The sequence below is a fragment of the Citrobacter amalonaticus genome, assembly GCF_001559075.2.
Lineage (GTDB): Bacteria > Pseudomonadota > Gammaproteobacteria > Enterobacterales > Enterobacteriaceae > Citrobacter_A > Citrobacter_A amalonaticus_F.
Genome location: NZ_CP014015.2, coordinates 3,681,936 through 3,797,278, shown reverse-complemented (window position 1 = coordinate 3,797,278; position 115,343 = coordinate 3,681,936). Strand labels below are relative to the sequence as shown.

The window sequence follows — 115,343 nt, the reverse complement described above, 5'->3', positions numbered from 1 at the left end:
CATGGCATGGAATGCGGCCTACACCGGAGAAAAATACCGCGACATCGCACTGGCAATGACCATTCCCGACGCCGTCACGTTACCGCTGGAACAGGTACGACAGGCTGTTGTCGATGCGGTCTGTCAACTCAATCGTGATGTTGGGATCCCCGCATCACTGCGTGAGATTGGGATGAATCAGGACGATATCCCGCAACTGGCGCTGGCCGCGTTTAACGATGTCTGTACCGGCGGAAACCCACGCCAGGCCACGGTCGAGGATATCGCCGCACTCTATCAGCAGGCTTTTAACGGAGCGAACGTACAATGACACAACAGATAACCCCACCCTTGTTCAGCGGGGTGATTCCTCCCGTCCCAACGCTCTTCACCGCCGAGGGCGAATTCGACGAAACGGCGCAGGCGACGCTAATCGAACATCTGATCAATTCCCCTGTCGACGGGCTTTTTTTCCTCGGCAGCGCCGGGGAGTTTGCCCATATGTCGCGCGAGATGCGCCAGGACGTCGCTGCTTTTTGCACTCGCCAGGTTGCCGGCCGAAAACCCGTGCTAATCGGTATTGCCAGTTGCGGAACACAGGAGACGATTGAAGCCGGTCTTCATGCGCAACGCCTCGGCGCGGATGGTGTGGTCGTCGTGAACCCCTGGTATAACCCGCTCAGTGAAAGCAACCTGCTTCAGTACTTCAAAAAAGTGTCTGAGGCGCTGTCTGTGCCGATCATTTTGTACAATTTTCCCGCGCTGACCGGGCAGTCTATACCGGTATCGATTATCAAAGCCCTTGCCGTCGACTGTCCCAATGTTGTGGGTTTGAAAGATACGGTAGATACGCTTTCCCATATCAGGGAGACGCTCCATGCAGTAAAACCCGTACGTCCCGATTTTGCTGTCTTCGCCGGCTATGATGAATATCTGCTTGGCACATTAATCCTCGGGGGAGATGGCTGTATTCCTGCCAGCGCTAATTTTGCGCCGCAACTCACCTGTGGGATCCGCGATGCCTGGCATGCGCAGGATTATTCCCGTGCCGTGGAACTGCAACAGTCGCTGTCATGGATCCCTCCCCTCTACGGGTTGGATCTGCCCTTTTATAATGCCGTGAAATATGCGTTACAGCTTATTGGCCTGGACATTTCTGTCCATTCATTACCCCCCGCGTCGCCACTGACCGTAGAAATGGAAATAGAAATTGAAAATATCCTACAGCGCGCGGGTGTAATTAATAAGGAGCGTCAGTAATATGAAAAAGATTCGTCGTTTTGGCTGCGTGGTTAAAGTCCGCCCCGAAAAACTGGAATATTATAAGGAGCTTCACGCAAATCCCTGGCCTGAAGTCAATGCCATGATTAAGGAATGTAATCTGCGTAACTTTTCCATTTATTATAAAAATGGGCTGCTGTTTAGTTATCTGGAATATACCGGTGATGACTATGAAGCCGACCAACAAAAAATGGCGGCACACCTCAAAACACAAGAGTGGTGGCGGGAAACTTCACCCTGTCAAATGCCGCTGGAGGGGGAACCCGAAGGCACGCTATGGGTAGAAATGGAAGAAGTATACCACCTCGACTAATACAAAAATAATAATACTGATTCTCTGCGCTTTCTGAAAGCGCAGAATTCCCTGTATCTTAATAATGATAGAAACCTCCGAGAATAATATGAAAATTACCTCTATGACCTGTATCAGCCTCGGTTTAATTCATCTTTTCACCATCCCGTACGCTTATTCTTCGCAAAATTTAAATATAGAAGAACGGCTGTCCCAACTGGAATTGCGTTTGCAAAAAGCTGAAAGCCGGGCCGCACTGGCCGAACAACAAAATGCCCAACTGGTTAGTCAATTAAAGCAGACGGAACAAGAATCACAGCAGGCGATAAAAACGGTGGAGGGCCTGGAAGCCCGCACCCAACGAATTGAAAAAATAACCCCCGATGAAGATGACTATTTTGAGCTGCATGGTTATGCGCGTGCCGGCATGATGACCAATCATAATGCCCGCCACACTCAGGGCGGTCCGTTTATGACGCCTGCCGGACAAACGGGCGGTGCGATCGGCCGTCTGGGTAACGAACCGGATACGTATGTTGAAGTCTATCTGGAGAAGAAAAAGCGGCTGGAGAACGGCGCAACAACCCGATTTATGACAATGATTGCCGATCAGCAAAAAAGCTATAACGACTGGACGGCAGATTCCAGCACGCTGAACGTAAGCCAGGCCTTTGCTGAAATCGCCTCGCTTCCAAGTTTTACGGGTCCCTTCAAGGATACGACGCTATGGGCCGGTAAGCGTGTGGATCGCGACAACTTTGAAATCCCCTGGCTGGATTCCAAATTCGTCGCGCTCAACGGCACGGGTGGCGGTATTTATGACATCCGCTGGACTGATAACATCCGCAGTAACTTCTCCTTCATTGGTCGTAGTTTTGGCGATGTGGACGTCGTCAACAATGACGTTCAAAACTATGTTCTGACAGCCAACAACTATTTTGGCCCGGTGCAATTGTTCATCAGTGGGATGCAGGCAAAAGACAATGAAGCGCGTGAGACCTTAAGCGGATATAAAGTCTTCAATGCGGCGAACAAAGGCTACACCGCGCTGTTAGGGTATCAGGGTGACAGTTTTTATGGCCTGACCCAGGGTGAAACGCGCAGCGTGATCTCATGGGGACAGGGTCTTGGCGCAGAAGTGAAGAACATTGGTACCGATCCGGCGTTACTGTCTGATGCAAAAACGTTACGTCTGGCCAGTTATGGCATCGTCAATCTTGCGCCTGACTGGGACTTTGCGCCTTCGCTGTTAGCCCAGCAAAGTGCCGATCGCTATGTGAAAAGCGATGATTATCGCTGGATAACCCTGAACGGACGACTGATGCAGAACATCACGCAAAACTTCGCGCTGGGGTACGAAGCCACCTGGCAATATATGGATCTCGATCCCAATGGCTATCAGCAATACCAGAAGGTGAGCGGGAATTTTTACAAGCTGACCTTTGCACCGACGTTCCGGCCTGACGATATTTCGCCCTTTTTTACCCGTCCTGAATTACGCGTTTTTGCAACGTGGATGAACTGGGATAGCGATCTGGATAAATACAGCCCAAATGACACCTTTGGTCAGAAAGGTTTCACTTCAGGCGGTGAGTGGACATTTGGCGTTCAGATGGAAACCTTCTTCTGATGCCGGGCGAACGGTTCTACTGCGGTAAAACCGTTCGCTTTTCTGAAACGGACTGAACGCTGCTTACAGTGATTTTTCCCGTCGGCGGAATTCACTGGGTGAAACGCCGACCGCCCGATGGAACTCACGCGAAAAATGCAGTTGATCCTGATAACCTACCTGACTGGCGATGCTTCCGATTGTGGCATCCGTTTCGACTAGCAGTCGGCGCGCCTGAGACAGGCGGTAATTTTTCAACCATCGCAGCGGGCTTTGATTAAACGTCTCCTGAAAGAGACGAAAAAGCTGGGATTTACTCACCTGGCAATAGAGCATAAATTTATCAATATCCCACTCGTCGTTATAGTGACTGTGAATTTGATAAATCAGGCGGCCTAATCCGCGATGCGTGATCACCGGTGAAACTTCATTCTCATGACTGCGACTTTCCAGAAGAGTATAAATTAATTTCGAGCACAACAGATCGCAATGGGCATCCGCGACCAGAGTATGGCTTTTCATCAGACCAAATAACTGATGGTAAATATCGGTTATTTCATCTGGCGATTCGAACTCAAATACGGGTTGGTGAAGGACGTTAAGAAAATTCATAATATTGTCCATCTTCGAACCGTCAATTCTTAACCACAATATCTCCCAGGGGTCGGCGCTGTCTGGAAAATGTTCATGCGGCATCCTGACAGGGAGCCAGACCAGACTTCCCTCCCTCACTTCGTATTTTTTATTCTCCAGGCAAATAACGCCTTTCCCCTTGAGACAGAAAATAAGTTCATGTCCCACGACAGACTGACGCTGGATATGGAAATTCGCTCCGGTCAATATATGACCAGCTCGTAATACCCGATAATTTACCAGTGTAGAAAAATCTTCTGATTCCCGATACCAGTTTTCAATGACCTGTGTTCGCTGCGGCAGTGAACTCATATGCCATACTCCGAAAGGGTTGGTACATTTTAGACTAATTAATCCATTGTAAGATAACAAGAGGAAATGATGGCCAGAGGTGATTTAATTCTTTGACTCAGTTCACAAGATTAAGTAACGATAATATTATATCGTTAACTCAGCATTTCCTCTCTTAAAAAAAGGACATTACACGCCTGCCATCCGTCATCATAAAAAAAGAGCGGATAAAATCATTAATTTGGTTTAGGAAGCATTTATATTTATCGTCTTTTTGTAAATAATTCTGCAAGATGAATTAACAAAAGGATCATTATTCTCATATCGCTCGCTTATTCTGCCACGTTTTTATCGTCTTCTTTTCGCTTAAGGACGGTTTCTTACAAATGTCTGCGTATAATGACGCCTCTACCCTGTTATCTGCTGTTCATTATGATGGTTTACATACGTTCATCTCCTGGTATTTTCCTCTGTCATTCGAATCGCTATAACTAACATCAGTAAAGCCCCCACTTATCATCGAAGGAGCGGTTAATGAAAGTGCTAAGCAAAAGACAAATATCACTGGTCAACCGTTTAGCTCATGAGAATGGGTGGCTGACCACCGCGCAAGCCGCGAAGATACTCAATATTTCTGTCAGTACGCTCAGACGAGACGTCGAAGCCATTAATCTTTTTTTCGCCGATAAAGATAGCGTCATACTCAGTCGCCCCGGTTTAGGCCTGAAACTTGATGCGCATGATATCGTCTCGCTCCCCGCGACCTCCGGTGATGAGCATGTTGTGAACATACTAAAAAGTAAAAGACTGGTCGGTATTGCGACCGATTTACTGACACATTCACCCTCACCGCTGTCCATCAGTTTTTTATCAGAAAAATACTTCATCAGTCGTTCTTCTATTGTGGAAGATTTAAACAAGATAGAGCGCTGGGTCGCATGCTTTGCTCTGCTGATGATAAAAAACCGTACGGGAACATTTATTGAAGGCACGGATTATGATATTCGCATGGCCCTCAAGGAGATCATTACCCATAGTGTTTTATGCAACTATCAAATGACGGACAGCAGAATCGACAGATTCTCCCGGGTGCAATTGATCAATGAATTTGGCCAGGACAGCGTCTCCAACTGTATCAATCTCATCACCTATATAGAGGATGAATTAGGGTGTGCCATTAGCGAACCCTATTACACCAATCTTTTCTCACATTTGCTGGTCACGATCCGACGAATGGAGAAGAGAAATAACCGCCCACCTAATGACCCGGTACAGGCACATAATAGTAAAGAATGGCTTATTGCTGAAAAAGCCATCATCTGGCTTGAGCAAAAATATGCCTTCACCTTCCCGGCAATTGAGGTGAACTATATCTATCAATATCTTGTTTCATCCGGGAAACATCCCGAGCATACTGTACCATCAGCCAGAGGGCTGCACGACAAAGAAGCGCTGGATTATGCAATCCAGCTCACCAGCCTACTCTCTCAGTCGCTAAAATGTGATTTGATCTCTGACCAGACATTACTGAACTCGCTGGTGATGCATATTAAACCGATGCTAAATCGCCTGTCTTTTAGGATCATCATCCATAACCCATTACTGGACGAAATAAAGAAAGAGCTTTCACCCGTCTTTGTTGCGGTCAGAGACGCGACTCTGACGATGAATAAGAACAGTAAACACGATCCCCCGTCTGAAGATGAGGTTGCCTATTTAACCGTGTACATTCAGGCTGCCATAGAAAAGGTAAAAGAAAATAAGAAAATTATTCTTGTCTGTTCAAGCGGCGTAGGAACATCTCAACTTCTCTATAGTCGGATTACTAAAGCATTTCCTGACTGGGAGATTATCGATATTGTTCCTGGAAGCAGACTGAAAAAAACACTGGCTGAGAAACAATGTGACTTAATCATTTCAACCATACGGATAGAGGAAATGATGATTCCTGTAGCCTATGTTTCCGCGCTGTTTTCAGCCAAAGACATTATTCGGGTGACGGAAACCTTATTCGCCGAACGCCATATCCAGGAGAAATAGCATGTTAGATAAAATAGTGATCAGCGATCTGTTAAGTAAAGCCTGCGTTATTACTGACATGCAGGCGACAAGCAAAATAGATGTCATTGAGCAATTGACTCAGTCACTTTGCGATGAAGGCATTATTGATAATAAACAAGGGTTTATTAACGATGTCCTTGCGCGAGAATCCCTGGGGTCGACCGGTTTTGAAAATCAGATAGCCATTCCACATGGGAAGTCCCGATGGGTGAGTGAAACAAGAATAGCCGTTGCCAAACTGCAGGATACGGTCGATTGGGAAACAATGGACAGTTCCGATGTAAAACTGGTTATTCTTTTTGCGGTAAAAGAGGCAGACAGCGGAGCTGGACATATCAAAGTTCTGGCTCGTATATCTATAGCATTAGGGGATGATGATGTTGTTGAGAAATTACTTAATGCCAGTTCGCAAGAGGAACTCTACCGGTTAATTATTAATAATACCGGAGAGTAGTTTCTTCACAAGGAGAATAAAATGAAAATAATTGCGATTACCGCCTGTCCAACAGGCGTTGCACATACTTACCTTGCAGAAGCCAATCTTAAAAAGAACGCCCTTAAAAAGGGTATCCCTATCCTTGTCGAAACGCAGGGTGCTGTTGAAAGTGAATATATTTTTACCGATGACGATATCCGCCAGGCCGATATTGTTTTAATTGCTGCGGATAAGGTCATCGACCTTAGCCGCTTTCATAACAAAAACATTATTCGGGTTTCAGTGACGCGCGCCGCGAAAGATGCCGCAGGCTTACTGGATGAGATTATCTCCGGGGAATTACAGCCTGAGCGACACCTTGAATCCGGGACTGAGCAGGAACCGTCCAAAGCCGATAAAGATAAATCGCTTATTTCTCAGATTTATATTCATCTGATCACCGGCGTTAATCTGATGATCCCGTTCGTTGTTGCGGGCGGCATTCTCATCGCACTGAGCTTCTCATTTGGTATTACGGCAGCAACGCCCGGCGATGCCAACTTCAGCCCACTGGCAAAAATGCTGTCGGATATCGGAGGCGGTGCCGCCTTTGCCCTGATGCTCCCAATCCTCTCGCTCGGGATCAGTAAATCGATCAGCGGCAATATGGGGATCGTATCCGGCGCAGTAGGCGGCATGATGGCCATACAAACCGGGTCAGGTTTCCTGGGGGCTTTGCTGGCAGGTTTTTTAGCCGGGTACGTCACACTGGTTATTGTTAAATACATTAACCTCCCCAAATCCGTCGCAGGCCTTAAGCCTATTTTGATCGTGCCATTGTTGAGCGTGTTTATTACCGGCGCACTGATGGTGCTGGTTATTGGCGAACCGATTAAGTTTCTTCTCGACTCGCTGACATCGTTCCTCGAAAACCTCGGCAATACCAATGCCGCAATTATGGGACTGCTAATTGGCATGATGGTGGCCTTCGATATGGGCGGGCCACTTAACAAGACCGTCTGCATGTTTGCCATTGGCCTAATGTCGACAGGTATCTATGAGCCTATTGCTGCCTGCATGGCGGCAGGTATGGTCCCGCCATTGGGCATTGCGCTGGCCACCACGTTATTCGGTCGCAAATTTACCTGTCAAGAAAGAGACACCGGGAAAGTGACCTATGTTCTCGGGCTGTCCTTTATCACCGAAGGCGCCATTCCCTATGCCGTTGCCGATCCGCTCCGCGTTATTCCCGCCATCGTCGCGGGATCCGGGTTGGCTGGCGCACTCTCTATGGCGTTGGGATGTGCGTCGAGAGCGCCACACGGCGGCGTTTTCGTGATGTTCATTCCCAATGTGATTACCCATGTTGTGGCCTATGTCGTTGCTATCGCCGCTGGTGCGTTACTGACCGCCATTATTCTGCGTTTTATTAAGAAAGATTGCCCTGAAACTGTACAGGAGATGTAACCATGCTTATGAATATGAAAGATCTGTTAGCCGTCGCTCAACAACATAAATTCGGTGTCGGGGCTTTTAATATCGCTTCAGCTGAATTCGCCAGAGTGGTTATCGACGTTGCAGAAAAACTGCGCTCTCCGGTTATTCTTGAAGTGCATCCGGACGAACATGATTTCACCGGTGATGAATTTATTTACTATCTTCAGGAACTGGCCATTAAAGCAATGGTGCCGGTGGTCATTCACCTTGATCATGGACAGACCCTTGAGCAGATTATGCGGGCGATACGGACCGGCTATACCTCGGTGATGATCGACGCGTCGGCCCTCCCGCTGGAGGAAAATATCGCCATCACCCGTCGTGTGACCGAAGTGGCGCACGCTGCGGGTATTTCCGTCGAAGCCGAACTGGGGACTATCGGTGTGGCACAGGGCAGCGGCGAGGGAGGCCATGCTGAAATACTGTATACCGATCCCCAACAAGCCGAGCAATTTGTTAACGAGACGGGGGTCGATACGCTGGCGGTGGCGATTGGCACATCACACGGTTTATATCCGGCAGGAAAACAACCAAAACTGGATATCGAACGGCTGAAAGCCATTAAACAACGCTTAAGCATCCCGCTGGTTCTCCACGGGGGGTCGGGAAATAAAGATGAGGAAGTCGCAGAATCCATCCAATACGGTGTCGGCAAAATCAACATTTCCAGCGACATGAAGAAAGCCTTCTTCGTTGCCCTGGAAGACGAGCTGAAGTCAGGCAGTCACGAACCTAATGCCTTATTTATCAAGCCAATGGAATCTGCGAAAGCTATCGTGGTTCACAAGATGAATTTATTCTCATCTATCGGCAAAGCCGCACTTTACCGTTAAAAGACCAGCACATTACCCGCAAAAAGGGAATCCGTAAGGATTCCCTTCCCTGTTACGTTTCAGTGTCCGTTGATCGTTTCATTCATTTCTGAACCTGGTGGAAAATCCGCCGCGGAAAGAACAATATTCAGGCCTCGGGGCCGGAATGTTGTTGAATGAATCAGCATATATTTATACCAGCGAAAAAATAACCGCTTATCCCTTACGTTTATACGTTCAAGAATACTGTACAACCTTGAGTATATCGACTTCTGGCTCAACCCCAGATATTGCGAAGCGTCAGCATAGGTATCCAGACAAACAATCGCATTGAGCGTGTGTTTATCAGCCCGATTCATCTTCGCCATAAACTGGCAGAACTCACACGTCTGAACGCCACTGTTATCCTGCGCATCCCAAAGTTTTTCAATAATCAGATTAATAGAATCACAATAATTTATATGTTGCTTCAGGAACAAATTGTCTTGTTTGTCTGAAATACTTACTAATGTATATTCAGCAACTATGGCGCAACAGCATCGTGTTTGTACCCACATTGCAGGAAGAAAGCAGAATGGTTTCCGATCTGTCGGCCTCGCTGCCAGATTTTTTATTTCACTCAGCGCAAGAGCGATCAGTGGAGAAATTTTATCATCGACAACCACGTTATCCCTCCTTGTGTCGCTATTCGCAAATATACACTTAACTTAAAAAAAACTGCCAAATGATATAACTGTTCAATCCAATACATCATGATAGGAAACAACTATCACTATTCTTAATTTTATCGACAAACTAGATCAGATTATTAACAATAATAGACATATATACATAAATATCAATCGGATACAAAAACCAACAAACAATGCAATTCAATAATAAAACCAACAAAAAAGAAACAATAAATTAACTTTTTTACATGTAATATTATTGAAAAACCAGGATTATTTAATCACTGCTTAGGAAAATAAATAAATCACCACATCAATCTTAGGAATTATCAAAAATACATTTTAAGAATCTTCTGAAAAGAGAGAATAATCCTACAAAAACAAGGATGGAATAATGTTAATTATCAATAAAAATTAGTTAACTTAATTGGAAACAGGCCTCCACTTTTTTGGGATTATTAAAAAATTATTATAGCCACGTCACAAAAACAATCCATTTGTATTGTTTTAACGATTAATTGCTGACGAGTCTGACCTGACATCGTGATGGGACGGAAAGGAAGAACGCTTCGGGTGGATAATTAGTTAATACGGGTCGTCGCTTTTCACCACGACGCTTCTCTTCTGGGGAGAATACGGCATAGCCCTCAGGCTATACCGTATGACTTACTTTATCGTGCGATTAACGCAAACACGCCCCAACCGAAGTATTCCCGGGCGTATGTGACGTGGCGTTTAGGCGCTATCGTCAACTCCGCACGGACCTCATCGGCAAAATCATCCTCTGCATTAGCCTCTAACCAACGGCGCATCGTCAGCCATTTCGCTGCTTCATATCGGTCCCAGCCCTCCTGGTCCGCCAGTACCATTTCCACAACGTCATAGCCGAGTTCGTCGAAAGAAGCGACGAGCCCAGGAAGGGTAAGAAAATCAGCCTTCGACGAAACACCACAGGCCTGGGCGATCTCTTCCGTCGCGGGAATCTGACGCCACCAGGGTTCACCGATCAGTATCATTCCGCCAGGCTTGAGGCTTTTTGCCAACAGCTCGACACTGCCGGCAAAGCCACCAGCAATCCAGGTCGCGCCAACACAGGCCGCCACGTCGCATTTTTCGTCCGTGACGTAACCCGCCGCGTCGTTATGAATAAAATGGACGCGTTCGCTGACGCCGAGCTCTTCAGCACGCTGTTTTGCCTGCGCGGTGAAGAGCTGGCTCATGTCGATACCGGTACCGTTAATGCCGTGATCGCGCGCCCAGGTGCAGAGCATCTCACCTGAACCACTGCCGAGATCAAGAATGCGCGCCCCCGGCTTCATGCGTAACACCCGGCCCAATGTGGCGTACTTTTCCGGCGTGAACGGGTTATGAATGCGATGTTCGCTTTCGCTAATCGTAAAAATACGTGGGATATCCATTAGTTAATTCCTTTCATTGCGTTGTGAATAAGAGAGCGTTCAGTCTGATTGCTATTCACGCCAGTGCTCCGGTTTCATTAAGGCCTGCGCACATTGAATGTCGCCGACACGATCAAGGGGTTGTGCAGAGAGGGACTGCATCATCCAGCAGGCCTTATGTTCCTCCGCAATGGGGTAAGGTGCGGGATAGCCTTTGTCTCCTGCGCAGGGTTCGAATCCATGTCGCGGATAGTAAGTGGCATGGCCGAGAACAAAAACGCACTGACATCCCATCGACCGTAAGTGTTCTAAACCGGTACGAATCAATAATCCGCCCACGCCCTTCCCCTGGTATTCAGGTATGACCGCCAGAGGAGCCAGGATATGCATCAGCGGCGAATGCATTTCTCCTTTGAAGGTCGCCCGGGTAAACAGGATATGCCCGACGGCTGTACCTGCCTGTCTGGCCAGCAACGATAGCGTTGGGCGCGCGGTGTCGTCCTCGAGCAAAGAAGCCACCAGGCAGGCCTCTTTACTGTAGCCAAAGGCGCGGGTTTCGACTTCCCGGATGTCGTTGGCATCACTTTCATCGGTGATATGAAAAGTGAAGTTGCGTGTTGTCATAACACTCTCCTTAGCGGTTATCTGGCTGAGCACGAACGTTGTTCAGCCCGGTGGTATTAATGCGGTACGGCTGACCATTAACGGATTTGATCAGCTTTTTGGTTTTGAGTTTTTTGAAGACGGCGAGTGTACAGTCGGTGAGCAGCAGCCCTTCGCGGCTGTAGCATTCAACGGCAGTGACGCGGCCTGACGCATCGCGGACGTGCGTAATACGTCCACCTTTGGCGAGAACGTGTAAGGTACGTTGTTCCTGACGGGATAAATTCATACTGGAAAACCTGTTTAATCATCATGTGCAAAACGTGCAAACACACAGCGGTGTCCGCATTCGATTTCGGCGCATTGATAATCAGTCCGGCCTGGAAAGGTCGGGGAAACTGATTATCAGATGATTACATTCTCCAGCATCAAAGCCTCGGGTTGAGTTGAAAGGTATTTACGGTGTGAATGGTAACACGTAATGTCAGCAGGGGTATGTGCAGGTCGGAAAAATGTGATCGCCGTCCAAAACGCGATCCCACCCACAGTTATTGCAGCACCTTTACGTCACCCACCGTCCTTCTGGCGGATAAAAGAGAATGAATGCTAACCCATTGACATATAATGATTATTTTTTATTTTCTTGATTTTTATTAAAGTAAAACAATAAAAAATTATTGTTTAACTTTAATTTTGTGTATTGTTTGCACTATCACGTAATGCTGACTCACAGAGGTTTTATGTCCACTGATGCACTGGCGCAACTCAGCCAAAGAATGGTCACGTTCACCATGATGCTGTTGATTGCTATCGTTTTGCTAAATTCGGTTACCCTGTTTTTTCCCGCCTTATCATTCTCGAATGAGTTCTACGGGATAACGCTGTCTCTCACTGACCAGCGGCTCTCTGCGCTCAATATCAACCTGCAGACGCTGCCATGGTGGCAGGCTGCGGGTGCCGGGGTCATCAGCCTGTTGGTTATGGCTCCACTTTGTTACTGCCTGTATCAGCTACGATCGCTGTTTCAGGCTTATGCCCGGCGGCACTATTTTTCCGCTCGTTCGGCACAGCATATGAGCAGAGTCGGCGCCTCACTGGGGGTCTGGACGGTGATGACCCTGCTTGCGGATCCGGTGACCAGTTACTGGTTGACGATGCTTCACCCTGCGGGGGAGCGTGAAATATTGATCGGGTTTGAGCTCCATCATGTCGTCTGGTTTTTTATTGCGCTGTGCGTGATGGCAGTGGCTAAAATACTGGAAAAGGCGAGTGCTCTTTACGAAGAAAATAAACTGTTCCTTTGAGGCGGTAACTGTTATGGCAATCATTGTTAAACTGGATGTGTTACTGGCCGCAAGAAAAGTTAAATCAAAGGAACTTGCTGATGCGATTGGAATTACAGAGCAGAATCTGTCGTTAATAAAGCAAGGGAAAATTAAAGGCTTTCGATTTTCTACTCTTGATGCCTTGTGCAAATATCTTGATTGTCAACCAGGCGATCTGTTCAGTTTTATTCCCGTTAAAGAGGACAACGGAGATTAATCGCCCGATTCAGTCCTGATATTGCATTTCTGCCAGTCTGAATAAACACCGCGGCTTGCGGCGGTGTTTGCTATTGGAAAAAAACCGTGCCGCCCTACCCTGGTTTCGATTTCTGATGATGACAATACAGGTTTACGACCTGCATAACTAAATGATTATTATAGCTGAAAGGAGCATCAATTATGTTTATACGGATAATAGCCACCTCCATTGCCCTCTGTTCTGTCTCTTTTATTCCCTTAGCCATGGGGGAAACTGAGAATATATCTCAAGGCGTGAGAACGCCGGAGAATATGGCTGATGAGCGACTAAATCGCGCGGATTATCGGGATATGATCGCTTCCAGAACGACTCGTCTTGCCGGACACCCCACGAACAACGCCCTGCGCTGGGATATTGCGCAGGATGAACGGGTGACAGGCAATCTCGATAAAGCCGAGGAGTATCTAAAACCTTTATTCGATGACCCACTGTACAAGGACGAGGCGACCTATACGCAGGGTGTGATTCGTTATTTGCAGGGCGATTATGCGCAGGCGGAAACGCTTTTCCGCAAGGCCTCAAAGGATCTGAGAAGTCAGGTTCGACTGCTTTACGTCTATTACCAGACGGGCCAGTATGCGAAAGCGAAAACGTTGTTCGACGATACACAACGGAAATCACTCAGTGAGAATGACCGCGCCCTCCTGAGTTTAATGAATTCCTATGGCAGTGACCAACCTTACCGTCCCGTGTGGAAAGCTGAGCAATCGGTATTGCCCTTTATCTCCATGAATCATCTACCGGTGGTCTCCGTCACGGTGAACGGGCAACCTGTGAATGTCTTCATCGATACCGGCGCCGATTTATTTGTGCTCAACGCCGCAATGGCAAAGAAACTGAATCTCGAATTGCAGGCCAGTTTCACGGGAACGTATGCCGGAGGAAAGACGGCGGAAACCCATTATTCACGACTGCAATCATTAGATTTGGGAGAGGTCACGTTGCATGACGTACCTATTGATATTGCAGAGTTCCCGGATTCATGGGTTTTTACGGATGAAAAAACAGGTGAAAAAATTGAAGTCAACGGTATTTTATCCACCGGTGTATTTCACCAGTTCCTCACTTCGCTGGATTATCCGCAACGCCAACTGGTGCTGATGCCCAGAAATAAAGAGAGTCAACGCAAAGTCGCCGCCGACGGTGGTACTCACGTTCCCTTTATCCTGGAGGGAACGCATTTCATGATTGTCAAAGGCGCAGTTAATGGTAAGGAGGATATGACCTTTTTCCTGGATTCCGGTCTCGACGATCCAGATGCCGCGATTTTGCTGCAGAAAGAAGCATTGAATTACGCCGGGGTGAAATTGCAGGATGGGGATCACGCGATTCCAGATAACGACCAGGGGGGACTGGGTGGTGGCGGGTTTGCCGTAACCCGTCTGCCCATCGACAGTATCTCGGTTGGCACATTAAATCAGAAGGGTTCAACAGGGCTTTACGGTGTATTACCAGAAGAACTCTACTTTACCGAATCCGGCATGATTCTCGACGGCTTTATCAGTCACCAGTTTTTAAAACACTATAAATGGACCATCGATTTTGACGCAATGGTGATGACATTCCAGTAACGGGATAGCCTGCCGATACGGGCAGGCTATGTCAGCTGCCTTACCGCTAACGCGTTGCCGCTTTCATGCTCATCACAAATGCGTTTAACTCAGCCAGCATCGTTTCCTCATTATCACTATTTTTCTCAATGATCTTGACGATGGCAGAGCCTGAAATGGCCCCCGTCGCACCGGCGCCGATTGCATCCGCCACCTGATCGGGGGTGGATACACCAAACCCCTGTAGTGTTGGGGGAGCCTGGTACGTGTTCAGTGTGGCGACCAGATGCTGCAGCGGTTTTGCGGCCTGCCGTTCGGTCCCCGTGACCCCGGCACGGGAAAGCAGATAGGTATAGCCGCGACCGTGGAGGGCTATCTGCTGGAGCAGTTGATCTTCGGCATTCGGGGGACAGATAAAAATGGGCGCCACGTGATGATGCATCGCGGCCTGACGGAACGGCGCCGACTCTTCGAAAGGCACATCAGCTACCAGCACCGAATCCACCCCGATACGCGCGCATTCGGCATAGAACGCCTCAATACCACGGTTGAAAACCAGATTGGCATACACCAACAGCCCTATCGGGATCGTCGGATGTTTCTGGCGAATCGTCGCCAGCATCTCAAAACACAGGGTCGGCGTAACGTCGGCAGCAAATGCCCGCAGCGCAGCATTCTGAATCGTCGGCCCATCGGCCAGCGGATCCGAAAAGGGGATCCCCAGTTCCAGTGCATCGGCCCCTGCCGCAATCAGAGTATCGATAATTCGCAGCGACTGCGCCGGGCCCGGATCGCCGATCATGACAAAGGGAACAAAAGCGCCTTCTCCACGGGTTTTCAGCTCAGTAAACAGGGTGTTATAGCGTTCCATCACATTTCTCCTCGTGCGTGCAGAATATCGTGTACGGTAAAAATATCCTTGTCTCCCCGACCTGAGAGGTTAACCACCAGCAACTGCTCTTTGTCAGGATTTTCACGCATCATTCTCAGGGCGTGGGCCAGCGCGTGTGAGGATTCCAGCGCCGGAATAATGCCCTCTTCCCGGCTGAGGATCTTAAAGGCCTCCAGCGCTTCATCATCAGTAACGGAAACATAATCGGCGCGCCCGATGCTGTTCAGGTATGCATGCTGTGGCCCGACGGAGGGGAAATCCAGCCCCGCCGAAATGGAACAGGACTCAATGATTTGCCCCTCATCCGTCTGCATCATCGGTGATTTCATGCCGAAATAGATGCCCACGCGACCGTGCTTTAACGGTGCGCCATGCTCGCCCGTTTCAATGCCATGACCGGCTGGTTCCACGCCGATCAGCCCGACGCGCGGCTCATCAATAAAGTCAGCAAACATGCCAATCGCGTTCGAACCGCCGCCGACACAGGCGATCACCGCATCCGGTAGACGGCCTTCTTTTTCCAGAATCTGTACCCGGGTTTCTTCCCCTATCATGCGCTGGAACTCACGCACGATGGTCGGGAATGGATGAGGCCCCGCCGCCGTGCCCAGCATGAAATGCGCCGTTTCATAGCTGCCAGACCAGTCGCGGAGCGCCTCGTTAGAGGCATCTTTCAGGGTAGCCGAACCACTGTGCACCGGGATGACCTCTGCGCCCATCAGACGCATGCGAAAGACGTTTGGCGACTGACGCTCGATGTCCTTCGCGCCCATGTAAATGCGGCATTTCAGGCCAAGCAGCGCACTGGCGAGGGCGGACGCTACGCCGTGCTGCCCGGCCCCGGTTTCAGCAATAATTTCCGTCTTCCCCATTCGCTTTGCCAGCAATGCCTGACCCAGCACCTGGTTGGTTTTGTGCGCCCCGCCGTGGAGCAGATCTTCACGTTTGAGATACAGCGTCGTGCGGGTTCCTCGGGTGAGATTGCGACACAGCGTCAGCGCGGTAGGGCGTCCTGCATAGTTTTTCAGCAGGTCAGTAAACTCGGCCTGAAAAGCCGGATCGTTCTGTGCGTTAACAAAGGCGTCTTCAAGCTGTAGCAGGGCGGGCATGAGGATTTGCGGAACATACATCCCGCCAAATTCGCCGAAGCGAGGGTTGAGTATCGTGCTCATTGTGGCTCCTTAATAACTGCGCAGTGCCTGAATAACCGGGCCTTTTCCCTGGTCTGGACTCTGCACGTGAAGTGAATTCAGTGACTGCGCAGCACTGGCTGGCTGCATTCTCGCGGTAAGACGCTCCGCGTATGACAAAAATTTGGGCAAAAAAAAGCCCGCTCATGGCGGGCCGGGTATCGGTGTGCAGACTGCAGACGTGACGATACTGCCCGTTAACGGGAAGTGCGCCACCAGCTGTGCTGAGTCATCATTGAAAATGTCATTACCTGATACCTGTATAATTAATCGTGTTGTACTAGTTAACTAGTTCGAGAGAGTGAAGTCAACACTTTCGTTGCATAAAATGTGTTCAGCATGCGTTTGCATAGTAGACAAACGCCAGCTTATTGCCGTCGGGGTCTCTCACATAGGCGCTGTGAAAGCCTTGTCCATACTGCGGTCTGTGACCCGGCGCACCTTCATCCGTACCGCCCAGGCGAAGAGCGAGCGCGTGAAGTTGCTGGATATGTTCGACGGATCGAGCATTCAGCGCCACCATCGCGCCATTACCGACGCCTGCGGCCTGGCCATCAAAGGGTTTGCCAACGCACAGTCCGGTGGTGTGGTTTTCACTGAACATCCCCCAAGATGCGCCCTCTTCGCCCCGGCCTGCTTTCGGGTGTCCAAGCAGTTCCATTAACGGATCGTAGAAACCGATCGCACGTGGCAGATCGTTCGTACCCAGCATGATGTAAGAAAACATACTCCCTCCTCTTTTGATGTCGCAGGGATTATCCGCCTGATATCCCCCGCGGGCTTCACCGTCAGGTTATGTGTCGCCTGACTAACATACCGAACGACGGCGGGTCATTAAGCGCGTCAGATCAATAGAATAGACCAATACCATAATGAAGATTGATTGAACTCATATCCCCGGCGATCGCCGTTTTGCTAGTCTCTGCGTATCGCTTTGCCGGTAAGCAGGATGGCAGCGCTGGAATTTTTTGCATTACTGCACCTTTTACCCCCCATTATGTATGGATTAAATAAGATGGATGAGAATGCGGTTCTGACATTGCTCAACGAACTGGGTATACCTTATCGGTATGTTTCACATCCGGAGGTGAAAACGGTCGCCGATCATCTGAGTTTCGCGGCGACGTTTCCGGCGCAGTTGCTCAAAAACCTGTTACTGAAAAACAGCTCGGGTAAACACTTCTACCTGTACATCCTTGATGGCAATCGCAAGGCAGATCTGCGTGAATTAGCGCAGCAACTTGAGGAATCGCGTCTGTCTTTCGCGTCGCCCGGCGAGTTGATGGCAACCTTAGGCGTTGAACCCGGCAGCGTGACGCCTTTTTCTGTCGCCTGTCACAGTAAAAGCAACATTCAGATCATCCTTGACGCCTCCGTTTCTGCCACGCAGCCTCTGGGATTTCATCCTCTGGTTAACACCGCGTCGGTATGTATTTCCCGATCGGATTTATTACGGCTGTTGGCATTTTACGGCTATTTTCCGACAGACATTCAATCTGGTGACATACTCCGGTTTAAGCGTGATGCGCTTTCATCCTGACTGGTGAGTCTTGTAGTGACTGGTATTCAGGACGTTCTGGCGCAACAAGACCTTACCCAGCAGATACGTGGTTGCCTGTCCGCCGATATGAACACGCTCCCCGACACTCTGGCAGCGTAACTCCCCGCCGCGTTCGGCCCCCTGATGCGCCAGCATCTCCGTTTTGTTCAGTTTTTCCGCCCAGTAAGGAATGAGCATGCTATGCGCTGAACCGGTAACGGGGTCTTCCGCTACGGCTTCTCCTGGACAGAAGAAGCGACTGACAAAATCGTATTTCCCTTCACCCGCCGCGGTGACGCAAACCATTTTCCCCAAGGGGAGCATAGCGTGGATATTCGGGCGCAGCGCGTCAACCTGCTGCTGATTATCCAGCACCACCATATAATCACGCCCCACGCGCACGTCTTTGTATTCCGTGATACCCAACGCGTCCAGCAGAAGAGACGGCGGCGTGACGGGCTCGGTTCCCCAGGCAGGAAAATCCAGCGTCAACCATTCACCGCGACGGGCGACAGTCAGCGGGCCAACAAACCGGGTAGCAAAATGGATAATGTCGGCCGGATAATCCAGATGTTCAAAGATGACATGAGCAGCCGCCAGCGTGGCATGCCCACACAGATTGATTTCTCCCTGAGTGGTAAACCAGCGCAACTCAAAACCGTTTTCAGTGGGGACAAAATAGGCCGTTTCTGACTGGTTATGTTGTTTAGACATCTTCAGTAACGTCTCATCAGGTAACCATTCGGTTAGCGGACATACTGCCGCGGCATTACCGCCAAACGTCGTGGTACTGAAGGCATCAACCATGTAAAAATCAATTTGTTGCATCGCGCAAACCTCGAATTGTTCTTTGTGCAATTCACACTCTATCATGCCATAGCGACCAGTCGTCTTTCATTTTCAGGTATTCATATTCAGCGTAATGGCAGTGCGATAATTCTGCTATTCAAACTGCGCACAAGATCACATTTAATCATCGGATTACGGTTCAGCATGTTGAACAAGGCATATTTTCAACTGTGCAATGCCGATACTATTTATTCTAACAGCAGGAGGGAGCCGTTATGGTTCGCAAAGGGTGTAATTCATTAGTCCGCGCCGAAAAAATATTAACCCACATCGCATGGGTAGGCGTGGCGAGTTATATGGAGCTATTAAAAGAATTCCAGTATCCCAAAAGCAGCCTGCTTAATTTACTAAATGTGATGGTGGAGTGCGGCTTCTTAATTAAAAATAAAAACGGCCATTATTCGTTGGGAATAAAGAACTACGAACTGGGTTGTCAGGCGTTGCACCGCCAGAATATCTTTGAAGTGACAAAGCGGCCTATGCAGGAGCTGTCGCTGAAAAGCGGTCTGGTCTGTCACCTGGGGGCGATGGAGCGCTATTCTGCTATCTATCTCGACAAGGTTGAAAGCCCGGAATCAGTGCCAACGAGTAAAAGCTGGATTGGTAAAAAACTGGAATTACACATTACCGCGCTGGGTAAAGCGTTATTAGCCTGGAAAACACGGGAAGAACTGGATTATTTTCTAGATGCGATCACGTTGACGCCACACACGCGCAATACGTTTACCGATAAAAAGTTATTTCTGGAAGAGTTACAAAAAACGCGACTACGGGGATGGGCGATAGACAGCGAAGAATCAACCTATGGCGCGGTATGTTTAAGTATGCCGGTATTCAATATGTATAACCGGGTCAACTATGCGATCTCGCTTTCAGGCGATCCTGTGGTTTATTCAGGAAATAAGATTGACGGTTATCTGGAACTACTCCGCAAATGCGCCGGGCAAATATCTTATGGGCTGGGCTACAGAAACGAAAATGAGTATTTACGAAAAGGAAACTGAGGTAATGAGAAAATTCAGCGGCATTATTCCACCGGTATCCAGCACGTTTCATCGTGACGGAACCATTGATAAAACGGCAATGCGTCAGGTTGCCGACTTCCTGATCAATAAGGGAGTCGACGGGCTGTTTTACCTTGGCACCGGGGGTGAATTTAGCCAGATGAATACCGCCCAGCGAATGGCGTTCACCGAAGAGGCCGTCGCCGTTGTCGACGGTCGGGTTCCGGTCCTAATTGGCGTCGGTTCGCCTTCTACTGATGAAGCGGTCAAACTGGCGCAGCATGCCCAGGCCTGCGGCGCTGACGGCGTTGTCGCTATCAACCCCTACTACTGGAAGGTTGCGCCGCGCAATCTTGACGACTATTACCAGCAGATCGCCCGTAGCGTCACGCTGCCGGTGATCCTGTACAACTTTCCGGATCTGACCGGCCAGGACTTAACCCCGGAGACCGTGAAACGTCTGGCGCTGCAAAATGAGAACATCGTCGGGATCAAAGACACCATCGACAGCGTCGGCCATCTGCGCACGATGATTAACACCGTTAAGTCAGTGCGCCCGTCATTTTCGGTCTTTTGCGGCTACGACGACCATTTACTCAACACCCTGCTGCTGGGCGGCGATGGCGCAATATCCGCCAGCGCGAACTTTGCTCCGGAGCTCTCTGTCGGTATCTACCGCGCCTGGCGCGAGGGCGATCTGGCTACCGCCGCCACCCTGAATCAAAAGCTGCTGCAACTGCCGGCAATTTACGCCCTGGAAACGCCGTTTGTCTCACTGATCAAATACAGCATGCAGTGCGTGGGATTGCCGGTGGAAACGTATTGCTTGCCGCCGATTCTCGACGTGTCAGAAGAAGCCAAAGAAAAAGTCCATGCACTGCTGGTCGCACAGGGAATTTTATCGCTCTGAGGAGAAGATCATGTCTGTTCGCTCTATTTTTGCTGACGAGAGTCACGATATCTACACCGTCAGAACGCACGCCGATGGCCCTGACGGTGAACTGCCGCTGACGGCGGAGATGCTCATCAACCGCCCGAGCGGGGACCTGTTCGGGATGACCATGAATGCCGGAATGGGCTGGTCTCCGGACGAACTGGATCGCGACGGCATTTTACTGCTCAGCACGCTGGGAGGGTTACGCGGGGCTGACGGTAAGCCCATCGCGCTGGCGCTGCACCAGGGTCACTACGAGCTGGATATCCAGATGAAAGCGGCCGCAGAGGTGATCAAAGCGAACCACGCCCTACCCTATGCCGTGTATGTTTCCGATCCGTGCGACGGACGGACTCAGGGTACAACGGGGATGTTTGATTCGCTGCCGTACCGTAATGACGCCTCAATGGTGATGCGCCGCCTGATCCGCTCCCTGCCCGATGCGAAAGCCGTCATTGGCGTAGCGAGCTGTGACAAGGGACTCCCGGCCACCATGATGGCCCTCGCCGCGCAGCATGACAAAGCGACAGTGCTGGTGCCCGGTGGCGCGACGCTGCCCGCGAAGGATGGGGAAGATAACGGCAAAGTGCAGACCATCGGCGCACGCTTCGCCAATGGCGAGTTATCGCTACAGGACGCTCGTCGTGCTGGCTGTAAGGCCTGTGCCTCCTCTGGCGGCGGCTGTCAATTTCTGGGCACCGCCGGGACATCGCAGGTGGTGGCCGAAGGTCTGGGGCTGGCCATCCCGCACTCTGCGCTGGCCCCTTCCGGTGAGCCGGTGTGGCAGGAGATCGCCAGAGCCTCCGCAAGGGCAGCGTTGAACTTGTGTAAACAAGGTATCACTACCCGGGAAATCCTTACCGACAAAGCGATTGAGAATGCGATGACGGTTCATGCGGCGTTTGGCGGCTCAACAAACCTGCTGCTGCACATCCCGGCGATTGCCCATCAGGCAGGCTGCCATGTCCCGACCGTTGACGACTGGATCCGCATCAACAAGCGGGTGCCCCGGCTGGTGAGCGTACTCCCCAATGGTCCGGTTTATCATCCGACGGTCAATGCATTCATGGCGGGCGGTGTGCCGGAAGTGATGTTGCATCTTCGCCGTCTTGGATTGCTGCATGAAGACGTGATGACCGTAACCGGTAGCACACTGAAGGAGAACCTCGACTGGTGGGAACACTCCGAGCGGCGACAGCGGTTCAAACAGCTTCTGCGCGACCAGGAACAGATCGACGCCGACGAGGTGATCATGTCACCGCCACGCGCCCGGGAGCGTGGCCTGACCTCAACAATCACCTTCCCGGTGGGCAATATTGCCCCGGAAGGATCGGTGATCAAATCCACCGCCATCGACCCCTCAGTGATTGATGATCAGGGCATCTATTACCATAAAGGGGTGGCGAAGGTTTATCTGTCCGAGAAAAGCGCAATTTACGACATCAAGCACGACAAGATTAAAGCGGGCGATATTCTGGTCATCATCGGCGTCGGCCCTTCCGGTACCGGAATGGAGGAAACCTACCAGGTTACCAGCGCCCTGAAACATCTGTCTTATGGTAAGCATGTCTCACTGATCACCGATGCGCGTTTCTCAGGCGTTTCTACTGGCGCGTGCATTGGTCATGTGGGGCCGGAAGCCCTGGCTGGGGGGCCAATCAGTAAATTACGCACCGGGGATATTATTGAAATTAAAATTGATTGCCGTGAACTTCAGGGCGAAGTCAATTTCCTCGGAACCCGTAACGATGAAACATTACCTTCACGTGAGGAGGCAACTGCACGATTAAATGCCAGACCCAGTCATCAGGATTTACTTCCTGATCCTGAACTGCCAGACGACACCCGGCTTTGGGCGATGCTTCAGGCAGTAAGCGGCGGAACATGGACGGGCTGTATTTATGATGTGAATAAAATCGGCGCAGCCCTGAGCGATTATATGAATAACCACTTAAAGCAAAAATAAAAATATCCAGACTGCTGAATAATCCGGCTACGCATTATTAATACATTGCGTAGTCGGGCTATGACCGGTCGCTACCCTACAATGAGAGGACGTTATGCCACTAATTATCGTTGTGGCAGGGATTGCTTTACTCCTGCTTTTAACCATTAAAATTAAACTCAATACGTTTGTTTCCTTAATTATTGTCTCGATTGCTGTCGCCATTGCCAGTGGAATGGATCTGAATAAAGTTGTCACGTCGGTCGAATCCGGTCTTGGCGGTACGCTGGGCCATATTGGTTTAATCTTCGGCTTCGGCGTGATGCTCGGTCGCTTACTGGCTGATGCGGGCGGCGCACAGCGAATCGCCCTGACCATGCTGAATTATTTCGGTAAAAAGCGGCTTGACTGGGCGGTGGTCTGTTCAGCCTTTATCGTCGGCATCGCGCTTTTTTTCGAAGTTGGCTTAATTCTTCTGGTGCCTATTTTATTCGCCATTGCCCGTGAAGCGAAAATATCGCCGATGTTTATGTGCGTGCCAATGCTTTCCGGTTTGCTGGTCGCGCACGGTTTTTTACCCCCGCACCCCGGCCCAACCGTTATTGCCCGTGAATATGGCGCGGATGTGGGACTGGTACTGATTTACGGCATTATTGTCGGCATTCCGACCTTTATTCTTTGCGGACCGGTGTTGAATAAATTCTGTCAGCGGATTATTCCTGACGCGTTTAAAAAAGAAGGGAATATTGCCTCCCTCGGCGCGACCCGCCGGTTCAGCGAAAACGAAATGCCGGGCTTTGGCATCAGTTTTCTCACGGCGATGCTGCCAGTGATCCTGATGGCGGTCGTCACAATTATCCAGATGACCCATGCCAAAAACGCCGCGGAGTCAGGCACGTTTTATAACGTATTACTGTTCTTAGGCAACTCGACAATCGCAATGCTGATTTCACTGTTGTTCGCGATTTATACCATGGGTCTGGGCCGCGGGAAGACAATCCCTGAACTGATGGATTCCTGTGGGAAAGCCATTGCGGGTATTGCCGGGCTGCTGCTGATTATCGGCGGTGGCGGCGCATTCAAGCAGGTTCTCATCGATTCTGGCGTGGGTCAGTACATTTCCACCCTGGTTTCAGGCATGGATATTAATCCGATCCTGATGGCCTGGGGCGTTGCCGCGTTCCTGCGTATTTGTCTGGGTTCCGCCACCGTTGCGGCGATTTCCACCGCCGGGCTGGTTATTCCGCTGCTGGCGGTGCATCCCAGTACTAACCTGGCGTTGATTACGCTGGCCACCGGCGCGGGCTCCTGTATCTGCTCTCACGTCAACGACGCCAGCTTCTGGATGATTAAAGACTTCTTCGGTCTGACCACAAAAGAGACGCTGTTGTCCTGGACGCTGATGTCAACGCTGCTATCCCTGTGCGGATTGCTGTTCATCCTGCTCGCCAGCATTATTTTATAAGTGCGCCTTCGCCAGTGGATCGCCTTGTCGGTTCACTGGCTCCCCTACTTCACTCATTTTGCGGGTATCAGAAAAACACCATGCCTTCATAAGGATGTTTCATGCACGCGTGAAGACGGCTGGTTAAATCGCCATCATGGATTTCCAGCTTGTGTCCATCAGGATCTAAAAAATAGAAAGACTTTCCTTCGCTCTTATTGATTTTCCATTCGGTAACACCCAGCAATTTTAGTTTCTCAACAAACGCATCGAAATCATCGTCCTGAACACTGAATGCGTAGTGGGTGTAATCGTCCCGGCGGGTAACGACATCCGCAGAAAGGCATAACCACAGACTGCCTAAACTCAGGTAAGCGCCATGGGCCCATTTAGCCTTAAGGGTAAACCCAAGCGTATTAACGTAAAAATCAACGCTTCTTGCAACATCACTGACGGCGAGGGTGATGTGGTTCAGCCCATTCAGCATACTTGAGTCTCTTTAACAGGGTGCGGGAATGTCAAACTACCATAAGCCTACTGAAACGCGCAGCATGCGTGACCGGAAAACAGAGAACCGGTTACGCTCAGGCTTTGCTCTTTTTTTGATCGGAGACGATGACAAGGGCTATCCCGGCTAACACCACCAGCGTACAAAGCAAGATTCTCATATCCGGCAACTCCCCGAGAAACACGATCCCGCCTCCCGCTGCAATACAGGGGACGCTCAGTTGCAAGGTGCTGGCAGTGGCTGAGGACAGGCCAGCAACGCGACTGCCCCACCGAGTAATCTCAACATGCTGAACGTCTCGGGGTCGGAATACCCGTTCTTTAAGGCAATACGACAGAGGATAGAATTGGCTGCAAACGCAGTTAATACAAAGGTAACCAGCAACAGCTTTTTCATACTCCTCCGCATGAGGTATAAGCTAACGCCCACTTTTGACGCCCAGCAGGACTGGACTTCAGGTCTGTGGCGTGCAACGTTTTCTGTTCACAGCATAGTCTGACAACATGTCCGTATTCCAGTCAGGGATCCTGGCGGCGGCGTCTGAGGCTTCTATCTCATGATGTTAGCGCGCAAATGTTGTGCCGGTTGAAAGTATAATGACGAGCAACAGGTAAAAGACTTAACCATCTAAAAATTAAGGTGACGTTATGGCAACGATAAAGGATGTTGCACAGTTAGCGGGCGTGTCAACCGCGACCGTTTCACGTGTCATTAATCAAACCGCATGGGTTGAACCCGTGACGCGTGAACGTGTTGAAAAAGCCATGCGAGAACTGAATTATCGTCGCAATGCCGCCGCGATTGCGCTGGCAAAGCGGAGCGGTGACATGCTCGGGTTATTGACTGGCAATCTTGCCGATCCCTTTTTTGCCCGGCTTGCGCGCGGCGTCGAGGAAGTCTCACGCGCCGAACGATTCCGTTTGATGGTCTGCAGCGGCGGTCACGACGAAGGAATGGAAAAAGCCGGGCTTGATTTTCTGATCAACCAGGGCTGTGAGGCGATTGTGGTACATGCGAGCCGATTGCCTGAAAAGGAGCTGCTGCGCTATGCGGCCCATTTGCCTGCTATGGTGGTTGTAAACCGCTATATTGCCGGTATGGCCAATCGCTGCGTATGGCTGGAAAATTGTCACGCGGCGAAAACGGCAACGCGTCATCTGCTGGAACAAGGGCACCGGTGTATTGCCTGTGTGACAAGTGATTTACCGATTATCGATCGCCACGAGCGGCTGGAAGGATATCGCCAGGCGTTAGCTGAATATGGCATTACGCCAGAAAAAAGCTGGGTGATTAGCGTACCTTTTAATGAAGAAGGAGGTGAACGCGCAGCACACCAGCTTCTTAACAGCGCGATTCCTTTCACCGCCGCGGTGACATTCAATGATGTCATGGCCGCCGGCATCATGCGCATCCTCCATCAGAAAGGCATTGCGCTACCGCAGCAACTTTCCATCGTAGGATTTGATGATGTGGTGATGGCACGTTACCTCTTTCCGGCACTGACTACGATGCATTATCCGGTTGAACGAATGGCGCGTCGGGCTTCTCAACTGGCAATACAACTCTTTAAGGGAATGACGCAGCAGCCGGGTATGAATAACTTTGCTGCTGAACTGGTTATCCGTGATTCCGTTATTTCACCCCATCGCAATGACTGAATGGTCAAGTCTCTGAATCGTGATCTACTTCAAATTTACCACTCTCATGTAATCGCTTACATGAGGGCGAACGAGCGATCACAGTCAGGTAAATGGGTGTTCATCTACTCTTGAGCGACCTTACAGACTGGAGATTCATCTATGAATGCCTCTCAAAAAAACAAAAAAACGCTCTCATTCGGACTGGCGCTGCTCCCTATTTTAGCCATGCTACTGCTGCTAATTATTGGCTACGGCATCATGGGGTTGCGCATTGAGCCGTTGTTGCTCTGCTCTGCTGCCGTCGCCGCCGGACTGGCCTGGTGGCAGGGGTATAGCTGGGAAGACATCATCAGCTCGGTAGTGGATAAACTCGCGAAAGCGATGCCGGTCATCATGATTTTGATCTGCGTGGGCGCCTTGATTGGTACATGGATGTTCAGCGGCACGATTCCTTACATGGTGTACTGGGGACTCAAACTCATCAGCCCCGAATACATTCTCATCGCCGCCTTCTTCCTGACCAGTGTCGTATCGGTATGTACCGGTACATCATGGGGTTCAGCAGGCACCGTTGGGGTTGCGTTGATGGGGGTTGCCGCTGGACTGGATGTATCCCTGGCGGCAGCGGCGGGCGCGGTTGTTTCAGGGGCCTACTTTGGGGACAAGATATCACCGCTGTCAGACTCAACCAACTTTGCGGCAATTGTCGCAGATACCACCCTTTTCGAGCATATTCAGCATTTATTATGGACCACTATCCCGAGCTTTCTGCTTGCTGCCGTGGTTTATCTTATTGCGGGCCACAGTACGATGCTGGGCGAGGTCGCAACGCCCCAGCGGGTCACCGATATTGTCAACGCCCTGGAGTCGCTGTACCACTTTAATATCGTTCTGATTTTGCCTCCTGTCATTGTGTTATGGGGAGCTATCCGCAAGAAGCCAGTGATCCCGTTAATGTTGAGTGCCTGCGTGTTAGCTCTGATTCTGGGCGTCGTTATGCAGGGGCTCAGCATCAAGCAAGGGCTGGATGCCTTTATTGATGGATTCAACATCACTATGTTCCCGCAAGGTAGCGAAGGCATCATTGCTGATGTTCCGCGCCTGCTTAACCGTGGGGGGATGTTCTCAATGATGGGCACTATCCTTCTGGTATTTTGCGCGTTCTCTTTCGCTGGTGCCTTAACGTTGACGGGTGCACTCAACATTATTATTAACCGCTTACTGACGGTCATTCACAGTGTTGGCCAGTTAATTGCGGCAACCATTGGTACCACGATTCTGGTGACCGGCGCGACAAGCGACGGAAAGCTGGCACTTCTGGTTCCTGCTGAATTGTTTAAGGACGCGTACCGTCGGATGGGACTGGATACCAAAAATCTCTCCCGTACCATTGAAGATGCGGGAACCGTCATTGAACCGCTGTTACCGTGGACCTCTGCCGGTGTCTATATGGCAACAACATTAGGAGTGAGTACGCTGGATTTACTGCCCTGGGCCGTCCAGTGCTATGCCGCTATCTTCTTTGCCTTATTTTTTGGTTTCACTGGTATCGGTATTGCGAAAACATCCGCAGTCACAGGAAAAGAACAGAATTTAACGGCAGCAGAATAGGAAGGGAATTCGATGGATTTTAATAAGATTATTGATCGCCACAACACGGGTTCTGTGAAATGGGACTTTATGACACGGTATTTTGGCGAGGGAGCACATGAACTGCTGCCGATGTGGGTGTCTGATTTTGACTTTACCTGCCCGGACGCTGTTCAGGAGGCCTTAATTCACCGCGTTAAGCACGGTGTTTTCGGTTACAGCGAACGACCGCAAGCTTACTTTGATTCATTAATCGCATGGTTCTCAACCCGACATCGGCTGGAGATAGCGCAAGAGTGGATATGCAGCGTTGAAGGTGTCGTTCCGGGGCTATCGCTACTGGTTCAAATGCTGAGCCAACCCGGTGAAGGGGTGGTGGTCCAGGGGCCCTGGTATGGATCGTTTGCAAAAATCATAACCCTCAACGGCAGGCGGTTACTGGAAAATCCCTTGCATGAGGACTTCGCTACGGGTTACCAGATGGATTTAGTTCATCTGGAAATGCTATTCCGTACTGAACGCCCGCCATTAATGATTTTATGTAATCCGCATAACCCAACCGGTCGTTGTTGGTCGGCACAAGAACTGGAACAGCTCCTCACCTTGTGCGAGGAATATAATGTTACATTGGTGTCCGACGAAATATGGGCCGATTTGCTACTTCCGGGAGAACAATTTACTTCCGTCCTGCACCTGGGAGAACGCTGGCATTCACGCGTCATCTCTGCCACTTCCGCCAGTAAGACCTTTGGGTTGTCGACATTGCGTATTGCAAACTTTCTGATCCCGGCGACGGCATTGCGTGAACACTTTTTGCGCCGTCTGGATGCGCATGGGCTGGATGTATTCAATGCGCTCTCCATCGAGGCGAGTACGGCAGCGTGGCAACATGGTGCTCCGTGGCTGGATGAGCTACTCGATTATCTGGCAGAAAATCGCCGCTGGTTTATCAAACAGGTCGATGAGTCTCTCCCCTGGGCTCGGGTTGCCCCTTCCCAGGCCACGTATCTGTTATGGGTTGATTGCAAGGCGCTGGGACTGGATGACGAACAACTCAAATGGGTAATGGCTGACGTTGCGGGTATTGCACCTTCAATGGGAAATAGTTTCGGCCCGATGGGCAATGGTTTTATCCGCCTGAATCTCGGATGCCCACGCGTTTACCTTGAAAAAGCGCTGGAAGGATTGAAACGTATTGCATTTCCCCCGACAAAGACATTTCATTCCATCCGTTAGTTGAAAATGATAACGCGCTTACGCTGAATGAACCTGTTAAGGTTTAAACAAAAAACGTGCTGTCATTACACAAACGCATCTTTTGGGATGCGTTTGTGTAGGGCTTAACACTATGGATCTACACATACCGGTAAGAACAGAGAGCATCATCACTATTTTTTTATACATGGAGCGCGACTTATGAGCATCAGTATACGACCCGCTCAAGTTTCTGATGTCGAAACTATTTTCGACGTCAGAACTTCAGTTACCGAGAATCATCTTAGCCGCGAAGAATTGCGGCTTCGGGGGATCACCGAGGACGTCGTGGCCGATATGATTCAAAAAAGTTGTTGCACATGGGTGGCGACTGAAAACGGAAAAATTATCGGTTTCTCCATGATTTTGCCAGATGAAGGCTGTCTTTTTGCCGTCTTCGTGCACCCGGAGCATGAAGGTAAAGGCACAGGCCGCAGGCTTGTTAAGATTGCTGAGCAGGAGTTATTCAAACACCATACGGTAGTCTGGCTGGAAACTGACAAAAATAGTCGGGCGGCGAAATTTTACGTTCAACTCGGCTGGGGAAATGGGACGAACATTAATGATACCGACATCAAATTTGAAAAACGTCGTAGCGTTTAATCAAACGCCAGTGTTTATCCATGTCCGCTCCCGTCACCAGGCGGGCAGGTCATGAAGCGGACTTTTCCGCTTCCCCCTACTTATCACTCGGGCGCCAGAAACCATTAAAATCGTCGACGAGCGATACTCTCCTGAGCTTCAGGCCCGCAAAGACCGTTAAGACTTAAGCAAGTTTGACTTTAATCAACCACCGAAACCATTCAACAGGACTATTATTCGCGGCTTTATTTTTTCAAAACAATAAAAGTCGCCCTCCACATACTGTGGGTAACGGGTCAGAGTTCAGACACTAAAGATTAGGTAATGATGATGTTTAAGAAGCAATTAGCGGTGATGGTTTTGGCAATGGCAACCGTGCTCCCCGCGCACGCAATTAGCGCGCACTATCGCGAGCAGTTGGATCGCTCAGGATGCAATATGGTTACGGACTCAAACGGTACTTGCGATATCCATAAAACAAAGGCGCAAAACGCTAAAGCAGCACAAACACCAGCAATGCAGGAGCGCGCAAAAATCGCTGCGATGCTGGAAGATTCTGTCATCGGCCAAAGCACCGACGACGCCTATGCTGCGCTTGAGAAAAGCGGATTCCAGAACCCGGAACCGTTGCAGTGGACCAAGGGGAAATACGAGGTATTCCTTGATGTTAATCCGCGCGGTACGGTCCAGGCCGCCACGTTGCGCTAATTCACAGTAAGCAGCCACGCGCAGGGACTGGTTTTATCCCCTTTCGTTTTCAGCCAGTCCTTGACGCCCTGACTCTATGCAGTAAACGGGCGGTACGCTGTCCAGATATGAAAAGTAACACTTTTCGGTGGTTCTGTTTCGTTCACGTCGGATGAATAACCGCCTTCGGGGTTTTCCGGTGTCAGAAAAGACTCAATAAATGATCCTGAAGCCTGTTGAAGAGATATTCATTGATGACTCGTATGGTACAAACGGTGAATACAATACCAATGAACATTGTTCACCTATATTGTATTCACTCGATTTTATTAAGACATCAGAATGCCAGTTTGATACCTAACATTGCAGACGTGTCACTGTAGCCTTTATCACCGATCTGCTGACCGATGTTACCCCACAGGGCAACGTTCTTCGTCAACTGACCTTCAACACCGGCTTTCAGTTCGCCAATATTGCGGGTACCCTTCAGATTCACGTTTTCACCGTTCATTGCGACGCCAAAGTCTTTGGTGTTGTGGATCCAGTTGGCTTCCACAAACGGCTGGAAGGTGCGGTCTTTACCGTCATCCAGTTTGTTGTGGCCCTTGCCGAACAGACGCACACCGACGCGGGTCTGGATGTTGCCATCACCGTTACCTTCCACGCGGGTACCGTTAACTTCTTTGTGCTCATCGGCCTTCACGCCCATCCAGGTGACCTGGGCTTTGGGCTGGATGTACAGCGCGTTGCGCTCGCTGAGTTCGGCCAGTTTCCAGGTGTAGCCGGATTCAACAGACGCGGTGAAACCTTTAGAATCATACTCTTCAGATTCGACACCACGGCCAGACACGGTGTTATCAAACCAGCTGTACTGCGCCCAGGTATCGACATACGCGCCTTCGTGCGTCGCATTGTCCTGCAGCCAGGTGCCGTACAGGCCGACGCTGTAACCGCTGACGCGGCTGTCGGCACGGTTACCGTTACGCTGGTTTTCGGCGCGCGCTTTCTGGTTCGCATAACCGGCCATCAGACCCAGATGATAGCGGTCGGCGTTGCCCGAAGACCACTGCGCGAGATCGCCACCGAGCTGCATGACATAGCGGTTGGCCTGCATATCCAGTTGACCGCTGCTGTCTTTCTGACGGGTATGACCGCCCACATTACGCAGCCACATGCTGGTGACGGCGTCTTCGCCGGTCAGCGCGTCAACGTAATGCGTTTCACCCAGGCGATCCTGCAAACGGGTATTGAACAGCGTGTTCGCCGCCTGCAGGTTCATGCCATACAGGCCTGCTTCCGGACGCACCGCGTGCTCTCTCGGTTGAGTGGGTTTCTGTGGTACGACAGGGCCAACCGGATCGGTCGGAGAAACCGGGGAAACCGGGACAACGGGCTCCTCAGGCGGTTCCGGAGACAGCGCGCTGCTCAGATACCAGTTCTTCTCGTTCGGGCCTTCGCCACGCTGCAAAGTATAGTCATACGCACCTGCCACAATACGTCCACTTTGCGTGAATACACCGTCAGAATTTCCACCTACGCTAATCAACTCGATACCGTCAGTGGTGACGCCACCAGCACCACCCGCATTCAGCACTTTCACGTTGGTGGTACCAGAGGTGTTGCCAGCAACAATCAGGCGATCGGTCGGCGAGGCATCGTCACCCAGTTGGGTGTTCATCACGAGATTACCGTTAGTACCGCGGAAATCACCGTCTACCGTCAGAGTTTTGAAGGTATCTGCATCACGCACCAGCTTGCGCGTCTCCGTCGCTGGCGGCATAAAGGTCAGCGTGGAACCGTTCAGTGTCAGGTTAGTTATGTTGGAATCACCTACCATATCCCACTTGCTGTTGCTGCCATTTAACGCGAGGTTGATGGTGCCGGTGCTTTCCGTGGCCGTATCGCCATAGATATAGGAGTTATCACCGGAAACAATATTGATGGCATGACCTTCACGGGAATACATTTTGCCAAAGGCAACCAGTTTGTTGTTGTTAACAATGTTGGTAGAGCCGCTACCCCCCAAGGAGGAACCGTAAATGGAATAGAGCGTATCAGCAACGGAATCATAAGAAAGCTGGCTGCCCAGCGTCACATTCCCTTTAAAGCGATCGTTTGAGCCATACTGGCTCAGTAAATAGACCGTTTTACCGCCTTCTGACTGGACATTAAGATTGTTAATCTCAGTATCTGTTGTGGCCCCGGTAGCGCTACTGCTGGAATAACCTGTTAACGTCGCAGCATTGCCTCCGGACACTTTTACGCGGGCATCACCGATACGGTATTTAGCAGAACCCAGCACATCACTGTTGCCGAGTTGAATACCCGTAGCAGTGTAATTACCTGATACATCGATGGTAAGGTTATTAACGGAAAGGTCGGTGGTTCCCTTCTGGCTGTAGCTGACTAAACCCGAAACAGATTGATGATCTGCGGCGCTACCATGGCTAATAGCCTTAATGTTAAGTTCATTAAACTTAACATTATTGGTCAGGTATTCAGGAATATCATCGTCACCGCGGCCAACAAAATGATAAATGGTATCCAGCAGTTCAATGCCTCTGATACTTCCTATAGCATTGTCCATATCCAGCGTCGTTTTGCCTGAGAACGTCGCTTCATTGCCAGTAATATCAATCCCTTCCAGATAACCATTGGTAGCGTTAACCGCCTTAATATTAACATTACCAGTAAAGTTTGACTCTTTACCGTCTAATTGTAACGAGGCGTGGTGCCCCCGTCTGGAAAGGGGATCTGTATCAATATAAGAAATATTGACATTTTCTGCATTGATAATAGCGTCACCACTGGTCTCAATGTTCCCAGTCTTAATGGTTGTCGTTCCTTTTAGATCTGCACGTGCACTTCCGATAAGAGAAATGGCGCTAACAAGATCGCTATCATCAACGTGGGTTTGCTCTTCGTTAATGGTCAGGTTTTCAGCCTTCAGCACCCCTGTCCCCGACAGATAAATCGCATTACCTCTATAATTACCATTCGTTAAATAATCGAACATGTAATTAATCGTGAAATTTTTACCGAGATCGACTGTACCGGCTGTTGCCTTTACAAAATAACCCGGGTTATAAAATAGAGAATCATCCGGATAGGCTCCGGCGCTGGTTATGGTCGTGTTATCTCCCATCTTCACCAGCCCATCACTCACACTGACGTTGATATATGATACATCGCTACCCGTCGCCAGGTTGACGGTACGATTATCCGATGCGGTTGAATTACTAATAGTAACGCTGTCTGCTCCTGCTGCAGCGGTAAATACGGCAGAGGACAAAATCGCGCTAACAAACAATGCTATTTTATTTGGTTTAAAAGACGTACTCATATGATACGCTCCTTGTTTATCCATGGATATTAAATAAAAATGATTCCATTACGTTTCCGTACAAAATCCCTCATAGGGTCGGGTTCAACCAGCAAAAAGAAAGGTGTTGCCAGGACCAAAACCACACTTAACACAAGTGCGTTTTTGCATTAAGTGAAATAACGATATGAGGTATTCATATGTATAAATTCATATCTTTGAACTTATGTTACTCAGAACCAATCCAGATCATTTCAAATTTATACAAACACAAAAGTAACGCACGGACTATATTTTCTATTCTTTGAGGGAGTATATCAAATGAAATAATTTTAAAAGCTCAGTAAGCGCTCTATTATAACCATGCGCAATATGCAGTACATCACATTGTTTTTTAACATATTTTTATTATTTAAACTTCTTTAAGATATTTTTTAAAATTCTTAAATGAATGCTTTAAACAATTCATCAAAATAAAACCAAAAATAAAAATATAAATTCAGAGATGTAAATGCCAGGCATTTTTATATTGTCTTTGCATAGACACAAATTGAATATTGTAATTTAAATCATAACCACTAAAGAGCATGTTTTTTATAAGGCTATTTTCATACCTTACTAATTTCCAGATTGCGGCGAAGTTATTGCTTTCGTTTCAACGGTCGTTCGCCACGACGTGCTCCAGAGAATCTTCTGAAGATGCGTCATTGCGTCAAGGACATCGATATTTCCAGCGATTGCTGCATTCGTGGTATGAAAAACAACGCACGCCTGCGTGCTGCGACTAAATTAGCACTTAGCACAATGACGTTTTATCCAACTTTTAGGATAGTAAAGCAAAAGCCATTTCAGATTATGAGGGAAGCGCAGAGAGGAGTCGTTTTCAATGTTCATAACACTGAGAAGCAAGATGAGTAGATACGATTGACGGGCGAATACCAACACTATACCAACAGCCAAAAAAACAAAGGGGTTACCTTTCGGTAACCCCTTGTTTAATCTGGCGGAAGCGCAGAGATTCGAACTCTGGAACCCTTTCGGGTCGCCGGTTTTCAAGACCGGTGCCTTCAACCGCTCGGCCACACTTCCGGAATGAGGCGCACTATAAACATCCCGATGCGCCGTGTAAAGCCCGAATGTGTTCGTTTGCCTGAAAAACAGTCAAAATGCTGTTAATAGCCTGAAATAACAACAGATTGACCATTTATTCAGCACACACTCACGCTTTATCAGCCATTCACTGTCATCCACGATGAAACCTGATTTAGATCAAATGAGTAAAGATGGGTAAAAGCGCTGTGTCGCCGTCTGTGTTTTCATTATCCTCCATCATTAATTACATCTGTCATAAGAGAGTGACTCATGGATCGTATTGTTAGTTCATCACATGACCGTACATCGCTACTCAGCACGCACAAAGTGCTGCGCAATACCTATTTTCTGCTGAGCCTGACGCTGGCGTTTTCGGCGATCACCGCTACCGCCAGCACCGTGCTGATGCTGCCCTCTCCGGGTCTGATTCTGACGCTGGTGGGGATGTACGGACTGATGTTCCTGACCTATAAAACGGCGAACAAGCCAAGCGGTATTATTTCCGCGTTTGCCTTCACCGGCTTCCTCGGTTACATCCTTGGGCCGATTCTGAACGCTTATCTGTCCGCAGGAATGGGCGACGTGATCGGTATGGCGCTGGGCGGTACTGCGCTGGTGTTCTTCTGCTGCTCCGCCTACGTGCTGACCACTCGCAAAGACATGTCCTTCCTCGGCGGCATGCTGATGGCCGGTATTGTGGTGGTGCTGATTGGTATGGTTGCTAACATCTTCCTGCAACTGCCGGCACTGCACCTGGCGATCAGCGCGGTGTTTATTCTGATTTCTTCAGGCGCAATCCTGTTTGAAACCAGCAACATCATCCGTGGCGGTGAGACCAACTATATCCGCGCAACGGTTAGCCTCTACGTTTCGCTGTACAACATCTTTGTCAGCCTGCTCAGCATTCTGGGCTTCGCCAGCCGCGATTAACGGCCACAAAGCATGACACCCGGCCCCGCTTATGCGGGGCTTTGTTTTTTGGTAAACTGCCGCCAGGTTGTCTAACGCAGTGAAGAATTATGTTGATCTTTGAAGGTAAAGAAATCGCTACCGACGCCGACGGCTATCTGAAAGAGAGCGCGCAGTGGAGCGAAGCGATGGCGGTGGTCATTGCTGAAAACGAGGGAATTACCCTCTCCCCGGAACACTGGGAAGTGGTGCGTTTTGTGCGCGACTTTTATCTGGAGTTTAATACTTCGCCTGCGATTCGGATGCTGGTCAAGGCGATGGCAAATAAGTTTGGCGAGGAGAAAGGCAACAGCCGTTATCTGTATCGTCTGTTCCCGAAAGGTCCGGCAAAACAGGCCACCAAAATTGCTGGCCTGCCGAAACCGGTGAAGTGTATTTAATAACGAATACTAAAACCGGTAAACGCCTCTCGAGGACGGTGCGGCTCACTCAGGACTCTGTCTACCCGGGCAGAACGCGGGCCGCCGTCCTTGAGCCACTTCAGTAATTTGTCGACCTGTTCCGCTTCGCCGCTGGCAACAACCTCCACGCTGCCATCATCCCTGTTCCTTGCGTAACCGGTTAAGCTCAGGCGCCGTGCCTCCTGCTGCGTGGTATAGCGAAATCCCACCCCCTGAACCCGGCCATAAACCCACGCGATAATGCAGACTCTCGACATTGTTATTCTCCTTCACATCCTCGGGCGCGTTGCAAATCCGGGTAAAACTCAGGACAATGGCGCCCATTTCTTTGATTCGACAGAACCGTTAATTATGAGTGTACGTTTAGTGTTAGCCAAAGGGCGCGAAAAATCATTACTTCGCCGCCATCCGTGGGTCTTTTCTGGTGCTGTTGCCCGTATGGAAGGTAAAGCCAACCTCGGTGAAACCATCGACATTGTTGACCATCAGGGTAAATGGTTAGCCCGTGGCGCCTTTTCCCCGGCGTCGCAAATCCGCGCACGCGTCTGGACCTTCGACAAGAACGAGTCTGTCGATATCGCCTTCTTCACCCGCCGTCTGCAACAGGCGCAGCAATGGCGCGACTGGCTGGCAAAAAAAGATGGTCTGGACAGCTATCGTTTGATCGCCGGAGAATCCGACGGCTTGCCGGGCGTGACCATCGACCGCTTCGGTCATTTCCTGGTGCTGCAACTGCTCAGCGCCGGCGCGGAATATCAGCGTGCCGCATTGATTAGCGTGCTGCAAGCGCTCTACCCGGAATGTGCGATTTATGACCGTAGCGATGTCGCGGTACGTAAAAAAGAGGGGATGGAACTGACGCAAGGCCCGGTCACCGGTGAGATCCCCCCTGCACTGCTGCCGATTGAAGAGCATGGTATGAAACTGCTGGTGGATATCCAGGGCGGTCATAAAACCGGTTATTACCTCGATCAGCGTGATAGCCGTCTGGCGACGCGTCGTTATGTCGAAAACCAGCGGGTGCTCAATTGTTTCTCCTACACCGGAGGTTTTGCCGTTTCTGCGCTGATGGGCGGTTGCCGTCAGGTGATCAGCGTCGATACCTCCCAGGAAGCGCTGGATATTGCGAAACAGAACGTTGAACTCAACAAACTCGATCTCAGCAAGGCGGAATTTGTCCGTGACGATGTCTTTAAACTGTTACGAACCTATCGCGATCGTGGCGAGAAGTTTGATGTCATCGTGATGGATCCGCCGAAGTTTGTCGAAAACAAAAGCCAGTTGATGGGGGCATGTCGGGGTTACAAGGATATCAACATGCTGGCGATCCAGTTGCTGAATCCGGGCGGCGTGCTGCTGACGTTCTCCTGTTCCGGCCTGATGACAACAGATTTATTTCAGAAAATCATCGCCGATGCCGCAATTGATGCGGGGCGTGATGTACAATTTATAGAGCAGTTCCGTCAGGCCGCCGATCATCCCGTGATCGCTACCTACCCGGAAGGGCTGTATCTCAAAGGGTTTGCCTGTCGCGTCATGTAACTTGAAAAGTGGAATTTTACCCTCATATCGAGAGTAATGATTTCCCGGGAGGTGACTATGATTGCCAGCAAATTCGGTATCGGCCAGCAGGTCCGCCATTCCCTGTTAGGATATCTCGGAGTGGTCGTGGATATCGACCCGGTCTATTCGCTTGCAGAGCCGTCGCCTGATGAGTTGGCGGTCAACGACGAGCTTCGCGCCGCTCCGTGGTATCACGTGGTGATGGAAGATGATGACGGTCGTCCCGTGCATACCTATCTTGCCGAAGCGCAGCTAAGCAGCGAAACGCAGGACGAGCATCCTGAACAGCCTTCGATGGATGAGCTTGCTCAGACCATCCGTAAACAGTTGCAGGCCCCTCGCCTGCGTAACTGATCCTTACCAGGGCCCGATGGCACATTGCTTCTCGGGCCCGTCAACTTACTTCGTTAGCCCCAGTCGTGGGATCTCAATCGCCGGGCAGCGATCCATCACTACCATCAATCCCGCTTCGCGCGCCAGCACCGCGGCCTGCTCATTAATCACGCCCAATTGCATCCACAGCGTTTTCGCGCCAATCGCAATCGCTTCCTGAGCGACGCCCCATGCCGCTTCTGAATTACGAAACACATCCACCATATCCACTTTTTCCGGCACGTCCGCCAGCGTCGCGTAGCCCTGCTGCCCTAACAAGGTTTTACCGGCAACCTTCGGGGAAACCGGAATCACATGATAGCCCTGATCGAGTAAATACTTCATTACGCGGTAGCTTGGACGGTCAGGTTTATCGCTTGCGCCAACCAATGCAATGGTGCGGGTCGAGGTCAAAATGCCAGCAATATCGGTCTCTTTCATCATCATTCTCCAGGCTGTTTTGTAAAGTGTACGACAATCCTGACAACCCAACCATGCGTCCCACCCGGAAGTATGAGAGCAAAACGCTAAAATATGTCTATATGTTAGTAAACATGATTCTCGAAAAATTTTGATACATTCTTACCCGGCGGTCTTTGGACAGGAGAACCCTATGAAAACCGGCACTGTGACCCTGATGATAGCCCTCTGCTTGCCGGTCACGGTTTTCGCTACCACGCTTCGTCTTTCAACCGACATTGACCTGCTGGTGCTGGACGGCAAAAAGGTCTCCAGTTCGCTCCTGCGCGGTGCGGACAGCATTGAGCTCGATAATGGGCCTCATCAACTTGTTTTTCGGGTTGAGAAGACTATCCGCCTCCCCAGCCATGTAGAACAGCTCTACATTTCCCCGCCGCTGGTGATCAGTTTTGACACTCAGCGCGTGGAGCAGGTTAATTTTCACCTTCCGCGCCTGGAAAGCGACCGCGAAGCCAGCCATTTTGATGTGGCTCCGCGGCTGGAATTACTGGATGGCGACGCGATGCCGATCCCGGTACAACTGGATATCCTCGCCATTACCTCAAAAACTAAAACCATTGATTTTGAGGCAGAAACGGAGCGCTACAATAAATCGGCAAAACGAGCGTCCCTGCCCCAGTTCGCTACGATGATGGCCGACGACAGCACCCTGCTTTCGGGGGTCTCAGAACTGGATACCATTCCGCCGCAATCTCAGACGCTCACAGAGCAGCGCCTGAAGTACTGGTTTCGCCAGGCGGACCCGCAAACCCGCAATAGCTTTTTGCAATGGGCGGAGAAACAACCCTCGTCCTGAAGTTTTGTTCCGTCCGGCTTTTTTTTCGTCTTTCTCTTGCAGCATCAGGCACATTCAGTACTCTGTAGCAAAGCCCACAATGGAACTGAATGATGGAACTGACGACTCGCACTTTGCCGGCGCGTAAGCACATTGCGCTGGTTGCACACGATCACTGCAAAAAAATGTTGATGAGCTGGGTAGAACGCCACCAGCCGTTGCTGGAAAAACATGTACTCTACGCCACCGGGACGACCGGAAATCTGATTCAACGCGCGACGGGTATGGACGTTAACGCCATGCTGAGCGGTCCGATGGGCGGCGATCAGCAGGTTGGCGCGTTGATTTCTGAAGGGAAAATTGATGTGCTGATTTTCTTCTGGGATCCACTTAACGCGGTTCCGCACGACCCGGATGTAAAAGCGTTGCTGCGTCTGGCGACCGTCTGGAATATCCCTGTCGCCACCAACGTCGCCACGGCGGATTTCATCATCCAGTCGCCACACTTCAATGATGCCGTCGACGTGCTCATTCCGGACTATCCGCGTTATCTGGCTGAACGCCTCAAGTAATCCCGCGCAGGCGACGCACGTCGCCTGTTGCTTACGGTTTTCTTACCACCGGAACGTCCAGGTCTTTGAGATCCTCCACGAAACGTGAGGGGTTCGCTTTGTTGTACAGCAGCCAGACCCGATGTCGGGCGCGGGTCAGGGCAACATAAAGCAACCGCCGCTCTTCCGCATCCGGAAAATCTTCCACAACCGGCAGCAACGCCTCTTCCATGATGGATTCACGCGCCGGCGCCGGGAAACCATCGCTCCCTTCCTGTAACCCGACAATGATGACGTAATCCGCCTGTTGCCCCTTGCTGGCGTGGATGGTCATGAAATCAAGCTGCAGCTTAGGCCAGCGGGTTGCCGCCTTTTCGAGACTGGTCGGTTTCAGATGGTGGTAACGCGCCAGCACCAGAATCCGCTCATCGGCTTTCGCATAACCGGAAAGCTTATCCAGCAACGCATCGAGCTGCGTTTCGTCCAGCAGCGTGACGGCTTTCTTATCTCCCGCCGTGAGACTATTAAGCGGTTTCTTCAGCTGATGTGGGTTCTGCTGAATAAAGCGGTTGGCGATTTCGCCAATGCGGTTGTTGAAGCGGTAGGTGGTGTCGAGATCACAACGATCACCGTCGCCGAAGGTCTGATGAAACGCGGTCGTTAAGGAAAGCTGCGCGCCGCTAAAACGGTAAATGGCCTGCCAGTCGTCTCCGACGGCGAACAGCGTGGTATGGCTATTTTGCTTACGCAACGCAGCCAGTAACGCCGCTCGCTGCGGGGAGATATCCTGAAATTCATCCACCAGAATATGCTTCCACGGACTGACAAAACGCCCTTTTTCCAGAATCACAATAGCCTGATGAATCAGACCGGAAAAATCGACGGCGTTTTCCGCTTTCAGCGCGCTTTTCCAGGCCTTCAGCAATGGTGCCATCAGCTTCACGCGCTTTCCGAACAGATCCCGAATCTCCTCCGGTGCGCTGGCGATCATCTCCGCCTGTGCTCCGCCATGCATGCGCATCAGGCTCACCCAGCGATCCAGACGCGAGGCAAGACGCCGCTGAAGTTTTTCATCGTCCCAGAAGTTACCTTCCGGCACCGTCCACGCCATCTCCTCTTCCAGCCACTGTCGCCAGCCCTTCGCCTGCGCTTTTTTCTCGCTGCATTGCTGACGCCAGGTGCTGATAAACAGTTTATTTCGCGCGGCGGTGTCATTTTCAAGCTTACTGATGGTCGGCACTTTTTTGCTGCCCTGCTGGATGATATGCAGCGCCAGGGCATGGAACGTCCGCGCCGTTATCTCCTCGGTATGCAGCCGCTCGCGAATACGCTCATCCATCTCCTGCGCCGCTTTGCGACCAAAAGCCAGCAGCAGGATCTGTTCTGCGGCCGCTTCGCCCCGCGCCAGCAGCCAGCCTGCCCGCGCCACCAGCACGGATGTTTTACCGCTACCGGCCCCAGCCAGCACCAGTAAAGAATGTTCGCCATTGACGACCGCACGGGCCTGAGCCGGATTGAGCGGTGACGATTCCACCTGCTGGAAGAAATCGGCGTATTCCGTCAACATCGTTTCGGTATACGCCTGGTTATGCTGCAGTCGACATGCCTCGATATCTTTCAGCCACGCCTGGCACTGGCGCAGCGCATCGCGACAGTTATCAAACTCTTCCAGCCGATTAACCGGCAGCGGTAGCGCAGCAAACGCCCGCAGGATCTGTTGCTGTAACCCCGTCGTCTGCTCGCGCGTCAGCCAGGCATTTTGCCCGGTACGGGCCGCAATTAAATCCAGTTGCTCCTGCAGTACGCCAGCCGCCACTTCACTCATTTCCTGGCTCCACTGCTGCCAGCGGCTATTCAGATGGTGATGGAAGCGCTGGGTTTCCGCCCACTCGGTGCCATGCAGTCGCACCACTTTTTCGTCCGGCAGCACAAATTCCAGCTCCCCCCACACCAGCCCGCGCTTACAGTGAATCGCCAGTAACTGATTGAAGGGAATGAGATATTCATGACGATCGCCCGATACCTTAATGCCGGCATTGAGGATCACCGCCCGATCGTACGGGTGTTGCGCCAGACGTTTACCAATAGACGTTGCTTTCAGTTCCATGACTCAGTCAATCCAGACAAAGCGTATTTCTTCTCAGTGTAACCGCCAGAGAATACGTGCTCCAGCCCAAAAAAACGTTACAATTGCCGGAAATCATAGAAAACCAGAATCAACCGAGGGTCTATGCGTACCGTTCTGAATATTTTGAATTTTGTGTTGGGGGGTTTTGCCACCACGCTGTCCTGGTTCCTGGCAACGCTGGTCAGTATTGTGCTGATCTTCACCCTGCCGCTCACCCGCTCATGCTGGGAAATCACCAGGCTGTCGCTGCTGCCTTACGGAAACGAAGCGGTACATGTTGATGAACTGGACCCGGCGGGGAAAAGCGTGCTGATGAATACGGGCGGAACGCTGCTGAATATTTTCTGGCTGATCTTCTTCGGCTGGTGGCTGTGTCTGATGCACATCGCCGCAGGCATCACCCAATGCATCACGATCATTGGTATTCCGGTTGGCATTGCGAACTTTAAGATTGCCGCGATTGCACTGTGGCCGGTGGGACGTCGCGTTGTCTCCGTAGAAGTCGCACGTGCAGCACGTGAAGCGAACGCCCGTCGCCGTTTTGAGTCATCAGGACGCTAAGTCAGTATGTTAAGTCCCCTGCTTCGCCGCTATACCTGGAACAGCACCTGGCTTTATTACGTGCGTATTTTTATCGCCCTCTGCGGAACAACTGCGCTGCCCTGGTGGTTGGGCGATGTCAAACTGACCATCCCCCTGACGCTGGGGATGGTGGCAGCGGCGCTGACCGATCTGGACGATCGTCTCGCGGGTCGTCTGCGTAACCTGATCATTACGCTCATCTGCTTTTTTATTGCCTCCGCTTCGGTCGAGCTGCTGTTTCCTTACCCGTGGCTGTTCGCCATCGGACTGACGCTCTCCACCAGCGGTTTTATCCTGCTCGGCGGTTTAGGACAGCGGTATGCGACGATTGCCTTTGGTGCGCTGCTGATCGCCATTTACACCATGCTTGGGGCGTCATTGTACGCCCAATGGTATCAGCAACCGCTTTTGCTGCTGGCGGGCGCTATCTGGTACAACGGGCTGACGCTTATCGGCCATTTGCTGTTTCCGATTCGTCCCCTGCAGGACAATCTGGCACGCAGCTATGAACAACTGGCGCACTATCTGGAGTTGAAATCACGGCTTTTTGACCCGGATATTGAAGACGAAAGCCAGGCACCGCTTTATGACTTAGCGCTGGCCAACGGCCAACTGATGGCGACACTGAACCAGACGAAAGTGTCCCTGCTGACTCGCCTGCGCGGCGACCGGGGGCAGCGCGGTACGCGGCGAACTCTGCATTACTACTTTGTGGCGCAGGATATTCATGAGCGCGCCAGCTCTTCGCATATTCAATACCAGACGCTACGCGACCATTTCCGTCACAGCGACGTGATGTTCCGCTTTCAACGTCTGATGTCGATGCAGGGCCAGGCCTGTCTGCAACTGTCGCGCTGTATTTTGTTGCGCGTCCCCTATCAGCACGATCCGCATTTTGAACGCGCCTTTACGCATCTCGACGCCGCGCTTGAGCGAATGCGGGCAAACGGCGCCTCCGCCGATCTGCTAAAAACGCTGGGATTTTTACTGGCTAATTTGCGCGCCATCGATGCACAACTGGCAACGATTGAATCAGAACAGGCACAAGCTATGCCGCGTAACGAGTCGGAGAGCCAGCTCGCCGATGACAGTCCACACGGATTCAGTGATATCTGGCTGCGGCTGAGTCGTAACTTCACCCCTGAATCTGCGCTGTTTCGCCATGCAGTCAGGATGTCTCTGGTCCTGTGCGTCGGCTATGCGATCATTCAGATAACCGGTATGAATCACGGCTACTGGATCCTGCTGACCAGCCTGTTTGTTTGTCAGCCAAACTACAACGCCACGCGGCACCGCCTGGCGCTGAGGATCATCGGTACGCTGGTCGGAGTGGCGATTGGCATCCCGATTTTATGGTTTGTTCCGTCGCTGGAAGGTCAGCTTATTTTACTGGTGATCACCGGCGTCCTGTTCTTTGCCTTTCGCAACGTCCAGTATGCCCACGCCACCATGTTTATCACGCTGTTAGTTCTGCTGTGCTTCAACTTGCTCGGCGAAGGGTTTGAAGTCGCCCTCCCGAGGGTGATTGATACGCTCATCGGCTGCGCCATCGCCTGGGCGGCAGTGAGCTTTATCTGGCCGGACTGGCGTTTCCGTAATCTCCCGCGGATGATGGAGAGAGCGACCGACGCCAACTGTCGCTATCTGGACGCTATCCTGGAACAGTATCATCAGGGACGCGACAATCGACTGGCATACCGGATTGCTCGCCGCGATGCCCATAACCGCGATGCGGAGCTGGCCTCCGTGGTGTCGAATATGTCCAGCGAGCCCGATGTGACGGCGCAAACGCGTGAGGCCGCATTCCGTTTGCTTTGCCTCAACCATACATTCACCAGTTATATTTCTGCTTTAGGGGCGCATCGTGAGCAACTCACCAACCCCGATGTGCTGGCTTTGCTGGACGATGCGGTCTGTTACGTCGATGATGCGCTACATCATCTTCCGGCTGACGAAGCGCGCGTGCAGCAGGCGCTAGCCGAACTAAAACAGCGCATCCAGTATCTGGAACCGCGTCCGGACAGCAAAGAACCGCTGGTGATTCAGCAGGTCGGGTTACTGGTGGCCCTGCTGCCGGAAATGGGGCGACTCCAGCGGCAAATCACTCAATCTTCTCCACCGACATCGGCACCGGCGAAAGCGACTTAACCCACAGAGCAAGCTCCTGGCGGCGTATCGCCGGGAGCGCCGCCTCATGAATGCCATAAATGGCCCCTTCAAGATTAAACAGCACCTTGTCAGTAATGGATTTATTCATCTGTCGAAGTCGCAACCAGCACATTTTAGCGCCCAGCATTCGCAGGGTGGCGACGTCGTAGATCCCCGCCTCATTCAGCAAACTCTCCAGATGAAAGGTCATATTGGGGAGATCCTTAAGCCGCTGCTGAGAACAGCGGGACAACTTCTCTTGCAACGCAGCATCCAGCGAAAACTTCGATAACTGGATCAACTGTTGCTGGTCGCGCCAAAGACTGTCATCGACCTGATAATAGTTAAGCATGACCGGACGCCCGCGTTTAAGAAATGTCAGCCAGACTGGGGAATGTTGCACGCAATACTGTACGCTTTCCTCACAAGCCCGCAGATAGAGCTCCCCATTGGCGACCATCGCAAAAACGGTATTCCGGATAGTCAGACTGTAGCTGCCAAACAGTGAGCGGAAGTGGATCGTCCCCAGAGAAGATAAATATTCCTGTGATTTATAGATCCTGTCATAGGAGTGAATTTTCATAAAATTCCCTTTTAAATCATAAACTAAAAGAATGATTTGCCGTCACGAATCCGTTAATGACGAAAATAGGCAACTTATTCTCAAGGGGCAAGCTGAATTTCGTTTTTACCGCTACCATGAATAAAAATTGCGAGTCTCTTTCCGAAAATAAAGTTGATCTTTCACGACAGCAGGGTTACTGTACATCCATACAGTAACTCACAGGGCTGGATTGATTATGTACACTTCAGGCTACGCAAATCGTTCTCCGTCATTCTCTTCCACATCGAACACGATGGCGCGCGTCTCTTCCGAGAAAGTGTCCACCGGGCTTATCAGCGAAGTGGTCTACCGAGAAGACCAGCCCATGATGACGCAGTTACTGCTGTTACCGCTTCTTCAGCAGTTAGGTCAGCAATCGCGCTGGCAGCTCTGGCTGACGCCACAACAGAAGCTGAGCCGAGAATGGGTTCAGTCTGCCGGGCTTCCGTTGACCAAAGTGATGCAAATTAACCAACTGTCCCCGTGCCATACGCTGGAATCAATGGTTCGTGCATTACGCACGGGCAACTACAGCGTGGTGATCGGCTGGCTGACAGAAGAACTGACAGAAGAAGAACATGCTGAATTGGTTAAGGCTGCGGATGAGGGGAACGCGATGGGATTTATCATGCGTCCCGTAAGTGCGCACACTCATGCCACGAGACAGCAAACCGGGCTAAAAATTCACTCAAATTTGTATCATTGAGTAAAATTAGGATTTATCCTGGAATTATTTTTACCCCAGTACCTTCGCATTGAGGACTAACGTTTTTTTTCTGTGAACGCTTGGCGGACGCGGTTCCCGCGAAATTTGACGAAAAATTCTGATGCGCCAAATGTTAAATATTATGTATACAAGCTTTTTTTTTTCATATGCCTGACAGAGTTCACACTTGTAAGTTTTCAACTACGTTGTAGACTTTACATCGCCAGGGGTGCTCGGCGTAAGCCGCAGATATCGGTAGAGTAACTATTGAACTAGTCCCCCGGTGAAGGATTTAACCGTGTTATCTCGTTGGAGATATTCATGGCGTATTTTGGATGATAACGAGGCGCAAAAAATGAAAAAGACAGCTATCGCGATTGCAGTGGCACTGGCTGGTTTCGCTACCGTAGCGCAGGCCGCTCCGAAAGATAACACCTGGTACACTGGTGCTAAACTGGGCTGGTCCCAGTACCATGACACTGGTTTCATCAACAACAACGGTCCGACCCACGAAAACCAACTGGGTGCCGGTGCGTTCGGTGGTTACCAGGTTAACCCGTATGTTGGCTTTGAAATGGGTTACGACTGGTTAGGTCGTATGCCGTACAAAGGTGACAACATCAACGGCGCTTACAAAGCTCAGGGCGTTCAGCTGACCGCTAAACTGGGTTACCCAATCACTGACGATCTGGACATTTACACTCGTCTGGGTGGTATGGTATGGCGTGCAGACACCAAGTCTAACGTACCTGGTGGCGCTTCTACCAAAGATCACGACACTGGCGTATCCCCAGTATTCGCAGGTGGTGTTGAGTACGCAATTACTCCTGAAATCGCTACCCGTCTGGAATACCAGTGGACCAACAACATCGGTGACGCTAACACCATCGGTACTCGCCCGGACAACGGTCTGCTGAGCGTGGGTGTTTCTTACCGTTTCGGTCAGGAACAAGCGGCTCCGATCGTAGCGCCGGCTCCGGCTCCAGCTCCAGAAGTACAGACCAAGCACTTCACTCTGAAGTCTGACGTTCTGTTCAACTTCAACAAAGCAACTCTGAAACCAGAAGGCCAGCAGGCTCTGGATCAGATGTACAGCCAGCTGAGCAACCTGGATCCGAAAGACGGTTCCGTCGTGGTTCTGGGCTTCACTGACCGCATCGGTTCTGACGCTTACAACCAGGGTCTGTCTGAGAAACGTGCTCAGTCTGTTGTTGATTACCTGATCTCTAAAGGTATCCCGGCTGACAAGATCTCCGCACGTGGTATGGGCGAATCCAACCCGGTTACTGGCAACACCTGTGACAACGTGAAAGCTCGCGCTGCACTGATCGACTGCCTGGCCCCGGATCGTCGCGTTGAGATCGAAGTTAAAGGCATCAAAGACGTTGTAACTCAGCCGCAGGCTTAAGTTTCCGTCTTATGAAAAAACCCCGCGCTGCGGGGTTTTTTTTCGTTTGTCATCAGCAAAACAGATTTAACGTAGCGAGTCACTCTTTGCCTAACAGCGCCTGCAGATCCTGCTTTAGCGAAGACATCTTGTTAGCGTACTTCTCTTTATTCTCAGCATCTTCAATCAGTTGCACCACGGTCTCTGATAACGTTTTGCCTCGCCGCTGTGCCAGCCCGGCCAGTCTTTGCCAGACGATAAACTCCAGATCGATGGATTTCTTTCGCGTATGCTGATGCTCGGCATTGAAATGGCGTTTACGCCGCGCGCGTATCGTCTGTTTCATGCGGTTTTGCAGCGCGGGATTCATATGTTCGTCAATCCAGAGATTAACCCGCACCGGTTCATTTTCCAGCGTAAGCAACAAATCCACGGCCTCCTGGGCAGCACTGGCCTCCACGTAACGGGTAATTAATTCCCCTTCGCGATGCTTCTTCACCAGGTACTTCCACTTCCAACCGCTTTCAAGATTCTCAAGTTGTTGATATTTCATGGCGATCTCAATGTTACCGTGTCACTCCTATCAGAATATCAGCTTTTTTAGCATCTGAAGAAAAGAATATTCAGGCTGTGAGCCACTCTGCAGCCTCCTGTGCGTTTGCCATCGCTTTCCACGTGTGAAGCGCGGACGGTTACGCTATAATCGCGTCTTTTACAACAGACTAAAAAACATCAACTTTGACCATTACGAAACTTGCATGGCGTGATCTTGTCCCTGATACCGAAAGCTATCAGGAGATTTTTGCACAGCCACATGTCACTGAAGAAAACGACACATTACTGAGTGATACTCAACCACGCTTGCAATTTGCCCTGGAGCAATTGTTACAGCCCAGAGCCTCATCCCCTTTTATGCTGGCCAAAGCGCCCGAAGAGCTTGAGTATCTTAATCTGCTTGCCGATGCCGCACGTGCCTTGCAGCACGATGCTGGTCAACTGACGGGAGGTCATTACGAGATCTCTGGTCACACGATTCGCTATCGTGACGCTGAGCGGGAAGAGGACAATTTTTCTACCTTATCTCAGGTGGTGATTGCCGACTGGGTTGAGGCGGAGCAGCTGTTTGGCTGCCTGCGTCAATTCAACGGCGACATCACGTTACAACCGGGACTGGTTCACCAGGCCAATGGCGGCGTGCTGGTTATCTCCCTGCGCACCTTGCTTGCGCAACCGCTGCTGTGGATGCGCCTGAAAGCGATTGTCAGCCGCGAACGCTTTGACTGGGTAGCCTTTGATGAATCACGTCCTCTGCCGGTCTCTGTGCCGTCTATGCCGCTTAAACTGAAGGTGCTGTTAGTCGGTGAGCGCGAATCGCTGGCGGATTTCCAGGAGATGGAACCCGAACTGGCCGAACAGGCAATCTATAGCGAATTCGAAGATAATCTACAGATTGTGGATGCAGAATCCATGACGCAGTGGTGCCAGTGGGTAACGTGGACCGCGAAACGTAATCAGTTGCCTTACCCGGCGCCCGACGCCTGGGAAGTGCTGGTTCGCGAAGCGGTGCGCTATACCGGCGAACAGGATACGTTACCGCTCAATCCGCTGTGGATCATCAGGCAGTTCACGGAAGTCGCGCCGCTGTGCGAAAGCGAAACCTGCACCGGTGAACAGCTTAGCCTGATGCTTGCCCAGAGAGAGTGGCGTGAAGGGTTCCTGGCTGAACGCATGCAGGATGAGATCCTACAGGAACAGATTCTGATCGAAACCGAGGGTGAGCGCGTTGGTCAGATCAATGCCCTGTCGGTGATTGAGTTTCCTGGCCACCCTCGCGCCTTCGGTGAACCTTCTCGTATCAGCTGCGTCGTGCACATCGGCGATGGCGAATTCACGGACATTGAGCGGAAAGCTGAACTTGGCGGTAATATTCATGCTAAGGGGATGATGATCATGCAGGCGTTCCTGATGTCAGAACTCCAGCTCGAACAACAGCTCCCCTTCTCGGCTTCGCTTACGTTTGAACAGTCTTACAGTGAAGTCGATGGCGACAGCGCATCCATGGCGGAACTGTGCGCGCTCATCAGCGCCCTGTCAGATGTGCCGGTGAATCAGAACATCGCTATTACCGGATCGGTCGATCAGTTCGGTCGTGCCCAACCGGTTGGCGGTTTAAATGAAAAAATTGAAGGCTTCTTCGCGATTTGCCAACAGCGTGAACTGACGGGTAAACAAGGGGTGATTATCCCTTCTTCTAACGTCAGACACCTGAGTCTGCAACCCGCACTGTTGCAGGCCGTTGAAGAAGAGAAGTTCACTATCTGGGCGGTAGATGACGTGACTGACGCATTACCGCTGCTGTTAAATCTGGTGTGGGATGGCGAAGGCCAGATGACGCTGATGCAGACTATCCAGGAGCGTATCGCCCAGGCGACGCAACAGGAAGGGCGTCACCGTTTTCCGTGGCCGCTGCGCTGGCTGAACGGGATTTTTCCGAACTGATCGGACTTGTTCAGCGTACACGTGTTAGCTATCCTGCGTGCTTCACTAAAATAAGGCTTACAGAGAACATGGTAGATAAACGCGAATCCTATACAAAAGAAGACCTTCTTGCCTCTGGTCGCGGTGAGCTGTTTGGTGCGAAAGGCCCGCAGTTGCCTGCTCCGAGCATGCTGATGATGGACCGTGTCGTCAAAATGACCGAAACGGGCGGCAACTTCGACAAAGGTTATGTTGAGGCAGAGCTGGATATCAATCCGGATCTTTGGTTCTTCGGATGCCACTTCATCGGCGATCCGGTCATGCCGGGTTGTCTGGGGCTGGACGCAATGTGGCAGTTGGTTGGATTCTACCTCGGCTGGCTCGGCGGCGAAGGCAAAGGCCGCGCACTGGGTGTAGGCGAAGTGAAGTTCACCGGTCAGGTGCTACCTTCTGCGAAGAAAGTAACCTACCGTATCCACTTCAAGCGCATCGTAAATCGCCGCCTGATCATGGGTCTGGCGGATGGTGAAGTGCTGGTGGACGGTCGTCTGATTTATACCGCGAACGATCTGAAAGTCGGTCTGTTCCAGGACACCTCTGCATTCTGATGCCAGCCCGGTGAATGACCAGACAGCGTCATTTATCACAGGTCATAAAAGGCGAAACCTCCGCACTGCGGAGGTTTCTTTTTAAAGAGACAGAATCAGGCCATTACCACCCTGTCAGCCATGGCTTCTCGCCAGCCTCCTAGCCAGTACGACCTCTGATTCAGCGTCTGATAGGGACACATTTCTTTTGAGCGTCCGGCAATACCGGCCTGATAACCACGTTGATGTGCCCGTTCCAGGCGATCTCGTTTTTGTCTCTTCATGCCTCGTTTCCCTCATACTTATATATCTGGTGGAAAAGATAACAGTGATTACGAAGTGTGCAATCACACTAAACGAATACCGCGAATCCCCAGTTCCGTCAATGCGCAAAATTCACACGGGTGTCATATTTGTGAGCTAGCGAAAAACTCAGTTGTACAAAAAATGTGAGCCGGAACAAGTTCCTGGCCCCTCTCTACGGCAAAAAGAAACCGCCTCAAACGCGCTGTCTGAGACGGTTTTATTTACAAAAATTTAAACTATGGAATGCGCTTCAGTTCCTGAGCGATCGCCGCCGCTTCCTGACTCCAGACGGTCGCCAGCACTTTCACCATTTCATCGTAACCGTCCTGCGTCTGTACGGCTTCAATGTGGAACGGACGCTTAATGAGGCGTCCCTGATGGTTCAGCAGCCACTCACCGCTGACCACCACTTTGCCATCATAGCGACCGTGGAACCCGGTTACCGTTACATTGAGCGTGTCCTGTACGCTGCCTAACGGTTGAGACGCTACCACCCAACCCGGCAATTGCGTACTCAGATTGGCAACCAGCGTATTGCGTAACTGTTGATCCAACGGGCTGGCCCATAGATTGTTATTGGCGATCACGTACTGCACATCGCTGGTCTGATAGACCACGCCATTGCCGGCGAGATAATCCGGCACCGCAACCTGCTCGACCCACAGCAGACGATTGCCCTGGCTTGCGGTGCTCTGCACGCCACCCTGTGCAACAGGAAGCTGGTAATAGCTTTTGTTATCTCCACTGGAGCTGCACGACGTCAGCCAGAACGCCATCGCCACTACTAGCCACTTTTTCATTGTTTCGCCCTCTTCGGCTCTGGATCTTTCTTGTCCTTCGCTTCAAACACCAGCGCATTGCTCTTGTCATTCAGCGTTTTCAGCACCGGCTGTAGCTCGCGGAGCACCTGATCAAGACGTTGCATATCGGCCACCATCTTGTTGTAGGCTGCGGAGCCAGGCTGGAAGCCCTGCATGCTGCGATTCAGTTCACGCAGAGTATTCTGCATATCTGCCGGCAGTTGTTGCATAGACTGACTGGACGTAATCTTGTTCATGTTATCCAGCGTCGTTTGCAGATGTTTCATCGTGCGCTGGCTTTCACTCAACGTATTGGTGGCTTGCTCAATCATCGGATTCAGCGGCAGATTGTTGATCTTATCCAGCGCTTCCATCAGTCGCTGCTGAATTTGCGCCAGACCGCCGCTCACCGTCGGGATGATCTGATAACCGTTAAACTCGCGAATGCCGGTAATCGGCGGCTCTTTCGGATAGAAGTCCAGATCGACATACAGCGCCCCGGTCACCAGGTTCCCGGTTTTCAGCGAGCCGCGTAAGCCCCGCTTCAGCAGGTCGGCCAGATGAGCGCCCACGTCGGTATCTTCACCCAACTGCGCTTTCAGGCGCTCGGGTTCAATGCGCACCAGCACTGGAATACGGTAATCGTTGTTAAATACCTGGCGCATATTTGGCGCAAAGAACGGCACTTTACTCACCGTCCCCAGACGAATACCGCGGAATTCCAGCGGCGCGCCCGGTTGCAAACCCCGGATCGAATCTTTGAAGAACATCAGGTAATCGATGTGCTCAGTGAACAGCGAATCCTGAATACTTTTCTGATCGTCATACAGGCTAAACGCGGCCTTCTCGGCAACCGGCTGACCCTGCTCAAGCCCTTCAGGAACGTCAAAGCTGACGCCACCGCCAAACAACGTCGTCAGCGATCCCATTTCCACCCGCATCCCCGCGGACGTCAGATCGACCGCAATCCCGCTGTCCTTCCAGAAACGGACGTTGCTGGTGACCAGGCGATCGTTTGGCGCATTGATAAACAGCTGGTAGCTGATGCTGCGCTTTTGCGGATCAAAGGTACTGGTTTCCACCGATCCGACGCGATAGCCACGGAACAGAACCGGATCGCCCGGACTAAGCTGACCGGCTTTTTTGCTGTCGAGCACCACGCGGATCCCTTTGGCATCGGGCGGCGCCAGCGGCGGCGAATCCAACAGATCATACTTTTCCAGTTTGCTGCCTTTATTACCCGGCTGCAGTTCGATGTAGGCGCCAGAAAGCAGCGTCCCTAAGCCGCTGATCCCTTCACGTCCAACCTGCGGCTTCACCACCCAAAACACGGAGTCTTTGTGCAGCAATTTTTCCATACCGGCGTTCAGACGCGCTTTGATTTCAACGTGCGTCAGATCGTCGGTCAGCGTGGCGCTTTCGACGACACCCACGTCAACGCTGCGGCTTTTGATGGTGGTTTTTCCACCCTCGATGCCCTCGGCATTGGTGGTGATCAGGGTCACTTCCGGTCCCTGATGGCTATAGTGATAGAACAGAACCCATGCCCCAATCAGCGCAGTGACGATGGGAAAAATCCACACGGGAGACCAGTTTTTTACCTTCTGGATTTTGGCTTCCCCACTTTTAGATTCCATGTTGTCAGGACTCCTCATGGCCTGGTTCTGGTTCACGATCCCACGACAGACGCGGATCAAATGTCATCGCAGAAAACATTGTCATAATGACGACTAAAGCAAACATTAATGCACCCATTGCTGGATAAATATTCATCAAACCTCCCATGCGCACCAGCGCAGAGAGCACCGCGATAACAAACACATCAATCATTGACCAGCGACCTACAAACTCCACCACTTCGTAAATCAGGTGCATGCGTTCACTGTCACGCTTGCCATGTCCTTTGGCGTCCCAGCACAGCCAGGCAATTGCGATCATTTTTAGCGTCGGCACCATAATACTGGCGATAAAGATCACCGCCGCGACCGGGTAAGAGCCCTCGCTCCAGATTAAAACCACCCCCTCAAGAATGGTGGAAGGCAGTTTCGACCCCAGCAAATCGGTGATCATGATCGGCAGAATATTCGCGGGTAGATACAGCATGATCGACGTGAACAGTAATGCCAGCGTCCACTGCAGGCTGTTTCTGCGGCGCACATACCCTTTTGTTTCGCAGCGCGGGCAAAGATGCTCATCCGCCGGAAGGATCGCCGTACAGCAGGAACAAGAACGTAATCCCTGACGGATGCCCGGAACGCCAGGCGTTAACGTCTGTTTAATCACAGGCATAGGGGCGATGTCATCCCACAGCCAGCGACGATCGACGCACTGAAATGCACGCAGTTGCAGAATGCAGAAGAAACACCAAGGGATAAAGCTACTGCCGACGCCGATATCGCCATATGCCATCAGTTTGACGAAACTCACCAGCACGCCCGCGAGGAAGATTTCCGCCATTCCCCAGCTCTTTAGCTGAAACAGAATGCGCGCCAGTTGGGCTTTGAGCCTTCCGGGCATTTGAACCCGATTCACCAACAACAGAATGGTTAACAGGCAAAACGCGGGAACCAGCTGAACGAAGAGTAAAAAGAAAGTACCGAGACTGGCGTAATCTTCCGAAAAGAGGACGCCAGGAATTTCCATCAGGGTCACTTCACTGCTCACCCCGGCGACATTCATATTCACAAAAGGGAACAGATTCGATAAAAGCAACATAAACAGCGCAACTAACGCATAGGCAGTGGGACGCTGTCTCGGCGCGTCCCACATCACCGTCAATGTTGTGCCACATCTCGGACATGCCGCTTTCTGCCCATGCTCAAGGTGGGGTAATGCCACCAGCATGTCACACTGCGAGCACAAAATGTGCTTTGCGGCATGATGATGTTCGCACATGGTGTGCTCCTTAATTATGCACCATTCTTTAACGCTTCAAGATACTCCCAGCGCTCAAAGGCCTGCTCAAGTTCTTGCTCTGCTTTTGCCAGATCGGCCAAAACCTGTTGCGTCTGCTCATGAGGCTGGCTGAAAAACGCGGCATCGGCAACCTGCGCCTGCAGCGCTTCCAGTTTCGCTTCCAGTTCTTCCAGCAACTGCGGTAACTGTTCCAGTTCGCGCTGCAGTTTATAGCTTAGTTTGCTACTGGCGCGTTTTACAATTTCTGCTTTCGGGGCAACCACTTCCTCAGTTTTTTTCGCCACTGGCTGTTTAAACGCCAGATGTTGTTCCTGTTGACCGCGCGCATCATGATAGCCGCCGACGTAACGACCGATTTTTCCGTTGCCTTCGAAAATCCAGCACTCGGTCACCGTATTATCGACAAACTGACGGTCGTGGCTCACCAGTAGCACGGTGCCCTGATAACCATCAATCAGCTCTTCCAGCAACTCCAGCGTTTCGACGTCAAGATCGTTCGTTGGTTCATCGAGAATCAACAGATTGCTGGGTTTCAGAAAAAGACGCGCCAGCAGCAGACGATTTCGCTCTCCGCCGGACAGTGCGCGCACCGGAGTCATCGCTCGTTTCGGATGGAACAAGAAGTCCTGCAAATAGCCGAGCACATGGCGCGGTTTGCCGTTAACCATTACTTCCTGCTTACCTTCGGCGAGGTTGTCCATCACCGTCTTGTCCGGATCCAGCTCGGCCCGGTGCTGGTCGAAATACGCGACTTCCAGTTTCGTACCGACATGGATACGACCGCTGTCCGGCGGTAACTGGCCTAACATCAGCTTCAGCAACGTGGTCTTGCCGCAGCCGTTAGGACCGATCAGGGCAATTTTATCGCTGCGCTGAACCTGAGCAGAAAAGTCTTTCACCAGCTGTTTGCCGTCGACCTGGTAATCCACGTTCTCCATTTCGAAGACGATCTTACCGGAGCGGGTCGCCTCTTCGACCTGCATCTTCGCGGTGCCCATCACTTCGCGACGTTCGCTGCGTTCGCGGCGCATCGCTTTCAGCGCTCGCACGCGGCCTTCATTACGGGTACGACGGGCTTTGATGCCCTGGCGGATCCACACCTCTTCCTGTGCCAGCTTGCGATCGAACTCGGCGTTCTGGAGTTCTTCGACGCGCAGCGCCTCTTCTTTCTCAACCAGGTACTGATCGTAATTCCCCGTATAGGTCACCAGCTTGCCACGATCGAGGTCGACAATGCGGGTCGCCATATTGCGAATAAAAGAACGGTCGTGGGAGATAAAAATGATCGTCCCGTTGAACGATTTCAGGAATCCTTCCAGCCAGTCAATGGTTTCAATATCGAGGTGGTTGGTCGGTTCATCCAGCAGCAGAACGCGCGGATTACTGACCAGCGCACGCCCCAACGCGGCTTTACGCAGCCAACCGCCGGACAGCGACGACAGCGCTGCATTAGGATCCAGTCCTAGCTGCGCCAGCACTTCGTTGATTCGGTTTTCCAGTTGCCACAGGTTGTGGTGATCGAGCTGCTCCTGCACTTTTGCCAGCTCATTTAAGTTTCTGTCGCTCGGATCGGTCATCACCAGGCGTGAAATATCGTGGTAACGCTTGAGATATTCCGCCTGCTCTTCAATGCCTTCCGCAACAAAATCGTAAACGGTGCCTTCCACGTTACGCGGTGGATCCTGTTGCAAACGAGCAACGATCAGATCCTGCTCATAAATAATGCGCCCATCGTCCAGACCCTGCTCACGATTGAGGATCTTCATCAACGTTGATTTTCCGGCACCATTACGGCCCACCAGACAGACGCGTTCGTTATCTTCGATATGCAGTTCTGCATTATCGAGAAGCGGCGCGTCGCTGAACGACAGCCATGCGCCATGCATACTGATTAATGACATTTACTTATCCTTTCAGGCCGCGGTAATCAACCAGCAGTTATGGATTTGACGGTTACGGGCAAAGTCCTGGGAAAGCGTTTTTTGGGTGATTTCTTGTGCTTTCAGTCCCAGCGCCGCCAGGCCGTCAAGATCCATGCGGAATCCGCGTTTATTGTTGGAGAACATGATCGTGCCGCCTTTACGCAGCAGACGTTTCAGATCTTTCATCAGCGCCAGGTGATCGCGCTGAACGTCAAAGGCATCCTCCATCCGTTTCGAGTTGGAGAACGTCGGGGGATCGATAAAAATCAGATCAAACTGTTCATTGGCTTCACGCAGCCAGGCCAGACAGTCGGCCTGGATCAGGCGATGCGCGCGTCCGCTCAAGCCGTTCAGACGCAGGTTGCGCTCCGCCCACTCAAGATAGGTACGCGACATATCGACCGTCGTGGTGCTGCGCGCGCCGCCTAAACCTGCGTGCACGCTGGCGCTGCCGGTGTAGGAGAACAGGTTAAGGAAATCTTTGCCGTTGCTCATCTGCCCCAGCATCCGTCGCGCAATACGGTGATCGAGGAACAGTCCGGTATCCAGGTAATCGGTCAGGTTCACCCACAGGCGAGCGTTGTATTCGCTTACCTCAATGAATTCCCCCTTCTCGTTCATCTTCTGATACTGGTTTTTCCCTTTCTGTCGCTCACGGGTTTTCAGCACCAGCTTGTTCGGCGCAATCTCCAGCACCGACAGGGTGGCCGCGATGATGTCGAACAGTCGCTGACGCGCTTTCTGTGCATCGATAGTTTTCGGCGGGGCGTACTCCTGAATCACTACCCAGTCGGCGTAGCGATCTACCGCCACGTTGTATTCAGGCAGATCGGCATCGTACAGGCGGTAGCATTCAATCCCTTCCTGACGCGCCCATTTTTCCAGTTTCTTGATGTTTTTACGCAGACGGTTGGCGTAGTCTTCCGCCACCGTTGCCGGTTTGCTGTCCGGCGCGCTTTCCGCTACATGGTAGTTTTTCTGCACGCAGTCCAGCGGACCGTTTTTCGCTTTGAATTGCTTGTCCGCGCGCAGTTGCAGGCTGCTTAGCAGATCCGGTGAGGCGCTGAACAAAGAGAGATTCCAGCCGCCGAACTGGTTCTTCATGGTACGCCCCAGCAGGCTGTGCAGCGCAATCAGCGCCGGCTCGCTGTCCAGACGCTCGCCGTAAGGCGGGTTGCTGATCACCGTCCCGTAAGGGCCTTTCGGCACTGGATTGCTCAGCTTCGCCACGTCTTTGACTTCGAAGGTGATCAGCTCGCCAATACCTGCGCGACGGGCGTTGCTGCGCGCGCGTTCAATCACGCGGGCATCGCTGTCAGAGCCGTAAAAATGCGAGGTATAGTCGGCCAGACCTTTGCGAGCGCGGGTTTGCGCTTCCGCCTTCACGTCCTGCCAGATAGCGTCATCATGCTGCGCCCAGCCGCTAAAGCCCCAGCGACCACGGTGTAAGCCCGGTGCGCGATCGGTCGCCCACATGGCCGCTTCAATCAACAACGTACCCGAACCGCACATCGGGTCGAGTAGCGGTGTCCCCGGCTGCCAGCCAGAGCGCATCACAATCGCCGCCGCCAGCGTCTCTTTGATCGGCGCCAGACCGGTGCGATCGCGATAACCGCGCAGATGCAGGCCATCACCGCTTAAATCCAGCGCAATGCTGGCCGTGTCTTTATTCAGCCAGACGTTCACGCGGATATCCGGCGATTCGCGATCGACATTCGGGCGCGGCAGATTTTTACGCGTGAATGCATCAACAATCGCATCTTTGACTTTCATCGCACCGTACTGGCTGTTGCGAATGGTGTCGTTCAGCCCACTGAAGTGGACAGCAAAGGTCGCACCCGGATTAAACATCGCCGTCCAGTCGATCGCCTGCACACCAAGGTAAAGGTCTAAGTCACTGTAAACTTTGCACTCACCCAAAGGTAAAATAATGCGCGAGGCCAGACGACTCCACATCAGGCTCTGGTAAACAAGCCGGGTGTCGCCCTGAAAATGGACCCCACCCTGAACCACCTGACACTCCACGGCGCCGAGGCTTTCCAGTTCAGTTTTTAACAGCTCTTCCAGCCCACGGGCCGTACTGGCAAACAAAGAATTCATAGCGTCACTTATACTCGAAGAAAATTGCTGCGCATTATAGCTAATATGGGCGCTATGTCATAAAGTTGAGGGCTTATTTCTTTTGAGGGGCCGTACCGTGTTGACGTTATCCAGACTTTTCATCCACCCCGTCAAATCAATGCGTGGCATTGGGCTGACCCACGCTCTGGCAGACGTCAGCGGTCTGGCTTTCGATCGTATTTTTATGATCACCGAAGCCGATGGCACCTTCATCACAGCGCGTCAGTTTCCACAAATGGTGCGCTTTACCCCCTCCCCTCTGCATGACGGCCTGCATTTGACCGCACCTGACGGCAGCAGCGCGCTGGTACGGTTTGCTGATTTTGCCGCCCAGGATGCGCCAACGGAAGTCTGGGGCAACCATTTTACCGCACGAGTCGCCCCCGATGCGATTAATCAGTGGCTTAGCGGCTTCTTCTCCCGCAGCGTGCAACTCCGTTGGGTTGGTCCACAGCTGACCCGGCGGGTTAAACGCCACGCGGGCGTGCCGCTCTCCTTTGCCGATGGTTTTCCGTACCTGCTGTTGAATGACGCTTCGCTGCGCGATCTGCAGCAGCGCTGTCCGGCGGGCGTGCAGGTTGAACAGTTCCGCCCGAACATCGTAGTTTCTGGTGCAACGGCATGGGAAGAAGACAACTGGAAAGTGATCCGCATTGGCGAGGTTATCTTTGATGTAGCGAAGCCGTGCAGCCGCTGTATTTTTACCACGGTCAGTCCGGAAAAAGGGCAAAAACATCCCTCCGGCGAGCCGCTGGCAACGCTGCAAACCTTCCGTACCGCGCCGGACAATGGCGATGTCGATTTCGGGCTAAACCTGATCGCCCGTAACAGCGGAGTGATTCGCGTTGGCGACGACGTTGAAATTTTAGCGACTGGCCCGGCCCGGGTGTACGGCGCCGCCGCGCAGGATGACGCCGTTGATGCCGTGCAACAGCCCGATTCCACCGTCACCATCGACTGGCAGGGACAGGCGTTTGTGGGGAACAATCAGCAGGTATTGCTTGAGCAACTGGAGAACCAGGGGATCCGGGTTCCCTATTCGTGTCGGGCGGGAATTTGCGGCTGCTGTCGTATCAAACTGCTGGAAGGCGAAGTGAACCCGCTGAAGCGATCGGCACTGGGCGATGATGGCACCATTCTCAGCTGTAGCTGCGTGCCAAAAACCGCACTGAAGCTGGCGCTTTAAACCGCCTGTTCCAGGCTGAAGCTGTGCGGACGGAACTGCGGCTTCAGTCGGTCATTCATTATTTTAATCGCATCACCAAGCTGCATTGTCCGCCCGGCCACAACCACGCCGGGTTGCGCCAGCAGGCACAGCGCCGCATTCTCGCCAGGCTCTACCACTAACAGATTGATTTGCTCCTGGGTATCGCTCAGCCAGACACAGGCCGCATCGCCGGTTCCGGGTACCCAGTTTTCGCCGTGCGCCACAAAGTGCCAGCTTTTCGGCATTTGTGGTTTCAGATAGCGAATGGCCACTAGCGCATTGAGCACCAGCTCCGCTTTCTGGTCTTTAGAGAGCTCAAGGTCGCGGCACTTTTCTTCAAAAGAGAAGTACAGCGCGGCATCATCAACGCAAAAACCAGACGGTGAGAATGCATCCGGGGTAAGCATTTTGCGGGCAAAACGCGAGCGAAATAACATGCCATTGGCTAAATCGAGCATCATTCGGTCATGCTCTTCGTCATAATACCAGCGCCAGTTATCGTCAGGTTTAATTCGCATTATTTTCTCTCCCCTCTCCATCGCCCCGTTGCAAAATTGTCCTTTTTCGCCGCTTCGTTTATTACCTTAATAAGCAAAGCCTAAAATGTTTAAATAAGCAACAGTGAAAGAATATAAAACAACCAGGGAAGGAAATAAACCCCTGGTTGTCTGATATTCTGATAAAGAGAGAGAAAAAATCAAATATGGGTTACGATTTCTTTAATCAGCGGCGGACCTTTAAAAATAAAACCAGAATAAATCTGAACCAGCGACGCCCCGGCAGCCATCTTCTCGCGCGCGGCAATCACTGAGTCGATACCGCCGACGCCAATAACAGGCAACTGACCTTTTAATTCCTGAGACAGACGGCGGATAATTTCTGTACTTTTTAATTGCAGCGGACGACCGCTTAAGCCACCCATTTGATCGCAATTTTTCATTCCCTGAACCAGAGAACGATCGAGTGTTGTATTGGTGGCAATAACGCCATCAATATTATGCCGTACTAAACTATCGGCAACCTGGATCAGTTCTTCCTCAGAAAGATCCGGCGCGATCTTTACTGCGATCGGAACATATTTCTGGTGGATCGTTTGCAGATCGTTTTGTTTATTTTTAATCGCCGTAAGCAAATCATCCAGCGCGTCGCCATATTGCAATGAACGTAATCCCGGCGTATTTGGCGAGGAGATATTAATAGCAATATAACCGGCATAGGCATAGATTTTTTCCATACAAATCAGATAGTCATCTTTACCCTGCTCAACCGGCGTATCTTTATTTTTGCCGATATTAATCCCGAGCACCCCGTCATAATGGGCCTTTTTAACGTTCTCCACCAGGTTATCAACGCCGTGGTTATTAAAGCCCATACGGTTGATCAAACCTTCGGCATCGACCAGGCGGAACAGTCTTGGCTTATCGTTGCCGGGCTGTGGACGCGGGGTCACGGTGCCGATCTCGATCGAGCCAAATCCCATCGCGCCCAGGGCATCAATACACTCCCCGTCCTTATCCAGACCGGCGGCCAGACCGAGCGGATTTTTGAAGGTTAATCCCATACAGGTAACCGGTTTTGCCGGAACTTTCTGGCGGATCAGCGCTTCTAGCGGCGTTCCCGTCACACGACGTAATTGCTGAAATGTTAATTCATGAGCGCGCTCAGGATCGAGCTGGAAAAGGGCTTTACGAACGAAGGGGTAGTACATGAACTCTCCTGGATTCCCGGTGTGCAAACCGGGGGCGTATTATGGGTGATATCGGTCAAAAAGGGAATTGACCTGCGGCAATAAAAAGCAAACGTTTTCCCTGGCAGCTTCTTTTTATGCAATTTTCAGCTTTTCTATTCCGCATAAATCATTTCGATTCCCGATTCCCCTCTGTCAGACTGCAAAAATTGTTATCAATGTTAAATAAAAGCGAACAATTGGTTATAAGGGGGAGAATGCATTTATGCGCGTCATCACTCTGGCGGGAAGCCCACGCTTTCCCTCTCGATCCAGCGCCTTACTGGAATATGCCCGGGAAAAATTGAACGGTCAGGACGTTGAGGTATACCACTGGAATTTGCACAACTTCGAGCCTGAAGATCTGCTGTATGCCCGTTTCGATAGCCCGGCGTTAAAAACACTGGTTGAGCAACTGAAAGAAGCGGATGGCCTGATCGTTGCCACGCCGGTCTATAAAGCGGCCTATTCCGGGGCGCTTAAAACGCTGCTTGATCTGCTCCCGGAACGGGCGCTGGAAGGTAAAGTCGTCCTGCCACTGGCGACGGGCGGCACCGTTGCTCATCTGCTTGCCGTCGATTACGCGCTGAAACCGGTGCTCAGCGCCCTGAAGGCCCAGGAGATTTTACACGGCGTCTTTGCCGATGACTCCCAGGTAATCGACTATCAGCATAAGCCGCATTTCACACCCAATTTACAGCTGCGTCTTGATAACGCGCTGGAAACGTTCTGGCACGCCCTGCATCGCCGCGACGTTAAGGTTCCCGCCTTTGAGACGGTGAGAGGTGCGGCCCATGCGTAATCTTCTTAAAGCCCGTACGGCATGGCTGGCATTCGCTGGACTGCTGGCCTTTACCGGACTGACACAGGCGGCGGAGCCCTCACCAGATGCCCTGCGTATTGGCTATCAGAAAGGCAGCATCAGTATGGTTCTGGCGAAAAGCCACCAGCTGCTTGAAACACGTTATCCCGGAACAAAAATATCCTGGATTGAATTTCCCGCCGGGCCGCAGATGCTGGAAGCCCTGAACGTCGGCAGTATTGATCTGGGCAGCACCGGCGATATTCCGCCCATTTTCGCCCAGGCCGCCGGGGCAGATTTAGTGTACGTCGGCGTCGAGCCGGCGAAACCGAAAGCCGAAGTGATTCTGGTGCCGGAAAACAGCCCCATCAAAACGGTGGCGGAACTGAAAGGTCACAAAGTCGCGTTCCAGAAAGGCTCCAGCTCCCACAACCTGCTGCTGCGCGCCTTGCAACAGGCCGGGCTGAAATTTACCGATATCCAGCCTACCTACCTGACCCCTGCCGATGCCCGAGCGGCTTTCCAGCAAGGGAATGTCGATGCGTGGGCCATCTGGGATCCTTACTATTCTGCAGCATTATTGCAGGGCGGCGTGCGCGTGCTGAAAGACGGCAGCGATCTGAAACAAACAGGATCGTTCTATCTCGCCGCGCGACCGTACGCAGAGAAAAACGGCGCATTCATTCAGGGCGTGCTGGAAACCTTCAGTCAGGCGGACGCGTTAACCCTTAGCCAGCGTCAGGAGAGTATCGCGCTGCTGGCGAAAACGATGGGTCTGCCGGAACCCGTGATTGCCTCATATCTCGATCATCGCCCGCCAACCACCATTTCACCGGTCAGCGACTCTGTGGCCGCGTTGCAGCAACAGACCGCGGATCTGTTTTACGACAACCGCCTGGTACCGAAAAAAATCGATATTCGCCAGCGCATCTGGCGCCCTACTCAACAGGAAGGAAAATCATTATGAGCCTGAATATGTTCTGGTTTTTACCGACGCACGGTGACGGTCACTATCTGGGAACGGAGGAAGGCTCTCGCCCGGTGGATCAAGGCTATTTGCAGCAGATTGCGCAGGCGGCGGATCGTCTGGGATTCACCGGTGTGCTGATCCCAACCGGGCGATCCTGCGAAGACGCGTGGCTGGTCGCGGCATCGATGATCCCGGTAACTCAGCGACTCAAATTCCTGGTGGCATTGCGCCCGAGCGTCACTTCACCGACGGTCGCCGCACGGCAGGCCGCGACGCTTGACCGCCTCTCCAATGGTCGCGCGTTGTTTAACCTGGTCACCGGCAGCGATCCACAGGAACTGGCGGGCGACGGTGTGTTTCTCGATCACAGTGAACGTTACGAGGCCTCTTCGGAGTTCACCCAGGTCTGGCGTCGTTTATTGCAGGGCGAAACCGTCGATTTTAACGGCAAGCATATCCACGTTCGCGGGGCGAAGCTGTTCTTTCCGCCGATCCAACAGCCGTATCCCCCACTCTACTTTGGTGGCTCTTCCGACGTCGCTCAGGATCTGGCCGCTGAGCAGGTCGATCTTTACCTCACCTGGGGTGAACCGCCTGAACTGGTGAAAGAGAAGATCGCCCAGGTGCGAGCCAAAGCCGCGGCACGCGGACGGAATATTCGTTTTGGCATTCGCCTGCACGTCATTGTCCGTGAAACCAACGAAGAAGCATGGCGGGCCGCGGATCGGCTGATCGCCCACCTTGATGACGACACTATCGCGAAGGCGCAGGCGGCGTTTGCCCGGACGGATTCCGTCGGTCAGCACCGGATGGCGGCGCTGCATAACGGCAAGCGCGACCAACTGGAGATCAGCCCGAATTTGTGGGCTGGTGTGGGTCTGGTGCGTGGTGGCGCCGGGACCGCGCTGGTCGGTGACGGCCCGACGGTGGCGGCGCGCATCAATGAATATGCCGCGTTGGGCATCGACAGCTTTGTCCTTTCTGGCTATCCACATTTGGAAGAGGCGTACAGGGTCGGCGAACTGTTGTTCCCGCATCTGGACGTCGCGATCCCGGAAGTCCCACAACCGCAGCGCCTGCATCAGCAGGGTGAAGCGGTGGCGAATGAATTTATCCCGCGCAGCGTTGCGCAGAGCTGAGGAGAACCATGATGGCAACGCCAACGAAAAAGTGGTTATTACGCGTTGCGCCCTGGTTTTTACCGGTGGGCATCGTCGCCGTCTGGCAACTGGCCTCCTCCATGGGCTGGCTCTCCGGGCGTATTTTACCCTCACCGGAAGGGGTGGTAACCGCCTTCTGGACGCTCTCCGCCAGCGGCGAACTCTGGCAACATCTGGCCATCAGCTCCTGGCGCGCGCTGATCGGCTTTTCGATCGGCGGTTCGATTGGCCTGACGCTGGGGCTGATTAGCGGCTTATCGCGCTGGGGAGAACGCCTGCTGGATACCTCAATCCAGATGCTGCGCAACGTTCCGCATCTGGCACTCATCCCGTTAGTGATCTTGTGGTTTGGCATTGATGAAACCGCGAAGATCTTCCTGGTCGCGCTGGGGACGCTCTTTCCTGTCTATATCAATACCTGGCACGGGATCCGCAACATCGATCGCGGTCTGGCGGAGATGGCGCGCAGCTACGGATTATCCGGTTTTTCGCTGTTTCTCCATGTGATCCTGCCCGGCGCCCTGCCCTCGATCATGGTCGGCGTGCGCTTTGCGCTGGGGCTGATGTGGCTGACGCTGATTGTCGCGGAGACCATTTCGGCCAATTCAGGAATCGGTTATCTGGCGATGAATGCGCGGGAGTTTCTGCAAACGGATATCGTGGTTGTCGCCATTATTCTCTACGCCCTGCTCGGTAAACTGGCCGACGTCAGCGCTCAACTGCTGGAACGCGTCTGGCTGCGCTGGAACCCGGCTTATCATGTGAAGGAGGCCACCGTATGAATACCGCCCGTCTGAACCAGGGTACGCCGCTCCTGCTGAATGCGGTAACGAAAAAGTACGCGGCAAACACCGTACTGAATCAGCTTGATCTCCATATTCCGGCAGGCCAGTTTGTCGCCGTCGTCGGACGCAGCGGCGGGGGCAAAAGCACCCTGCTGCGTTTGCTGGCGGGGCTGGAATCACCGAATGCCGGAGAACTGCTGGCAGGGACCACGTCGCTTCGCGATAGTCAGGACGATACCCGCATGATGTTTCAGGATGCCCGACTTCTGCCGTGGAAGTCGGTGATCGACAACGTGGGTCTGGGGCTGAAGGGTCACTGGCGGGACGCTGCGCGTCAGGCGCTGGCGGCGGTTGGGCTGGAAGACCGTGCGACGGAATGGCCAGCGGCGCTTTCCGGCGGACAAAAGCAACGCGTCGCCCTTGCGCGGGCGCTGATCCATCGGCCGGGCCTGCTGTTGCTTGACGAACCGCTTGGCGCACTGGATGCGTTAACGCGTCTGGAGATGCAAGAACTTATTGTTTCGCTGTGGCAGGAGCATGGTTTTACTGTACTGCTGGTGACGCATGACGTCAGCGAAGCCGTGGCGATGGCCGATCGGGTGTTGCTGATTGAGGATGGCAAGATTGGACTGGATCTGACGGTCGATATTGCGCGCCCCCGCCGCCTGGGCTCGGTGCGTTTAGCGGAGCTGGAGGCCAACGTGTTGAGACGGGTTATGCAGCGTGGGGTAACGGAACAGCCGATCCGTCGGCATGGATAAGCATTCAGGACATTGTAGGCCCGGTAAGCGTGAGCGCCACCGGGCATTTTGCCGGATAGCGGCGTTACCGCCTTATCCGGCCTACTAAACGACAGGTCAAGGTCTCAGGCTAACGCTTTGGTTACCTTCTCGAACAGATCGCCGGAGAGATTCTCCAGCCCTTTCAACTGTTCCAGCGCGGCACGCATTTTTTGCTGACGCTTCGCATCGTAACGTTTCAGACGGATCAAAGGTTCGATCAGACGCGACGCCACCTGCGGGTTACGGCTGTTAAGCTCAGTCAACATCTCAACCAGGAACTGGTATCCGCTGCCATCTTCGGCATGGAAAGCCGCCGGGTTACTGCCGGCAAACGCGCCAATCAGCGAACGAATACGGTTCGGGTTGCTCATGCTGAACGAACGGTGTTTCAACAGGCCGCGTACCGTGTCCAGCACGTTATCCGCCGGACTGGTGGACTGCAGGATAAACCATTTGTCCATCACCAGACCGTCCTGATGCCACTTGTCGTCATACTCCTGCATCAACGCATCACGGCACGGCAATTGCGCAGCCACGGCCGCAGACAGCGCCGCCAGCGCATCGGTCATGTTGTTGGCTTCACGATACTGTTTGCTCACCAGCGTGTCCGCCAGCGTCGTTTCACCAAAGGCCAGGAAGCGCAGGCAGGCGTTACGCAGCGTACGTTTACCGATGTCCGCATGCTCAACGCGGTACTCCTCCAGCCGGTTGGCGTTGTAGATCGCCAGGAACTCATCCGCCAGTTCGGTCGCCAGTGTACGCGTTAACGCTTCGCGAACTTCCGCGATCGCCAGCGGATCGATGATATCAAACAGCTCAGCAATTTCGTTTGCCGAAGGCAACGTCAGGATCTCCGCCGCCAGCGCCGGATCGATCTTCTCATCCAGCAGCACCGCGCGGAAAGCATCCGCCACATGCACCGGCAATGACAACGGTTGTCCCTGCTGATGACGCGCCACGTTCAGCTTGATATACGTTGCCAGCAGACTTTGCGCCGCGTCCCAACGGGAGAAGTCATTGCGTGCATGACGCATCAGGAACGTCAGTTGCTGATCGCTCCACTTATACTCCAGTTTCACCGGGGCTGAAAACTCGCACAACAACGCCGGTACCGGCTGGAAGTAAACGTTATCAAAGACAAACGTCTGCTCCGCCTGGGTGAAATTCAGTACCGAATTCACCGGGTGACCGCCTTTCTGCAGCGGGATCACTTTACCTTCGTTGTCATACAGTTCGATGGCAAACGGAATGTGAAGCGGCTGTTTTTCGGCCTGATCCGGCGTTGCTGGCGTGCGCTGGCTGAGGGTCAGCGTGTATTGCTCGGTTTCCGGGTTGTAGTCATCTTTGACGGTGACAACCGGCGTGCCGGACTGGCTGTACCAGCGGCGGAAGTGGGAAAGATCGACGTTAGACGCGTCCTCCATGGCCTGAACGAAATCATCACAGGTCGCCGCGCTGCCATCATGACGTTCAAAATACAGCTGCATCCCTTTCTGGAAATTCGCCTCGCCCAGCAGGGTATGGATCATGCGAATCACTTCTGCGCCCTTTTCATACACGGTCAGGGTGTAGAAGTTGTTCATTTCAATGACCATGTCCGGGCGGATCGGATGCGCCATCGGGCTGGCATCTTCAGCAAACTGCAGGCCGCGCATAGTACGCACGTTGCTGATCCGGTTAACGGCACGAGAACCGAGATCCGAACTGAACTCCTGATCGCGGAAAACGGTTAAGCCCTCTTTCAGACTCAACTGGAACCAGTCGCGACAGGTGACGCGGTTACCGGTCCAGTTGTGGAAATATTCATGGCCGATCACGCGTTCAATATCGAGATAATCTTTGTCGGTGGCGGTGTCGGTACGCGCCAGCACGTATTTGGAGTTAAAGATATTAAGCCCTTTATTCTCCATCGCGCCCATATTAAAGAAGTCGACGGCGACGATCATATAGATGTCGAGATCGTATTCCAGGCCGAAGCGCTCTTCATCCCACTTCATCGAGTTCTGTAACGACGTCATCGCCCACGGCGCACGATCGAGATTGCCGCGATCCACGTACAGTTCCAGCGCGACTTCACGCCCGGACCGGGTCGTAAAGGTGTCGCGCAGCACGTCGAAATCACCGGCAACCAGCGCAAACAGATAGCACGGTTTCGGGAACGGATCCTGCCACTGAACCCAGTGACGACCGTTTTCCAGTTCCCCCTCGCCGGTGCGGTTACCGTTGGAGAGCAGGAACGGATATTGACTTTTATCGGCAATAATTTTGGTGGTAAAACGCGCCAGTACGTCCGGACGGTCGAGATACCAAGTAATATGGCGGAAACCTTCCGCTTCGCACTGGGTGCAGAGTGCATCGCCCGATTGATACAGACCTTCCAGCGCAGTATTCCGGGCCGGGCTGATTTCATTCACAATTCGCAGCGTAAAACGCTCGGGCAGATTGCTGATCACCAGCGCGCCCGCTTCTTCTTTCCAGGCTGTCCACGGTTCATCATTGACGTGGAGAGAGACCAGTGTCAGATCTTCTCCATCCAGTTTCAGCGGGGCATCCGATGCGCCATGACGAACAGCCTGGCTCACTGCCGTGACCACGGTTTTTTCAGCATCCAGGTCAAAGGTCAAGTCAATATCAGTAATCTGGTAATCCGGCGCACGGTAGTCGTGGCGGTATTTGGCTTGTGGCTGTTGTGTCATAAAAAAACCTTTAGCATCTTTTGAAGAGTCTCGTCTCCAGTCTATTCCTGTTGCGTAAAACGCGCTACGCAGAATGTTTATCTTTTCAGGCACAAACACTCATTTCGCTACATTTTTATAACACGAGGCACGAAATGCACTCGACCCTAACCTCAGCTTATGGTGTGATCGGGGTTCAATAAATCGCTAAACAAGGTATACTCCAGCGGTTTTCTTAGTTGTTTATTGTACTAAACGCTCCCGTGAGAGGATGCTACTGCGCACCTATGACACAATTCGCTTCTCCTGTTCTGCACTCGTTGCTGGATACAGATGCTTATAAGTTGCATATGCAGCAAGCCGTATTTCACCACTACTATGATGTGCAGGTAGCGGCTGAATTTCGTTGCCGAGGCGACGACCTGCTGGGTATTTATGCCGACACCATTCGCGAGCAGGTCAATGCTATGCAGCATCTGCGCCTGCAGGATGAAGAGTATCAGTGGCTCTCCGGCCTGCCCTTCTTCAAAGCGGATTACCTCAACTGGCTGCGCGATTTTCGCTATGACCCACAGCAGGTATCCGTCAGTAACGACAACGGGAAGCTGAATATCCGCTTAACCGGCCCGTGGCGTGAAGTCATCATGTGGGAAGTTCCACTGCTGGCGGTGATCAGTGAGCTGGTCCATCGTTATCGCTCACCAGAAGTAGGCGTCGCGCAGGCCCTCGATACGCTGGAGACGAAACTCGTCGATTTCTCTGCTTTAACGTCAAATCTCGATATGTCCCGCTTCCACCTGATGGATTTCGGCACCCGTCGCCGTTTTTCCCGTGAAGTGCAACAGGCTATCGTTAAGCGTTTGCAGCAGGAGTCGTGGTTTGTTGGCACCAGTAACTACGATCTGGCGCGCCGTCTGTCGCTAACACCGATGGGCACACAGGCGCACGAGTGGTTCCAGGCGCATCAACAGATAAGCCCTGAACTGGCGACCAGTCAACGCGCCGCCCTCGCCGCATGGTTGAATGAATATCCGGATCAGTTAGGTATTGCGCTGACCGACTGCATCACGATGGATGCGTTCTTACGCGACTTTGGCAGCGAATTTGCGACCCGTTACCAGGGATTGCGCCATGACTCTGGCGATCCCGTTGAATGGGGTGAAAAAGCTATCGCGCACTATGAGAAGTTGGGTATCGATCCGCACAGCAAAACGCTGGTTTTTTCCGACAATCTGGATCTGAATAAAGCCGTCGATCTTTACCGGCATTTCTCCTCCCGCGTACAGTTGAGTTTTGGTATTGGCACGCGCCTGACGTGCGATATTCCGCAGGTTAAGCCGCTAAACATTGTGATCAAGCTGGTGGAGTGCAACGGTAAACCGGTTGCCAAACTGTCTGACAGCCCTGGCAAAACCATTTGCCATGACAAAGCCTTTGTTCGCGCGTTGCGCAAAGCGTTTGATTTACCGCATATCAAAAAAGCCAGTTAATCCTGCCAGGGAGCCGCTTCGGCTCCCTTTTAGCATTTATTTCTGAATTCTTTTCTTTTCTTGTTAATTCTACTTGTCTGATTGCAGATGCCAGGTAACATAGGAAATCCCCATTCCGGGGAACATGTGTTTATATATCGGACTATTAACAGAGAGAATATTATGAGCGTTGTGCCTGTAGCCGACGTACTCCAGGGCCGTGTAGCCGTTGACAGCGAAGTCACCGTGCGCGGATGGGTACGTACCCGCCGAGATTCAAAAGCTGGCATCTCCTTCCTCGCCGTTTATGACGGTTCCTGCTTTGATCCTGTACAGGCCGTCATTAATAATTCTCTGCCCAATTACAATGAAGAAGTGCTGCGTCTGACCACTGGCTGCTCCGTTATCGTCACCGGGAAGGTTGTAGCCTCTCCGGGACAAGGACAGAGTTTTGAGATCCAGGCCACTGAGGTTGAAGTCAGCGGCTGGGTTGAAGATCCAGACACGTACCCGATGGCGGCGAAACGTCACAGCATCGAGTACCTGCGTGAAGTTGCGCACCTGCGTCCGCGTACCAACATGATTGGTGCCGTCGCACGTGTTCGCCACACGCTGGCGCAGGCGCTGCACCGTTTCTTCGATGAGCAGGGCTTCTTCTGGGTTTCCACTCCGCTGATCACTGCGTCTGATACTGAAGGCGCCGGTGAGATGTTCCGCGTGTCGACACTGGATCTGGAAAACCTGCCGCGTAACGATCAGGGCAAAGTAGATTTCGACAAAGACTTCTTTGGTAAAGAGTCCTTCCTGACCGTATCCGGCCAGTTGAACGGCGAAACTTACGCCTGCGCGTTGTCGAAGATCTATACCTTCGGCCCGACTTTCCGTGCGGAAAATTCCAACACCACCCGTCACCTGGCGGAGTTCTGGATGCTGGAACCGGAAGTGGCCTTCGCCAACCTGAGCGACATTGCCGGTCTGGCGGAGGGCATGCTGAAATATGCCTTCAAAACCGTACTGACCGAGCGTGCTGACGACATGAAGTTCTTTGCCGAACGCGTGGATAAAGAGGCGATTAGTCGTCTGGAACGTTTCATTGAAGCGGATTTCGCCCAGGTGGATTACACCGATGCAGTCGCTATTCTTGAAGAGTGCATTAAGAAAGGCAGAAAGTTCGAGAACCCGGTTTACTGGGGTGTCGATCTTTCCTCCGAGCACGAACGTTATCTGGCAGAAGAACACTTTAAAGCGCCGGTGGTGGTGAAAAACTATCCGAAAGAGATTAAAGCGTTCTATATGCGCCTGAACGAAGATGGAAAAACCGTTGCCGCGATGGACGTTCTGGCGCCGGGTATCGGTGAAATCATCGGTGGTTCACAGCGTGAAGAGCGTCTGGATGTACTGGATGCGCGCATGCTGGAAATGGGTCTCAACAAAGAAGACTACTGGTGGTATCGCGATCTGCGCCGCTACGGTACCGTGCCGCACTCTGGCTTCGGTCTCGGCTTTGAGCGTCTGATCGCTTACGTTACTGGCGTACAGAACGTTCGTGACGTGATCGCCTTCCCGCGTACACCGCGTAATGCGACGTTCTAAGATCGTTCACAAAAAGGCCAGCGTTGCTGGCCTTTTTTATCGCCTGAAATGTCAGTTTTTGTGAGTAATAAGTAAGCAATTCTACGATCAACCCCCAAATCTCCCCACTCCTGTTACCTGATATTACGTTGTAATATTTCTGCATAAAAAATAAACCGCAATTTTCTTGCGGATTAGTATTTCCTCACCCAATAGCACATTTTATACACAATCTCACAGCATTCCAGACGTCCAGATACGGCCATAAGCAAAACTGGAAACGTCTATTTTCTGTACGCTATTTTTCACTTATCAAAATTAAAGATAAGAAAATCATATAAATAGATATAAGTGGCGTGATCTGGAGCTGAAATCGTTTCGAAATTTGATATCGTTCACAAAGTTCCAAAAATGTAATAATTAGTTACACATTTTTTCTTTCTGAAACCAATTCTTTATCTTTGTAGCACTTTCACGGTAGCGAAACGTTAGTTTGAATGGAAAGATGCCTGTCAGACACATAAAGACACCAAACTCTCATCAATAGTTCCGTAAATTTTTATTGACGAAATTTATTGGCGGCAGTGGCAGGTGTCATAAAAAAACCATGAGGGTAATAAATAATGATGAAGCGCAATATTCTGGCAGTGGTAATCCCTGCCCTGCTGGTAGCCGGTGCAGCTAACGCTGCAGAAATCTACAACAAAGACGGCAACAAACTGGACCTGTACGGTAAAGCCGTTGGTCTGCACTATTTTTCTGACAACGCAGGCAATGACGGCGACCAGACTTATGCCCGTCTTGGCTTTAAAGGGGAAACTCAGATCAATGACCAACTGACCGGTTACGGCCAGTGGGAATATAACTTCGCCGGTAACAACTCTGAAGGCGGTGATGACGCGCAAAACAACAACAAAACCCGTCTGGCATTCGCCGGTCTGAAATTCGGTGACGCGGGCTCCTTCGACTACGGTCGTAACTACGGTATCGTTTACGATGCACTGGGTTACACCGATATGCTGCCAGAATTCGGCGGTGATACCGCATACAGCGATAACTTCTTCGTTGGCCGTGTTGGCGGCGTTGCTACCTACCGTAACGCTAACTTCTTCGGTCTGGTTGATGGCCTGAACTTCGGTGTTCAGTACCTGGGCAAAAACGAGCGTGAAGGCAACGTAGGTCGCTCTAACGGTGACGGCGTCGGCGGTTCTGTTAGCTACGAAATGAATGGCTTCGGCATTGTTGGTGCATACGGCGCAGCTGACCGTACCGACGATCAGGTCAATTCTGTTCGTGGTCACGGTGAAAAAGCTGAGCAGTGGGCAACCGGTCTGAAATACGATGCGAACAACATCTACCTGGCGACCAACTACGGTGAAACCCGTAACGCTACCCGCATCGAAGACGGTTTTGCCAACAAAACTCAGGACTTCTTCGTTGTTGCTCAGTACCAGTTCGATTTCGGTCTGCGTCCGTCCATCTCCTACAACAAATCCAAAGCGAAGAACGTAGAAGGTGTGGGTAGCGAAGATCTGGTGAACTACATTGAAGTAGGCGCTACCTACTACTTCAACAAAAACATGTCCACCTATGTTGACTACCAGATCAACCAGATTGATTCTGACAACAAACTGGGCGTGAACTCTGACGACACCGTTGCTCTGGGTATCGTATACCAGTTCTAATAGCAGACCCCTTTGCTAAATGCCTAAAAAACAGGACTTCGGTCCTGTTTTTTTATGCCTGTCAGCAAAATCTTGCGACTTCAAAAAACCTTCAGGGTTTTCATCACTAACGGTTGGCATTTTGTAAATCTACCGTTAACCTGATAACGGATTTCCCTTCTGTAACCACAATGGAACCTCGTCATGTTTGAGAACATTACTGCCGCCCCTGCCGACCCCATTCTGGGTCTGGCCGATCTGTTTCGTGCTGATGACCGTCCTTCGAAAATTAACCTTGGGATCGGTGTTTATAAAGATGAAACTGGCAAAACGCCAGTGCTGACCAGCGTTAAAAAAGCCGAGCAATACTTACTCGAAAATGAAACAACAAAAAACTACCTCGGCATTGACGGTATTCCGGAATTTGGCCGTTGCACGCAGGAACTGCTGTTCGGCAAAGGTAGTCATCTTATCAATGACAAACGCGCACGCACGGCGCAAACGCCGGGCGGCACCGGCGCGCTCCGCGTTGCAGCCGACTTCCTGGCAAAAAATACGGCAGTAAAACGCGTCTGGGTGAGCAACCCGAGCTGGCCAAACCATAAGAGCGTGTTTAACTCCGCCGGGCTGGAAGTACGGGAGTATGCTTATTACGACGCAGAAAACCATTCTCTCGACTTTGATGCACTGCTAAACAGCCTGAGCGAAGCGCAGGCGGGCGATGTGGTGCTGTTCCACGGTTGCTGCCATAACCCAACCGGTATTGATCCTACGCTTGAGCAGTGGCAAACCCTGGCTCAGCTTTCCGTCGAGAAAGGCTGGTTGCCGCTGTTTGACTTCGCGTATCAGGGCTTCGCTCGTGGTCTGGAAGAAGACGCGGAAGGACTGCGCGCGTTCGCCGCGCTGCACAAAGAGCTGATTGTCGCGAGCTCCTACTCCAAGAACTTTGGCCTGTACAACGAACGTGTGGGTGCCTGTACGCTGGTCGCGGCAGATACGGAAACCGTTGACCGCGCCTTCAGCCAGATGAAATCCGCCATTCGTGCGAACTACTCTAACCCGCCAGCCCACGGCGCATCTGTGGTTGCCACAATTCTCAGCAACGATGCACTGCGCGCAATCTGGGAACAGGAACTGACCGATATGCGTCAGCGCATTCAGCGTATGCGTCTGCTGTTTGTGAACACCCTGCAAGAGAAAGGGGCAGATCGAGATTTCAGCTTTATCATCAAACAAAACGGCATGTTCTCGTTCAGCGGCCTGACCAAAGAGCAGGTTCTACGTCTGCGTGAAGAGTTTGGCGTTTATGCGGTGGCTTCTGGTCGCGTCAACGTTGCCGGCATGACGCCGGATAACATGGCACCGCTGTGCGAAGCCATTGTCGCCGTGCTGTAAGATTTGCAATAAAAGCAAAGCCCGCGATAAGCGGGCTTTTTAATGGGGATTACCAGACAGGCATTTCATCCTGCAGGAACGGGTTGTGCAACCGTTCATAGCCCAGCGTCGACAGCGGGCCATGACCCGGAATAAACGTCACGTCATCACCTAATGGCAACAGCTTACGTTTGATCGAGTCAATCAACTGGCTGTGATCGCCGCGCGGGAAATCACTGCGCCCGACTCCACCTTTAAAAATCACGTCGCCTGAGATGAGCAGTTGCGACTGCTCGTCAAAGAAAACAACGTGTCCAGGCGTATGGCCCGGGCAATGCAACACCTGTAAAGTCACATTCCCTACGCTGACACGATCTCCTTCGTTAAGCCAACGGTCGGGCGTCAGTGGCTGACATTCGCCGAGGCCAAACATGCGACTCTGAGCAGGCAAACCCTGCAGCCAGAACTCATCTTCTTTTTCCGGACCGATAACCGGTACACCGTAGTGTTGCGCCAGTTCTGCCGCAGCACCCACATGATCGAGGTGTCCGTGAGTGAGCAGGATCTGCGTCAACGTGATGCCGCTGGCATCCACTTCCTGTTTGATTTTCTCAGCATCGCCGCCGGGATCGACAAGCGCTGCCAGACGCGTTTGCTCACACCAGATCAAAGAACAGTTCTGGGAGAACGCGGTGACCGGAATAATACGATAGTTCATACTGCTCCTGTTTCGATAATCACCAGTGCCGCGCCGGCCCGGTGTCAATATGCACAAAGTTACTGCGTGGGTAGTATCCTACACCACCTGCGCGCATAGATAACGCGGCTTTGCGAATATTACTTAACGAAATGCCTTCAATATGAAAATCCATGGCCTGGCCTTTAGTGTGATAGCTTTGTTTCGCTACCCCACGGCTGTGCGCACGCAATTCATTGTTGGTATCCAGTGAACGATAACCGGAAATCAGTTGAACGGGCTTACGTGTTCCCAACAGCCCTTGCAAGCGGAAAAGCTGATCGAAGAGTCCGGGATCGATGGACTTCACCTTATTCGCGCGATAGTCACGGAAAAAATGGTTAAGTTTGGCTAATTCATCCTGAATATAAGCTCTGCCATCAAAAAATTCCGCTTTAATTGACTCTCCGGTGTTGAGGTTGCTCAGAGTCAAAATACGCGGACGCGGGGTAGAGAGTGTGGCAAACGCAGGCACAGGCAAGATGGCAGCGCCGAGGGCAGCACCACCTAACGCCAGCAGTTTGCGGCGATTAGCGTCAAATTTGTCCATGGTTTAAGGTCTACAGGTCAATGTTATCGTCTATATGCTTTAGCGCACGATAGGCACCTTAACTGGCATCAAAGCCGCCGTCAAGTTGGCCCAACCCCAGCAATGACGGGGCTTCTGGGCCGATGCCCCTGTCACTGCCAATTATTACGACAACAGATTAACCAGAACTTCTTCATTTACCTGATTAATTGTTCTGCTTTTGCCACAATTTGTGCGCTGGATCGCGCTGTCAGATCATAATTGTAAATATCTGTACGATACTGGGTACGTCCGTCCGCGCCAACAAACGCCGTCAGGTAGTAAAGGTTGACCGGGATAGTCTGACGAATATTCACGTAGCGCGTGTCGCCTTGCTTCAGCGCATCGGAAATTCGCGTATCGTTCCAGCCCGCATCCTGTAACAGCATGTTTGCCAGTTCAGAAGCCTTGTTCACACGCACGCAGCCAGAACTGAGCGCCCGGGTATCCTTCTGGAACAAATTATGGTTCGGCGTATCGTGCAGATAAATAGCATCGGAACTTGGCATATTGAACTTATAGCGGCCCAACGAGTTACGCGCTCCCGGCGCCTGCTGGAAACGGAACGGTAAATTTGACGGCGTGATGGTTGACCAGTCAACCTGCCACGGATCAATCGCCTCTCTGCTGTTCCAGCCCCGCATCACAGTATAGCCGTGACGTTCAAGGTAGCCCGGATCGTTCCACAGTTTAGGCAGAATATCCTTACGCGCCAGCGTCGGCGGGACGTTCCACGGTGGATTGACCACCACGTTATTCAGCGCGCTGCTCATCATCGGCGTTTTACGATCGGGACGACCGACAATCACCCTGGACGCCAGTACCTGATTACCGTTCTGATAATAGACCAGCGAATACGCCGGAATATTCACCATAATTCCCGTCGACAGTTCAGACGGCAGCAAACGCAGACGCTGGATATTGAGCGCCAGTACCCCTGCGCGCTGCGCGGGGGTCACGTTCAGCCAGTCGCGGGTAGCCGGGCCAATGGCGCCATCTGCGCCCAGCCCTTGCCACGTCTGGAAGCGTTTTACCGCTTCAACCAGCTCTTTATCATACGCAGCACGGACAGCCGGCGCTGGCTTACTGCGCGGCGCGGTCTGTTTTGCTGTATCAACGCCCGGGGTTTCAACCGCAACGGCAGACGGACTGACCACCGCCTCTGACGAGGTATCATCACCGGGCAGCGCAATTTTCGGTCCCCCTTCCAGCATCCCGGTGCGCTGCAGTATTTCCCGCAACGCAGGCACGTCGTTGCTCCACTGACCCGGGCGTAGCGTTGCTTTGCCGGTCAGTTGCGGCCATGGACGTGAATCGCCCACCAGCGTTAACAACGATGCGTGCATTGACGCATACTGTGGGTGCTGAGGTGCCAGCCCGGCAATAAACGTCGGAAGTTGTCCATTATCCAGCGCAACCTGCCACTGATTGATGACCGACAGCGGCGGCGTCGCCAGCGCATACGGCTTACTGCTGTACAGCCAGCGATTACCTTTGACCGGAATATTGGCGATCAGATGGAGATACCCCATCATCGCATCAGACAACACCAGATCGCGTGTGATGCCGCTAACGGCAGGATCGGTCAGTAACGCCACCCAGGTGGTGAACTGAGGCTGGAAGCCGGCAATGGCGACCTCAGCCAGCTGTTGCTGGAACGCTTTGACGGCTTCGCGATTTTCCCACATCGGTTTCATATCGCGCGCCGCATAAAGCAGTTCAAGCTGATTCATATAGACAGGCGTATAGCCTGAAGGAAGTTGCGACTGAAGCTCAGCTCGCGCCTTTTCCGCCGCCCCCTCAGGGAGTGGCTGCAAACCCGCCATCACAGCCGTGGCGCCAGATTGCGCCTGCGGCTGCGGCTGCGCGAGACTCTGCTCACTGACAACGACAGGGCTGTCGCCAGGTATCACTTCAGGCTCATCAGCCTGAACACTGGACAGTGGAGCGAATGCTACGGCCAGGCATAAACTCATTGCCGAGAGCCGACGACCACCAATTTTATTAAGCAACATCCCTTGCCCTCTGGTTACATTACGACATGCTCACATCTACCGGAGCTTTCCTTCATTATAGAAAGGCTGATATGCGATTGCCTAACCTAATGTAAAGAAGTTTAAAGAAAATGCACCTGAAATCCATAGTTTAAGAAATGAAAAAGACGGCTTTTCAGCCGTCTTTAGGGTTTTAGCTGGCTTCTGACGGGGCATCAGCCTCGCCGGGGAGCGGATCCGGCAACTGCGGCGCAAACCCGCGTAGCCCGACCACATGGACGTGTTCCGTATTCTGGAAGACTTTACGGACCAGCTTATAGGTAGTGCCCTTCTCCGGACTGATGTTTTCCGGCGCCGCGATAATGAGCTGCATCTGCAAACGCTCACAGAGTTCAAACAGCGTCGCGATGGAGCGCGCATCCAGACGGGCGGCTTCATCAAGGAACAGCAGGCGGCATGGCGAAATATCTTTCCCGCGCAGTCGGCGCGCTTCATCTTCCCAGCTTTGAACCACCATCACCAGGATCGACATCCCGGTACCGATCGCTTCACCGGTCGACAGCGCACCGGACTCCGCACGCAGCCAGCCGTCAGAACCACGGTTAACTTCCACTTCCATTTCGAGATAGTTACGGTAGTCCAGCAACTCCTCGCCAATGGTTTGCGGCGTACGCTGTCCCATGTCGATTTGTGGGTTCAGGCGTTGATAAAGCTTCGCCAGCGCTTCCGAGAAGGTCAGACGGTTGCTGTTGAACAGATCCTGGTGCTGCTCATGCTGTTCAGACAGCACTTCCAGCAGCGTGGCATGGGTTTCACGCACATTCACGTTCAGACGCACGCTGTGAACCTGGCCGAACGACACGCTCTGCAGCCCCTGGTTGAGCTGACGGATACGGTTCTGCTCGCGCTGGATGGTCTTGCGAATAATATTCGCCACGCTACGTGAGCTGATCGCCAGTTTCTGTTCGCGGGAGGTCAGCTCTTCAGTCAGACGGCCCAGCTCGATTTCCATCTGTTCGATGGCTTCCACTGGATCGTCGGTACGAATGATATCCTGACGGATACGTTCGCGCAGATGCTGATACACCGCGACAAAGAACTGGATCTTACGTTCCGGACGTTTCGGATCTTCCGACAGACGCAAGACATCACGCAGATGTTCGTTATCAGCGACCGCCAGACGCAGCGCACCCAGCGCCTTATCCGACATAGAACGCAGTTCATCACCCGAGAGATAGGCCAGCTCACGGCGGTGCAGGCGACGCTCGACGCCGCTGTCTTTCACCAGTCGCATCACTGCACACCAGCCGGCTTTCGCGGTCACCACCTGCTCACGCATTTCGTGGTAATCGCGTTCCAGTTTGCGCAGTTTGCGGGTCAGGTTATCCATCTCCGCTTCACAGAAGGTAAGCGCTTTTTCAAGCTGGTTACGCCGCGCACGGTTGTTGCTGAGTTGCGAATGCAGTTCATCGCGACGAATGCGCGCACGCTCTTCCGCCCCGCTATCGGCACGAACGCCGATATCCTGCAATTCACGCTGTAAATCGTTAAGCAGCTCTTTCTTGGTATCGTAAGAGCTTTTCAGCGAAGCCAGAACCTGATTGTACTGACTCAGTTGCGCCGCATGACCACGCAGGGCTTCACGGGCGCGGGTACGTTCAGCTTCCGCATGTTCCAGTCGCTCACGCAGTTTTTCGTTCAGATCGCTGTTGCCGCTGAGCATTTCCGCTGAGTCGGAATAGCCGAAGTGCGCACGGCGCTGAACCACTTCGGTCAGCGCAAACGCCTGCTGACGCGCATCACGCTGCGTCTGCTGGGAGTATGCGTAATCTTCTTTCAGTTGTTCAAACTGTTCCGGATCGCTCTGCAACACCGAAACCATCGGTTCCAGTTTCGCCAGTTGGTTGCCGTGCTGCTGTACAAAGCGCGCGGCTTCTTGCGCTTCATCCAGACGCTCGCGGATCTCCTCGACGCGATCCGCCAGACTGTCGTCAGCCAGCAAATTCAGACGCGGCAGCAGGCGGTTCAGCGCGGCAACGCCCTCTTTCGCCTGCTCGTACTGCAGACGCTGCTGCTGGTTGTCGTTTTCGTGGGCGGTCAGCGCACGTTCCAGTTCAACGCGACGGCTGTTGAGCTGGCGAATTTCGGCTTCCGGATCGGATTCAAAGGCCACCGAAAGATGGCTGCCAATGAAGCGGCTGAACGCCTGATGCAGGCGCTGCGTTTTCTGAACGTCAAAAGAGAGCGTGGCAAAACGCTCGGATAATCCTTCACGCTCGGCATGCAGCGTTTCGATACGGTTTTCTCGCGCCGCACGGCCAAACAGCGGTACGGACGGGAATCGCGAGTAGCGCCACTGGCGATCGGCAATCTTCACCACCACCGCTTTTTCCAGTTCGTCAACGCTGAAGACGCTGTCATCAAACGACTGCGGATCCCCTTCGATCAGATACAAATCTTCCGGGCAATCCGTTAACCCTTCTAGTTGCTCAGAGATCAGCGACAGATCCGGCACCACGATGGCGTGACGCGACGGACCATACAGCGCGGAGAAGTACGGAGCATCTTCAAGACTGACGTCGTCATAAATTTCTGACAGCAGCACGCCGCCAAAGCGTTCCGCCAGCGCGTTCAGACGCTGATCTTCCGAACCACCAGGCTGACTTAAACGTTCGATCTCTTCGTCAACGGCATTCTTGCGGGCGCCAACTTCATCGCGTTCCACAATCGCTTCACGTTCACGCTCAAGCAATTGCTGCAGATATTCGGTCACTTCCTGGCTGGACGTAAACTCTTCGCCACACTGCTCGCTGAGCTGGCTCAGGCTGTTTTGCGCCGCCAGCCAGACGGGGGCACGCTGCATGAGATGCTGAATGCGGGACTGTAGCTGTTCCTGCTCCTGACGCAGCGCCATGCGCTGTTCATGCGCGCTGGAAACGTTGTCAGACAGCGAGGCGATACGCGCTTCCAGTTCCTGATGCAGGGCTTCCAGTTCGTCAATATCGAAATTTTTGCCCTGACGTTTACAGAATTCCGCCAACAGACGTTCAGCTTCTTGTTGCTCGCGCAGGCGCTGTTCCAGTTCGCTCAGTCGCATACGCAGCGACTGCGCCTGTTCCGCCAGGTGACGCTGGTCAACGCCTTCGCGCAGCAGTTCGCGCGCCACGTCCCAGGCCTCATTTCGCGCCAGCGGGCCATTGATCGCCACCACCAGCTGATAGGCCTGCTCGAACTGACTGTGCGCGGTTTGCGCCACGCTCATTTTCTGTTCCAGCGAAAGCATTTTTTCGGTGGCTTCCTGCTCTTTCGCCTGGAAGGTTTCCAGCCACTCGGCGGCGCTATCGGCCGTCAGGTCCGGCAGATGACACACCGCTCTGGCGCGCTCCAGCGCCGAGATCGCCTGGTTGTACTGGATGGCGCGGGTCTGCTGAACGTCCAGCGCCTGCTGGTAATCCGCCAGTTGGCTTTTCAGCTCATCCACTTCCAGCTCGGCAGCTTCAGCGCGGGCTTCGTTCTCTTCCTGACGATCGGCGGCTTCCGCCACCACTTCGTTTTGTTCTTCGAGACGGATCTGCAGCTCGTCGAGATCCGCAGCATAACGTTCAATTTTTTCCTGCTGACGCAACGCCGTTTGCACCAGGTTCAGGTGATCGCTCGCCGCCTGATAATCGGCTTCGAGATCGCCTTCCGCGCCGTTGTGCTCGCCCAACTCACGCGCCATGTCGACGTGTTTATACTGCTCCGCCGCCAGCTGTTTGCGCGACGTGTACAATTCGCGACGGAATTCCAGCGCTTTATCGAGGTGGATCCGGCGCTCATTGGCGTGGCGCATATAGTCCGCCGCCACATAGTTGGTGGCTTCGCTGATCAGGTGTTTAAACAGATCGCGATCGGACTGGGTCACGCGAATAGCTTCCAGCGTCAGGCGGTTTTCCCGCAGCGCGGCTTCCATATCCTGGAACGCCTTACGCACCCCGCTGTTTTCCGGCAACAGGTAGTCGCGCAGAGAACGGGTGATCGCGCTGGAAATCCCGCCGTACAGCGAGGCTTCAATCAGGCGATAGAATTTACTACGGTCAGACGCAGAGCGCAGACGACGGGCGATGAGGCCCAGGTCGAACATCAGCGAATGGTAATCGGTGATCGAGTTGAACTGCTTAAACTGCACGCCTTCCATCTCGTCGAGCTTCTCTTTCAGCTCCGTCAACGGCAGGACGCGCGCCTGACGTTCATTCAGCGTCTCCGTCACCAGTTGCGTGGGCTGCACAGACATCGGCAGTCCCTGAATGGCAAACGGTTTGATATCGACTTTACGGTCGCGTCCGGCAACCTGCTGCAAACGCACACCCACCACCACGCGCTGATGGCGCGAGTTGATCGTATCAAGCATCGAATAACAGACGCCCGCTTTCAGCTTACCGTGCAGACCTTTGTCGCGCGAGCCGCTGGTCGCGCCTGCTTCGGTGGTGTTACGGAAGTGCAGCAGGGTTAAATCCGGGATTAGCGCCGTGACGAACGCCGCCATGGTGGTGGATTTCCCCGCGCCGTTCCCCCCGGAAAGCGTGGTAACCAGTTCATCCAGGTCAAAGGTACGGGCAAAGAAACCGTTCCAGTTAATCAGCGTTAGTGAGCGAAATTTACCGCGTTCAATCATTATTCTTCTTCTCCACTGTCCGGCTGATTCTCTTCGGTCTCATCATTGAGCTGCAGGTGGTTTTCGACCGGCATCGCTTCGCCATCGCGGATCAGACGACGCTGCGCTTCCCGCGGATCATCGCCACTGCGCACATCCGCGCCAAAGCGGAACACCGATTCCGTAATGCGGAATTTGCTGCTGTCGTGTCCCATAAACCACACCATACCTAAACGGCGAAGACGGTTTAACGACGAGCGCATTTTTTCCTGTAACTTCTGGCGGTCGACGTCGGAGCCGGTTGAGCGGTTATTCACCAGCTTCAACAGTTTGGCTTCGTCAGCCAGCGTCAGCAGCTCGTCGTACAATTCCTGCTGAGTGAAAATCCCCTCGTTCGCCAGCCGCTCCGGACTGAGATAGAGGTAGCAGAGAATTTTACCGACCATCATGTCCAGTTCAGACAACACGGAACGCGGGATAATGGTCGTTGAACGCGGACGCAGGTAGAAGAATCCTTCCGGCGCGCGGATCAGTTCCACGTTATAGCGGCTGTAAAACTCTTCCAGATAGTCCTGAAAGTCCATCAGAAAGGCATGATTATCCAGTTCATCCAGGCCAATGTGGCGGCCTGAACGTAATGCGCTGTCCAGCGCCGGAAATAACGGATTCGCCAGCGCCTGCGCCAGCTTAACCGGCATCACTTGTTCAATATTTGTCAATGACATGCGCCTGTACCTTGGCTCCGTAATCATTAATCGGCTGCCATTTGGCTGGCAGTCCGGTGAAGTCTGCTTGCGCTACGCCAAGGCGTACCGCCTGATCGATAACAATGCGCGCGACGTCAAAATGACGCGCACGCGGGTATTGCGCAAGATACTCGCGCACTACCAGACCGAGATCTAGCGGCGTCTCTTTCGATTTATAGATAGCCAGTTGGCCTTCGATAATCGCCGCCAGCTGTTCGCGGATCTCGTTAAACTCTTCGTACTCTAAATCTGGCGGAAGTTCCCCGGTGACCTCTTCATCACGCAGCGCCATCTCTTCGTCACGCATATCCAACAGACGATCGGCGTTGGCATAGGTCAGCGCCCACGGCTCGTCAAAGTAGGTCTGTACCGACTGACGTAAGCGCTGGGCAAAGACGCGGTTTTTATCCATATCGATGGCGGTACGGATAAATTTGTGGACATGGCGGTCATAGCCAATCCACAGGTCGATCGACTGCTGACCCCAACTGATAATACGATCGAGCTTGCTTTGCAGGTCAAACACCAGGCGATCAACAAAATGCAGATCGTCATGGGCCAGCGTTGCATCCTGGATACGCAGCAGATTGGCCTGCAATTTATCGCCTGCCGCTTCCAGCGTATCCTGCAGTTCGCGCAGGGTACCTGACGTTTCTGACAGTAGCAGTTCACAGCTCGAAATCGCCGCGCGCCAGTCTTTATTCAGCAGTTGCGCGATATCATCTTTCACCTGCTGCTGCTGTTCATCCATGATGCGCTGAGTCAGATCGATACTGTCGAAAATCTCAGCGACCGAATACTTGAGCGGCGCATAAACGTTGCGATGCCAGTGGAACTCATCGCCGCCCTCATCGGCGGCATCCGCCGCGCGCTTGAGCTCACCCGCCACGATCGACAACTGCATTGACAGACGCAGTGTGGAAAATTCACGTTGGCGAATATAGTAATCGGTAATGCCAATGCCGAGCGGCGTCAAACGATAAATCGCGTTCCCTTCTGCCTGCTCACTGGTAAAGCGGTTCAGCAGACGTTGACGCACCATATCGTTGATCGCATTGTTCGCGCGCACGCCAATGGTTTCGCTGGTTTGCTCAAACGCATCACTTACATGGCGGAACGCATCCACCAGTTCGCCTTCGCTCATCTCACCGTCCAGGCGCTCGCCGTTCAGCGTGGCCACCGCCAGCAGAAACGAGAGTCGGTCTACCGGCAGCGAGATAGAGAAGTCATTTTTTCTGGCCCAGGCAACCAGTTCGGGGACTGTCTGGGAAAATTCACTCATAGGTTATCCTTGCATCTGCGGTTTACGCGCGGTGACGTGAATGTAACGACCCAGGCTGACATACGGCTCCTGGCGACAGTAACGCGTTTCTAATTCAAGCAATATCTCATAGCAGTCACGCTGCTGATGTTTCTCACGCAGATAATCATGAAACACGCGCACCCCGGTTTTCCCGGTGATCTGCCAGCCCATCTGTTCCAGCCACTGGTAAACCTCTTCTGGCTCACGCGGATAGTCTGGCGACAGGGTACGCTTCTTACGTTTGGGCATCCCTATCTGCACGTAGTCAAAGTTCCCCGCCACCATGTTATGCATCAACAGGCCGTTGGCATTGTAGAACATTAACGACAGTACGCCACCGGGACGCAATACCGACCAGAGGGTCTCTAACACACTGACCGGATCGGCGACCCACTCCAGCACAGCGTGAAACAATATCAGATCAACGGAGCTTTCCAAATGCGAAGCGACGTCCTGAGCAGCGCATTGTATAAAATGCATGTTGTGGCTCACACCTTTGGCTTCTGCCGCCCGTTGCGCACGGGCAATCATCTCAGCGGAGACGTCACACAACGTCACGTGATGACCACGTTCTGCCATTTTAATGGCCGTCTGTCCTTCACCGCCGCCAGCGTCCAGCACACGCAATTGTTGTGAGCCAAAGTCCGCCAGAATACGGTCGAGATCCTGCCACAGGATCGCCTGCCTTAGCTGCCCTTTTGTGGTGCCGTAAATATTACGGGAAAACTTCTCAGCAATGTCATCAAAATTGCGATCCCGCATCGGGCTCTCCACAGGCTGGCTTAGGTGTTCTCTGATAAAACCGCTATTTTGTCACACCCGCGCGGAGAATGAACCTCTCTGGTGTAATATCGCGATTATTCTTCTGCTGTATGGTCAAAAAAGGAACCAAAAAGGATGCTTTTTACACTGAAGAAAGTGATTGGCGGCATGCTGCTGCCTCTCCCTTTTCTGCTCTTGATGATGGGTATCGGCCTGGCGCTGTTGTGGTGTAGCCGTTTTCAGAAAACCGGCAAGGTATTTATCAGCCTTAGTTGGCTGGCGCTGTTCCTGCTCAGCCTGCAACCCGTTGCTGACCATCTGCTGCGCCCGATAGAAAATAGCTACCCAACCTGGCAGGATACGCAGAAAGTCAAATACATCGTCGTGCTGGGCGGTGGCTATACCTGGAATCCACAGTGGGCGCCCAGTTCCAACCTGATTAACAACAGTTTGCCACGTCTTAATGAGGGAATACGTTTGTGGCGGGCTAATCCGGGTTCGAAATTGATTTTTACCGGCGCGAATGCCAGAACCAATCCGGTGAGTACGGCAGAGGCTGGCGCGCGGGTGGCGCAATCGTTGGGTGTGCCGGGAGAAGATATCATTACGCTCGACAAGCCCAAGGATACAGAGGAAGAAGCTGCTGCCGTGAAGCAGGCCATCGGCGACGCGCCATTCCTGCTGGTTACTTCCGCCTCTCATCTGCCGCGAGCAATGATTTTCTTTCAGCAGGCCGGGTTAAATCCACTGCCGGCGCCGGCGAATCAACTGGCTATCGATTCCCCGTTGAATCCATGGGAGCGGGCAATCCCCTCTCCCGTATGGTTGATGCATAGCGATCGCGCAAGCTACGAGATGCTAGGAAGAGTCTGGCAGCGGTTGAAAGGCTCGTCAGGCGAGCCAGGGCAGAAGTGATTTCGCAGCGAGATCAAAATGAGATCGGTTAAAGCGCCCGGTATTGACCAGTTGCGCAACTTCATCCCATAACACATATAACCAACGCCGCCAGATGAACGATTCCGCCACTGGCGCGCGTTGCAGGTAGTGCCAGAGCAGCCCTTCCGCCAGTGTGTTATCTACCAGCCGGAACAGTTCGTACTCCCGTGGTGCCCAGAGCATAATACCAGGCCCCACCATCGCCAGAAGCTGGTCGCTCCGGGCGTCTTTTAACATGCTGCGCAGACTAAAATTGCCATGCACCAGTACACAGTTGTCGTTAAAGCCTTCAAACAGCGCTGGCAGACATTCGCGGGTGCGAAACAGAATGCGTTTATCCTGCATCGTTAGCCCGGTGTTGTTGAACTGATTGAGCGTACTCCAGAGCACCTCAACCCGCTGGCGGTACCAGGAAGGCCAGATATTCTCCTGCGTATTGTCCACCGCGCCGACACAACCCCGACTATCCTGGCGGTGCCAGGCCAGTAACCCTTCGACAATCTGATCTTTGAGCTGCTCCCAGCGCTCCGGCGTCCGGGCCGGCGCTTCAACCGGGACGCCGCGCAGACGTTCCAGCAGTAAGACATCCGGACCGGGATGTTCATCGTGAGTCATCACCCCGTAAATGACCGGCATTCGCACAGTGCCGCTACGCGCTAACATGGTGGTTTTCCAGGCCAGTTGTTGTGCGACTCCCGGCGTGGTGAAACTTTGGGCCATCAGCGGCATCGGGTTGCCCTGGCTGTCATAGAGCGACCACAGTGCTGTGTCGACTTTTTCATTCACGCATTCAATGCGGCTCAGTTTTTCGCCTAGTAAATGACTTAATTCGGCGCGCAGCTGTTCCATTCAGATTGCCCTCATAAAAGCTACTGCTTTTATAATGAGCGCCACACCGACGGATGTCACCCAGATGAGATCAATTGTTGAAAAGAAAAAACGTGGAAAATCGTAACGGTACGACACTCCTCTCACTACAGAGCGGAGTGTCGTAAAGAAAATTAACGCATTTCAGCGCGAACGCGCTCGAGGTCTTCTGCGGTATCAACACCGGTACCAGGCACTTCTTTTGCCACGGCCACATGGATTTTTTCGCCGTACCACAGCACGCGGAGTTGCTCCAGCATCTCGATGTTTTCCAGCGGGCTGGGCTGCCAGCTCACATAGCGGCGGATAAAGCCGGCGCGGTAACCGTAAATGCCGAGGTGGCGCAGGAAATTATCGCTAACGGTCTCGCGGCTTTTCGCAAAACGATCGCGATCCCAGGGGATCGTCGCACGCGAGAAATACAGCGCATAGCCTTCGGCATCCAGTACCACCTTCACTGCATTCGGATTGAACGCCTCTTCTGCGCTATGAATCGGTGCCGCGAGCGTGGCCATTCCAACCTGACGCTGCGCCAGGTTTTCTGCCACCTGGCGAATAATGATGGCCGGGATCATCGGCTCATCACCCTGCACGTTGACAATCACGGTGTCATCGCTGAAACCACACTTCTCGACCACCTCAGCCAGACGTTCTGTCCCGGACTGGTGATCGACGCGGGTCATGCACACTTCCCCACCGGCTGCTTCAACGGCGCGTGCGACGTCTTCATGATCGGTCGCGACGATAATGCGCTCAGCGCCGGATTCACGGGCGCGTTCCAGCACATGCACAATCATCGGTTTACCGTTGATATCCTGCAACGGTTTACCCGGCAGACGCGTGGAGGCGTAGCGGGCAGGAATAATGACGACAAAACTCATGATTTACGCTCATCAGCCGCTAATACGCGGGCCTCGGTTTCCAGCAAAACGGGAATGCCATCGCGCAACGGAAAAGCGAGGTTATCCAGTTTGCAGATCAGTTCTTGTTTTTCCTGGTTGTACCAGAGTTTGCCGTTACAGACCGGGCAGGCAACGATTTCAAGCAGTCGATGATCCATAGTTCCTCCAGATGGACCGGGTAATGAATGAGGAAATCTTATCATACTCGCTCATGCGACTGCGTCTATTTCCCACCCCTGCCGACATTGCGTAAATATCCCTTCCGGACAGTGACCCAGCGTTACGCGAACCGCATTCTGCCAGCGAGCAAAATCGGTTATCGCCTGCTGTAACCCGTTTTGCAGCGTCCCCCCCGGCTTTACGCCTTCCTGCAGATAGAGAGAAATCACTTCCAGCACGCCCGTTTTACGGTGCATTTTGGCGTCCATCCGTCCCACCAACTGACCCCGGTGCAGTAAAGGCAGGACAAAATAACCATACTGGCGCTTCGGAGCTGGCGTGTAGCACTCCAGCCGATAGCTGAAATCGAACAGTTGCTCCGCACGTTTTCGGTCCCAAACTACCGGATCAAACGGCGACAGTACCGCGCTATGCGTCGCTGTCAGCTTTCCTGTCTGCGCCTGTTCAAGCAGCGGCAGCAAATCCGCATGCAACCACAGCCGACCAAGATTTTCGACCTCTACCGGAATGATGTGCTGCTGTTCAGCCCGCACGTCGCGCCAGTTTTGTAATTCAGGACGTTTCAGACGGTAGTAATCTGCCAGCCACTGCTCACGAAAAATGCCCAGGCTGCGCGCACTGTTGTCCAGCATGACAGACTCTGCTTGTGTCCGGGGTAGCAAATCGCGTTCGTCATCCCAGTGTGGCATCACGCGATGCGTGAGATCGTACACGCGCTGGAAATTGCGTCGTTCAATCACCATCACTTTTCCTGCCGTAAACAGCCCTTCCAGATGCAGCTTGTGCGGCTTCCAGTCCCACCAGCCGCTGTTGCCTTTACGCGGATGCTCAAAGTCCGCCGAGCGTACTGGTCCATTTTGATGGATATGCTGCAACAGTTGCTCAATTTCGCCGGCATGTTCTTTCATCCACGCAGCCTGGTACTTCCAGCCCATTTTTTCAGGTGCCAGCATCCGGTGGCGTATCAGCGTAAAATCACTACGCGGCAGGAAACAGGCCTCATGGGCCCAGTACTCCATCAGTTCACCCTGCGTCAACGCATCATCCAGCCACTGTGTGGTGTAATTGCCCAGTCGGCTGAACAACACAAGGTAGGGGCTGCGGGCGACAATATTGATGGTATCGATTTGCAGCAGCGACATACGGGTAATCGTCGGCAGGATATCGCTTGCCAGCGCACGACGGCGTGGTTTTTTTAACAATCCCTGAGCAGCGAGATGAAGGTTACGGGCATCCGTAAGTGAGAGGTACGGCAACGACATTCATGATTCCCTCATTTGTACGCTGCCGTCATGGTGGTGCGCTAACACGTCAGCGAGATCAATTTTTCGAGTAATGTCTCAGGTTCAGTCCCCGATAAATGTGCATCGACAGGAAGATACCACCAGTTGTCTTCCGCAAAGGCGCGGCACTTCACGGCGTCCTTCTCCGTCATGACCAGCGTTTGCGACCTGTTCAGTAAGCCGTTGACATCACGCGAAGTCAATGCCTGATGATCCGCCAGCGGAACACATTTCTGCGGCTGTACGCCACAGGCCTCTAACGTGGCAAAAAAGCGCGGCGGATGACCAATACCGGCCATTGCCACGACATTTTGCAGTTGCGCGACGTCACGACGCTCACCGGTACGCAGGTTCACGGCCAGTCCTGGCGCCAGATGCATCGGGATCTCTCCCGCCTGCGGGATACCGCCATTGACGATAACCGCATCCACCGTTTTCAGGCGACCAGCCCGCTCCCGCATCGGACCTGCCGGTAGCCACCAGCCGTTGCCGAAGCGACGAACGCCATCAACCACCACTATCTCGACATCGCGGGCCAGACGGTAGTGCTGAAGACCATCATCGGTAACGATAATCTGCACATCGTGATGCGCCAGAATCGCCTTAACCGCGTCAGCCCGGTTGGGCGATACGGCAACCGGCGCGCCGGTGCGCTGATAAATCAGCACCGGTTCATCACCGGCTTCCGCCGTGGTGGTTTCGGCATTCAGCAGCAAGGGATAGGACGCCGCTTTACCGCCATAACCACGAGAAACCACCCCAACGCGAAGACCGCGCTGCTGGAGTTGTTCCACCAGCCAGATCACTACCGGCGTTTTGCCGTTGCCGCCCGCAGTCAGGTTACCGACCACCACCACCGGCACCGGTGCGCGCCAGGCGCGTTTGATCCCGAGCGTGTAGCACAGACGGATCGCCCCGCTCACCAGGCCGTATAGCCAGGAGAGTGGGAGTAACAGTCGCCACAAGGGCGACTCACCGGACCAGATGCGTGCGATCATTGACCAAATTGCATTTTGTGCAGTTGCGCGTAGACGCCGCGGTGTTCCAGCAGCGCGTTGTGCGTACCACGCTCCACAATCAGCCCATCTTCCACGACCACAATTTCATCGGCCTGTTCGATGGTTGAAAGACGGTGCGCAATCACCAGCGAGGTGCGGTTTTTCTGCAGTTCGTCCAGCGCCGCCTGAATGGCGCGCTCAGATTCGGTATCCAGCGCTGACGTAGCTTCATCAAGGATCAGAATCGGGCTGTCACGCAGCAAGGCGCGCGCAATGGCGATACGTTGGCGTTGACCACCGGAAAGCAGCACGCCGTTTTCACCGATCACCGTGTCAAGTCCGTCATCCATCTTATTGATAAAGTCCATGGCATAAGCCATACGAGCCGCTTCTTCGATCTGCTCACGGCTATACTGCTCAGTTCGCGCGTAGGCAATGTTATTCGCCACTGTGTCGTTGAACAGATGCACGTTCTGCGACACCAGTGCGACCTGATTACGTAACGAGGCCAGGGTGTACTCACGCAGATCGTGACCATCCATCAGGATCTCGCCTTCATTGATGTCATAGAAACGCGTGATCAGGCTGGCAATGGTTGATTTACCGGAACCTGAACGGCCCACCAGCGCAACGGTTTTACCCGCCGGAATTTTCAGGTTGATGTTGCGCAGCGCCGGCACTTCACGGCCTGGATAGGTAAAGGTGACATTGCGGAATTCCAGATCGCCGGTCGCACGCTCAATCACGCGTTTACCTTCGTCTTTTTCCTGCTCGCTATCCAGGATGGCAAATAAAGTCTGGCACGCGGCCATCCCGCGCTGAAACTGAGCGTTAACGTTGGTCAACGACTTCAGCGGACGCATCAGGGCGATCATTGAGGAGAAGACCACGGTGATTGTCCCTGCCGTCAGGCTGTCCATCACGCTTGGGAAGCTGGCCGCGTACAGCACAAACGCCAGCGCCAGTGAAGCAATTAACTGGATGATAGGATCGGAAATGGAAGAGGCAGAAACCATCTTCATCCCCTGCAAACGCATCTTGTTACTGACTTTGTCGAAGCGCTTCGTTTCCACTCCCTGACCACCGAAGATCAGTACCTCTTTGTGGCCTTTGAGCATCTGCTCCGCGCTGGTCGTCACCTGCCCCATCGTATTCTGCATGTTCTTACTGATAGCACGAAAACGTTTCGAGACTACGCGAATCGCGATCGACACAATAGGTGCCAGCACAACCAGGATGATCGACAGCTGCCAGCTGTAATAGAACATCATGATGAACAGGCCGATAATCGATGCGCCTTCGCGCACAACGGTAATCAGCGCACCGGAAGACGAAGAGGCGACCTGTTCAGAATCGTAAGTAATACGAGACAGCAGCGTGCCGGTGGATTGCTTGTCAAAGAAGGAAACCGGCATTCCCATCATATGACCAAACAGGCGACGACGCATGGTCATCACCACTTTGCCGGATACCCAGGAAATACAGTAGCTGGAGATATAGCTGGTGATACCACGTAATATCATCAGCCCAATAACCACCAGCGGCATCCAAAGCAACACTGAGCGATCTGTTTTACCAAAACCATCGTCCAGTAATGGTTTGAGGAGCGATAACATGAAGGTATCGCTGGCCGCGTTGAGGATTAACGCAACACCCGCCACGATCAGACCCGATTTGAAAGGCGCAATGGTTGGCCACAGTCGGCGAAACGTCTGCCACGTAGAGAGATCTTTATCGTTATGCATTCAAGAAACCAGCATCTGTTGAAATAGCCGCATATTCTACCCGTTATCGTCTGACACGCCAAACCACTGATGATACCAACGAGGTAAAATTTGCTCCCGCAGGCTGGTGACCTGCCAGCCCTGTGTTGAAAAATCCAGCGAAATTTGCCCCTGATGCGGGGTATCACACCATTGGTAACCCTGTTGCAGATAGCGCTGCTTCACCTTCCATGACGGCAGTCGCCAGGCGTTATAGCGTGAGGCGGAGACCAGCGCCACCTTGCCACTCGCGCGTTGAAGTAACGCCAATGAAGACGAGGTACTGCTGCCATGGTGCGGTACCTGGATTGCCGTCGCCGTAAGGTGCTGCCAGTAATGACTGAGCATTTTCAGTTCCGCGGGGGACTCTATATCGCCCGTCAGCAGAATACTGTGCGTACCATCATCAATCTTTACGACGCAGGAATGGTTATTCCCCTGCGTCGGGTCTCCTTTCAACGGCCAGTGCGCGCTAAAACGCAGTCCCTGCCATTGCCACATCTCACCGCGATAACACGGCAAATGCCCCTGCCAGCCTAACGGACTGCGCACCCAAAGCGTTGGCCAGGTTGCCTGCAAAGAGTGTAGTCCACCGCGATGGTCGAGATGCTCATGGCTGAGAATAATCCCTTCTGGCTGCAAGTGGTGCCAGCGCAGCCACGGAATAATCATCTGCTGTGCGCTGTCACCTCCCGGCCAGGCCAGCCCGGTATCATAGAGTAACGCTTTACCATTGCGGGCTATAACTATCGCCAACCCCTGCCCGACATCCAGCATGTGTACCTGCCAGGCGTCAGTACGTACCGGACTCCAGAACGGCCAGCTCAGTAACGCCAGCGTCGCCAGACAGAGACCGGGGAAAACGCGCCAGGCGATAAACCGCCAGCCGGGTAGCATCAGCCAGGGAGCAAAGACCAGCCACTGCCAACGGGCATCAACGTTGATCCACCCCGCAGGCAAATGATTGAGCGCCCAGAATAGTGCGGCCAGTGAGCGATCGGCCAGATACCAGAGTCCGCCCTCAAGAAGCAGCGGACCAGTGAGATGGGCCACCATTCCGGCGAGGATCAGCGGGACGCTGACAAACGTAACCAGTGGAACAGCAAACAGATTGGCGGCAAACGATGTCAGGCTGATGCCGTGAAACAGTGCGATTTGTAACGGCAAGAGCAACAGGGTAATCCCCAGTTGCAGATGTGCCAGTTCAACCAGCAAGCGCCCGGCGCGTGATGTGGGCCAGGTAGGGCAAGGAAACCATTGATACCAGAATAACAGAGCCGCAACGGCAAAGGCCGAAAGCCACAGGCTTTGCGAGATCGCGGCGACGGGATCGACAACCAGAATAGCCGCCAGACAGCAGCACCAGACTGACCATCCACTCCATTGCCGCCCGCTTAATTTTAGTGCGCCCCACACCAGCAGCGCCACCACCGTACGCAGCGCCGGAGGTTGTAATCCGGTCAACCAGGCGTAAAACGCAGCGCAAATAAGTCCACCGATCAGCGGGTGTTGCCAGCGGATTGCACCGACCGGAAGCAGAAACTGCACGCCGCGAATCAGAGCGGCTGCCAGTAAAGCCGCAAAAGCGATATGCAGACCGGAAATCGCCATCAGATGCGCCGTACCGGTATCACGCATGAGCGCTTTGACCTCCTGTGGCACCAGCAGGCGTTCCCCCATCCCCAGACCCAGGATCACCTGCTGCCAGGGATAGTTTTCCAGAGAGGCCGTTAACGAGGCGAGATAGCGGGCTCGCCAACTGCATTTGCTGTCGACAACCTTTGCCTGTAAAAAGCGGCCAGTGAGCGATTGATGCTGTGCCAGGGCATAACGCTGGCTATCAAATCCGCCGTCATTCAACTCGCCATGCATGGCGCGAACCTTCAGCGTCATCGCCCAACGTTGTCCCGCGCACGGCGCGATCGGCAAATATTGGTTATAAAGCACAATCCCGACGGCAGGGAAAAGACGATGCCCATTAAGATGCGTGATCAGCCCGGCATGCGTGGTCATGTTATCCGTAGCCGTAAGCTCGACGATGGTCTCCTGCGTGGCGACGGGCAACGTATTTCCCGCCCACAGCGACTGTTTCGCCGCCATGACGCCCCAGAGAAAAAACAGCAGGAGAAGCCCGGCGAACTGTGCCACTTTCCAGCGGAGCAGGCCTAGCAGACAGGCCAGCACAAACAGAAGGCTAACCACCCATTCCCCCGGCAGTGCAGGTAGCAAAAATAAAGGGAAAATCCCCCCTAATGCACACAGACTGACCGTCGTTAATTTCATACACACCTCCGTGTTGGCAGCAGTGTGCAGGTCTGAACCGGGATTGTCAGGAGGGGAATGAAGGATTTACGGCCATGATTCCGCGATTTTCATCGCCAGCCGGCAATGTGCAACATGAAATGCGAGCAGCATTCCAGGGCTGAAAAAAGGCAAGAAAAAAGCACCGTAAAGGTGCTTTTCTGAGGTTATGTTTTGCGAAAAACTTAACCGTAAATATTGGCGCGATCGCGCAGTTCTTTACCCGGCTTAAAGTGCGGAACGTATTTCCCTTCCAGATCCACTTTGTCGCCAGTCTTCGGGTTACGCCCGGTACGTGGTGCACGGTAGTGCAAAGAAAAGCTGCCGAAACCGCGGATTTCAATACGCTCGCCCTGTGCAAGAGTCGAGGCCATATGCTCCAGCATCTCTTTGACTGCATCTTCAACCGCTTTCGCGGGAATATGAGATTGCTGAGTGGCAAGTCTTTCAATCAATTCTGACTTGGTCATGATTCCTCCGGTTCCAATAAGCTGCTGCTGTTGCATTGATTAAGGGCGGCCGTAGCCGCCCTTTGTCATTGATTACAGAACGAATTCTATAATCTGTCAAGTATTCTCATCTGACTTCGGGATGAAACCTCCCGAAGTTTCAAAGAATTACTCGCCTTTAGCTGCTTTGAAAGCTTCAGCCATTGCGTTGTTCGAGAAGTTTGCATCTTCCTGTTTGTTAACAGTTGCGATGGCATCTTTCTCATCAGCTTCGTCTTTAGCACGAACAGACAGGCTGATTGCACGGTTCTTACGGTCAACGCCGGTGAATTTAGCTTCAACGTCGTCACCCACGCTCAGAACCAGGGTAGCGTCTTCAACGCGGTCACGGGATGCTTCAGAAGCGCGCAGGTAACCTTCAACGCCGTCAGCCAGTTCTACGGTTGCGCCTTTCGCGTCAACTGCAGTCACTTTACCGTTTACGATTGCGCCTTTCTTATTCAGTGCAACCCAGTTGTTGAACGGATCTTCTGCCAGCTGTTTAACGCCCAGAGAGATACGCTCGCGCTCTGCGTCAACCTGCAGAACAACTGCTGCGATTTCGTCGCCTTTTTTGTATTCACGAACTGCTTCTTCGCCTGCAACGTTCCAGGAGATGTCAGACAGGTGAACCAGGCCGTCGATGCCGCCGTCCAGGCCGATGAAGATACCGAAGTCAGTGATAGACTTGATTTTACCTTCAACACGGTCGCCCTTGTTGTGGGTTTCCGCGAACTGCTGCCATGGGTTAGATTTGCACTGCTTCAGGCCCAGGGAGATACGACGACGTTCTTCGTCGATATCCAGAACCATAACTTCCACTACGTCGCCAACGTTAACAACTTTGGACGGGTGGATGTTTTTGTTGGTCCAGTCCATTTCGGAAACGTGAACCAGGCCTTCAACGCCTTCTTCGATTTCAACGAAGCAGCCGTAGTCGGTCAGGTTGGTTACGCGACCGGTCAGTTTGGTACCTTCCGGATAACGCTTAGCGATAGCGACCCACGGATCTTCGCCCAGTTGTTTCAGGCCCAGAGATACACGGGTACGTTCGCGGTCGAACTTCAGCACTTTAACAGTGATTTCGTCGCCAACGTTTACGATTTCGCTCGGATGCTTAACGCGTTTCCATGCCATATCGGTGATGTGCAGCAGGCCGTCAACGCCACCCAGATCAACGAATGCACCGTAGTCAGTGAGGTTCTTAACGATACCTTTAACTTCCATGCCTTCCTGCAGGTTTTCCAGCAGCTGATCGCGCTCTGCGCTGTTTTCGGATTCGATCACGGCACGACGAGAAACAACAACGTTGTTGCGTTTCTGATCCAGCTTGATGACTTTGAATTCAAGCTCTTTGCCTTCCAGGTGCAGCGTATCGCGCACCGGACGAACGTCTACCAGTGAACCTGGCAGGAACGCACGAATACCGTTCAGCTCAACAGTGAAGCCGCCCTTAACTTTGCCGTTGATAACACCGGTAACAGTTTCAGCATCTTCGTAAGCTTTTTCCAGCGTGATCCATGCTTCGTGACGTTTCGCTTTTTCACGAGACAGCAGTGTTTCACCGAAGCCGTCTTCTACTGCATCCAGAGCAACGTCAACTTCGTCGCCCACCTGGATTTCCAGTTCGCCGGCTGCGTTCTTGAACTGCTCTGCAGGGATTGCAGATTCAGATTTCAGGCCTGCATCAACCAGAACAACGTCTTTGTCGATAGCAACAACAACACCGCGAACGATGGAACCCGGACGGGTTTCGATTTCTTTTAAGGATTCTTCAAACAGTTGAGCAAAAGATTCAGTCATGTTTAATCTTCAGGTTTCATATTTAACGTCCACCTGGCTCCGTGCCGGATGGGGTTGTTTAACATACCCGCTGTCATTCCATTGCAACGGGGGTACTGCAAATTCGGTCGCTTTTAAGCGAGTGCCAGTTTTTGGCGCGCGTATTGTAGCGCTTTTTCAATCACTTGCTCAATGCTTAATCGTGTGGAATCTAAAACTAAAGCATCAGCAGCGGGAACCAGCGGCGCTACAGCACGGTTTCGGTCGCGATCGTCACGTTCTTTGATCTCGGCCAAAAGGCGTTCAAAGTTAACACTAAAGCCCTTCTCCTGCAACTGTAGCATACGGCGATACGCACGTTCTTCCGAGGAGGCGTCAAGGAAAATTTTGACCGGCGCATCCGGGAAAACCACCGTCCCCATATCACGTCCATCCGCGATCAGTCCCGGCGCTTCACGGAAAGCGCGTTGACGACGCAGCAGCGCCTCACGTACACGAGGGAACGCGGCGACCTGAGAGGCGGCATTGGCGACTTCCTGCGTGCGGATTTCACCGCTGACGTCTTCCCCTTCCAGGATCACTTCCAGATTTCCGTCGGTTGAGACAAAGCGGACATCGAGATGGGTTGCCAGCGGAACCAGCGCGTCTTCCGATGCAACATCGACATGATGATGTAATGCCGCCAGCGCCAGCACGCGATAGATTGCGCCAGAGTCCAACAGATGCCATTGCAATGCTTCCGCCATCGCTTTGCACAAGGTGCCTTTTCCTGCACCGCTTGGGCCATCAATGGTAATTACCGGGGCAATTGCCGTCATCTTTATCTCCTTAAACAGGCGTTCTGTTAACGTAAACGCCGCGCATTATACGCGCCAACGCCCACAATCGTTAACATTGTGTGCAAAAACCGGTTTAGTCTGTCACCAGGTGAAGAATAATTGCGCAATTATAGCGGGCCGGGGAGAAACCAGCCCGAAAGATGACAATGTTTTACTTTTTATCTTCAGCGATACGGTCACGCATATGCTGAGCGCGGTCGGCTGACGCCGGGTGGGAATCCATCAGGGATTTAGCATGGTCGGCATCCATTGTGGCTAACTTATCGAATGCGCTCACTAACCCTTGCGTATTGATGCCACGTTTTTTCATCAGATCATAGGAGAAGTCATCAGCCTCAGATTCCTGACTGCGGGAGAACGCCGAGTTGATTACGCCTTCAGCCAAATCGCCTAACTGCGACTGAGAGAGTTGTGAAGCGACGCCGCTGGTGGCAGAAATAGCATCACGCGCGGCCAGTGTGGCGTAAGCCGTCTGCATTGCTTTACGGGAATGCCCTAAAGAGACGTGACCTAACTCATGACCTAATACCCCTTCGATTTCATTATCGGTCATCAAATCCATCAACCCGGAATAGACGCGGACACAGCCGTTCGCCATTGCCCATGCATTGACGTCGGAAGTGATGTAGACCTTATAATCGACCGGAGTACCATCAATATTATTTCCCAGTGCTTTGGCAATCTTGCCCAGGCGAGCGGTGTATTTACTGCCGGTTCCCGCCAGTTGATTCTGGCTATCCATCTGTTTGCAGGAGTTGCTGGACAACGTTTTGACATCGGCGTCAGAAAGTGTGGCCGCTTTATATGCGGACATGCCCGAACTGGCGAGCATGTCACCATTAACGCCGTTTTTACATCCCGCCAGCAGCGCGGCGGATACTGCAATAGTAATCAGGAGTGATTTATTTTTCATGCTAATCTTCCGTTGATGTTTATAATAAAATTTATATAAATCAAAAAATTAAATCATCAACACGTTAGCATCGGCAGTAGCAGGAAAAAAGTACAGATACAGACGATATCGCGCCAGCCAGTTGACCGGCGCGAAGAGAAAAATCAGGCAGGGGTACTGATACGCGCCAACTGTTCGAAATAATCAGGGAAAGTCTTAGCGGTACATTTCGGGTCAAGGATCGTGACCGGCGTGTCAGATAACGCCACCAGCGAGAAACACATTGCCATACGGTGATCGTTATAGGTGCCAATTTCGGCAAACTTCAGCTGTGCCGGCGGCGTGATGCGAATAAAATCATGCCCCTCTTCCACGTCTGCGCCAACTTTACGCAGTTCGGTTGCCATCGCAAACAGACGGTCAGTCTCTTTGACGCGCCAGTTATAGATGTTGCGAAGCGTCGTCGTGCCTTTGGCAAACAGCGCTGCGGTGGCAATGGTCATCGCCGCATCCGGGATGTGGTTCATGTCCATATCGATGGCGTTGAGTTCACCACGGGTACAGGCGATAAAGTCGTCACCCCAGGTGACGGTCGCGCCCATTTTCTCCAGCACATCGGCAAAGCGAATATCACCCTGCATGCTGTTGCGGCCAATCCCGGTCACTTTCACCGTTCCGCCTTTAATGGCGCCTGCTGCGAGGAAATAGGAGGCCGATGAAGCATCCCCTTCAACCAGGTAGTGGCCCGGAGAGCGGTACTGCTGACCCCCTTTAACCACGAAGCGCTGATAGCTTTGGTTCTCTATCTCAACGCCAAAGGTTTTCATCAGGTTCAGCGTGATATCGATATACGGTTTCGACACCAGATCGCCTTTGATACTTATTACCGTATCTTGCGGTGCCAGAGGCGCGGTCATCAGCAGCGCGGTGAGAAACTGGCTGGAGACGCTGCCGTCAACCTCAACCTGTCCGCCGGTAAATCCGCCACGCAGTCGAAGCGGCGGATAATTTTCCTGCTCCAGATACTCAATGTTCGCCCCACCCTGACGCAGCGCATCGACCAGATGACCAATCGGGCGCTCTTTCATACGCGGTTCGCCGGTCAGCACAATGTCGTTTGCGCCAAGGCACAGCGCGGCGGCCAGCGGTCGCATCGCCGTTCCGGCATTGCCCAGAAACAGCTCTAATGCGCCTTCGGCGTGCAGAGGACCTGCGTTACCCGTGATTTCGCAGCGGGTGCGATCCGCAGACAGGGTGTAATCAATCCCCAACGCACTCAGTGCATTGAGCATATGGCGAACGTCATCGCTGTCTAACAGGTTGGTCAGCGCGGTGGTGCCATGTGCTAACGCCGCCAGTAACAGCGCGCGGTTAGATACGCTCTTCGAGCCTGGCAGATTAATCGTGCCATCGACCCGTGCGATGGGTTGTAACGTCAGGGATTCCATGAAACTCAACTCTCAAAAGACAGAAATAAAAACCCCACAGACAAGGCTGTGGGGATGAAAAGAGACACCAGATTAGCCGCGGCGACGCTCGAAATCAGCCATGAAATCGGCAAGTGCTTTTACCCCTTCCAGCGGCATCGCGTTATAGATGGAGGCACGCATACCGCCGACAACGCGGTGGCCTTTCAGCGCGTGCAGACCGGCGGCAAAAGACTCTTCCAGGAAGATCTTATCCAGCGCGCTGTCAGCCAACTGGAACGGCACGTTCATACGTGAACGGTTCGCTTTCGCGACATCATTCCGATAGAAGTCGCTGTTATCAATCACGCCATACAGCAGTTCTGCTTTTTGCTGATTGATTTTATCCATCGCTTCCACGCCGCCATTGGCTTTCAGCCATTTGAACACCAGGCCGGAAAGGTACCAGGCGAAGGTCGGCGGCGTATTGAACATAGAGTCATTGTCGTTCAGGACGGAATAATCGAGGATCGACGGACAGGCCACATTCGCTTTACCCAGTAAATCTTCGCGTACAATAACGAGCGTCAGACCCGCCGGGCCAATGTTCTTCTGTGCGCCCGCATAAATGATGCCATAGCGGGAAACATCCAGCGGTCCGGAGAGAATGGTTGAGGAGAAATCGGCGGTCACCACCACATCGGAACCAAAATTGGGCGTTTCGTTAATGGCGATACCATCGATGGTTTCGTTCGGGCAGTAATGCAGATACGCGGCATCAGCAGAAAGCTGCCACTCGCTCATCGGCTTCACGCCGCGCAGGCCATCGACCGAGACTTTGGCGTCGATCACATTCGGCGTGCAGTATTTTTTCGCTTCTTTGACGGCGCTGGCTGCCCAGTAGCCGGCATCAACATAGTCAGCCGTGGTTTTGTCGCCCAGAATGTTCAGCGGAATGGCGGAAAACTGGCCGCGACCGCCGCCGTGACAAAACAGCACTTTGTAGTTGGAGGGGATATTTAACAGATCGCGAAAATCCTGCTCCGCTTCTTGCGCGACCTGGATGAATTCTTTGCCGCGATGGCTCACTTCCATGACGGACGTACCAAGACCGTTCCAGTCACAAAGATCCTTTTGAGCCAGTTTAAGCACGTCTGCCGGTAACATTGCCGGACCTGAACTAAAATTGAAGACCTGAGCCATTTCCCCTCACCACGTTGCGTTGTTATTAACCCAACCTCTTTTCGTACATGAACAGACACTGGGTATAAGTTATTCCTGTGGATATCGGTTTTATCATTCAGTGACACGCGCCGCAATGGCTAAAACTGAGCAGAGCAAAAATGAGTGTTCGCTCACACAACAGAATCTTCGGGATTGACGATAAAAGACCGATATTTTTGCTGTCAGACGACCCGTTTTGCCCGACTGGCCTTCGACCATTCTGGATTTTTGCAGCGTGGACAAAATTGGCTATCGCCGGCACTCATACGGATCACTTCACTGCAGCGCACACAGGCGTAATCTCCCGCTTCCGGCATGACCCTGAAACGCTGCGTACAATATTCCGGCAGAATGCTGAGTCCAGGCTTCACCTTTTCGTCTGCAAAGAAATAGACGCTGATTTGCCCGTTCGTTTCGAGGATCGCCAGTCTGACCTGCCCCAGTTGCTCAACGCCGTTCAGTCGCAACTCCATAAAGAACTCAAACTCGGTCATGTTGGCGTTGCCGAGCTTCGACCAGGCTAACTCGCCGTCTTCGATGATCACGACGGGTTTGCCTTCCAGCAGATCCTCCAGCGTTTCGCTGCGCGCCATCAGCCACATCACCAGCCGGTACAAAATCGCCAGCGTGATAAAGACCACCAGCACCGGCAGCATGGGAACATCGTCATAAAAGGCCACGTCTCCCGCCGCCGACCCCAGCGTCAGAATGATCAGCACTTCGAATAACGACATCTGCCGCACACCGCGCCGCCCCGTCAGTTTAAGAAACAGAAACACCAGAATAAAGGTGTAGAGACTGCGCAGTGCGACTTCCCAGAGGAACTCCAGGGGCACTTTGTCGAGCGCCATCCGTTGTAAATCAAATGCTTTCATTTTTATGCCCTTAACGCGGGTAGTGGATAAAAGCATAGCCAAAACTTTTATTTGCGCCGCGTCCGTGGCGGCGATAGCGTCAGCCACATAAAACCCGTATCATTGCGCGCTTTCCGTACGACAAAAGTGATTTTCATGACGCAAACATTTATCCCCGGCAAAGACGCCGCTCTGGAAGACTCCATCGCTCGCTTCCAGCAGAAACTGCTCGATCTCGGCTTCCACATTGAAGAGGCCTCGTGGCTGAATCCGGTGCCGAACGTCTGGTCCGTGCACATTCGCGATAAAGAGTGTGCGCTGTGCTTTACCAACGGCAAAGGGGCGACGAAAAAAGCCGCGCTGGCCTCGGCGTTGGGTGAATATTTTGAGCGTCTGTCCACCAACTATTTCTTTGCCGATTTCTGGCTGGGTGAAACCATCGCCAATGGTCCGTTCGTGCATTATCCGAACGAGAAATGGTTCCCGCTGACCGAAAATGATGACGTACCGGATGGTCTGCTGGATGCGCGTCTGCGTGCTTTCTACGATCCCGAGAACGAACTGACCGGTAGCATGCTGATCGACCTGCAGTCTGGCAACGAAGAGCGTGGTATCTGCGGCCTGCCGTTTACCCGCCAGTCGGATAACCAGACCGTCTATATTCCAATGAACATTATCGGCAATCTGTACGTCTCAAACGGGATGTCCGCCGGTAACACCCGCAACGAAGCGCGCGTGCAGGGGCTGTCTGAAGTCTTTGAGCGTTACGTGAAGAATCGCATTATTGCTGAAAGCATCAGCCTGCCGGAAATTCCGGCCGACGTGCTGGCACGCTACCCGGCAGTGGTGGAATCTATTGCAACACTGGAAGCGGAAGGTTTCCCAATCTTTGCCTACGACGGTTCTCTGGGCGGTCAGTATCCGGTCATCTGCGTCGTGTTGTTCAATCCGGCTAACGGCACCTGCTTCGCCTCTTTCGGCGCGCACCCTGATTTTGGTGTCGCACTGGAGCGTACCGTGACGGAACTGCTGCAGGGTCGTGGTCTGAAAGATCTCGATGTTTTCACGCCGCCGACCTTCGACGATGAAGAAGTGGCAGAGCATACCAACCTGGAAACGCACTTCATTGACTCCAGCGGGCTGATCTCCTGGGATCTGTTCAAGCAGGACGCTGACTACCCGTTTGTTGACTGGAGTTTCTCCGGTACCACAGAAGAAGAGTTTGCCACCCTGATGGCGATCTTCAACGCGGAAGATAAGGAGGTGTACATCGCCGATTACGAGCATCTCGGTGTCTACGCCTGTCGGATCATCGTTCCGGGGATGTCTGATATTTATCCTGCTGAAGATCTGTGGTTAGCCAACAATGCCATGGGTGCCCATCTGCGCGAGACCCTGCTCTCACTGCCGAACAGTCGCTGGGATAAAGAAGACTATCTCAATCTGATTGAGCAGCTCGATGAAGAAGGGTTTGATGATTTCACCCGCGTTCGTGAACTGTTAGGCCTGGCAACCGGTTCAGATAACGGCTGGTACACCCTGCGTATTGGTGAACTGAAAGCGATGCTGGCGCTGGCAGGTGGCGATCTGGAACAAGCGCTGATCTGGACCGAATGGACGATGGAATTTAATACGTCGATCTTTAGCGCTGAGCGGGCGAATTATTACCGTTGCCTGCAAACGCTGTTACTGCTGTCACAGGAAGAAGAACGTGAACCGCTGCAGTATCTGAACGCGTTTGTGCGTATGTATGGCGCAGATGCCGTCGAAGCCGCCAGCGCAGCATTGAGCGGTGAAGCGGCCTTTTATGGCCTGCAGCCGGTTGACAGCGATTTGCACGCATTCGCGTCACACCAGTCGCTGTTGAAGGCCTATGAGAAGTTGCAGCGCGCAAAATCTTCATTTTGGTCAAAATAAAGACAATTAACCCACACTGAGTAGGTTTAAATAATTGTCTGAGCTATATTACGGGGCGCACTAAGCGCCCCGTTTTACTTATTTTTGAATATCCAAAAATAAATGTAATAACAAGGTTAAATATTGGTAGTTGATATTAAACAACTTAACCGCTAGTTGTTACTTTGCCTGTCAATTACTCCATATTAATTAACTGACCAACAGCCCTGGGAAGGAAAATTTTCAACTCATTTGCTAAATTTTAAAATTTATTTTTATCATATTAATCAATAAATTACTCCGAAATCGCATAAAAACCATGCGTGTTACGGGCCTATAAGCCAGGCGAGATATGATCTACATCAATTTCTCATCTATAATGCTTTGTTAGTATCTCGTCGCCGACTTAATAAAGAGAGAGTTAGTGTGAAAGCTGACAACCCTTTTGATCTTTTACTCCCTGCAGCAATGGCCAAAGTGGCCGAAGAGGCAGGCGTCTATAAAGCAACGAAACATCCGCTTAAGACTTTCTTCCTGGCAATTACTGCCGGTGTGTTCATTTCTATCGCCTTTGTTTTCTATATCACTGCAACGACCGGTACAGGTACGATGCCCTTTGGTATGGCGAAACTGATTGGCGGTATCTGCTTCTCCCTGGGGTTGATTCTTTGCGTCATCTGCGGTGCAGACCTCTTTACGTCAACCGTGTTGATTGTCGTTGCCAAAGCCAGTGGTCGTATCACCTGGGGTCAGTTGGCAAAAAACTGGCTCAACGTCTATTTTGGTAACCTGATTGGTTGCTTGCTCTTTGTGCTATTGATGTGGCTTTCTGGCGAGTATATGGTCGCCAACGGCCAGTGGGGACTGAACGTCCTGCAAACCGCCGACCACAAAATGCACCATACTTTTGTTGAAGCCGTCAGTCTCGGTATCCTCGCAAACCTGATGGTCTGCCTGGCCGTATGGATGAGCTACTCAGGCCGTAGCCTGATGGATAAAGCGTTTATCATGGTATTACCGGTTGCGATGTTTGTGGCCAGCGGTTTTGAGCACAGTATCGCAAACATGTTTATGATCCCGATGGGTATTGTAATCCGTGATCTCGCAACACCGGAGTTCTGGAGCGCAGTTGGCTCGACGCCGGAAAGTTTTTCTCACCTGACCGCGATGAACTTCATCACTGATAACCTGATTCCGGTTACGATCGGTAACATTATCGGCGGGGGTTTGTTGGTTGGGTTGACATACTGGGTCATTTATCTGCGTGACAACGATCATCATTAATTGATGTCGCGATACACGCAGTAAATAAAAAATCCACTTAAGAAGGTAGGTGTTACATGTCCGAGCTTAATGAAAAGTTAGCCACAGCCTGGGAAGGTTTTACCAAAGGTGACTGGCAGAATGAAGTAAACGTCCGTGACTTCATTCAGAAAAACTACACTCCGTACGAGGGTGACGAGTCCTTCCTGGCTGGCGCTACTGATGCGACCACTGCACTGTGGGACAGCGTAATGGAAGGCGTTAAACAGGAAAACCGCACTCACGCGCCTGTTGACTTTGACACCTCTGTTGCTTCCACCATCACTTCTCACGACGCTGGCTACATCAACAAAGCGCTCGAGAAAATTGTTGGTCTGCAAACTGAAGCTCCGCTGAAACGTGCGATCATCCCGTTCGGTGGTATCAAAATGGTTGAAGGTTCCTGCAAAGCGTACAATCGCGAACTGGACCCTGCCTTGAAAAAAATCTTCACTGAATATCGTAAAACCCACAACCAGGGCGTTTTCGATGTTTACACCAAAGACATTCTGAACTGCCGTAAATCCGGTGTTCTGACTGGTCTGCCGGATGCATATGGCCGTGGCCGTATCATCGGTGACTACCGTCGCGTTGCGCTGTACGGTATCGACTTCCTGATGAAAGACAAATACGCTCAGTTCGTTTCCCTGCAGTCTGACCTGGAAAACGGCGTAAACCTGGAAGCGACTATCCGTCTGCGTGAAGAAATTGCTGAACAGCACCGTGCGCTGGGTCAGATCAAAGAGATGGCTGCTAAATATGGCTGCGATATCTCTGGTCCGGCTACCAACGCTCAGGAAGCGATTCAGTGGACTTACTTCGGCTACCTGGCTGCGGTTAAATCTCAGAACGGCGCTGCAATGTCCTTCGGTCGTGTCTCCACCTTCCTGGATGCATACATCGAACGTGACATGAAAGCAGGCAAAATCACCGAGCAAGACGCTCAGGAAATGATTGACCACCTGGTCATGAAACTGCGTATGGTTCGTTTCCTGCGTACGCCTGAATATGATGAACTGTTCTCCGGCGACCCGATTTGGGCAACGGAATCAATCGGTGGTATGGGCGTTGATGGCCGTACTCTGGTTACCAAAAACAGCTTCCGCTTCCTGAACACCCTGTACACCATGGGTCCGTCTCCGGAGCCGAACATCACTGTTCTGTGGTCTGAAAAACTGCCTCTGAACTTCAAGAAATTCGCCGCTAAAGTGTCCATCGACACCTCTTCTCTGCAGTATGAGAACGATGACCTGATGCGTCCGGACTTCAACAACGATGACTATGCTATCGCTTGCTGCGTAAGCCCGATGATCGTTGGTAAACAAATGCAGTTCTTCGGTGCGCGTGCAAACCTGGCGAAAACCATGCTGTACGCTATCAACGGCGGCGTTGATGAAAAACTGAAAATGCAGGTTGGTCCGAAATCTGAACCAATCAAAGGCGACGTCCTGAAATTCGACGAAGTGATGGATCGTATGGATCACTTCATGGACTGGCTGGCTAAGCAGTATGTCACCGCGCTGAACGTTATCCACTACATGCACGACAAGTACAGCTACGAAGCTTCTCTGATGGCACTGCACGACCGTGATGTTATCCGCACCATGGCATGTGGTATCGCAGGTCTGTCCGTTGCGGCTGACTCCCTGTCTGCTATCAAATATGCGAAAGTTAAACCGATTCGTGACGAAGACGGTCTGGCTATCGACTTCGAAATCGAAGGCGAATACCCGCAGTTTGGTAACAACGACGCGCGCGTTGATGACATGGCGGTTGACCTGGTTGAACGTTTCATGAAGAAAATTCAGAAACTGAAAACCTACCGTGATGCTATCCCGACTCAGTCTGTTCTGACCATCACCTCTAACGTTGTGTATGGTAAGAAAACCGGTAACACCCCAGATGGTCGTCGTGCTGGCGCGCCGTTCGGACCAGGTGCTAACCCGATGCACGGTCGTGACCAGAAAGGTGCGGTTGCCTCTCTGACCTCCGTTGCTAAACTGCCGTTTGCTTACGCGAAAGATGGTATTTCTTATACCTTCTCTATCGTTCCGAACGCACTGGGTAAAGACGACGAAGTTCGTAAGACTAACCTGGCCGGTCTGATGGATGGTTACTTCCACCATGAAGCGTCCATCGAAGGTGGTCAGCACCTGAACGTGAACGTGATGAACCGTGAAATGCTGCTGGACGCGATGGAACATCCGGAAAAATATCCGCAGCTGACCATCCGTGTATCGGGTTACGCAGTACGTTTTAACTCCCTGACGAAAGAACAGCAGCAGGACGTTATTACCCGTACCTTCACTCAGACCATGTAATGTGTTTTGACTGAAATCACGCGTTAAAAGGCGTACAATAAAGGCTCCACGTAAGTGGGGCCTTTTTAACAGGTCGTTTCCCGACTGCAGCCTGTTTTGTCAGCTATCTATACTCAATGGATAACCGCCAAAACAGACTCGACACAGCCAATGAGCTGTGCACCAACACGGCCCCGGATGGGCCACATCTGGAGAAACACCGCAATGTCAGTTATTGGTCGCATTCACTCCTTTGAATCCTGTGGTACCGTTGACGGCCCAGGCATCCGCTTTATTACTTTCTTCCAGGGCTGCCTGATGCGCTGTCTGTATTGCCACAACCGCGATACGTGGGACACGCATGGCGGTAAAGAAGTCACCGTTGAAGAACTGATGAAAGAGGTCGTGACCTATCGCCACTTTATGAATGCATCCGGTGGCGGCGTAACGGCGTCAGGCGGTGAAGCCATCCTGCAAGCGGAATTTGTCCGTGACTGGTTTCGTGCCTGTAAGCAAGAAGGTATCCATACCTGTCTGGATACCAATGGTTTTGTTCGCCGCTACGACCCGGTGATTGATGAACTGCTGGAAGTCACCGATCTGGTGATGCTCGACCTGAAGCAGATGAATGATGAGATCCACCAGAACCTGGTCGGCGTTTCCAACCATCGTACGCTGGAATTCGCCCGCTATCTGGCAAACAAAGATATCAACGTGTGGATCCGTTACGTCGTGGTGCCTGGCTGGTCCGACGATGACGATTCCGCGCACCGACTCGGGGAATTTACCCGCGATATGGGCAACGTTGAAAAAATCGAGCTCCTGCCCTATCACGAACTGGGCAAACATAAATGGGTGGCGATGGGCGAAGAATACAAACTCGATGGCGTACATCCACCGAAGAAAGAAACGATGGAACGCGTCAAAGGTATTCTAGAGCAGTACGGTCATAAAGTGATGTACTGATTGAGTCTTCTAAAAAGGCTACCCGTCGGGTAGCCTTTTTACTTTCGGTTCGGGAATACAGAGAATTAACCAAAACGGGATGCAATAACACACATTGCATCCCGTTTGTGCTGAATTAAACGTGAGCAACCGGGTTCGGAGTATGTCCGGCATTGCGCAGCAGCATCAGTAAATAAATAAACGACACGCTGGCAATCATAATAAACAGAAGATTATCGGAATAATTCTGCATCAACATGGCCGTGAAGGAAGGCCCTAACAGGCTGCCAACGGTATAGCTCAGCAGCAGCGCCTGGTTCATCGCCACCAGTTGATGATGTTCCACTTTTTCACAGGCCCAGGCCATCGCTACCGGATAGAGCGTAAAACCGGCCGCCCCCAGAATAAAGAGCGCAGGCGCCATCGCGGCCTGGCTTAGCATCGCGATGCTGCCGAGGATGACCACAAACACCTGCACGCGCAGCACCAGCAGTCGACCAAACTTATCCGCCAGCCGCCCGATTGGCCACTGGCCGAGGATGCCCGCGCTAACCAGTACCGCCATCCAGAAACCAATACTGGCGTTACTCATGCCCTGATGATTGAGATAGAGCGGCATCAGGCCGTACAGCGAACCAAGGACAATCCCGGAAATGATGCAGCCGTTAACGCCCAGCCGCGCCTGACGCAGTTTCAGCATTGCGGTAATTGGCGTGTCGTTGTGTGCATCAGACTGTTGATTCAGGATGCGGGTAAAGAGCAGTGGTAAAATCCCTGCCAGAATCAGCCCCGTCGCCCACGGCAGCACGTTCATCAGCTCCGTAGAGACTTTGCTGACCAGCAGTTGTCCGAGGAACGTCCCCACATAGTAAACCATCATGTAGGCCGCCAGCAGGCGACCGCGGTTACGTGATGTCCCGCTGCACATCAGCGCACTCTCAACAACCACCCAGATCATGGCGCAGCCAACGCCCGCGACAAAGCGCCATGCCAGCCAGCTCCAGAAGCCGACCATCACCCCAAGGCCCACACAGCCGGCCGCAAAAATCAGCGAGGCAAGGTAGTAGCTACGGTTAAACCCGAGGCGTTTGATTAAAACCCCTGTCAACAGCGTCCCGACCAGGTTACCGGTGAAATAGGACGAACTGATCATACCCACCTGCCACGTCGGCAGGTTTTCCTGGGCGAGCCAAAGCGGGACGAGCGTGTTCAGCACCGCAATCGCCAGGGTCAGCAGAAGTAGACCAGCCAGCAAAAGCAAGACAGGTCGGGTATAGGTAGACATGAGTATAAACCGTGAGGAAGTTCAAATTTCACGCGCATCATGCCACCAACAAAAACATTGTCAATCGGCGGAAACCGTGGCGTGGCAGCCCTTTTCCGTCTTCGATTGAATTTATTGATTAAGATTATGAATTATTGCTGCCGAACCGGCTACAGGTAGCTGTTTTCATTGATTTAACGCAAAAGAGTTCCGTTTCGCTTAGTCGAAAAAACTCATAGTCCCGGCAGCATTTTTTTTCCGTTCTATGCTTTGAATGAACCATACGCACCTGAATGAATTCGGGCGCAGAGTTGACTCAAGCAAGGGGAAGCGAATGACCAAGCCTTATGTTCGTCTCGATAAAAACGATGCTGCGGTTCTTCTGGTAGATCACCAGGCCGGACTACTCTCACTGGTCAGGGATATTGACCCTGATAAATTCAAGAATAACGTGCTGGCGCTGGGAGATTTAGCCAAATACTTCAAACTGCCAACCATTCTCACCACCAGCTTCGAAACCGGTCCAAACGGCCCGCTGGTTCCCGAATTAAAAGCCCAGTTCCCGGATGCCCCATACATTGCACGACCAGGGAATATCAACGCCTGGGACAACGAAGACTTCGTGAAGGCCGTCAAAGCCACGGGGAAAAAGCAGTTGATCATTGCGGGCGTAGTGACTGAAGTTTGCGTGGCATTCCCGGCGCTGTCCGCCATTGAAGAAGGTTTTGATGTCTTTGTCGTCACCGACGCGTCGGGTACGTTTAATGAAATTACCCGCCATTCGGCGTGGGATCGCATGTCGCAGGCCGGTGCTCAGCTCATGACATGGTTTGGTGTGGCCTGTGAACTGCACCGTGACTGGCGTAATGATGTTGAGGGATTGGCGACGCTGTTCTCCAACCACATTCCGGATTACCGTAATCTGATGACCAGTTACGATACGTTGACTAAACAGAAATAGTAAAACCGGGGCGAAAGCCCCGGTTATTCACTTAGCTGGCAACCGCCATACCGACGGTCATATGCAGACCGTAGAAAACGCCGCGACCAATCAGTTCTCCCACCAGCAGCAGAATAAAGGCCACTGACAGCAGCGGAACCGCAGGCTGATAACCTTTCAGCTGTGGCACAATCCAGCAGCACAGTGCCACTGCCAGTACGCCAATACGCCAGGCCATCAACGACCCGTAGTCCGGCACCAGCGCAGAAGCCTGCTGAATAGAGCTGTGAATAGTCGCCAGTTCTGCGCCCTGCATCACCGACATGATGGCACTGACCACCAGCGCCAGCAGTGAAACCGCAGGCAGCAGACGCATCGCCCAGCCGTCGACTCCCGCCACGCGCAGCAGCAGATAGCCCAACAGCGGACCGCCCATCAGCAGAGTCAGGAAGAAGCCCAGCGGCGTCCAGACGCTGTACCAGGTCGGTACGGTATCAATGCTGTTATAGACGCGCACCATCATCCAGACGAACAGCACACCCAGCACCATCGTGAGCAGCAGCCACAGGTTACGCAGAGCCGGAGAGAGCTTTTTCAACACCGCCAGTAGCCAGCCTATCCCGCCAACCGCAAAGAAAATCGAGCCGCTGGCAATTTCATTACTCAGCGCTGACGAACCGACACGGTTAAGCGAGTTAAACGCCCGCATTGGCGAGCCGAGATGCAGCATAGACGCGATAAAGCCAATCCCCATCAGCACCCACAGCGCGAACATGCCGGTAATCACGCGCTGTTGCGTTTCGGTCCGCAGGTCGCCTTTCATCAGCGCCAGCGCCAGAACAATGAAACCACCGACCACACATTGTCCGAAGACCGTGAAGATCATCAGCGGCCATTCATGCCATCCACTTCCCATCTTACACCTCCTTCGGATTCGCCAGATAGCCGGTGGTATCCCCGGTCGGGCGACTGTTGGCATTCGGTTTGATCACAATACTCGGCTTCGTGAAGTGCGCACCCGGCAGCGGAGCAACCGCCGCCAGATCACCGTGTTTCTTGCGCAGTTCATCGACAGGACCGAAATCCAGCGCACGCAGCGGACAAGACTCGACACAGATCGGTTTCTTGCCTTCTGCCACACGGTCATGACAGCCGTCGCATTTGGTCATGTGACCTTTGGCGGCGTTGTACTGCGGCGCGCCGTACGGACAGGCCATATGGCAATAACGACAGCCGATGCAGACATCTTCATCGACCACCACAAAGCCGTCTTCCCGTTTGTGCATCGCCCCGCTCGGACAGACTTTAGTACAGGCCGGGTCCTCGCAGTGGTTACAGGCAATGGACAGATAGTAGGCAAACACGTTCTGATGCCAGACGCCGTTGTCTTCCTGCCAGTCTCCGCCCGCATATTCATAAATGCGGCGGAAGCTGACATCCGGGGTTAAATCTTTGTAATCTTTACAGGCCAGTTCGCAGGTTTTACAACCGGTGCAACGGCTGGAATCAATAAAAAATCCATACTGGGTTGTCATCGGTTACTCCTTACACCTTCTCAACCTGAACAAGGTTCGTATGTGACGGGTTCCCCTTTGCCAGGGGAGACGGACGCTGGGTGGTCAATACGTTGATACAGCCGCCCTGGTCAATGCGTTTTGTATCCGGGTCATACCAGGCCCCTTCCCCTAACGCAACCACGCCCGGCATCATCCGCGGCGTCACTTTCGCCTCAATATGTAGCTCTCCGCGACCATTGAAGATGCGGACCTTGTCGCCATTACGAATACCGCGTTTTTGCGCGTCGAGCGGGTTGATCCACATCTCCTGGCGGCACGACGCTTTCAGGACATCCACGTTGCCATAGGTGGAGTGAACGCGAGATTTATAGTGGAAGCCCGTTAGCTGCAGCGGGTAATCTTTGGTCAACGGATCGTTGTAGTTCTCAAAGCCCGGCGTGTAGATCGGCAATGGATCGATGACATCGCCTTCCGGCAGTTCCCAGGTCGCGGCAATCTCCGCCAGTTCCTGCGAGTAGATCTCGATTTTACCCGACGGCGTGGTCAATGGATTGGCCTGCGGATCGTCACGGAACGCCTTATAGGCCACATGGTGCCCTTCCGGATCGCGCTGCTTAAACAGACCCTGCTTACGGAATTCCTCAAAAGTCGGCAGCGCCGGAATGGCTTTACGCGACTGCTCGTACAGATGACGCATCCACTCTTCCTGAGTGCGTCCTTCAGTAAACTGCTGCTCGACGCCCAGACGCTTCGCCAGTTCGCTGGTCATCTCATAGATAGTTTTGCATTCGAAACGCGGCTTGATGGCCTGATCGGCAAAAATCACATAAGACATATTCCCGCAGGAAGCATCCAGCGCGAAGTCCATCTGTTCAGAAGCCGTGCAGTCCGGCAGCAGGATATCGGCATACTTCGCCGACGACGTCATGTGACAGTCGATGACGACAATCATTTCGCACTTCTTGTCATCCTGCAGGATGTCATGCGTGCGGTTGATCTCTGAGTGCTGGTTGATCAGACAGTTACCGGCGTAGTTCCAGATCATCTTAATCGGCACGTCGAGTTTATCTTTGCCGCGCACGCCATCACGCAGCGCGGTCATTTCTGGACCGCGTTCAATCGCGTCAGTCCACATAAACATGGAGATACTGGTTTCTATCGGGTTTTCCAGCGTTGGCATCCGTACAAACGGCAGATCGTAAGAGCCTTCACGTGCGCCGCTGTTGCCGCCGTTGATCCCGACATTACCGGTCAGAATGGCCAGCATTGAAATGGCACGGGTGGCGATTTCGCCGTTCGCGTGGCGCTGCGGACCCCAGCCCTGGCTGATGTAGGCCGGTTTTGCGCTGCCGATTTCACGCGCCAGTTTGATAATACGGTCTGCCGGAATGCCGGTAATTTGCGCCGCCCATTCAGGCGTTTTTGGCGTACCGTCATTCCCCTGGCCGAGGATATAGGCCTTATAGTGACCATTCTTCGGCGCGCTGGCTGGCAACGTTTTCTCGTCGTAGCCCACACAGTACTTATCGAGGAACGGCTGATCGACCATATTCTCAGTAATCAGCACATAAGCCAGCGCATTCACCAGCGCCGCATCGGTACCCGGACGAATTGGGATCCATTCATCTTCACGACCGGCCCCGGTATCGGTATAGCGCGGATCGATAATGATCATCCGGGCATTCGATTTCTGTCGCGCCTGTTCCAGATAATAGGTCACCCCACCACCGCTCATGCGGGTTTCGCCAGGGTTGTTACCGAACAGGACTACCAGTTTGCTGTTTTCGATGTCAGACGGGCTGTTACCATCCGCCCAACCACCGTAGGTGTAGTTCAGACCCGCCGCAATTTGTGCGGAAGAGTAATCACCATAGTGGTTCAAATAACCGCCGCAGCAGTTCATCAGACGCGCCACCAGGGTATTTCCTGGCGGCCACGAACGGGTCATCGTACCGCCCAGCGTACCGGTGCCGTAATTGAGGTAGATAGACTCGTTACCGTAGTCTTTAATCAGGCGCTGCATGTTGCTGGCGATGATGTCGTAAGCCTCATCCCAACTGATACGCTCGAATTTACCTTCTCCGCGTTTGCCCACGCGTTTCATCGGGTATTTCAGACGATCCGGATTATAGACACGACGGCGCATGGAGCGCCCGCGCAGACAGGCGCGCACCTGATGTAAGCCGTCGTAGTTGTCGTCACCGGTGTTGTCGGTTTCAACATATTTGATTTCGCCATCCACAACATGCATGCGTAACGGGCAACGACTCCCGCAGTTTACGGTACAGGCGCTCCAGACGACTTTTTCACTGGCTTGTGCCGGGCTCAGGGCTTCGGCAGCATTAGCGATACGGGTAAATGGCAGGGTAAACGCGCTGCTGGCCATCGCCAGTCCGCCTATCGCCGTCGTTTTGACTAAACCGCGACGACTCACCTCCGCTGCCATCACGGCATCAGGGATCTTAGTTTTCATAAAGGCTCACTCTGCTTGCTTACAGTAAAAAAACAGAAATTGATGTTATTATTTGAGTAGTTAAGCATCGTTATATAGATTTATATATAACGTATTTACAGGATAACAGCGCAAAATGC

At 52.6% G+C, this 115,343-nt stretch carries 97 protein-coding genes, 1 tRNA gene, 3 pseudogenes and 1 other annotated feature (1 of these 102 only partly in view); of the genes and pseudogenes, 49 read left to right on the top strand and 52 right to left on the bottom strand.

Annotation, left to right across the window (positions count from 1 at the left end):
- The 4 genes from fucO to AL479_RS18240 form a co-directional block, all read left to right on the top strand.
- Positions 1-310: the 3' end of a lactaldehyde reductase gene (gene fucO, locus AL479_RS18255; protein ID WP_061077090.1), read on the top strand. Its footprint begins 860 nt before the window's first position; only the last 310 of its 1,170 coding nucleotides appear in the window; its start codon lies beyond the left edge, outside the window; its stop codon occupies positions 308-310.
- A complete protein-coding gene (locus AL479_RS18250; protein ID WP_105291778.1) occupies positions 307-1,239 on the top strand; it encodes a dihydrodipicolinate synthase family protein in 933 nt (310 codons plus the stop codon). The genes fucO and AL479_RS18250 overlap by 4 nt, the downstream gene beginning before the upstream one ends.
- Before the next feature lies 1 nt (position 1,240).
- Positions 1,241-1,573 (top strand): L-rhamnose mutarotase, encoded by a 333-nt coding sequence (locus AL479_RS18245; RefSeq protein ID WP_192575237.1) that lies wholly within the window; start codon positions 1,241-1,243, stop codon positions 1,571-1,573.
- Positions 1,574-1,661: 88 nt separating this feature from the next.
- Positions 1,662-3,182, top strand: a complete 1,521-nt coding sequence (locus AL479_RS18240) for a carbohydrate porin (RefSeq protein ID WP_061078006.1) — start codon at positions 1,662-1,664, stop codon at positions 3,180-3,182.
- A 63-nt stretch (positions 3,183-3,245) separates the two neighbouring features.
- Here the strand turns inward: AL479_RS18240 and AL479_RS18235 are convergent, their stop codons facing one another.
- Complete coding sequence (locus tag AL479_RS18235; protein WP_061077089.1) at positions 3,246-4,106, bottom strand: AraC family transcriptional regulator; 861 nt, start codon at positions 4,104-4,106, stop codon at positions 3,246-3,248.
- A gap of 513 nt (positions 4,107-4,619) precedes the next feature.
- On the opposite strand from AL479_RS18235, the gene AL479_RS18230 reads away from it, so the two are divergent.
- From AL479_RS18230 to AL479_RS18215, 4 genes are read left to right on the top strand one after another with little or no spacing between them, the layout of a single operon-like run.
- A complete protein-coding gene (locus tag AL479_RS18230) occupies positions 4,620-6,125 on the top strand; it encodes a BglG family transcription antiterminator (RefSeq protein WP_061077088.1) in 1,506 nt (501 codons plus the stop codon).
- A gap of 1 nt (position 6,126) precedes the next feature.
- Complete coding sequence (locus AL479_RS18225) at positions 6,127-6,600, top strand: PTS sugar transporter subunit IIA (protein WP_061077087.1); 474 nt, start codon at positions 6,127-6,129, stop codon at positions 6,598-6,600.
- A gap of 21 nt (positions 6,601-6,621) precedes the next feature.
- Positions 6,622-8,028: a PTS fructose transporter subunit IIC gene (locus tag AL479_RS18220; protein WP_061077086.1), complete on the top strand. Its 1,407-nt coding sequence runs from the start codon at positions 6,622-6,624 to the stop codon at positions 8,026-8,028.
- Between the two features lie 2 nt (positions 8,029-8,030).
- Positions 8,031-8,891 carry a ketose-bisphosphate aldolase gene (locus AL479_RS18215; RefSeq protein ID WP_061077085.1) on the top strand — a complete coding sequence of 287 codons (861 nt, stop codon included), beginning with the start codon at positions 8,031-8,033 and terminating at the stop codon, positions 8,889-8,891.
- Positions 8,892-8,950: 59 nt separating this feature from the next.
- Here AL479_RS18215 and AL479_RS18210 read toward each other — a convergent pair whose 3' ends face one another.
- The 4 genes and pseudogenes from AL479_RS18210 to AL479_RS18195 all read right to left on the bottom strand — a co-directional run bounded on the left by AL479_RS18210 (position 8,951) and on the right by AL479_RS18195 (position 11,830).
- Positions 8,951-9,535 carry a hypothetical protein gene (locus tag AL479_RS18210; RefSeq protein WP_061077084.1) on the bottom strand — a complete coding sequence of 195 codons (585 nt, stop codon included), beginning with the start codon at positions 9,533-9,535 and terminating at the stop codon, positions 8,951-8,953.
- Positions 9,536-10,212: 677 nt separating this feature from the next.
- A complete protein-coding gene (locus tag AL479_RS18205) occupies positions 10,213-10,959 on the bottom strand; it encodes an SAM-dependent methyltransferase (protein ID WP_061077083.1) in 747 nt (248 codons plus the stop codon).
- Positions 10,960-11,014: 55 nt separating this feature from the next.
- A pseudogene (locus AL479_RS18200) lies at positions 11,015-11,562 on the bottom strand (GNAT family N-acetyltransferase).
- Positions 11,563-11,572: 10 nt separating this feature from the next.
- Positions 11,573-11,830: a YjhX family toxin gene (locus AL479_RS18195; RefSeq protein ID WP_061077081.1), complete on the bottom strand. Its 258-nt coding sequence runs from the start codon at positions 11,828-11,830 to the stop codon at positions 11,573-11,575.
- A gap of 451 nt (positions 11,831-12,281) precedes the next feature.
- Between AL479_RS18195 and AL479_RS18185 the strand changes: the two genes are divergently transcribed.
- From AL479_RS18185 to AL479_RS18175, 3 genes are all read left to right on the top strand, one after another.
- Positions 12,282-12,845: a DUF2975 domain-containing protein gene (locus AL479_RS18185; RefSeq protein ID WP_061077080.1), complete on the top strand. Its 564-nt coding sequence runs from the start codon at positions 12,282-12,284 to the stop codon at positions 12,843-12,845.
- Positions 12,846-12,858: 13 nt separating this feature from the next.
- Positions 12,859-13,083 (top strand): helix-turn-helix domain-containing protein, encoded by a 225-nt coding sequence (locus AL479_RS18180; RefSeq protein ID WP_061077079.1) that lies wholly within the window; start codon positions 12,859-12,861, stop codon positions 13,081-13,083.
- A 332-nt stretch (positions 13,084-13,415) separates the two neighbouring features.
- Positions 13,416-14,696: an aspartyl protease family protein gene (locus AL479_RS18175; protein ID WP_192575236.1), complete on the top strand. Its 1,281-nt coding sequence runs from the start codon at positions 13,416-13,418 to the stop codon at positions 14,694-14,696.
- A 46-nt stretch (positions 14,697-14,742) separates the two neighbouring features.
- On the opposite strand, the gene trpA is transcribed toward AL479_RS18175, so the two are convergent.
- The 3 genes from trpA to AL479_RS18160 form a co-directional block, all read right to left on the bottom strand.
- The gene (gene trpA, locus AL479_RS18170; protein WP_061077077.1) at positions 14,743-15,546 is read right to left on the bottom strand and encodes a tryptophan synthase subunit alpha; all 804 of its coding nucleotides are present in this window, start codon (positions 15,544-15,546) and stop codon (positions 14,743-14,745) included.
- The gene (gene trpB / locus AL479_RS18165; RefSeq protein WP_102602111.1) at positions 15,546-16,739 is read right to left on the bottom strand and encodes a tryptophan synthase subunit beta; all 1,194 of its coding nucleotides are present in this window, start codon (positions 16,737-16,739) and stop codon (positions 15,546-15,548) included. The genes trpA and trpB overlap by 1 nt, the downstream gene beginning before the upstream one ends.
- A 148-nt stretch (positions 16,740-16,887) precedes the next feature.
- Positions 16,888-16,981 (bottom strand) — a sequence feature (Trp leader region).
- A gap of 110 nt (positions 16,982-17,091) precedes the next feature.
- Positions 17,092-17,484 carry a VOC family protein gene (locus tag AL479_RS18160; RefSeq protein ID WP_061077076.1) on the bottom strand — a complete coding sequence of 131 codons (393 nt, stop codon included), beginning with the start codon at positions 17,482-17,484 and terminating at the stop codon, positions 17,092-17,094.
- A gap of 288 nt (positions 17,485-17,772) precedes the next feature.
- On the opposite strand from AL479_RS18160, the gene AL479_RS18155 reads away from it, so the two are divergent.
- Entirely contained in the window at positions 17,773-18,297 is a 525-nt protein-coding gene (locus AL479_RS18155) for a YbaK/EbsC family protein (RefSeq protein WP_071887717.1), read from the top strand.
- Here the strand turns inward: AL479_RS18155 and AL479_RS18150 are convergent.
- Positions 18,289-19,125 carry a PhzF family phenazine biosynthesis protein gene (locus tag AL479_RS18150; protein ID WP_061077074.1) on the bottom strand — a complete coding sequence of 279 codons (837 nt, stop codon included), beginning with the start codon at positions 19,123-19,125 and terminating at the stop codon, positions 18,289-18,291. The two genes, AL479_RS18155 and AL479_RS18150, sit on opposite strands and share 9 nt — an antisense overlap.
- A gap of 236 nt (positions 19,126-19,361) precedes the next feature.
- On the opposite strand from AL479_RS18150, the gene AL479_RS18145 reads away from it, so the two are divergent.
- From AL479_RS18145 to AL479_RS18130, 4 genes are all read left to right on the top strand, one after another.
- Positions 19,362-20,150, top strand: a complete 789-nt coding sequence (locus AL479_RS18145) for an IclR family transcriptional regulator (protein WP_061077073.1) — start codon at positions 19,362-19,364, stop codon at positions 20,148-20,150.
- Between the two features lie 4 nt (positions 20,151-20,154).
- Entirely contained in the window at positions 20,155-21,060 is a 906-nt protein-coding gene (locus tag AL479_RS18140; protein WP_146109679.1) for a dihydrodipicolinate synthase family protein, read from the top strand.
- 10 nt (positions 21,061-21,070) lie between these two features.
- Positions 21,071-23,050, top strand: coding sequence for a xylonate dehydratase YjhG (gene yjhG, locus AL479_RS18135; RefSeq protein ID WP_105291777.1), 1,980 nt, complete (start codon positions 21,071-21,073; stop codon positions 23,048-23,050).
- A 94-nt stretch (positions 23,051-23,144) separates the two neighbouring features.
- Positions 23,145-24,494, top strand: a complete 1,350-nt coding sequence (locus AL479_RS18130) for a GntP family permease (protein WP_061077071.1) — start codon at positions 23,145-23,147, stop codon at positions 24,492-24,494.
- A gap of 67 nt (positions 24,495-24,561) precedes the next feature.
- On the opposite strand, the gene fos is transcribed toward AL479_RS18130, so the two are convergent.
- Positions 24,562-24,960, bottom strand: a complete 399-nt coding sequence (fos, locus tag AL479_RS18125) for a fosfomycin resistance glutathione transferase (protein ID WP_061077070.1) — start codon at positions 24,958-24,960, stop codon at positions 24,562-24,564.
- 668 nt (positions 24,961-25,628) lie between these two features.
- Here fos and AL479_RS18120 point away from each other — a divergent pair.
- From AL479_RS18120 to AL479_RS18100, 5 genes and pseudogenes are all read left to right on the top strand, one after another.
- Positions 25,629-26,639 carry a LacI family DNA-binding transcriptional regulator gene (locus tag AL479_RS18120; protein ID WP_061077069.1) on the top strand — a complete coding sequence of 337 codons (1,011 nt, stop codon included), beginning with the start codon at positions 25,629-25,631 and terminating at the stop codon, positions 26,637-26,639.
- A 141-nt stretch (positions 26,640-26,780) separates the two neighbouring features.
- Positions 26,781-28,232, top strand: coding sequence for a Na+/H+ antiporter NhaC (gene nhaC / locus AL479_RS18115; protein ID WP_061077068.1), 1,452 nt, complete (start codon positions 26,781-26,783; stop codon positions 28,230-28,232).
- Between the two features lie 12 nt (positions 28,233-28,244).
- Positions 28,245-29,447: a MalY/PatB family protein gene (locus AL479_RS18110; protein WP_061077067.1), complete on the top strand. Its 1,203-nt coding sequence runs from the start codon at positions 28,245-28,247 to the stop codon at positions 29,445-29,447.
- Positions 29,448-29,627: 180 nt separating this feature from the next.
- On the top strand, positions 29,628-30,068 hold the full coding sequence (locus AL479_RS18105; protein WP_061077066.1) for a GNAT family N-acetyltransferase: 441 nt from the start codon (positions 29,628-29,630) through the stop codon (positions 30,066-30,068).
- A gap of 306 nt (positions 30,069-30,374) precedes the next feature.
- A pseudogene (locus AL479_RS18100) lies at positions 30,375-30,554 on the top strand (hypothetical protein); the annotation flags it as partial.
- A 278-nt stretch (positions 30,555-30,832) separates the two neighbouring features.
- On the opposite strand, the pseudogene AL479_RS24070 reads toward AL479_RS18100, so the two are convergent.
- From AL479_RS24070 to AL479_RS18090, 3 genes and pseudogenes are all read right to left on the bottom strand, one after another.
- A pseudogene (locus AL479_RS24070) lies at positions 30,833-30,913 on the bottom strand (terminase); the annotation flags it as partial.
- Positions 30,914-31,071: 158 nt separating this feature from the next.
- Positions 31,072-34,077, bottom strand: coding sequence for an autotransporter outer membrane beta-barrel domain-containing protein (locus AL479_RS18095; protein WP_061077064.1), 3,006 nt, complete (start codon positions 34,075-34,077; stop codon positions 31,072-31,074).
- Positions 34,078-35,057: 980 nt separating this feature from the next.
- Positions 35,058-35,145 (bottom strand) — tRNA-Ser (locus AL479_RS18090).
- Between the two features lie 273 nt (positions 35,146-35,418).
- On the opposite strand from AL479_RS18090, the gene yccA reads away from it, so the two are divergent.
- Both yccA and tusE read left to right on the top strand, forming a co-directional pair.
- Positions 35,419-36,078 carry an FtsH protease modulator YccA gene (gene yccA, locus AL479_RS18085; RefSeq protein WP_012905355.1) on the top strand — a complete coding sequence of 220 codons (660 nt, stop codon included), beginning with the start codon at positions 35,419-35,421 and terminating at the stop codon, positions 36,076-36,078.
- A gap of 89 nt (positions 36,079-36,167) precedes the next feature.
- The gene (tusE, locus tag AL479_RS18080; RefSeq protein WP_058587880.1) at positions 36,168-36,497 is read left to right on the top strand and encodes a sulfurtransferase TusE; all 330 of its coding nucleotides are present in this window, start codon (positions 36,168-36,170) and stop codon (positions 36,495-36,497) included.
- Here tusE and yccX read toward each other — a convergent pair.
- Positions 36,494-36,775 carry an acylphosphatase gene (yccX, locus tag AL479_RS18075; protein ID WP_043001149.1) on the bottom strand — a complete coding sequence of 94 codons (282 nt, stop codon included), beginning with the start codon at positions 36,773-36,775 and terminating at the stop codon, positions 36,494-36,496. The two genes, tusE and yccX, sit on opposite strands and share 4 nt — an antisense overlap.
- A 94-nt stretch (positions 36,776-36,869) precedes the next feature.
- Between yccX and rlmI the strand changes: the two genes are divergently transcribed.
- Both rlmI and hspQ read left to right on the top strand, forming a co-directional pair.
- Positions 36,870-38,060, top strand: a complete 1,191-nt coding sequence (gene rlmI, locus AL479_RS18070; protein ID WP_061077062.1) for a 23S rRNA (cytosine(1962)-C(5))-methyltransferase RlmI — start codon at positions 36,870-36,872, stop codon at positions 38,058-38,060.
- 57 nt (positions 38,061-38,117) lie between these two features.
- The gene (gene hspQ, locus AL479_RS18065; protein WP_042319966.1) at positions 38,118-38,435 is read left to right on the top strand and encodes a heat shock protein HspQ; all 318 of its coding nucleotides are present in this window, start codon (positions 38,118-38,120) and stop codon (positions 38,433-38,435) included.
- A gap of 45 nt (positions 38,436-38,480) precedes the next feature.
- Here the strand turns inward: hspQ and AL479_RS18060 are convergent, their stop codons facing one another.
- Complete coding sequence (locus AL479_RS18060) at positions 38,481-38,894, bottom strand: CoA-binding protein (RefSeq protein WP_043001151.1); 414 nt, start codon at positions 38,892-38,894, stop codon at positions 38,481-38,483.
- A gap of 172 nt (positions 38,895-39,066) precedes the next feature.
- On the opposite strand from AL479_RS18060, the gene AL479_RS18055 reads away from it, so the two are divergent.
- Positions 39,067-39,729 (top strand): DUF2057 family protein, encoded by a 663-nt coding sequence (locus tag AL479_RS18055; protein ID WP_061077061.1) that lies wholly within the window; start codon positions 39,067-39,069, stop codon positions 39,727-39,729.
- Positions 39,730-39,821: 92 nt separating this feature from the next.
- A complete protein-coding gene (gene mgsA, locus AL479_RS18050) occupies positions 39,822-40,280 on the top strand; it encodes a methylglyoxal synthase (protein WP_044256300.1) in 459 nt (152 codons plus the stop codon).
- Between the two features lie 31 nt (positions 40,281-40,311).
- Here the strand turns inward: mgsA and helD are convergent, their stop codons facing one another.
- Positions 40,312-42,366 (bottom strand): DNA helicase IV, encoded by a 2,055-nt coding sequence (gene helD, locus AL479_RS18045; protein WP_061077060.1) that lies wholly within the window; start codon positions 42,364-42,366, stop codon positions 40,312-40,314.
- Between the two features lie 123 nt (positions 42,367-42,489).
- On the opposite strand from helD, the gene AL479_RS18040 reads away from it, so the two are divergent.
- A complete protein-coding gene (locus AL479_RS18040; RefSeq protein WP_043001155.1) occupies positions 42,490-42,948 on the top strand; it encodes a YccF domain-containing protein in 459 nt (152 codons plus the stop codon).
- Positions 42,949-42,954: 6 nt separating this feature from the next.
- Positions 42,955-45,117, top strand: a complete 2,163-nt coding sequence (yccS, locus tag AL479_RS18035) for a YccS family putative transporter (protein ID WP_061077059.1) — start codon at positions 42,955-42,957, stop codon at positions 45,115-45,117.
- On the opposite strand, the gene AL479_RS18030 is transcribed toward yccS, so the two are convergent.
- A complete protein-coding gene (locus AL479_RS18030; protein ID WP_061077058.1) occupies positions 45,071-45,700 on the bottom strand; it encodes a TfoX/Sxy family DNA transformation protein in 630 nt (209 codons plus the stop codon). The genes yccS and AL479_RS18030 overlap by 47 nt on opposite strands.
- A 217-nt stretch (positions 45,701-45,917) precedes the next feature.
- On the opposite strand from AL479_RS18030, the gene sulA reads away from it, so the two are divergent.
- Positions 45,918-46,427: an SOS-induced cell division inhibitor SulA gene (gene sulA, locus AL479_RS18025; RefSeq protein ID WP_061077057.1), complete on the top strand. Its 510-nt coding sequence runs from the start codon at positions 45,918-45,920 to the stop codon at positions 46,425-46,427.
- Positions 46,428-46,782: 355 nt separating this feature from the next.
- Positions 46,783-47,835 carry a porin OmpA gene (ompA, locus tag AL479_RS18020; RefSeq protein WP_061078005.1) on the top strand — a complete coding sequence of 351 codons (1,053 nt, stop codon included), beginning with the start codon at positions 46,783-46,785 and terminating at the stop codon, positions 47,833-47,835.
- Between the two features lie 79 nt (positions 47,836-47,914).
- Here ompA and matP read toward each other — a convergent pair whose 3' ends face one another.
- Positions 47,915-48,367 (bottom strand): macrodomain Ter protein MatP, encoded by a 453-nt coding sequence (gene matP / locus AL479_RS18015; RefSeq protein WP_061077056.1) that lies wholly within the window; start codon positions 48,365-48,367, stop codon positions 47,915-47,917.
- A 185-nt stretch (positions 48,368-48,552) separates the two neighbouring features.
- On the opposite strand from matP, the gene AL479_RS18010 reads away from it, so the two are divergent.
- Positions 48,553-50,313 (top strand): AAA family ATPase, encoded by a 1,761-nt coding sequence (locus AL479_RS18010; protein WP_061077055.1) that lies wholly within the window; start codon positions 48,553-48,555, stop codon positions 50,311-50,313.
- 68 nt (positions 50,314-50,381) lie between these two features.
- Positions 50,382-50,900, top strand: a complete 519-nt coding sequence (gene fabA, locus AL479_RS18005) for a bifunctional 3-hydroxydecanoyl-ACP dehydratase/trans-2-decenoyl-ACP isomerase (protein WP_042319996.1) — start codon at positions 50,382-50,384, stop codon at positions 50,898-50,900.
- 95 nt (positions 50,901-50,995) lie between these two features.
- On the opposite strand, the gene rmf is transcribed toward fabA, so the two are convergent.
- The 6 genes from rmf to rlmKL form a co-directional block, all read right to left on the bottom strand.
- Complete coding sequence (gene rmf / locus AL479_RS18000; protein WP_042320000.1) at positions 50,996-51,163, bottom strand: ribosome modulation factor; 168 nt, start codon at positions 51,161-51,163, stop codon at positions 50,996-50,998.
- A 258-nt stretch (positions 51,164-51,421) separates the two neighbouring features.
- Positions 51,422-51,985, bottom strand: a complete 564-nt coding sequence (pqiC, locus tag AL479_RS17995) for a membrane integrity-associated transporter subunit PqiC (RefSeq protein ID WP_061077054.1) — start codon at positions 51,983-51,985, stop codon at positions 51,422-51,424.
- A complete protein-coding gene (gene pqiB, locus AL479_RS17990) occupies positions 51,982-53,622 on the bottom strand; it encodes an intermembrane transport protein PqiB (RefSeq protein ID WP_061077053.1) in 1,641 nt (546 codons plus the stop codon). The genes pqiC and pqiB overlap by 4 nt, the downstream gene beginning before the upstream one ends.
- A gap of 4 nt (positions 53,623-53,626) precedes the next feature.
- Entirely contained in the window at positions 53,627-54,880 is a 1,254-nt protein-coding gene (gene pqiA, locus AL479_RS17985) for a membrane integrity-associated transporter subunit PqiA (protein WP_061077052.1), read from the bottom strand.
- Positions 54,881-54,894: 14 nt separating this feature from the next.
- Positions 54,895-56,802, bottom strand: coding sequence for an ABC transporter ATP-binding protein (locus AL479_RS17980; RefSeq protein WP_061077051.1), 1,908 nt, complete (start codon positions 56,800-56,802; stop codon positions 54,895-54,897).
- A gap of 12 nt (positions 56,803-56,814) precedes the next feature.
- The gene (gene rlmKL, locus AL479_RS17975) at positions 56,815-58,923 is read right to left on the bottom strand and encodes a bifunctional 23S rRNA (guanine(2069)-N(7))-methyltransferase RlmK/23S rRNA (guanine(2445)-N(2))-methyltransferase RlmL (protein WP_061077050.1); all 2,109 of its coding nucleotides are present in this window, start codon (positions 58,921-58,923) and stop codon (positions 56,815-56,817) included.
- A gap of 97 nt (positions 58,924-59,020) precedes the next feature.
- Between rlmKL and AL479_RS17970 the strand changes: the two genes are divergently transcribed.
- Positions 59,021-60,130, top strand: a complete 1,110-nt coding sequence (locus tag AL479_RS17970; protein ID WP_061077049.1) for a YcbX family protein — start codon at positions 59,021-59,023, stop codon at positions 60,128-60,130.
- Here AL479_RS17970 and zapC read toward each other — a convergent pair.
- Positions 60,127-60,669, bottom strand: coding sequence for a cell division protein ZapC (zapC, locus tag AL479_RS17965; protein WP_061077048.1), 543 nt, complete (start codon positions 60,667-60,669; stop codon positions 60,127-60,129). The genes AL479_RS17970 and zapC overlap by 4 nt on opposite strands.
- Before the next feature lie 179 nt (positions 60,670-60,848).
- On the bottom strand, positions 60,849-61,859 hold the full coding sequence (gene pyrD / locus AL479_RS17960) for a quinone-dependent dihydroorotate dehydrogenase (protein WP_061077047.1): 1,011 nt from the start codon (positions 61,857-61,859) through the stop codon (positions 60,849-60,851).
- A 244-nt stretch (positions 61,860-62,103) separates the two neighbouring features.
- On the opposite strand from pyrD, the gene ssuE reads away from it, so the two are divergent.
- The 5 genes from ssuE to ssuB are packed head-to-tail and all read left to right on the top strand — an operon-like array spanning position 62,104 to position 66,355.
- Entirely contained in the window at positions 62,104-62,679 is a 576-nt protein-coding gene (gene ssuE / locus AL479_RS17950; RefSeq protein ID WP_061077046.1) for an NADPH-dependent FMN reductase, read from the top strand.
- The gene (locus tag AL479_RS17945) at positions 62,672-63,646 is read left to right on the top strand and encodes a sulfonate ABC transporter substrate-binding protein (protein WP_061077045.1); all 975 of its coding nucleotides are present in this window, start codon (positions 62,672-62,674) and stop codon (positions 63,644-63,646) included. The genes ssuE and AL479_RS17945 overlap by 8 nt, the downstream gene beginning before the upstream one ends.
- The gene (gene ssuD, locus AL479_RS17940; protein ID WP_061077044.1) at positions 63,643-64,788 is read left to right on the top strand and encodes an FMNH2-dependent alkanesulfonate monooxygenase; all 1,146 of its coding nucleotides are present in this window, start codon (positions 63,643-63,645) and stop codon (positions 64,786-64,788) included. The genes AL479_RS17945 and ssuD overlap by 4 nt, the downstream gene beginning before the upstream one ends.
- 11 nt (positions 64,789-64,799) lie before the next feature.
- Positions 64,800-65,591 carry an aliphatic sulfonate ABC transporter permease SsuC gene (gene ssuC, locus AL479_RS17935; protein WP_061077043.1) on the top strand — a complete coding sequence of 264 codons (792 nt, stop codon included), beginning with the start codon at positions 64,800-64,802 and terminating at the stop codon, positions 65,589-65,591.
- A complete protein-coding gene (gene ssuB, locus AL479_RS17930) occupies positions 65,588-66,355 on the top strand; it encodes an aliphatic sulfonates ABC transporter ATP-binding protein (RefSeq protein ID WP_061077042.1) in 768 nt (255 codons plus the stop codon). Before ssuC ends, ssuB begins: the two co-directional genes overlap by 4 nt.
- Before the next feature lie 104 nt (positions 66,356-66,459).
- Here the strand turns inward: ssuB and pepN are convergent, their stop codons facing one another.
- Positions 66,460-69,072 (bottom strand): aminopeptidase N, encoded by a 2,613-nt coding sequence (gene pepN / locus AL479_RS17925; protein WP_061077041.1) that lies wholly within the window; start codon positions 69,070-69,072, stop codon positions 66,460-66,462.
- A gap of 266 nt (positions 69,073-69,338) precedes the next feature.
- On the opposite strand from pepN, the gene pncB reads away from it, so the two are divergent.
- The 4 genes from pncB (at position 69,339) to aspC (ending at position 75,151) form a co-directional block, all read left to right on the top strand.
- The gene (gene pncB, locus AL479_RS17920; RefSeq protein WP_061077040.1) at positions 69,339-70,541 is read left to right on the top strand and encodes a nicotinate phosphoribosyltransferase; all 1,203 of its coding nucleotides are present in this window, start codon (positions 69,339-69,341) and stop codon (positions 70,539-70,541) included.
- A 162-nt stretch (positions 70,542-70,703) separates the two neighbouring features.
- Positions 70,704-72,113, top strand: a complete 1,410-nt coding sequence (gene asnS, locus AL479_RS17915) for an asparagine--tRNA ligase (protein ID WP_046478715.1) — start codon at positions 70,704-70,706, stop codon at positions 72,111-72,113.
- Positions 72,114-72,715: 602 nt separating this feature from the next.
- Positions 72,716-73,777: a porin OmpF gene (gene ompF / locus AL479_RS17910; protein WP_061077039.1), complete on the top strand. Its 1,062-nt coding sequence runs from the start codon at positions 72,716-72,718 to the stop codon at positions 73,775-73,777.
- Positions 73,778-73,960: 183 nt separating this feature from the next.
- Positions 73,961-75,151: an aspartate transaminase gene (aspC, locus tag AL479_RS17905; RefSeq protein WP_061077038.1), complete on the top strand. Its 1,191-nt coding sequence runs from the start codon at positions 73,961-73,963 to the stop codon at positions 75,149-75,151.
- A 49-nt stretch (positions 75,152-75,200) separates the two neighbouring features.
- Here the strand turns inward: aspC and AL479_RS17900 are convergent, their stop codons facing one another.
- From AL479_RS17900 to cmoM, 7 genes are all read right to left on the bottom strand, one after another.
- Positions 75,201-75,848, bottom strand: coding sequence for an MBL fold metallo-hydrolase (locus AL479_RS17900; protein WP_044256324.1), 648 nt, complete (start codon positions 75,846-75,848; stop codon positions 75,201-75,203).
- Positions 75,849-75,867: 19 nt separating this feature from the next.
- Positions 75,868-76,416 carry a YcbK family protein gene (locus AL479_RS17895; protein WP_061077037.1) on the bottom strand — a complete coding sequence of 183 codons (549 nt, stop codon included), beginning with the start codon at positions 76,414-76,416 and terminating at the stop codon, positions 75,868-75,870.
- 176 nt (positions 76,417-76,592) lie between these two features.
- Positions 76,593-78,449, bottom strand: a complete 1,857-nt coding sequence (gene ldtD, locus AL479_RS17885) for a L,D-transpeptidase (protein WP_061077036.1) — start codon at positions 78,447-78,449, stop codon at positions 76,593-76,595.
- A 172-nt stretch (positions 78,450-78,621) separates the two neighbouring features.
- Positions 78,622-83,082: a chromosome partition protein MukB gene (mukB, locus tag AL479_RS17880; RefSeq protein WP_061077035.1), complete on the bottom strand. Its 4,461-nt coding sequence runs from the start codon at positions 83,080-83,082 to the stop codon at positions 78,622-78,624.
- Positions 83,082-83,786: a chromosome partition protein MukE gene (gene mukE, locus AL479_RS17875; protein ID WP_061077034.1), complete on the bottom strand. Its 705-nt coding sequence runs from the start codon at positions 83,784-83,786 to the stop codon at positions 83,082-83,084. The genes mukB and mukE overlap by 1 nt, the downstream gene beginning before the upstream one ends.
- Positions 83,767-85,089 (bottom strand): chromosome partition protein MukF, encoded by a 1,323-nt coding sequence (gene mukF, locus AL479_RS17870; protein ID WP_042320184.1) that lies wholly within the window; start codon positions 85,087-85,089, stop codon positions 83,767-83,769. Before mukF ends, mukE begins: the two co-directional genes overlap by 20 nt.
- Positions 85,090-85,092: 3 nt before the next feature.
- Positions 85,093-85,872 (bottom strand): tRNA uridine 5-oxyacetic acid(34) methyltransferase CmoM, encoded by a 780-nt coding sequence (cmoM, locus tag AL479_RS17865; RefSeq protein WP_061077033.1) that lies wholly within the window; start codon positions 85,870-85,872, stop codon positions 85,093-85,095.
- 135 nt (positions 85,873-86,007) lie between these two features.
- On the opposite strand from cmoM, the gene elyC reads away from it, so the two are divergent.
- Positions 86,008-86,787 carry an envelope biogenesis factor ElyC gene (gene elyC, locus AL479_RS17860; protein ID WP_061077032.1) on the top strand — a complete coding sequence of 260 codons (780 nt, stop codon included), beginning with the start codon at positions 86,008-86,010 and terminating at the stop codon, positions 86,785-86,787.
- Here the strand turns inward: elyC and AL479_RS17855 are convergent.
- From AL479_RS17855 to AL479_RS17790, 14 genes are all read right to left on the bottom strand, one after another.
- Positions 86,764-87,657: a YcbJ family phosphotransferase gene (locus AL479_RS17855; RefSeq protein ID WP_061077031.1), complete on the bottom strand. Its 894-nt coding sequence runs from the start codon at positions 87,655-87,657 to the stop codon at positions 86,764-86,766. The two genes, elyC and AL479_RS17855, sit on opposite strands and share 24 nt — an antisense overlap.
- A gap of 152 nt (positions 87,658-87,809) precedes the next feature.
- Positions 87,810-88,556, bottom strand: a complete 747-nt coding sequence (gene kdsB, locus AL479_RS17850; RefSeq protein ID WP_061077030.1) for a 3-deoxy-manno-octulosonate cytidylyltransferase — start codon at positions 88,554-88,556, stop codon at positions 87,810-87,812.
- The gene (ycaR, locus tag AL479_RS17845) at positions 88,553-88,735 is read right to left on the bottom strand and encodes a protein YcaR (RefSeq protein ID WP_042320194.1); all 183 of its coding nucleotides are present in this window, start codon (positions 88,733-88,735) and stop codon (positions 88,553-88,555) included. Before ycaR ends, kdsB begins: the two co-directional genes overlap by 4 nt.
- Positions 88,736-88,786: 51 nt before the next feature.
- On the bottom strand, positions 88,787-90,019 hold the full coding sequence (locus AL479_RS17840) for a winged helix-turn-helix domain-containing protein (RefSeq protein WP_061077029.1): 1,233 nt from the start codon (positions 90,017-90,019) through the stop codon (positions 88,787-88,789).
- 41 nt (positions 90,020-90,060) lie between these two features.
- Entirely contained in the window at positions 90,061-91,038 is a 978-nt protein-coding gene (gene lpxK, locus AL479_RS17835) for a tetraacyldisaccharide 4'-kinase (protein WP_061077028.1), read from the bottom strand.
- On the bottom strand, positions 91,035-92,783 hold the full coding sequence (gene msbA / locus AL479_RS17830) for a lipid A ABC transporter ATP-binding protein/permease MsbA (RefSeq protein WP_061077027.1): 1,749 nt from the start codon (positions 92,781-92,783) through the stop codon (positions 91,035-91,037). The genes lpxK and msbA overlap by 4 nt, the downstream gene beginning before the upstream one ends.
- Positions 92,784-92,819: 36 nt before the next feature.
- On the bottom strand, positions 92,820-95,084 hold the full coding sequence (locus AL479_RS17825) for a ComEC family protein (protein ID WP_061077026.1): 2,265 nt from the start codon (positions 95,082-95,084) through the stop codon (positions 92,820-92,822).
- A gap of 203 nt (positions 95,085-95,287) precedes the next feature.
- Positions 95,288-95,572 (bottom strand): integration host factor subunit beta, encoded by a 285-nt coding sequence (gene ihfB, locus AL479_RS17820; RefSeq protein WP_002463068.1) that lies wholly within the window; start codon positions 95,570-95,572, stop codon positions 95,288-95,290.
- 147 nt (positions 95,573-95,719) lie between these two features.
- Positions 95,720-97,393 carry a 30S ribosomal protein S1 gene (gene rpsA, locus AL479_RS17815; protein WP_042320207.1) on the bottom strand — a complete coding sequence of 558 codons (1,674 nt, stop codon included), beginning with the start codon at positions 97,391-97,393 and terminating at the stop codon, positions 95,720-95,722.
- A 113-nt stretch (positions 97,394-97,506) separates the two neighbouring features.
- Positions 97,507-98,190, bottom strand: coding sequence for a (d)CMP kinase (gene cmk, locus AL479_RS17810; protein WP_061077025.1), 684 nt, complete (start codon positions 98,188-98,190; stop codon positions 97,507-97,509).
- A gap of 172 nt (positions 98,191-98,362) precedes the next feature.
- Positions 98,363-99,124 (bottom strand): M48 family metallopeptidase, encoded by a 762-nt coding sequence (locus AL479_RS17805; protein ID WP_061077024.1) that lies wholly within the window; start codon positions 99,122-99,124, stop codon positions 98,363-98,365.
- Between the two features lie 143 nt (positions 99,125-99,267).
- Entirely contained in the window at positions 99,268-100,551 is a 1,284-nt protein-coding gene (gene aroA / locus AL479_RS17800; RefSeq protein WP_061077023.1) for a 3-phosphoshikimate 1-carboxyvinyltransferase, read from the bottom strand.
- Between the two features lie 72 nt (positions 100,552-100,623).
- Complete coding sequence (gene serC, locus AL479_RS17795) at positions 100,624-101,712, bottom strand: 3-phosphoserine/phosphohydroxythreonine transaminase (RefSeq protein WP_061077022.1); 1,089 nt, start codon at positions 101,710-101,712, stop codon at positions 100,624-100,626.
- A 203-nt stretch (positions 101,713-101,915) separates the two neighbouring features.
- Positions 101,916-102,608 (bottom strand): DUF421 domain-containing protein, encoded by a 693-nt coding sequence (locus tag AL479_RS17790; protein WP_061077021.1) that lies wholly within the window; start codon positions 102,606-102,608, stop codon positions 101,916-101,918.
- 135 nt (positions 102,609-102,743) lie between these two features.
- Here AL479_RS17790 and ycaO point away from each other — a divergent pair, with 135 nt between their 5' ends.
- From ycaO to pflA, 4 genes are all read left to right on the top strand, one after another.
- Positions 102,744-104,504: a 30S ribosomal protein S12 methylthiotransferase accessory factor YcaO gene (gene ycaO / locus AL479_RS17785; RefSeq protein WP_061078004.1), complete on the top strand. Its 1,761-nt coding sequence runs from the start codon at positions 102,744-102,746 to the stop codon at positions 104,502-104,504.
- Positions 104,505-104,909: 405 nt separating this feature from the next.
- Complete coding sequence (focA, locus tag AL479_RS17780; protein WP_043001197.1) at positions 104,910-105,767, top strand: formate transporter FocA; 858 nt, start codon at positions 104,910-104,912, stop codon at positions 105,765-105,767.
- Between the two features lie 56 nt (positions 105,768-105,823).
- On the top strand, positions 105,824-108,106 hold the full coding sequence (gene pflB, locus AL479_RS17775; protein WP_061077020.1) for a formate C-acetyltransferase: 2,283 nt from the start codon (positions 105,824-105,826) through the stop codon (positions 108,104-108,106).
- 204 nt (positions 108,107-108,310) lie between these two features.
- Positions 108,311-109,051, top strand: coding sequence for a pyruvate formate lyase 1-activating protein (gene pflA, locus AL479_RS17770; protein ID WP_061077019.1), 741 nt, complete (start codon positions 108,311-108,313; stop codon positions 109,049-109,051).
- Positions 109,052-109,166: 115 nt separating this feature from the next.
- Here pflA and AL479_RS17765 read toward each other — a convergent pair whose 3' ends face one another.
- Entirely contained in the window at positions 109,167-110,315 is a 1,149-nt protein-coding gene (locus tag AL479_RS17765; protein ID WP_061077018.1) for an MFS transporter, read from the bottom strand.
- Between the two features lie 313 nt (positions 110,316-110,628).
- On the opposite strand from AL479_RS17765, the gene ycaC reads away from it, so the two are divergent.
- Positions 110,629-111,255: an isochorismate family cysteine hydrolase YcaC gene (gene ycaC / locus AL479_RS17760; RefSeq protein ID WP_061077017.1), complete on the top strand. Its 627-nt coding sequence runs from the start codon at positions 110,629-110,631 to the stop codon at positions 111,253-111,255.
- A gap of 31 nt (positions 111,256-111,286) precedes the next feature.
- Here the strand turns inward: ycaC and AL479_RS17755 are convergent, their stop codons facing one another.
- From AL479_RS17755 to dmsA, 3 genes are read right to left on the bottom strand one after another with little or no spacing between them, the layout of a single operon-like run.
- Positions 111,287-112,150 (bottom strand): dimethyl sulfoxide reductase anchor subunit family protein, encoded by an 864-nt coding sequence (locus tag AL479_RS17755; RefSeq protein ID WP_061077016.1) that lies wholly within the window; start codon positions 112,148-112,150, stop codon positions 111,287-111,289.
- 1 nt (position 112,151) lies between these two features.
- Positions 112,152-112,769: a dimethylsulfoxide reductase iron-sulfur subunit DmsB gene (dmsB, locus tag AL479_RS17750; protein ID WP_061077015.1), complete on the bottom strand. Its 618-nt coding sequence runs from the start codon at positions 112,767-112,769 to the stop codon at positions 112,152-112,154.
- Between the two features lie 10 nt (positions 112,770-112,779).
- Entirely contained in the window at positions 112,780-115,224 is a 2,445-nt protein-coding gene (dmsA, locus tag AL479_RS17745) for a dimethylsulfoxide reductase subunit A (RefSeq protein ID WP_061077014.1), read from the bottom strand.
- Positions 115,225-115,343 lie beyond the last annotated feature (119 nt).

Bases quoted from the DNA above. Each gene is read 5' to 3' on its own strand.
- AL479_RS18250 (WP_105291778.1), top strand. From the start codon at position 307: ATGACACAACAGATAACCCCACCCTTGTTCAGCGGGGTGATTCCTCCC.
- AL479_RS18245 (WP_192575237.1), top strand. From the start codon at position 1,241: ATGAAAAAGATTCGTCGTTTTGGCTGCGTGGTTAAAGTCCGCCCCGAA.
- AL479_RS18240 (WP_061078006.1), top strand. From the start codon at position 1,662: ATGAAAATTACCTCTATGACCTGTATCAGCCTCGGTTTAATTCATCTT.
- AL479_RS18235 (WP_061077089.1), bottom strand. From the start codon at position 4,106: ATGAGTTCACTGCCGCAGCGAACACAGGTCATTGAAAACTGGTATCGG.
- AL479_RS18230 (WP_061077088.1), top strand. From the start codon at position 4,620: ATGAAAGTGCTAAGCAAAAGACAAATATCACTGGTCAACCGTTTAGCT.
- AL479_RS18225 (WP_061077087.1), top strand. From the start codon at position 6,127: ATGTTAGATAAAATAGTGATCAGCGATCTGTTAAGTAAAGCCTGCGTT.
- AL479_RS18220 (WP_061077086.1), top strand. From the start codon at position 6,622: ATGAAAATAATTGCGATTACCGCCTGTCCAACAGGCGTTGCACATACT.
- AL479_RS18215 (WP_061077085.1), top strand. From the start codon at position 8,031: ATGCTTATGAATATGAAAGATCTGTTAGCCGTCGCTCAACAACATAAA.
- AL479_RS18205 (WP_061077083.1), bottom strand. From the start codon at position 10,959: ATGGATATCCCACGTATTTTTACGATTAGCGAAAGCGAACATCGCATT.
- AL479_RS18195 (WP_061077081.1), bottom strand. From the start codon at position 11,830: ATGAATTTATCCCGTCAGGAACAACGTACCTTACACGTTCTCGCCAAA.
- AL479_RS18185 (WP_061077080.1), top strand. From the start codon at position 12,282: ATGTCCACTGATGCACTGGCGCAACTCAGCCAAAGAATGGTCACGTTC.
- AL479_RS18180 (WP_061077079.1), top strand. From the start codon at position 12,859: ATGGCAATCATTGTTAAACTGGATGTGTTACTGGCCGCAAGAAAAGTT.
- AL479_RS18175 (WP_192575236.1), top strand. From the start codon at position 13,416: ATGATCGCTTCCAGAACGACTCGTCTTGCCGGACACCCCACGAACAAC.
- trpA (WP_061077077.1), bottom strand. From the start codon at position 15,546: ATGGAACGCTATAACACCCTGTTTACTGAGCTGAAAACCCGTGGAGAA.
- trpB (WP_102602111.1), bottom strand. From the start codon at position 16,739: ATGAGCACGATACTCAACCCTCGCTTCGGCGAATTTGGCGGGATGTAT.
- AL479_RS18160 (WP_061077076.1), bottom strand. From the start codon at position 17,484: ATGTTTTCTTACATCATGCTGGGTACGAACGATCTGCCACGTGCGATC.
- AL479_RS18155 (WP_071887717.1), top strand. From the start codon at position 17,773: ATGGATGAGAATGCGGTTCTGACATTGCTCAACGAACTGGGTATACCT.
- AL479_RS18150 (WP_061077074.1), bottom strand. From the start codon at position 19,125: ATGCAACAAATTGATTTTTACATGGTTGATGCCTTCAGTACCACGACG.
- AL479_RS18145 (WP_061077073.1), top strand. From the start codon at position 19,362: ATGGTTCGCAAAGGGTGTAATTCATTAGTCCGCGCCGAAAAAATATTA.
- AL479_RS18140 (WP_146109679.1), top strand. From the start codon at position 20,155: ATGAGAAAATTCAGCGGCATTATTCCACCGGTATCCAGCACGTTTCAT.
- yjhG (WP_105291777.1), top strand. From the start codon at position 21,071: ATGTCTGTTCGCTCTATTTTTGCTGACGAGAGTCACGATATCTACACC.
- AL479_RS18130 (WP_061077071.1), top strand. From the start codon at position 23,145: ATGCCACTAATTATCGTTGTGGCAGGGATTGCTTTACTCCTGCTTTTA.
- fos (WP_061077070.1), bottom strand. From the start codon at position 24,960: ATGCTGAATGGGCTGAACCACATCACCCTCGCCGTCAGTGATGTTGCA.
- AL479_RS18120 (WP_061077069.1), top strand. From the start codon at position 25,629: ATGGCAACGATAAAGGATGTTGCACAGTTAGCGGGCGTGTCAACCGCG.
- nhaC (WP_061077068.1), top strand. From the start codon at position 26,781: ATGAATGCCTCTCAAAAAAACAAAAAAACGCTCTCATTCGGACTGGCG.
- AL479_RS18110 (WP_061077067.1), top strand. From the start codon at position 28,245: ATGGATTTTAATAAGATTATTGATCGCCACAACACGGGTTCTGTGAAA.
- AL479_RS18105 (WP_061077066.1), top strand. From the start codon at position 29,628: ATGAGCATCAGTATACGACCCGCTCAAGTTTCTGATGTCGAAACTATT.
- AL479_RS18095 (WP_061077064.1), bottom strand. From the start codon at position 34,077: ATGAGTACGTCTTTTAAACCAAATAAAATAGCATTGTTTGTTAGCGCG.
- yccA (WP_012905355.1), top strand. From the start codon at position 35,419: ATGGATCGTATTGTTAGTTCATCACATGACCGTACATCGCTACTCAGC.
- tusE (WP_058587880.1), top strand. From the start codon at position 36,168: ATGTTGATCTTTGAAGGTAAAGAAATCGCTACCGACGCCGACGGCTAT.
- yccX (WP_043001149.1), bottom strand. From the start codon at position 36,775: ATGTCGAGAGTCTGCATTATCGCGTGGGTTTATGGCCGGGTTCAGGGG.
- rlmI (WP_061077062.1), top strand. From the start codon at position 36,870: ATGAGTGTACGTTTAGTGTTAGCCAAAGGGCGCGAAAAATCATTACTT.
- hspQ (WP_042319966.1), top strand. From the start codon at position 38,118: ATGATTGCCAGCAAATTCGGTATCGGCCAGCAGGTCCGCCATTCCCTG.
- AL479_RS18060 (WP_043001151.1), bottom strand. From the start codon at position 38,894: ATGAAAGAGACCGATATTGCTGGCATTTTGACCTCGACCCGCACCATT.
- AL479_RS18055 (WP_061077061.1), top strand. From the start codon at position 39,067: ATGAAAACCGGCACTGTGACCCTGATGATAGCCCTCTGCTTGCCGGTC.
- mgsA (WP_044256300.1), top strand. From the start codon at position 39,822: ATGGAACTGACGACTCGCACTTTGCCGGCGCGTAAGCACATTGCGCTG.
- helD (WP_061077060.1), bottom strand. From the start codon at position 42,366: ATGGAACTGAAAGCAACGTCTATTGGTAAACGTCTGGCGCAACACCCG.
- AL479_RS18040 (WP_043001155.1), top strand. From the start codon at position 42,490: ATGCGTACCGTTCTGAATATTTTGAATTTTGTGTTGGGGGGTTTTGCC.
- yccS (WP_061077059.1), top strand. From the start codon at position 42,955: ATGTTAAGTCCCCTGCTTCGCCGCTATACCTGGAACAGCACCTGGCTT.
- AL479_RS18030 (WP_061077058.1), bottom strand. From the start codon at position 45,700: ATGAAAATTCACTCCTATGACAGGATCTATAAATCACAGGAATATTTA.
- sulA (WP_061077057.1), top strand. From the start codon at position 45,918: ATGTACACTTCAGGCTACGCAAATCGTTCTCCGTCATTCTCTTCCACA.
- ompA (WP_061078005.1), top strand. From the start codon at position 46,783: ATGAAAAAGACAGCTATCGCGATTGCAGTGGCACTGGCTGGTTTCGCT.
- matP (WP_061077056.1), bottom strand. From the start codon at position 48,367: ATGAAATATCAACAACTTGAGAATCTTGAAAGCGGTTGGAAGTGGAAG.
- fabA (WP_042319996.1), top strand. From the start codon at position 50,382: ATGGTAGATAAACGCGAATCCTATACAAAAGAAGACCTTCTTGCCTCT.
- rmf (WP_042320000.1), bottom strand. From the start codon at position 51,163: ATGAAGAGACAAAAACGAGATCGCCTGGAACGGGCACATCAACGTGGT.
- pqiC (WP_061077054.1), bottom strand. From the start codon at position 51,985: ATGAAAAAGTGGCTAGTAGTGGCGATGGCGTTCTGGCTGACGTCGTGC.
- pqiB (WP_061077053.1), bottom strand. From the start codon at position 53,622: ATGGAATCTAAAAGTGGGGAAGCCAAAATCCAGAAGGTAAAAAACTGG.
- pqiA (WP_061077052.1), bottom strand. From the start codon at position 54,880: ATGTGCGAACATCATCATGCCGCAAAGCACATTTTGTGCTCGCAGTGT.
- AL479_RS17980 (WP_061077051.1), bottom strand. From the start codon at position 56,802: ATGTCATTAATCAGTATGCATGGCGCATGGCTGTCGTTCAGCGACGCG.
- rlmKL (WP_061077050.1), bottom strand. From the start codon at position 58,923: ATGAATTCTTTGTTTGCCAGTACGGCCCGTGGGCTGGAAGAGCTGTTA.
- zapC (WP_061077048.1), bottom strand. From the start codon at position 60,669: ATGCGAATTAAACCTGACGATAACTGGCGCTGGTATTATGACGAAGAG.
- pyrD (WP_061077047.1), bottom strand. From the start codon at position 61,859: ATGTACTACCCCTTCGTTCGTAAAGCCCTTTTCCAGCTCGATCCTGAG.
- ssuE (WP_061077046.1), top strand. From the start codon at position 62,104: ATGCGCGTCATCACTCTGGCGGGAAGCCCACGCTTTCCCTCTCGATCC.
- AL479_RS17945 (WP_061077045.1), top strand. From the start codon at position 62,672: ATGCGTAATCTTCTTAAAGCCCGTACGGCATGGCTGGCATTCGCTGGA.
- ssuD (WP_061077044.1), top strand. From the start codon at position 63,643: ATGAGCCTGAATATGTTCTGGTTTTTACCGACGCACGGTGACGGTCAC.
- ssuC (WP_061077043.1), top strand. From the start codon at position 64,800: ATGGCAACGCCAACGAAAAAGTGGTTATTACGCGTTGCGCCCTGGTTT.
- ssuB (WP_061077042.1), top strand. From the start codon at position 65,588: ATGAATACCGCCCGTCTGAACCAGGGTACGCCGCTCCTGCTGAATGCG.
- pepN (WP_061077041.1), bottom strand. From the start codon at position 69,072: ATGACACAACAGCCACAAGCCAAATACCGCCACGACTACCGTGCGCCG.
- pncB (WP_061077040.1), top strand. From the start codon at position 69,339: ATGACACAATTCGCTTCTCCTGTTCTGCACTCGTTGCTGGATACAGAT.
- asnS (WP_046478715.1), top strand. From the start codon at position 70,704: ATGAGCGTTGTGCCTGTAGCCGACGTACTCCAGGGCCGTGTAGCCGTT.
- ompF (WP_061077039.1), top strand. From the start codon at position 72,716: ATGATGAAGCGCAATATTCTGGCAGTGGTAATCCCTGCCCTGCTGGTA.
- aspC (WP_061077038.1), top strand. From the start codon at position 73,961: ATGTTTGAGAACATTACTGCCGCCCCTGCCGACCCCATTCTGGGTCTG.
- AL479_RS17900 (WP_044256324.1), bottom strand. From the start codon at position 75,848: ATGAACTATCGTATTATTCCGGTCACCGCGTTCTCCCAGAACTGTTCT.
- AL479_RS17895 (WP_061077037.1), bottom strand. From the start codon at position 76,416: ATGGACAAATTTGACGCTAATCGCCGCAAACTGCTGGCGTTAGGTGGT.
- ldtD (WP_061077036.1), bottom strand. From the start codon at position 78,449: ATGTTGCTTAATAAAATTGGTGGTCGTCGGCTCTCGGCAATGAGTTTA.
- mukB (WP_061077035.1), bottom strand. From the start codon at position 83,082: ATGATTGAACGCGGTAAATTTCGCTCACTAACGCTGATTAACTGGAAC.
- mukE (WP_061077034.1), bottom strand. From the start codon at position 83,786: ATGTCATTGACAAATATTGAACAAGTGATGCCGGTTAAGCTGGCGCAG.
- mukF (WP_042320184.1), bottom strand. From the start codon at position 85,089: ATGAGTGAATTTTCCCAGACAGTCCCCGAACTGGTTGCCTGGGCCAGA.
- cmoM (WP_061077033.1), bottom strand. From the start codon at position 85,872: ATGCGGGATCGCAATTTTGATGACATTGCTGAGAAGTTTTCCCGTAAT.
- elyC (WP_061077032.1), top strand. From the start codon at position 86,008: ATGCTTTTTACACTGAAGAAAGTGATTGGCGGCATGCTGCTGCCTCTC.
- AL479_RS17855 (WP_061077031.1), bottom strand. From the start codon at position 87,657: ATGGAACAGCTGCGCGCCGAATTAAGTCATTTACTAGGCGAAAAACTG.
- kdsB (WP_061077030.1), bottom strand. From the start codon at position 88,556: ATGAGTTTTGTCGTCATTATTCCTGCCCGCTACGCCTCCACGCGTCTG.
- ycaR (WP_042320194.1), bottom strand. From the start codon at position 88,735: ATGGATCATCGACTGCTTGAAATCGTTGCCTGCCCGGTCTGTAACGGC.
- AL479_RS17840 (WP_061077029.1), bottom strand. From the start codon at position 90,019: ATGTCGTTGCCGTACCTCTCACTTACGGATGCCCGTAACCTTCATCTC.
- lpxK (WP_061077028.1), bottom strand. From the start codon at position 91,038: ATGATCGCACGCATCTGGTCCGGTGAGTCGCCCTTGTGGCGACTGTTA.
- msbA (WP_061077027.1), bottom strand. From the start codon at position 92,783: ATGCATAACGATAAAGATCTCTCTACGTGGCAGACGTTTCGCCGACTG.
- AL479_RS17825 (WP_061077026.1), bottom strand. From the start codon at position 95,084: ATGAAATTAACGACGGTCAGTCTGTGTGCATTAGGGGGGATTTTCCCT.
- ihfB (WP_002463068.1), bottom strand. From the start codon at position 95,572: ATGACCAAGTCAGAATTGATTGAAAGACTTGCCACTCAGCAATCTCAT.
- rpsA (WP_042320207.1), bottom strand. From the start codon at position 97,393: ATGACTGAATCTTTTGCTCAACTGTTTGAAGAATCCTTAAAAGAAATC.
- cmk (WP_061077025.1), bottom strand. From the start codon at position 98,190: ATGACGGCAATTGCCCCGGTAATTACCATTGATGGCCCAAGCGGTGCA.
- AL479_RS17805 (WP_061077024.1), bottom strand. From the start codon at position 99,124: ATGAAAAATAAATCACTCCTGATTACTATTGCAGTATCCGCCGCGCTG.
- aroA (WP_061077023.1), bottom strand. From the start codon at position 100,551: ATGGAATCCCTGACGTTACAACCCATCGCACGGGTCGATGGCACGATT.
- serC (WP_061077022.1), bottom strand. From the start codon at position 101,712: ATGGCTCAGGTCTTCAATTTTAGTTCAGGTCCGGCAATGTTACCGGCA.
- AL479_RS17790 (WP_061077021.1), bottom strand. From the start codon at position 102,608: ATGAAAGCATTTGATTTACAACGGATGGCGCTCGACAAAGTGCCCCTG.
- ycaO (WP_061078004.1), top strand. From the start codon at position 102,744: ATGACGCAAACATTTATCCCCGGCAAAGACGCCGCTCTGGAAGACTCC.
- pflB (WP_061077020.1), top strand. From the start codon at position 105,824: ATGTCCGAGCTTAATGAAAAGTTAGCCACAGCCTGGGAAGGTTTTACC.
- pflA (WP_061077019.1), top strand. From the start codon at position 108,311: ATGTCAGTTATTGGTCGCATTCACTCCTTTGAATCCTGTGGTACCGTT.
- AL479_RS17765 (WP_061077018.1), bottom strand. From the start codon at position 110,315: ATGTCTACCTATACCCGACCTGTCTTGCTTTTGCTGGCTGGTCTACTT.
- ycaC (WP_061077017.1), top strand. From the start codon at position 110,629: ATGACCAAGCCTTATGTTCGTCTCGATAAAAACGATGCTGCGGTTCTT.
- AL479_RS17755 (WP_061077016.1), bottom strand. From the start codon at position 112,150: ATGGGAAGTGGATGGCATGAATGGCCGCTGATGATCTTCACGGTCTTC.
- dmsB (WP_061077015.1), bottom strand. From the start codon at position 112,769: ATGACAACCCAGTATGGATTTTTTATTGATTCCAGCCGTTGCACCGGT.
- dmsA (WP_061077014.1), bottom strand. From the start codon at position 115,224: ATGAAAACTAAGATCCCTGATGCCGTGATGGCAGCGGAGGTGAGTCGT.